This is a genomic window from Rhizobium sp. BK529, assembly GCF_014194105.1.
Classification (GTDB): domain Bacteria; phylum Pseudomonadota; class Alphaproteobacteria; order Rhizobiales; family Rhizobiaceae; genus Rhizobium.
The window spans coordinates 454042-569384 of record NZ_JACIAU010000003.1; the positions used below are offsets into that span (position 1 = coordinate 454042).

A 115343-nucleotide genomic window follows, 5' to 3' on the forward strand; every position below is an offset into this window, starting at 1 on the left:
AGCGCACGGCCGAGCAGTTCCTCGTTCTTATAGGGTCCATAAACCTCGGCTGTATCGAGGAAAGTGCAGCCGAGCTCGATGGCGCGGTGAAGGGTAGCGATGGATTCTGTCTCATCGGCCGGACCATAGGACTGGCTCATGCCCATGCATCCGAGACCGATGGCCGATACTTCAAGTCCCTGACTGCCGAGTTTACGCTTCTGCATCACCGTACTCCTGCTTCTCAAGTAAGGAGAGATCTATATAGACCCAGGTGCAGGATTATGAATGCGCGAAAATCCCGATAAGCTGCGTGAGCGTTCAATAGCGTCGGCGGCGGTTATCTTTGTCGTCCGATGTGAAGGTGATACGGCGAAGGGCGTCCATCATGATGGAGATGAGGGCATTGCGCTTCTGGACGAGGTGTTTGCCGAAGAGGAAATTCGTGGCGGCTGGCTGCGTCAGTTGTTGGACCTCACAGTTCCCAACGGCGCCTACTGGCTGGTCACCGTAATTTTGATCGCTTGTCGACTGCCGCGGCGGATTCTACCAAATGGATGATCGATAGTTTACGCAAGCATTGATACCTGTGCGGCCGGCGGACATGGATCCTCCGAGCGCCACCGGAAGCGGACGTCGGACAGAGAAATGGCTTCCTCGGATTTTTAATCGGGTACCGTCCACTTTCGAGCTGCTTCGCGCACTAACCGCCATCGGGCAAGCTCAAGTGTAGCGTCGGCCAATGCGCGATGCACGGGGACCGCCGCCTTGCTTTCCTCGATGATCTTGTCAACCAGCTTCGATGTCTCCGTTTCGGAAGCTGCTGCTCCAATGATTTCCCGCGCCGTCGCCAGAAATACGTCGCGCGACTTGCCGAGTCTCAAGGCATGCCGTGGAAAGCCGCTGGCGCGCAGGAGAATGCTCAGCCATTTTCCATCCCACGACGGCGCGCTGGCATAAAGATCATGCCCCGTCAGAACCTCGATCATCTCCGTGGCCACCTGATTTACTGGCAGGCCCTGGGATGCCAGCAACTCCCTCGAGATTCCGTGGATCGCTTCCGCGTCTTCTGCCCAATCACTCCAGTCGGCCGCGGGCCGGATCAGGATAGAACGCGAGCGGCCGTCTTCGAATGCCCAGGCAACCTCGATCGGCACACTTTTCTTGCTAAGGGACGAGGCCTCAAAATCCAGAAATACGATCAATGCAGCGCGACAGGTAGATGCTGTCCTCCAGCGAAAGCCTTTGTCCCGATCTGCCGGAGCCTTGGCGACGATCATGTGGACGAAAACCGAGCCTACAGCCGGCCGCAGTTACTTGTCGAGCCGCATGCCTTCGGTATTGAAGACGTGCAGATGAACGGGATCGCAGGTGAAGGCAAGCTCGCTGCCGGTGGCGATGTTAGAGGAGCCTCTATATTCGACGGTCAGCGGCTGACCGTCGCCAAGCTGGCAGTAGAGGAATTGAGTACCACCGAGATATTCGTCAAAATCGACCGTAGCTTGAAGGGCTTCGTCTTGCGGTCCTACGGCAATCCTTAGATGTTCGGGGCGCGCGCCGAGAGTGATCTTTTGTCCCTGGCTCAGGCCGGCCCCGCCGATCGGCGAGCGAATCCGGTTGCCGGCCACCTTGATAGTGCCGTCGCCTTCCCAGCTTGCCTCCAAGAGATTCATACGGGGAGAGCCAATGAAGCCCGCGACGAAGACATTGTTCGGCCGCTCGTAGATTTCGCGCGGCGTTCCTGCCTGCTCGATGTAGCCATCGCGCAGCACAACGATCTTGTCGGCAAGCGTCATGGCTTCAGTCTGGTCATGCGTGACGTAGATCATCGTGTTGCCGAGCTCGCGGTGGAGCCTGGCAATCTCGATGCGCATCGAGACACGCAGCTCCGCATCGAGATTCGACAGCGGTTCGTCGAACAGGAAGACATCCGGCTTGCGCACGATCGCGCGGCCGATCGCCACGCGCTGCCGCTGGCCGCCGGAGAGCTGGCCGGGCCGGCGGTCCAGTAGGTGGTCAATCTTCAGGATCGCCGAGGCGGCCTTGACGCGGGCCTCGATTTCCGAGGTCTGCGTTCCGGCCATTTTCAGGCCAAAGGCAAGATTGTCGCGCACACTCATATGCGGATAGAGCGCGTAGGACTGGAAGACCATGGCGATGCCGCGATCGGAAGGATCGAGATCGGTGACATTGCGTCCCTTGATCTCGATCTCGCCGTCGGTGACATCCTCCAGCCCGGCGATCATGCGCAGCAGCGTCGATTTTCCGCATCCCGAGGGGCCGACGAAGACGACGAAGGATCCCTCTGATATGGTCAGGTCGATGCCATGGATGACTTCCAGATTGCCGAAACTCTTGCGAATTTCGGTCAGTACAACGCCCGTATCCGTCATTTTATGCACCACGCGCCTCGCCGGATCTGACCCAGACGAGCATCTCGCCCGGCTCGCGATTGTCCCAGAAGGGATAGGGCACGAAACGTGCGCTCGCCTGCTTTGCTGCCGGTGGAGAGGTGCGGTAGAGGGCAGAACCCCAATCGGCCGTATCACGGCTGACGGGAAGTTCGAGGGCGACCGCGCCGCGAAGGCCGGAGATTTCCGAGGTCTTTGCCTGCGAGACATCGGCGGAGAGCGTAATGCCGTTCAGTCCAGCACCATTGTCGGTCTCCTCGACGCAATAGACCATCGGACCACGCATCAGCGCGGTGCGGCCGGCATCCTGGCGGACCAGCGGGTTGGCGAAAAGTTTGCGCGCAACGAGCGGGATCGACAGATCGACCTTGTCGCCGCTTTTCCAGTCGCGTTCGATGCGTGCATAGCCGTCGGTCAGCACGCATGCCAGATCGAGCTTTTCGCCATTGATGGAAAGCGCCGCACCGTCAGCCCATTCCGGGATACGCAGCGACAGCGCGAAATGAGCCTGGCGGTCGAGCGTCAGGTCAAAATGGATCGCGCCATCCCAGGGGTAACGCGTCTGCTGCGAAAGCTCGACTTTGGCGCCCGCGAGATCGAAGCGCGCCTTGCTTTCCCCATAGAGGTGCACGGCGATTTCGTCTTCGGCAATCGCATACATGTAGGAGCCGACAGAGGCGAGCAGGCGGGCGATGTTCGGCGGGCAGCAGGGGCAATGGTGCCAGATCCAGCGATGGTGCTTGCCAGCGCTCTCCAGCGGGTTTTCGTAGAAGAAGCGCGTGCCGTCGAGCGAAAGGCCGGCCATGGCGCCATTATAGAGCGCCTGCTCCATGATATCGGCATAGCGCCGGTTCGGGCCGCGACCGAGCATGCGATTTGCCCAGAAGACGAGACCGACCGAGGCGCAGGTCTCGGCATAGGCGCTTTCGTTCGGCAGGTCGTAATAGTCGGTGAAACCTTCGTTTGCGGCTGCCGGGCCGATGCCGCCGGTGACGTACATCTGCTTGGTCGTCAGGTCCTCCCAGAGGGTTTCGAGGGCTGCGGTCAAGGTATCGTCATTATATTCGGTGGCGATGTCGGCCATGCCGGCGTAGAGGTACATGGCGCGCACCGCATGGCCGACGACTTTCTTCTGTTCGCGCACCGGCAGGTGCGCCTGACCATATTCATAGGTTTTCTGATGGAAGTCGGCAGCGCTGCGGCCGTCCCGGATGGCCTCTTCGGTGAAGAAATGCGGCTCGGTGCCGCGCTCGTCGATGAAGAACTTTGAGAGGTCGAGATACTTTTTCTCGCCGGTCACGCGCGCCAGCTTGACGAGCGCCAATTCAATTTCCTCGTGGCCGCAATAGCCGGGGATCTGGCCGGGGCCGTGGCCGAAGACGGTGATCAGGTAATCGGCATAGCGGCACATGATGTCGAGCAGTTTTTTCTTCCCGGTTGCCTGATAATAGGCGACGGCGCCTTCAATCAGGTGCCCGGCGCAATAGAGTTCGTGATGGTCGCGCAGGTTCGTCCAGCGCCGGCCGGGCTGAACACGCTGGAACCAGGCGTTCAGATAGCCGTCCTTGTCCTGCAGCTTTTCATACATGTCGATGATTTCGTCGACGCGGGCTTCGAGCTTTGGATTGGGCCGACGGTAGAGCGAATAGGCAACGGTCTCGATCGACTTGCCGAGATCGCTGTCCCAGAACATTTGCGTCGAGCCGCCCCAGGGGCCGATCGGAATGACAACGCCCGGGCTCGGCTGAGTCACGTCGATCGCCTGTAGCATGCCGGCCTCAACGCAGCGGTCGAGTAGCGTTTCGGCGGTGGAATCGCAGATCGCATCCTGACGATCGCCAAACAGGCCGTGCAGCTCGACGCTTGGCACGGGCAGGGGACGGAACTGGCGGTCTCTCTTCGGCTTGTTCATAATTTCATCCATCTCGTTGAAAAGTCATCATTTCACCGCGCCGGCCATGAGCCCGCGCATGTAGTAGCGTTGCAGAAGCAGGAAGACGATCAGGCAGGGGATCGTCATGACGATGACACCCGCCTGTACCGCGCCCCAGTTGATGGCGCCGAGGCGCCCGGCGCGCACCGCCGTCATCAGGACGGGAAGCGTGTATTTCTCATTGCTGGAAAGCAGGACGAGAGCGGCAAGGAACTCGTTCCAGGCATTGAGGAAGGCAAAGATAGCGACCGTCGCGATGCCTGGCAGCACCAGCGGCAGGAGCACGCGGATCAACAACCTCAGATCCCGCGCACCATCGATGCGCGCCGCCTCCTCGATTTCCTTCGGCACGGTGTCAAAGGCATTGCGCATCATGAAGACGGAGAAGGGTAACTGCAACGTGACGTAGACGAGGGTGAGCCCCAGCAGCGAATTGTTGAGACCGAGCCTCGCCAGGATGATGAAGAGCGGGGTCAAGATCGATTGGAACGGGATCATCAGTGTGGCGATGATCAGCACGAAGAGCGCGTTCTTCATGGGAAAGCGATAGCGCGAGAAGCCGTAGCCGGCGAGCAGGCTGACGGCTACCGTCAGCAGTACCGTTGCCAGTGAAACGAAGAGCGAGTTGATCATGTGCTGCCAGATGCCGGCGCCGAACGTATCGAGCAGTGCATAGGCGTCGAAGCTGACTCCGGTCGTCGGCCATGGTGGTAGCGGCGGCAGGCTTGCCTCGGTCCCGTGCCGGAACGAGGCGAGCAGCGTGATGATGAACGGGGCCAGGAAGAAGATCGAGATGGCGATACCGGCAATATGATAGGCCGATTGCGATCTGAAGCGCTTGCGGGCGCGGCGTTGCTTGGAGGAGATCATCAACGCTCCTCCCCAACACGCAGCAGCCAGAGCTGAACGATGGAGATCGCAACCAGAATCGCCAGAAGCACGATCGAAAGGGCGGATCCGTAACCGAGGTTGAAGGATACGAAGGACTGGTTGAAGATGTAGTAGACGACCGAGATCATCTTGTTCTGCGGTCCGCCCGACGTCATGATGTAGAATTGATCGAAAGCGAGGATCGAGCCGGTAACCGAGACGATCAGCGCCAGCGCAATCGTCTTGCGCATCAGCGGCAAGGTCAGATGCCGGAAGCGCTGCCAGCGGCCGGCGCCATCGATGCGGGCCGCCTCCGTCAGTTCGGATGGAATGGCCTGCAGCCCCGTCAACAGGATGATCATCGTAAAGCCGGCGATCTTCCAGACGACCATGACGATGATGGTTGCAAAAGCGGTATCAAAAGTGGCCATGATATTGGGGCTTCGCTCGACGAGGCCGAGGGCGCGAAGCGCCGGCCCAAAGAAGCCGCTATCGACATTGGCAAGCCAGACCCAGAGCAGTGACGCAGTCGCCAGCCCCACCACGACAGGCAGGAAGATGATCGTTCGGTAGGTACTGACGAAGCGGCGTTCCCTCTCGGCGAAGATCGCCAGCGGAAAGGCGACCGCGAAGATCGCGATGGTAACGATGACCGTGTAATAGGCGGTGAAGTTCAGCGCCGCCATAAAACGGCTGTCGTTCCACATGCGGGTATAATTGGCAAAGCCGATCCAGCGAGCAGCACCCATCAGCGGCCAATTGTGCAGGCTCATCCAGCCCGTGAAGAGGACGGGCATGACGAAGAAGACGATGACGAGCGCCATGGCTGGCGCGATGTAAAGAAAGCCGCGCCATTGCGACCTCCGCCGCTTTCGGACAGCGCGCGTACGCTGTGGACCGGAACCGGTCATCGAAACCTCCGCATCTTAGCTATTGTCAGTCTTGTATCGGCCGGGGAACTGCCACCGTCCCCCGGCCCACGGCCGGGAGAGTTATTGGCCGCTGTCGATGATGGACTGCATCTCGGACTGTGCGTTCGAGAAAGCGCCATCGATGTCATCGCCGAAGATCGCGGCGTTGGTGAAGGTTGCCCAGGGGCCGTTCGCGCTGTTTATCAGGTCGTTGAACTGCAGCGTGTAGGGTGTCTTGGCGACCGAGATCGCCTTGAGGCCCACCTGCATGCGCGGATCGAGGCCGGCAAGAACCTGGTCGGCAATGTCGCCACGGGTCGGCAGGCTGCCATATTTCGCCATGACCTTCTGGCCATCCATCGAATAGATATACTCGAGGAATTCCTTGACGGCATCGAGCTTCTTCGTGCCCTTGGTAATGACGAAATTGTCGCCGCCGGCAAACGACGACGCCTTGCCATCGACACTCGGGATCAGTGTCACGCCGAAATTGATGTCAGGATATTGCGTGACGAGCGTACCGATGGCGAAAGCGCCGAGGCTCTGCTGGCCGATCTTGCCATTGGTAAAGGTCAGGAAGTTGGTGCCGTTGTCACTGGCAGCACTGGCAGGAACGAGATCCTTCTTGACCATATCGCGATAGTAGCCGACGGCCTTGCGCATCTGTGGCGTATCGAGCGTCGCGGTCTTGCCGTCCTCCGAAAGGATATCGGCGCCTGCACCCCAGACGAGCGGCGTGAAGGTGAAGATCATGCAGCCGCCGCAGCCGCCACCCGAGAAGTAGAATCCGTAGGTGTCGTCACCGAGCTTGCGGATCTTCTCGGCATTCGCCTCGATTTCCTCCCAGGTCGTGGGTGCCTTTTCGGGGTCAAGGCCGGCCTTTTTATAGAGGTCCTTGTTCCAGGCAAAGACAGAGGTCTCAACCGACAGCGGCAGACCGTAGATCTTATCCTGATAGGTGCCCAGTTTGACATGCGACGGCGACAGCGAATTGAAATAGGGCAGGCTCTTTGCCCAGTCGGTCAGGTCTTCGAGCTGACCCGCCGCTGCGAAGGCCGGGGTGTAGATCAGGTCCATCGACAGGGCGTCGGGCGCCTGGCCGCCGGCGATTGCCGTTGCGTATTTCTGCACGAGCTCGCCAAAAGGTACTTCGGTTGCGACAACCTGATTTTCGTGGCTCGCATTGTAGGACTCGACGACCTTCTTGAAGGCATCGCCGATACCCGAACGGACCCACATTTCGATCTTTTCAGCGGCCGATGCCGTCGAGACCAGGCAGAGGGTGGCAAGGCTGGTTGCCACCAATAGACGCTTCATCATGGCTCTCCTCCCAATAAGGCGCGTCTCCTTCGCGCCGTTGCTATATTCTGGGGGTGTCTCCCCCGCATGATTGCCGCACGACGAGACGGCACGGCAGTTTCCTGATGCCAGGCTCCACCGGGCGGCCCTCAGCAAGCGCCAGAACGGTCAACCCCGCCTGCCGCCCAAGTTCCTTCAACTCCATATCCACCGTTGTCAGCGGCGGACGCGTCTGGGCGGCGACAATCTCCCAATTGTCGAAGCCGACCACCGAAACATCCTGCGGCACGCGGATGCCGCGCTCGCGCAGCGCATCGATGACACCGCGCGCAATCTGATCATTGCCGCAGAAGATGCCGTCGGGCTTTTCGCCGCTGCCGCTCCACAATTTCGCGACGGCTTCGTGGCCCCAGCTTTCCGACCAGACCCCGAACAGGACCGGCCGCTCTTCTCCTGCAACCCTGCAATAGGCATCGGCGCGCTCGCGCACCGAGAAGAAACTCTCTGGCCCGGTGACATGCACGATGCGCTTGCGCCCAAGCTTTGCCAGCCACTCGACGGCAAGTTGCGCGCCCTGTGCATCATCGGAGCGAAACGTCACGGTCCCGGGCGCTCCCTCTGTAAAGGCGTAGACGACAGGTACGTTCAAATTGGACAGATCGATCGGCAACCGTCTATCCAGACGCTTTCCTGTCGCAATGATGCCGTCGACCTGTTTGTCGAGCATCGCCTCCACATGAATCTGCCCGAGTGCAGGATCCTCCTCGATCGCGCATAGAAATACCGAAACACCATGATCGACGAGAGCATCCGATATGCCCGCCATGACCGGCAGCGTGAAACGGCCGTAGGTGTCGTTGGTCAGAAGCCCGATTGTGAAACTGCGCTTGCTGAGCAGCCCCCTTGCCAGGGCATTTGGCCTGTAACCGATCTCGGCTGCAATGCGTTTGACCCGCTCACGCGTTTCAAGTCCCATCCGCCCTGTATCGTTGAGGGCCTTCGATGCCGTGGAGATGCTGATACCGGCAGCCGCCGCGACGTCATGAATGGTGATTCTGCCTCTTTTTCCTTCCGCTGTGTCCAGTCGCTCCTCCATCGAACTTGCGATGAGAAAAGCTTTTCCCAAAACACTTGTCAAGTGGGAAAAGGTTTTCTCACTAATAGTTGCGCGACGCCCGTGGGGATAAGATGACGCGGCGGCGTCAACAGTGCGCCGGCTTCTGATAGAGGGCGGTCAGGCGGCAATCGTCAGTATGGAAAAGCAATCACTTACAGGTAACCGATATGGTCGCCGAAAGGCACATCCTCGTCCAAATTGCCGGTGCCTATACGTTCGCTTTCGCCGGAGAGGCGTTCTTCGTCCGGGTTGACGTCATCCGCGTGCGGGTGCGCAGAATGATGATCGAGATGCCGATCTGCTGCCCGATCATCACCTTCGTCGACACGTTTGTGATCGCTAGCAGCGGCGTGATACTCGCCCTTTTTCTCTTTGCCGGCAGTGATCTCCGCCTGCCGTTCGGCAACCCAGGCATTATCGGGCTCGGAGCCGATGGAGGTGCTGTGATTTATATGGGTGGCCGAGGGAGCAGCGGTGGGCGCGGTGGGTGCAATCTTTTCGACCATTGAAGCTCCCTGATTTGTTGCCCCCCGGCCGATTGGTCAGGGCTCGGGCTTTCGGCGTGCCAGCGGATGTGCTGAGCATTGGTATTGTACTGATCACGACCTCTCGTCTCGGCGGATAGCGCGCCAGATCGGACCTGCGACATCACTGGCATAGTATCCAGCCATGACACAGGCAATACCTGCAGAGGAAATGCAGCGGAAGCTAAGCTGATCGGCCCGTGGATGCGATTGCTCGGTGGCAATTAGCCTGCGGTTGACGACTTCTTCTTCCTCTTCTGGAACCGTACCGGAACGCTATCAACAAAAGCTCCTGATATGGATGCTCTGCTAACCGTCGTAAAACTCCGACAGAGTGTTATAAGCCAAGACGACTGAATTCTGCTTCGAGGAATGCCATGCCCCAACCCGTGCTGTTTTCGCCTTTCGCTGTACGCAATATCGAGCTCGTCAACCGCATCGTGATCGCGCCGATGTGCCAGTACTCGGCCGTCGACGGCTGCATGACGGACTGGCATCTGATCCATCTTGGACAGTTGGCGCTTTCCGGTGCTGCGCTTTTGACGATCGAGGCGACTGCCGTCGTGCCGGAGGGGCGCATCACCTTCGCAGACGTCGGGCTTTATGATGATGCCTCTGAAGCGGCTATGGCTCGCACGCTTGAAAGTCTCAGGAAATGGTCCGACATGCCTATTGCCGTGCAATTGGCGCATGCCGGCCGCAAGGCCTCGAGCGAGGTCCCATGGCGAGGCGGCGGTCAGTTTCCACCAAACCATCCGAACGGATGGCAGACTGAGGCACCTTCCGCTGTTGCTTTTAATCCAAATTATGTGCCGCCGACTGCGCTGGACCGCGATGGCATGAAGCGCGTCCGCGATGCCTTTGCCGCTGCCGCACGGCGGGCCGCAAAGATCGGCATCGATGCCGTTCAGATCCACGGTGCTCACGGATATCTGCTGCATGAATTCCTGTCCCCCTTGTCGAACCAGCGAACCGACGAATATGGCGGCTCGCTGAAAAATCGGGCCCGGTTTCCGCTGGAAGTCCTCGATGCAGTCAAGAACGCCTTTCCCTCTGACCGGCCGGTGACGATGCGCGTTTCCGCCACCGACTGGGTCGAGGGCGGGCTGGACATTTCCGAGAGCGTCGAATTTGCTAGAATGTTGGAAGCACACGGTTGCGACGCCATCCATGTATCGAGCGGCGGCCTGCATCCCTCGCAGGCGATCCCGATCAGCCCGAGCTATCAGGTGCCGCTTGCCCGGGCGATCAAAGGCGCCGTCAAAATGCCGGTTGTCGCCGTTGGCTTGATCACTGAGCCAACGCAGGCTGAGGCAATCGTAGCAACCGGCGATGCAGACCTAATCGCGCTTGCCCGGGCCATCCTCTATGATCCGCGCTGGCCGTGGCACGCGGCCGCCGAGCTTGGCGGGCAGGTGAAGGCAGCCAATCAGTATCTTCGATGCCAGCCGTCGCAGTTCAAGACCCTGTTTGCGAAGTGATGCCTGGGTCGGATACTCGCACCATCGTGTGGAGGTCTCGGAGAAGCCCACCGGGACCATTCTCTGTTGCCGGATCAAGCCCGAGCTTCATCAGCCAGCACCACATGCTGAGCCGATGGAAAAGCGTATAGAGCCAAAGCGTCCGTCCTATATCGGGGTGATCGACAGAGCCGTAACCTTCGAGGATGGGCTTGTAGCTGCGTGGGTCTTCATGTGCCGAACAGAAAAGGGCCTTGGCAAGATCGAAGAACCTGTCTGCTGCCCGCGCATTGCCGAAATCGATGAGCCCGCTGAGCTGCAGCCTGCCTGAGTCGTTGCGTAGAGCCAGCACATTACCCTGATGAAAGTCATCATGGCAGAGGACGGCACCGCTGCTTTGCTGTAGAAGGCCGAAGTTCGCTTCTGACAGCAGCTGCAAACGGCGCCCAAGATCGGCATCGCCGCCCAAATCGCGGAAGCGCCGGAAAACGTCTTCGAACGCCGACGTCATATAATCCGCATTCGTCGGCATCGGCCTGTTGATCCCGTAGCCGAGAAGATAGCCATAGGCTGGCATCGACATTGCGTGAATGTTTCTCAGCAGCGCGCCCATCTGACGATAGGCTTGCTCGATATCCGTCTCGGCCATCCAGTCGCGCAACGAGCGGCCGGGCAGGAGGGGCAACAAGGCGTAGCGCAATGGCAAGAGGCTTCGCGACTCGTCGATCTCCAGCCACTTTGGCGCTAGCGGCGTCAGCTTCCTGATCCAACCTGCCACAAGTTTTTCGTTCGCCGGTCCCCATTCGGGGTCGTCAGGATAAATCTTGAGGACCAGCGGTTCGTAGTCAGCGTTGGCAAGGTCGATCCTGTAAATTTCCGTGCTGCCGCCATGAAGACGAGCAAAGCCGCCGGCGACTAAATCCGCATCAAGGTTTTGGACGATCTGCTGAACGGCCTTCGTATCGAGCTCTAGGGTTGTCCTTCTTTCTGGTGCCATGTCTAAAGCCCTTGCGCGATTTTGAGAGACGCCGGAAATTGTGAGGCGAAACGCCGACCGGACGGCGGACAGGGCGAAATTCGGCTCAGAGTGCTTTGACCTGTCTTGCCGGTCAATCTCATTCCGCAGAGATTATGCGGTAGCAGGCGAGTTGCCTGAAGTCGCAATGTGTCTCATCAAAGATCGATGCCGCTGCTGTGCGGGCTGGCGATCATTGAGCCGAGTACCCATATAGGCGTCAGCGAAGCGCACCTGACAACTCCCGTCCATCTCGCGCATTGGAAAGGACATCTCTATGACAACAGAACGTGCAGTACTTGCTGGCGGCTGCTTCTGGGGAATGCAGGACCTAATTCGACGTTTTCCCGGCGTTATTTCAACGCGCGTGGGTTATACCGGAGGCGAAGTCCGTAACGCAACGTATCGCAACCATGGCAATCATGCCGAAGCGATAGAGATCATCTTCGATCCGCAAAAGACGAGCTATCGCGACATCCTGGAGTTTTTCTTCCAGATCCACGACCCGACTACCGTCAACCGCCAGGGCAACGACATTGGCACGAGTTACCGGTCGGCGATCTTCTATATGGATGAAAACCAGCGGCTGACAGCCGAAGATACGATCGCCGATGTCAATGCTTCTGGCCTTTGGCCGGGCAAGGTAGTGACCGAAGTCGTTCCCGTCGGCGACTTCTGGGAAGCCGAGCCTGAGCATCAGGATTATCTCGAACGCATTCCGAATGGCTATACATGCCATTTCGTTCGTCCGGGCTGGAAACTGCCGAAGCGGCAGAACGTCGCCTGAGTCCACGCTCTACGCGTTAAATTGACCGGATTTTGCCAGCGGTGGCCTCCTCGGCCGCCGCTTTTCTTTTGAAACTGCTCGGTTTGATTGCGGACTTTCGACATTCCCAGTCCGTCATCTGCAGGACCGCCGGACTCGTGCATTTGTCCGCCGACAATACTGATATCGTGTGGTATCGTCGTGTAGAATAGATGGGATTATCGATACGCTTAAGGCAGGAGCCGCGTATGACTCGCGACACGCCAATCGATAAGCAAGGGCAGTCTATACATATCTCGGCGAGCGACAGCCGCTCCCCAGAAAAACACGGTGAGCGTCGGGTGGTCACCGCGCTTTGCTATGACCTGGTCGGCTCCACGAACCTTTTCAATCTGATGGATATCGAGGACTATCAGGATCTGATGGCCGCCTTCCTTCAGGCGGCGCGTCAATCCGTTATCGCGCATTCCGGCGTCATCCGGCTCGAAGCCGGGGATGGTGGAGTGGCTCTCTTTCCAATCGAGCTCGGACCGCGGGATGCAGCGTCGGCAGCGATCCGAGCCGGTCTTGGAATCGTAGAAGCATGTCAGCGCCTCGGCCGGGATCTCGCTCGCGAAGATCTGCAGGTGCGTGTGGGCGTCGCGACCTCGGTTGCCCTGATCCGAGACGCGCAGGTGCAGAACTGGATACATGAGCCCGTCACAGGTGCCGCACTCGCTCTTGCGACACGGCTGGAGGCCGCTGCCCAGCCAAACACCGTGCTGGTTTCGGACGAGACCCGAAATCTCGCTGGTCGCTCGCACGCCTTCATATCGGAAGGCACACGCCTGTTAAAAGGCTTCTCGGAGCCGGAAAATGTCTGGAGAGCGATCGGCCATAAACGGGAAGTCGACCGCTTCCACGCATTCGGGAGGCTGGACGGTACCTTCGTCGGTCGTGTCAATGAGCTGGAACGGGTCAGGAGGGCCTGCGACGCTGCCGCAGGCGGCAAGGGCGGTGTGCTCGTCATCAGTGGCGAGGCTGGCATTGGCAAATCGCGGATGCTTCGGCAGGTTCGGCGAATGATCCATGCGCAGCAAGCAAAATCGCTGCTCTTTCAATGTCTGCCAGGAGGATCTCGCTCGACGCTTCACCCATTGCTGAACAGTTTTCCGCAGCGCCGTCCGGATGACGCCGGCGGGCGGCTGACAATAGATGCGGTCGCCGCCCAGTTCGCGCGTCAGGGCATCCATGACGCTGAAGTCATCGGCATTTTTTGCCATCTGCTTGGTGCGGAGGGACGCAATGAAGCTCTTTCCGACAGTTCCCTCAGGACGATACAGCAACGTGCACGGCAAGCGCTGTCAAAGGCTTTGAGCACCATTTGCGCGCAAGCGCCGCTGGTCATTGCGGTTGAAGACATTCACTGGATCGATCCGACCTCGGAGCATCTTCTTCGCGAGGCGGCACGGCTTGTGCCGACGCTTCCCGCCCTTCTGATTGTTACATGCCGACCGGGCTCTTATGCCGGCATGTTCGATGAGGTTGAGGCGGAGCATATTTCGCTCGGCCCGCTCAATCACGATGAAACGCTGCAGGCGATTGCCGCGCGCTGGCCGAAGGACCGCCAGGACGTGCTGCCGCAACTGCTCGAAGTAACTGAGCGCATATCCGGCGGCGTGCCGCTTTTCATCGAAGAGATATGCCAGTGGGCGTCCGAAGCCGCCTCTGAGGATGCGATGCGCGCAGCTCCGAATACGTCGCGCAACCATGTTTCCGTTTTCGAGGGGATATTGGACTCGCGGCTCGAAAAACTGGGTTCGGCCAAAGATGTGGTGCGGGCTGCAGCTGTCGCCGGTGATCGCTTTACCGTTTCGCTGCTTCGCGAATTATTGCCGGATGCGAGCAGGAGATCCCTTCTGCATGCCGCCGAGACTCTCTGCGAGACCGGATTTTTGACCCGCATGCGTGCCCATGGCGGCGTCGCATACGGCTTTCGTCATGCTCTTATACAGGAAACGATCTATAACGGCCTTCTCAAGACGCAACGACAGCTTTTTCATCGCCGTCTGTTCACGGCAGCAAACAGCAACCGCTCGATCGCCAACTGGCTGGATGCGGGTGCGCTTGCCCAGCATGCTGAGTCTGCAGGCCTTCGCGAACATGCGATCTCGCTGTTCGTAACGGCAGGAAAGGAGCATGCCAGCCGTTCCGCCATGGTGGAGGCGCGCCACCATTTCGAACGCGCCCTGGCGCTGTGCGAGGCCATGCCCGAAGGTGTTGGCGATGGATTGTACCTCTCTGTTTTGACCGAGCTTGGACCACTCCTGACAGCAACCGTCGGGCCTAACTCGGCGCCGGCGAGAACCCTTTACGAGAAAGGCGTCGAGATCGCCCGCCGCCAGCCGAAAGAAGATCAGCCCAAATGGTTTCCGGTCTATTGGGGCTGGTGGCTGACGGGGCAAAACTTCATGGAGATGCACAGCCGCGCCCGCGAAGTTCAGGTAATGCTGTCAGGAGTTGACGATCGCGAGGTCGAGCTGCAGGTCAATCATTCGATCTGGGCGATAGAGTTCAATGTCGGACGGCAGCAGGAGGCACAAAATGCGGTACGGGTCGGGCTTGCGCTTTACGATGAAGAGGCGGCGAAAGCGAGCCGCAATGCCTTCGGCGGCCATGACGCGAAGGTATGTGGTCTCGGACAGCTGGCCTTGTCCCTTTGGCTGACGGGCCAAACAGAGGCCTCCAGCAAGGCTCTTGCCGACATGGTCGCCTTTGTGGACAGCATCGCGCATATGCCGAGCAAGGCGCACTCGCTGGATACGGAGGCGGTGTCGGCTTTCTATCGCAACGACCATGTTCGCCTGATCGAGATTTCCGGCAGGATGAGCGATTTTGCGAAAAAGCACGAACTGCAATCCCTGTCGGCATTGGCCCTGCTCTTTCAGGGATGGGCAACTGCGCATGTTGAAAACCTGTCTCGCGGCCACGAGATGTTCCGTCAAGGCCTGGCGCTTCTGAGGGAGCTCGGGACAGTCGCGGATCTGCCAATCTATCTCTACATGCATGCGACCATGCTCGGCCGTGCGCATAAGTACCAGGCGGCGATAGAGGTCGTCACCGACGCTATCCGTGAAGCGAGGGCGACAGGCCATGCTTATTGGCTTGCCGAGCTTCACCGCCGCCGCGCGCTGCTACTATCGAGCGGAAAGGCGGAGAAGCCGGCCGTTCTTGCGGATCTGAGGACAGCGATTACCATAGCCGAGGAACAGGGTGCGGTCGCCTTACTGCATCGGGCGCAGAGGTCAGTGAAGGAGCTCGGCCTTGCAGGCGAGTTCTGAAGTCTCCTGCACAGACACGACTGAAATGCTCGCGGCATTTTATGCCGGGATCAGAGACGGGAGCATGTCCGTGCCCTCTCAATCGGACATCGAGGATACCGAGGCTTATTTCCGTTCTCTGCTGCCGCTCTGCCGTAGGGCGAGCATCACACGTATCGGCGATCTGACCGGTCTCGACCGGATCGGGTTTCCGGTCATCCAGGCCATACGACCGGCGGCGTTATCGGAAGTCACCTCGCTCGGCCGCGGGATGTCCAGAATATCTGCCGCAATCGGAGCGATCATGGAATCGCTCGAGCGTTTCTATGCCGAGGCGATCCAACCCTCCCGTGTTTTCCTGTCCACCGCAGAAGAGTTGATAATCGGAGCCAACTGCTTCGATGGTTTCTGCCTCCCCGCAACTCGCCTGAACTGGCGTGACCGCGAGACCGCCTGGATCATGGGTGTCGATATGGCAACAGGCGCTACGGCGCCCGTTCCATTCGAGCTTGTGCACACGATCTACACCGATCCGCCGCCGGCCAGTGACGGCGTGTTCCTGCGCACCACGACGGGCCTTGCCTGCCACCGGTCAGACTTCGGCGCGTTACTGCATGGGCTCCTGGAGTGCATAGAACGCGATGCGATCGCCCGGGCATTCGAAACTCATGGATTCATGGACCGGATGAGGCTGCCGGTGTCAGGATTGGGTGCCGCAGTCCAGGATATTCTGTCACGCCTCACCGGGTTCGGAATATTGGTTGCCTTCTGGTTTGCGCCTTCGCCGGCAGGGATTCCGGTCGTCTGGTGCCAGACGATCGAGTCCGGCGAAGGCGAACCTATGTTGGCCCTTCCGACGGAGGGCTATTGTGCTGGTCTCGATCTGCAGAAGGCGGCGTTCGGCGCGCTGCTGGAAGCACTGGCGGCCCGGGCCGGCGCGATATCCGGCGCACGAGACGATCAAACGCGCAGACATTATGCAAGGCGAAGCGAGACCATGCTGGCCGACGCCCGCAATCTGATCCTTGGCGAAGCTACGACATCGGGCGATTTTGCAGGCGCATTGCCCACCATCACCGATCTCGCCGATCTCGTGGAAAAGATCGTTGACGCCGGACTGGGACCGGTTCTCGCCGTTCCGATCGCTTCGGAGGACGATCCGAATGTGCATTGCGTGCGAACGGTCCTTGCAGGCATGCGTGCTTTTGCGGTCGAGCGGTGAGGGCGAGGGATGGATCAGAGCGAAACCGGTCCAATCCTGGTTTTCCTTGGCCCCACTCTCCGCTTGCCGGATGCCCGGAGCATTCTCGACGCCATCTACCTGCAGCCTGTTTCTCAGGGGGATATCATTCTCGCCGCTCACGCATTTCGCCCGAGAGCGATGGTTTTGATAGACGGTCTTTTCGAGGACAGACCGGCCGTCCGTCACAAGGAAATTCTCTGGGCGCTGTCGCAGGGTATCGTAATGATCGGTTCAGCGAGCATGGGTGCGCTTCGCGCCGCCGAGCTGGATCTATTCGGAATGATCGGCGTGGGTCTCATCTATCGCTGGTACAGGCGGTGGCCGCTCACGGCGGAAGATGCCGTCGCTGTCCAATGTGGTCCTCCGGAGCTCGGCTTCACGGCTTTGACCGAGGCGCTGGTCGATCTGCAGCGCAGTTTTAAGGTACTGTTTCGTCGCGGCCTGATTTCGAAAGCCGAGATGGATGCGGGTATTGCCGCAGCCAGGAGGCTTAATTTTCGTGAACGGTCCATTCGGAATGTCCTCGCTGCTGCACAATGGCCAGCAGACAAAGCGGCTCTGTTGCGCAGCCATCTGATCGCACAGAAGAAGGCTGATGCCAGCTTGGCGCTACGGCTGGCGCCCACCCTGACGAAACTAAAACCGGCAAAATTACCTTATACGTCAACCAATACTTTCCTGCGCGATCTGGAAGCAGGATCTATTGACATCAATTTAATTAGAAACTACTAATAATAGTAATTGCCATATAACTCATCTCATAGAGTAGTTGAGCTAATGGAATTGTATCCTGACATATCACTTAAGAAACCTGCGCCGGCGCTCGGAACGCGATGCTGGATATTTCCTCAGCCGCCTTTTATCCTTGGTTATGAGCAGCCGGACCGGATCTTGCTATCGATATCGCCCAACGAGATCGGTGATGGCCCTAGTGACATATTGATGTATGTCGCCGATCCGCTGTTCGACAAAGAACCCTATGGCTTCAACGATTTGCCGCCTTTTCGCGGCCCTCTGCGGCGGCCTGTCCAGCCAGGCCCGGACCGGCATTTTGACAGCCTGGACCCAAGATCACGTGATTATCTGGGTGTCCATGCCTATGCATGCGTTCATTTTGTTCTGGATGTCTGGCGCAATTATCTCGCGCGACCGCTGCGTTGGTTCTTTTCGGAATTCTATCCGAGGCTGGAAATCGTTCCCTTCGTCCGCTGGAACAACGCGCATGCGGGCTTCGGCTTTCTCGAACTCGGCTGTTCGGAAGCCGGCGGTGAACAATCGCCCTATGCATTGAATTTCGATACGATTGCCCATGAGATCGGCCACCTCGTCACGCTCTCGCAGACGGGGTTTCCACGCAACCCCTCCCGGGATGCGGATTTCTTTCCATTCTCCGAAGCGATCTCGGACAGCATATCCTTGATTTCGTTTTTGCATTTCGATTCCGCCATCGATCGGCTGCTGCGGCGGACGAAAGGAAATCTCCTGCTGTACAACGAGCTCAATCGCTTTGCCGAGACAAGCCCGGAGACCCAAATCCGCCTTGCAACCAACTTCCGACGAATGTCGGAAGTCACAAGCGAGGCTCATGATCGTTCGCTGCCCTTTCTCGGTGCGATCTTTGATACGATCGTCGAACTTTATCATCGGGAACTGGTGGCGAGTGGTTGCGCCGATCATCGTCTTCTCTCCGTCAGTCTTCGCGATCTGACGCAGGACGAGTTTGCCTGGTTTCGGCAAACGACAGCCGAAGCCTTTCGGGACAGACCGCTCTTCTTCAAGCTAGCTCTGATCAAGGCGAGGGACTCAGTCGGAGCGGCAATCGGTGCTGCGCTTCACAGACTTGATCCGGACACGATGCGTCTTGGGGACGCCGCGTTAGCAATCATCTCGGCTGCCGATTTACAGACTGCCGCACAATTAGAGGAAAACTTTGCATGGCGTGAAATCATCCGCTCGAGATGAGCCGGAAGAGGAGGGGGAAATGAGCTGCTGCTCTGACAAACCGTTTATTGGGACAGGCAATCTGCCGTTCAATCCGAGTGAGGTTCGTCTCTATGGACGAAAGGAACATTGTCCACCTGGCGATGCTCCGGATGGCACTGGCGAAACCGATGTGGATGGAATCAGGCTTAAAGTGGGTGACTGCTACATTCTGATCGATGCCGGGAAGGTCGACATAGTGAGCATCGGTGTGATCTACGGCTATGCCTATGAGGGGCACTGCTACAAACTCCCGAAGCCGCGGATCATGTATCTGCCGGTCGAGGCCGAGGAAATACAAGGGGATGATTGCGGTTACTCGAGCGCGCTTGGCTATTCCGTCTGGTCGCTGGACAAGCTCGAACGGGTGATCGCGCTCGACGTCCGCTCCGACGACATCAAGACACTGATCCTTGATGAGAACCTGCCCGGAAACCGTTCACCGCTCGCCTATGCACAAACGCAATCGCTGGCGCCGCAACGGCTCCGCGACTGAGGCGTCACAGGAATCCTACGATAGATCGACCATCTCAGAATGGAGACGACGGAGTATCGACAGCTTCGGCTTCAATCGAAAGTGCCTCGCCGATGGAATAGAAGTGGCCACCGGCGACATGGTGCAGGCTACGCCATTCCGGTCCGACGGTTTCAAAGTGCCAGTGTCCGTTTCTGAATACCTGGCCGTCGGCCCATGCCGTCGTGGCGTCAGCGATGAAAAGATCGTAGACCTCCTGGTTATCGGGCTCGACAATCAGTTCGCAGGCCAGCCAAGCTGAGCAGCCTTTGACGAACGGCAGATCATGTTCAGGCATGTCAAAAATCGACACTCCCGATTTCTGCGGCTTGTCCGGCTCCTCATAGAGGCTACGGTTACCGACTCCCGCGTCAGCGCGAGCTGAGCAACGGTCGGCACCTGTATCACGAAACGCGCGCTCGCCTCGATCAGCAAGCGCGTCTGGGCAATCTTGTCGACGACAACGGTGATCACGACACCGGACATTTGCCCGATCATGAAAGCCATAGACAGAGACGTCATCCGCGTCGAGCACAGCGGCAGGGAAAGAACGGCCCGACATCCGTCGGCGCGTTGCTATCTTTATATCGCGGGGTCTTCCGGCCTGCCTCACTTACTAGCCGCGAGTGTGGCATCCCACTTGAAGTGGTCGCCGTCCGACTGGATATGGCCGACACCGGGGAACGGGAAATGAGGGGCAAAGATGAGCTCTTGTGATTGGGCAAGCTTTTTCAGCGTCCCCATCCGGTTCGTTTCACCCGTGGCCGCATCGTTATCAAAGCCGATCGGCCATTCCGGCTTGGCCAACGACACAATGGAGCTGTGAGCCGTGTCGCCAATATCAATCATCTTCTCGTTCCCGGAGACAATCTGATAGCCGACGTGACCGGGAGTATGTCCCGGCAGGTCCGCCGAAGTGATGCCGGGGACGACTTCGGCACCCGGCTCGAATGTCTTAACGTGGCTGCCGATCGTCTTGACGAGATCGGCAAGCTTGTCGTTCTTTTTGGCAAACTCCCACTCGGCCGATGACATCCGTATGGTTGCGTTCGGGAAGGCGAGCTTACCGTTGCTGACCAGACCGCCGACGTGGTCGGGATGCGAATGGGTGATCAGCACATCGGTGACGTCCTCAGCTTTGTAACCGGCCTGCGAGAGGCTCTGCTGTAGCGCGCCGCCAGTGCCCGTATCGATCAGAACCAGATGCTCCGGCATCTTGATGAGCAGGGCGTCGACGCTCAGCGTCACACTGTCCGTCGGCGCGCCGGCGTCTTTCAGGACCTTGGCGGTCTCTTCCGGACTGTGACCGACGCCGAAGACCTTGCCATCGTTCGGCAACACGAACTGGGCGTCGTGCAAGGCAACGAGATCGAAGGACCCGAATTTGAAGGCCTTCGAATCCGGTTGCTGCTGCGGCATTTGAGCGAAAGCTGTGCTGGACAGCATGATGGCGCTCGCGGCGATGGCAAGGGATGCTCTGCGGATAGACATGATGGCGATCCTTTCGACGGGCTCTGAGGTAAAAGCGGCGATGCCCATTCATATGGCGCTTGGCCCGCAAGATCACCTCAAACTATCGTCAGCATTGACAGCCTGAGGCCGTATCTAGCGCCGGACGCCTCTTTTGGATGTCGATGAACAAAGATCATAGGTCTGGTGTCATGTGGAAGAACCCGGAAACTAGGCCGCAACACTAGACGTTGCCGATGCGGATTACCGACACGCCAGACCCGACAACTCGGATGACCCAAGCTTCGATCGGCATCGAACTATTCTTCGAGTAACTTCGCTATGGTTCCGGAGTCGAAACCTTCAGGAGGACGTCGTGAGATCCATCGAACCGAAGATCCTGTATTTCGGAACGCCAGTCGCCATCGTCAGTACGTTGAACGAGGACGGCAGCACCAATCTATCGCCAATATCCTCTTTCTGGACGCTCGGTTGGACGATGACGCTCGGCGTCCTGAAAGATGCGAAGATGGCAGAGAATCTCGAGCGGCATGGGGAGTGCGTTGTGAACCTGCCGTCGCCCGTCATGTGGGAGGTCGTCGAAAAGCTTGCACCGCTGACAGGCAAGGATCCTGTGCCAGAAGAGAAAACGAAACAATTTCGCACCGAGAAGGACAAGTTCGCCGCGGCAGGACTCACTCGCGTTGGGAGTGAAGTTGTCCGGCCGGTCCGTGTTCGCGAGTGCCCGATACAGATGGAAGCGAAAGTGATATCGATGCACGAGCTCGGCGGCCAGAAGATTGCGGTCTTGGGCGGCGGTCTCGCAGCGGTCGTCGAAGTCCTGAAGGTGCACGCCGATGAAGAGTTCATCGTCGATGGGACCGATCATCTGGCTCCCGACAAATGGTCACCGCTCGTGTACAATTTCCGCCACTACTATAGTCTCGCCGACAAGGAGCTCGGCAAGACCTTCCGGGCGTGATCGTTCTACTGGCTGGATGGTCGTAAGCCGGCCACCCGCGTGCGGCTGCCCCCACTGCTTCGACGGTCGCCCGGTATTCAATAACGCATGTCTCTCCGAAATCAGTTGCTGACAGGAGTTCAGCCTCCTCGCGGTTTTGACGATCAATGTATCCCTCTCGCCCAGCACTTGCTTGAGCTGCACGAGGCCCGTTCACCGGTTCGAAAGGACAGGCCGAACCACATTCATCAAATGCCGGCTTGACGTCCACCACGCTTTGAGAAATGCTAAGATGTCAGACCAATTATGCGTCGACTGCCTTAGAAAAGAACTTGGGGAACCATGAAGGCAAATGGTAGCGACAGGCCGGTGATCCGGCCGCTTCCGGCGATCGATCGCGCGCGTCAGGTGACGGATGCGCTGGCGCATTATGTCGAGGATGCCCGGCTTCAGGCGGGGGACCGGCTGCCGGCGGAGCGTGAGCTGATGGCGGCTCTCGCCGTCGGGCGGTCTACCATTCGTGAGGCGATCCGGCATTTCCAGGCCCTCGGCGTGATCGAGACGCGTAAGGGCAGCGGAACCTACCTGCTGAAACCGGTTTCCCGCGAGACCGTTCATATGCCTTTGTCGCTCGATACGACGCATTTGCGCGACGTGCTGTTGCAGACACTGGAGGTTCGCCGTGGCATCGAATGCGAGGCCGGCATGGTGGCTGCGCGCCGGCGCACAGCTAAGGACCTCATCGTCATCGAGGAAAAACTCGACGAAATGGAGCGGGTGCACATCGCCAAGGGCGCGTCCGGACCGGAGGATCTGGCCTTTCATCTCGCGGTCTACGACGCCACGCACAATCCGCTGTTCCGCCAACTTCTCGAACAGATGCGTGAGACCTTCGAGCGCTTCTGGGATCATCCTTTCGACCGGCAGGATTTTGCCCGCCGCTCCTTTCCCTTTCATCGTACCCTTTTCAACGCCATTGCCGCCCAGGACACCGAGGCAGCGCGGCGCGAGACAATGAAGATCCTCGACGTGGTCGAGGAAGATATCAAGGAAATGTCCCGATGACTGACGGCCTCGAACCGTTCGACCTTGCTTCGCTGATCACCGCTCACGACGAAGGCAACTTCGCCGAAGCGGTCGTTCCGCCGATCTTCCAGACATCGCTTTTCACATTCTCCGATTATGATGACATGATCGCCTCTTATCGCGGCGAAAAAGTACGGCCGATCTATACGCGTGGGCTCAACCCGACCGTGCGCATGTTCGAGGAGATGCTGGCAAAGCTCGAAGGGGCCGAGGATGCGCTGGGTTTTGCGAGCGGCATGGCGGCGATCTCGTCCGCCGTCTTGAGCTTCGTGGAGCCGGGCGACCGCATCGTCGCTGTCAAGCATGTCTATCCGGATGCCTTCCGGCTGTTCGGCACGATCCTCAAGCGCATGAAGGTCGAGGTGACTTATGTCGACGGTCGTGATGAAGAGGCGGTCGCCAAGGCGCTGCCGGGTGCGAAAATCTTCTACATGGAAAGCCCGACGAGCTGGGTGATGGAAGCTCACGATGTCGGCGCGCTGGCAGCCCTTGCCAGGAGACACGGCGTCGTCACCATGATCGACAACAGCTGGGCGAGTCCGTTCTTTCAGCGTCCGGTGACGCTGGGCATCGATCTTGTCATCCATTCCGCCTCCAAATATCTCGGCGGCCATAGCGACGTCGTTGCCGGTGTTGTTGCCGGTTCCAAGGAGATGATTGCCCGCATCAAGGCCGAATCCTATCCCTATCTCGGCGGCAAGCTCTCTCCCTTCGATGCCTGGTTGCTGATCCGTGGCCTGCGTACCCTGCCAATCCGCATGAGGGCGCATGAGGCCGCCGCCATGACGATCGCGCAGCGCCTGCAGGCGCTGGATACGGTCGAGCAGGTCTGCCATCCGGGTCTTGCCAACCGCCTGCCTGCCGGCCTCAACGGCACGTCGGGGCTGTTTTCCTTCATATTCCGCGAAGGTGTAGATGTCAGAGCCTTCGCCGATCACCTCAAGCTTTTCAAACTGGGTGTAAGCTGGGGTGGACATGAAAGCCTGATCGTACCGGGTGAGGTGGTGCTGCAGCAAAAGGCACAACCGAATTCCGCACAAGCCTTCGGCATCAGCCCGCGATCTGTGCGCCTCCATATCGGCCTCGAAGGAACCGAGGCCCTGTGGAGGGATATCGAGGAGGCGATTTCAGCCGCCTCATAACTGAAACCTCACAAACAACACCGGAGGGGAACCGAAAATGAAAAAGCTTATTCTCTCAACGCTCTTCGCCACGATGATGGCGGGCACGGCTTTCGCGGACACGACGCTGAAGCTCGTGGAAGTCATCACCAGTCCCGAGCGCACCGAAACTCTGAAGTCGATCGTCGCCAAGTTCGAAGCCGCCAACCCTGGCACCAAGGTCGACATCATCTCGTTGCCCTGGAACGAAGCCTTCCAGAAGTTTGCGACCATGGTCTCGGCCGGCGACGTGCCTGACGTCATGGAAATGCCCGATACCTGGCTGTCGCTCTATGCCAATAACGGCATGCTCGAAAGCCTCGAGCCTTATCTTGCAAAGTGGGAGCACACCAAGGAACTGACGCCGCGTGCGCTTGATCTCGGCCGCGACGTCAACAACACGGCCTATATGCTGCCCTACGGCTTCTATTTGCGCGCGATGTTCTACAATAAGAAGCTGCTTGCAGAAGCAGGTGTAAAGGAACCGCCGAAAACGATGGAGGAGTTCACCAAGGCCTCCGAAGCGGTTTCCAAGCTGCCGGGCAAATACGGCTACTGCATGCGCGGCGGTCCGGGCGGTCTCAATGGCTGGATGATCTTCGCCGCCTCCATGGCCGGCGACAACAAGTACTTCAAGGATGACGGCACCTCGACCATGAACAGCGAAGGCTGGGCAAAGGGCATCGAGTGGATGGTCGATCTCTACAAGAAGGGCTATGCGCCGAAGGATAGCGTCAACTGGGGCTTCAACGAGGTCGTCGCCGGGTTCTATTCGGGTACTTGCGCCTTCCTCGACCAGGATCCCGATGCACTGATCGCCATTGCCGAGCGCATGAAGAAGGACGATTTCGGCGTTGCTCCGCTGCCGAAGGGGCCGGCCGGCAAGTCTTATCCGACCATCGGTTATGGCGGCTGGTCAATGTTCACGACGAGCCAGAACAAGGATCTCTCCTGGAAGCTGATCGCTACGCTCGAAGGTCCTGAAGGCAATATCGAGTGGAACAAGAAGATCGGCGCTCTGCCGGCCTATACGGCAGCCGAGAAGGATCCTTTCTACGCTGGTGACCAGTTCAAGGGCTGGTTCGAGGAACTGGCCGACAAGGACACCGTGCCGACGGTCATGCCGACCTACCTCGAGGAATTCGCCTTCTTCAAGGATTCCATGGCAATCAAGACCTCGCAGCAGGCACTGCTCGGTGACATCTCCGCCAAGGACCTTGCCGACCAGTGGGCTGACTACCTTACCAAGGCCCAGCAGAAGTTCCTCGCCAAGAAGTAAGGCACAAATCGTAAACGGCGGCGGAGATCTTCCGCCGCCGCTCATGCAGCGACAGACGGCGCGGAAGCGCCGCAAGGGGAAGTACCGGTAATGACCATCACTGCCGACACGCTTGAGATGCCCCACGACCGCCGGCCATGGCTGCGCCGGCTGGCCGATGCATCGGAGCCCTATCTCTACAGCGCGCCGTCGTTGATTCTGATCATCGCGGTCATGCTGGTGCCGTTGGTGGTCGGCGTTTCCTATGCCTTCCGTGATATCCAGCTCCTTAATCCCTTCTCAGGCGGTTTCGTTGGGATGGAGCATTTCCGCGAGCTTTCGCGCGATAAAGCCTTCTATGGCGCGCTGCAGAACACGCTCTGGTGGACCGGTGCTTCGGTCATCCTGCAATTCTTCTTCGGCCTCGTCCTCGCTCTTCTGCTCGACAAGCCTTTCTGGGGGAGGGGTGTCGTCCAGGCGCTGGTCTTCCTGCCCTGGGCCGTGCCGTCCTTTCTCGCTGGCCTCAATTGGGCCTGGCTCTTCAATCCGGTCATCGGACCGATGCCGCATTGGCTCTTTGCGCTCGGGCTGATGGGCGAGCCGGGCAATATCCTCTCCGATCCGCAATATGCGATGTGGGGACCGATCATTGCCAATGTCTGGTGGGGCATCCCTTTCTTCGCGATAACGCTGCTGGCCGCCCTGCAGGCGATCCCGCGCGATCTCTATGAGGCGGCCTCGATCGATGGTGCCGGGTGGTTCCAGCGTTTCTGGTCGATCACCCTTCCGTTCCTGGCGCCGACGATCGCCATCACCGTCATGCTGCGCACCGTCTGGATCTCGAATTTCGCCGATCTCATCGTCGTCATGACCGGCGGCGGGCCGGCCGACAGAACCCAGATCGTTGCCAGCTACATTTTCACCCAGGCCTTCAAGCGGCTCGATTTCGGCTATGCCTCGGCGATTGCGCTGGTGCTGCTGGTACTGCTTCTCGCCTATTCCATGCTGATCATCCTGCTGCGGCAGAGCCTGCTTGCCAGGGATTGAGCCGATGAGACGATCCATTCTCTCCACTGTCGCGCACCGCTTGGCGATCCTCGTCTATGTTATCTTCGCGCTCTTTCCGCTCTTCTGGCTCCTGAAGGTTTCGGTCACGCCGAACGACCTGCTCTACACAGAGGGCGTGCGCATGTGGCCGTCGCGGACCACATGGGAACACTATAGCTTCGTGCTGCAGCACAGCGCCTTTCCGACCTTCTTCAAGAACAGCGTCATCGTCTCGGCCTCTACCGCGGTAGCGGTGACGATCTGTGCGTCGCTGTCGGGTTATGCGCTGTCGCGCTTCAATTTTCGGGCAAAATACTGGATCGTGGCGCTGATGCTGCTGACCCAGATGTTCCCGCTCGTCATGCTGGTCGCGCCGATCTTCAAGATCCTGTCGCCGCTGCACCTGACGAATAGCCTGACCGGCGTCGTGATCGTCTACACTGCCTTCAACGTGCCCTTCGCGACCTTCCTCATGCAATCCTTCTTCGATGGCATTCCGAAGGATCTCGAGGAAGCGGCAATGATCGACGGCGCCACCCAGTTTACGGCCTTCCGGCAGATCATCCTGCCGCTGACGCTGCCGGGCATTGCGGCAACCCTTGGCTTCGTCTTTACGGCGGCCTGGAGCGAACTGCTCTTTGCGCTGATGCTGATTAACGGCAACGACGCGGCGACCTTCCCGGTCGGCCTTCTTACTTTCGTCTCCAAATTCTCCGTGGATTTCGGACAGATGATGGCGGCAGGCGTCATGGCGCTCATTCCGGCCGGCCTCTTCTTCCTGCTTATCCAGCGTTATCTCGTTCAGGGCCTGACGGCCGGCGCGGTCAAGGGTTAGTCACATGGCATCGATCGATATCAAGAATATCCAAAAATCCTACGGTCATTTCCCGGTGCTGCACGGGGTCGACTTGGAAATCAAGGATGGCGAATTCGTTGTGCTCGTCGGCCCGTCGGGTTGCGGCAAATCCACCCTATTGCGCATGATCGCGGGCCTTGAGAACGTGACCGGCGGCGAGATTTGTATCGCCGGGAACCGCGTCAACGAGCTGCATCCGAAGGATCGCGACATTGCCATGGTGTTTCAGTCCTACGCGCTTTATCCGCACATGAATGTTGCCGGCAATATGAGTTACAGCCTGAAGCTCCGGAAGACGGCGAAGGAAAAGATCGCCAGTGCTGTCGCAGGCGCTGCCTCCAAGCTCGGCCTCGATCCGCTGCTCGAACGCCGGCCGAAGGCGCTCTCTGGCGGCCAGCGGCAGCGCGTCGCCATGGGCCGCGCCATCGTGCGTCAGCCGAAAGCCTTCCTGTTTGACGAGCCGCTGTCGAACCTCGATGCGCGCCTGCGCGAGCAGATGCGTGCTGAAATCAAGAAACTGCATGGTGATCTCAAGGCAACCTCGATCTATGTAACCCACGACCAAATCGAGGCGATGACGCTGGCGGACCGGATCGTCGCCATGCATGGCGGTGTCGTGCAGCAGGTCGGAAGCCCCCTGGAGCTCTACGACCGTCCCGCCAATCTCTTCGTTGCAGGTTTTATCGGTTCACCGGGCATGAATTTCCTCGAAGCGAGCTATGAGGCAGGCGGCGTGAAGCTGAAAGACGGCACGGTCGTGCCGCTCGATAAGTCACTGCCGTTGTCGAACGCCGAAAGAGTCACGCTCGGCATCCGGCCGGAACATGTCGTCATGAGCGGCGACGGCGCAGGAGTTGCTGCCGATGTCGAACTCGTCGAGCCGACGGGCTTCGGCATCATCCTGCACCTTTCGCTGCATGGCCTGCCGTTCAAGATTTTTACGCTTGATCGTGAAGCGCTGAGCGCGGGACCGAAGGTCAACGTCGCCTTTCCGGCCAAGCACCTGCATGTGTTCAACGGCGAGGGTAATCGCGTCGATTGAATATGTACTCACAATGCGCTTCGAGCGGAAAAGGCTTTCGTTGCAGAGCCCGCGGAGGCTATATCATCAGACGATGATCCCCCTGGAATGGATATTATGACAGGCACCGTTCTCGACCGCTTTCTCCGCTATGTCGTCATCGACACCCAATCCGACCCTTCCTCTTCGACACAGCCGACCACCGAGAAGCAGAAAGATCTCGGCCGGGTTCTGGTTGAGGAGCTCCTGGCGATCGGTCTTTCGGATGCACATCTCGACGAGCATGGTTACGTCTATGCGACCATTCCGGCCAATACTGACAAGAACGTGCCGGTCATCTGTTTCTGCTCGCATATGGATACAGCGCCTGACTTCACCGGCACGAACGTCAAGCCGCAGATAGTGAAGAACTATGCCGGCGGAGATATACCGCTTCCCGGCGACCCGAGCCGCGTAATTCGCGTCTCTGAACATCCCCAGTTAAACCATCAGATCGGCAACGACATCATCACCACTGATGGAACGACCTTGCTTGGTGCTGACGACAAGGCCGGGCTGGCGGAAATCATGGCCGCGGCAAAGATCCTCGTCGACAATCCCGAGATCAAGCACGGCACGATCAAGATACTTTTTACGCCTGATGAAGAGGTCGGCCGCGGCGTCAACAAGGTCGATCTGGAGAAGCTTGGCGCGGATTTCGCTTATACGATGGATGGCGAAACCGCCGGCCATATCGAGGACGAGACATTTTCGGCCGATGGCGTCGATATCGTCATTACCGGCGTGGCGATTCATCCCGGTTTCGCCAAGGACCGGATGGAAAACGCCATCAAGATCGCCGGCACGATCATTGACCGGCTGCCGAAGGAGATCGCGCCTGAGACGACGGAGGGGAAGCAGGGCTTCATTCATCCAACCGGTGTGGCCGGCTCGATGGAAAAGGCAGCGATCAGCCTCATCATTCGCGATTTCACCGACGAAGGTCTGACGGAAAAGGAAACCATGCTTGAAGCGATCGTCAAGGATGTGATGAAGGCCTATCCGGGCTCGACCTATCGCTTTGACGTGAAGGAGCAGTATCGCAACATGAAAGTGGTGCTCGACCGTCGTCCTGAAATCGTCGAAAACGCCGTTGAGGCGGTACGCCGGGCGGGGATGACGCCGGTGCGGGGCAGCATTCGCGGTGGTACGGATGGCTCGCGCCTTTCCTTCATGGGCCTGCCATGCCCGAATATTTTCGCCGGCGGCCACGCGTTCCATTCGCCGCTGGAATGGATCAGCCGCCAGGACATGGAAAAGGCCGTCAGCACGATTGTGGAGCTCGCCAAGGTCTGGGAGGAGCGAGCCTAGAGCATGTTGCACAAAGTGCGCGGCTATTTTGTGCCAACGACAGGCGTAAAACAAAGACCTAAGGCGCGGCGGGAGGATCTGAAAGATCGCGACGCGCTTCAGCGCTCTTCCTTTGCGGATCAGCCGCCGATCGCTGGAATGCTTGGCCGCAACATCACGCTGTCATAGGCGGGGCGTGGCGTCGGGATGGCGATTGGCGTGCCGGGGGCAGGCTCGATCGCGGTTACCGCCGCAGGCATCGGCAACGGATTGATGCTTGCCGTCGGCGCGGGATCCGGAGAAGGGATCGGGACCGGAACTTCTGACGGGATCAGCACCGCAAACTGCGGCGGCAGCATGCTCTCACCCGGCACGTAATTCATCGCGACTTCGTAAGAAGGCAGCGGCGGCGGCGTCTCGAGCGTGCCGTCTTCATCGCGCTTCTCGTAGAAGGCGTTGCCGCCTGCGACCGTCACATAATGCATATTATTGTAGGGGAATTTCAATCCCGCAGTGTGGAAGAACATCGCATCCCCAACAGCCGGATGACGTTCGCCGCTCAGGATCGCGTCGGCCGCAGTTGCAAGTTCGGGCTCTGCCTGCGGCTTGACCTCGCGCGTCATCACGCCGGGTGCAAACTGCTTCTTTTGCGCCACCACGCCGCAGATGGAGTCGGCATAAGCGCCGGAGGTCAGTCTGTTCATGACGACACTGCCTACCGCCATATAGCCGGCCTCATCCGAATGCTGCGATTCGAAATACATCGCTCGCTTGAGGCAGTCGCGATCCTTGGTGGTATAATTGAAGGTGACTTTTGCCGACTGAGCCTGTTTCGGTTTGGCTTTGACCGGCGCTGCCGCCGGTTTCGGTGTGGTTGTGCAGCTTGCAGCTGCTAATCCTACGAACAAAATCCCAACCAGGGATTTTCCAAAGGAAATCTCCGCCCTCAACGCTAGGTGCCTCCTATTGGATTTAGTCCAGCCCTTTTCGATACAGCGAAAACGTTTTACCCGGCATGTGACAAAAATACAAACAACCGGAGATAACAAAAATAACAAAGGGTTCCCGCCCAAATACGATTCTGGCGGGAACCAGATTGCAGTGATATCAATTGCGGAAAAGCTTCCAGCGGATCGGCTTGAAGGCAACCCGTGAGCGATCCAACCTGTCGGCTTCGCTCGGCGGCAGTTCGATTTCGATATGCGGCCGGTCCTTGCCGATATCGAGTTCGATATGGCGGGTGCCTGCGACGCGCCGGCTTGCGACCGGTTGGCCGGCAATGCAGTTTTCGGCGGATTCGCAAAGCCGGACATCGTGCGGGCGGAAATAGAGCTGCGCAGCGCCATCAGCTTCGCCCTCCGCGTTAAGACCGAGCGAACGGCCTTCGAAGCGGATATCGCCGTCGGCGACTTCTACCTGCAGGCAGTTGGATTGGCCTACGAAGCCGAAGACGAAAGGTGAGTTGGGGCTGTCGTAGACCTGGTCGGGCGTGCCGACTTGCTCTATCGCACCCTGGCTCATGACCACGACACGATCGGCAAGTTCCATCGCCTCGTCCTGATCGTGGGTGACGAAAACGGTCGTATGGCCGGTGCGGTCATGGATTTCGCGCAGCCACTTGCGCAGGTCCTTGCGCACTTGTGCGTCGAGCGCGCCGAAAGGCTCGTCTAGCAGCAGAACGTTCGGTTCGACCGCCATCGCTCGGGCAAGGGCCACGCGCTGACGCTGGCCGCCGGAAAGCTGCGCCGGATAACGTTTTTCAAGACCAGAGAGTTGCACCAGATCGAGCAGCTCCAAAGCGCGCTTGCGGATGTCGGCCTTCGACGGACGACGGGCGGCATTGCGCACCTTCAGACCGAAAGAGACGTTGTCGAGCACCGTCATATGGCGGAAAAGTGCATAGTGCTGGAACACAAAGCCGATATTGCGCTGCTGGACAGTCTTTCGCGACGCATCTTCCACGCCGAAGAAGATTTGGCCCTCGGTCGGGCTTTCAAGGCCGGCAATGAGACGCAGCAGTGTAGTCTTGCCGGAGCCCGAGGGGCCGAGTAATGCGATCAGTTCGCCGGAGCGGATGTCGAGCGAGACATCGTGCAGCGCCGGAAAGCGGTCGAATTCCTTGCGTAGGTTTTGGACGCGTACTTCCATTCTATTTCCTTCAGTGCCGCCGGCTGGCGGCGATTTCGGCGCTATAGCGCATTTCCAGCAGCGTCTTCAAAACAAGCGTGACGAGGGCAAGCAGAGCCAGAAGCGAAGCAACCGCGAAGGCCCCGGTGAAATTATATTCGTTGTAGAGGATTTCCACCTGCAACGGCATCGTATTGGTCTGGCCACGAATATGGCCCGATACGACCGACACGGCGCCGAATTCGCCCATGGCACGGGCATTGCAGAGAAGCACTCCGTAGAGCAGGCCCCATTTGATGTTCGGCAGCGTGACGTGCCAGAAGGCTTGCCAGCCGCTCGCACCAAGCGAAAGGGCCGCTTCTTCATCCTGCGTTCCCTGTTCTTGCATGAGCGGGATAAGCTCGCGCGCAACGAAGGGGAAGGTGACGAACATGGTGGCGAGGATCAACCCAGGCGGCGCAAACAAGATCTTGATATCGTTGGCGGAGAGCCACTGACCGAGCCAGGTATTGGCGCCGAAGAGCAGCACGAAGACGAGGCCCGAGATAACAGGCGAAACCGAGAAGGGCAGATCGATCAGTGTGGTCAGGAACGCCTTACCCTTGAATTCGAATTTGGCGATCGCCCAGGCGGCGGCTACGCCGAACGTAAGATTCAAAGGCACGCTGATGCCAGCGACGATCAGCGTCAGGCGGATGGCTGAGAAAGTCTCTGCATCCTGGAGAGCCGTGAGAAATGAACCTGCACCCTTGCGGAAGGCCTCGACGAAGACCGCCGCCAACGGCAGCAGCAGGATCAACAACAGGAAGAGCAGGGAGATGACGACCAGTGTGATACGGGCGACTTTGCCTTCGGTGACCGCCGAATGGAGTTGACGCGGCTCAGCCGACGTGGAGTTTGGAATAGCGTTAGATGCCATAACCGTACCTCCGTCTGCTCGAACTCTGAATAAGATTGATGACGAGCAGCATAATGAAGGAAATGATCAGCATGATCGCCGCAATGCCTGTCGCTGCTGCATAATTATACTCTTCGAGCTTGATGACGATCAGGAGCGGCGCGATCTCCGATTTAAACGGCAGATTGCCGGCAATGAAGATGACGGAGCCGTATTCACCGACGGCGCGGGCGAAGGCGAGCGCGAAACCGGTCAGTACCGCGGGCCTAAGGCCCGGCAGCAGCACGTGCGCAATCGTCTGGAAGCGATTGGCGCCGAGTGTCGCGGCCGCCTCCTCAACTTCCTTGTCGATCTCCTCCATCACCGGCTGGACGGTGCGGACGATGAATGGCAGACCGACAAAGATAAGGGCGACGACAATGCCGGCCGGCGTGAAGGCGATCTTGATGCCGAGCGGCGTCAGGAATTGTCCGACCCAGCCATTTGGCGCGTAGAGTGTCGTCAACGCAATGCCGGCAACCGCCGTCGGCAGGGCGAAGGGCAGGTCCACCATGGCGTCGATAATGCGTTTGCCGGGGAACCGGTAGCGCACCAACACCCAGGCAAGCATGACGCCAAAGACGACATTCAGGCACGCGGCGATGAGGGCGCAGCCGAAGCTGATGCGCAGCGCGCTCAGCGTTCGTTGGTCGAAGGCAATGCCGAGGAATTTTTCCCAACCGAGAGCACTCGACCGCCAGGCAAGGCCGGACAGCGGGATAAGGACGATAAGGGTCAGCCAGATCAAGGTAAGGCCGAGCGCCAATCCGAAACCCGGAATGACGCTCGGCCGCTTGAACCGCCACCGCGTGGGGTTATTTGCGCTCATAAGACCTATTATTGGGCCGGCTTGTAGATCTGGTCAAATACGCCGCCGTCGCCGAAGAATTTCGGCTGTGCATCTTTCCAGCCGCCGAAGTCGTCGATGGTGGCGAGCGTCAGCTTCGGGAACCGGGCAATATCTGCCGGATCGGCCACTTCCGGCTTGATCGGGCGGTAATAATGCTTTGCCGCGATCTTCTGGCCTTCATCCGAATAGAGATAATTCAGATAGGCTTCGGCAACCTTGCGGGTGCCTTTCTTGTCGACGTTGCCGTCGACGATTGCGACCGGCGGATCGGCGCGGATCGAGAAAGCGGGCGTTACGATCTCGAACTGGTCGGGACCTAGTTCTTCGAGGGAGAGATAGGCTTCGTTTTCCCAGGCGAGCAAAACATCACCAAGCCCGCGCTGCACAAAGGTGGTCGTGGCACCACGCGCGCCGCTATCGAGAACCGGAACGTGCTGCAGGAGCTTGGTCACATAGTCCTGAGCCTTGGCTTCATCGCCACCATTCGCTTGTTTGGCCCATGCCCAGGCTGCAAGGAAGTTCCAGCGAGCGCCGCCCGAGGTCTTCGGGTTCGGCGTGATGACCTGAACGTCATCCTTAATCAGATCGCTCCAATCCTTGATGCTCTTGGGATTGCCCTTGCGCACGAGGAAGACGATCGTCGAGGTGTAAGGGGTGGAATTATTAGGGAACTTGCTCTTCCAGTCGGCCGGAATCTTGCCGGTCGCCTTGGCGATCGCGTCGATATCGCCTTCGAGGGCAAGGGTCACGACATCGGCATCAAGGCCGTCGATCACGGAGCGTGCCTGGGCGCCGGAGCCGCCGTGAGAAGCTTGGATCGTTACCGTTTCACCGCTGTCGGCCTTCCACTTCGCAGCGAAAGCGGCATTGAAGTCCTTATATAATTCGCGTGTCGGATCGTAGGAGACGTTGAGAAGCGTCTGATCTGCGAATGCCGGCGCAACGCTTCCGATCGCAAAGCTGCCCGCCATGAGCGCGGCCGCAATCAGCCGGGTGAGCCTGAAAGTCTGCATGGGAACCCTCCGTGGTTATGCCGCAAACTCTATCAACTAAGTCGTATAATGAAACGAAGATTGTTCCGGTTCTCCGGATCAATCTTAGAAAGCCATCCCATTTGAATGGCGGATCGCGGATCGGACATTCTGCCAGTTGGCCGCGGCCAATTGCGGCGCCGTGTCGCGCTACCGTGTTTTTTCTGCCACAGTTCGACCCACAAAGCGACATTGGTGTGTCGATTTTTAGTCTTCTTTTACAGCGCTGACGCCTTGAAATGCCTACATGGACTTCCGGTCGTTGGGATTCGGCGACCGATGGTGGGGGTGTCCTTGAAGCACTGCTTGCCTCTTTCAAACCGTAAAAGGTCTTTCTGATGTCTATTAAAACTATCCTTCTTGGCTCTGTTGCCGCCCTTGCAGCGGTTTCCGGAGCGCATGCAGCCGACGCTATCGTCGCAGCCGAGCCGGAGCCCGTAGAATATGTTCGCGTTTGCGACGCCTACGGGACCGGCTACTTCTATATCCCGGGCACCGAAACCTGCCTTCAGATCGGCGGTTATATCCGTACTGAAGTTCGTTTCGGCGAAAACGTCTCCGGCGATTCCGACGTGAACTTCTGGACTCGTGGTCAGGTTACCTTCCAGACCAAGAACGACACCGAGTACGGCACGCTCACGGGCGTTATCACGCTGCGTACCAATGCTGACAACGCCACCGATCAGGAAACTCTGCTCGATGAAGGCTACCTCGACATCGCCGGCTTCCGCGCCGGTAAGCAGTACAGCTGGTGGGATGACGATCTGAGCGGCGAGACGGATACGCTCTCCAGCAACGAGACGACCCACAATTCGATCCGCTATCAGTACGAGACTGGCAATTTCGCTGCCGGTATCTCGGTCGACGAACTTGAAGAAGCCTATGCAGAGAAGCCGGGCGAAGGCCCGAACAACTTCGGCGTAGCAGCTCAGGTTTCCTTCAAGAGCGGCGCGTTCAGCGGCTACCTCCTCGGTGGTTACGATACCGACAACGAAGAAGGCGCTATCCGCGCAATCGTCTATGCCGACATCGGCCCCGGCACGCTCGGCCTCGCTGGCATCTGGGCTAGCGGCGCCAACTACTACTACGAAGAGTCCGAATGGACGATCGCTGCCGAGTACAAGATGAAGATCACGGACAAGTGGGCCGTTACCCCCGCGTTCCAGTACTTCGACAAGATCGAGCTCGATGCTGATGGCGACTTCACTGGCGGCAGTGCCTACACCACCGGCGTCACCGTCGACTATCAGATCGCTGAAGATCTGCGCAGCAAGCTCAGCGTTCAGTATCACGACGAAGAAGACGGCGACGACGAAGTCTTCGGCTTCCTGCGTTTCCAGCGCGACTTCTAATAACAGGGGCCGCATCGGCCCCTTGGTTCTCGATTTGCCTTCCCCCCGCTTCCGCGGGGAGAAGGTCGGGTGCGTCAAAGCGTTTTTTCTTACACGCGCGAATCCGCGATGAAATCCGAATAGAATTCATCGACATTTCTGGCCTTGCGCATGGCGGCCAGGACGCCTTCCGATTGAAGCCTGCGGGCGATAGCGGCAAGCACGTTCAAATATTCCCCGCGATTGTTTTCGCCGAAAAGCAGTACGAAGGCGATATCAGTCGGGATATCATCGATCGCATCGAAATCCAGGGGCTGAGCGAAGCGGATCAGCAGACCGCGCGGGCTCGTCATGCCGTCGATCGCCGCATGCGGAACGGCAATGCCGTTACCGATGCCGGTAGAGCCTAGCTTTTCACGTGATTCGAGCGCCTTCAGGACGGTCTGGCCGTCAATGCCGAAAGCCTTGCCTGCCCTTTCGGAAATCGCCTGTAGCGCGCGCCACTTGGTCGCCACCGACAGGCCGATGAAGGTGTGTTCCGGCCGGATGATGTTGGAGAGGTTCATTTCATTCCCGATGCTGTTGTCGGCAGGTATCAGTCAGGCTCGCGGAGCCGGTAGCCGACACCGGTCTCGGTGGTGATATAGTGCGGTTGGTCCGGGATCTGCTCGACCTTTTGCCGCAGCTGGCGCACGTAGACGCGCAGATACTGCACGTCTGCCGCCGGACCCCACACCTGCTTCAAAAGAAATTGATGCGTCAGCACCTTGCCGGCATGCTGGGCGAGCACGCGTAGGATGTCGTATTCCTTCGGGGACAGCTTGATCTCCTTGCCGTCCACCTTGACGATGCGCTTGACGAGATCGATCGACAGGCCTCCCGTCTGGAAAATCGCCTTTTCTCCCTGCTGTTGCAGCCGGTGACGAAGTGCCACGCGGATACGGGCACCCAGTTCGTTGACGCCGAAGGGTTTCGTCACATAATCGTCGGCACCGCTTTCCAGCGCCTTGACGATGCCAGCCTCGTCGGTACGGCTTGAGAGGATGACGACAGGCATGATGAGTCCGCCCTCGCGCCATTCCTGCAAAAGGTCGTGGCCCGGCATGTCGGGAAGGCCGAGATCGAGCAGGATGAGATCGGGCTGGTCGTCCTTGACGGACTGGCGGGCCGCCCCGGCATTCGGCGCTTCATGAACTTCATAGCCTTGCGCAGTGAGGCCGACGCGTAAAAGCTTGCGGATCGGGGGCTCGTCGTCAACGACGAGAATCTTGACGGCTGAACCGGTCATTTGAGTTCATCCAGTTTTGGAATGCCATTCGGTTTGGGAAGGCGGATGGTGAAAACGGCTCCGGACCGGTCGGTCCGGTTGCCGGCCGTGATCGTCCCGCCCATCGCCTCGATGAAGCCCCGACATATGGAAAGGCCGAGGCCGGTGCCGGCGCGTACCTGATCGCCCTTGCGCACACGGTAGAAGGTGTCGAAGACACGGGTGAGGTCTACGGGAGGAATGCCAGGACCTTCGTCGGAGACCTGTACGACGACATTATCGGCATCCGCCCAACCTTCGATGCGGATGACGGAGCCCTCGGGCGCGTATTTTGCGGCGTTGTCAAGCAGGTTGAAGAGGACCTGCTCGAAGAGAACGGGATCGACGCGGATCATGGGCAGGTCGGCGGGGATCGTCATTTCCGTCCGGTGACGGTCGAGAATCTTGGCAGCGCGGCGCAGTGCGCTGCCAGCGATGTCGCCGGCATAATGCAGCGCATAATTCGGCTCCATGGCACCGGATTCGATCTTCGTCATGTCGAGCAGATTGGCGATGAAGCGGTTGAGGCGCTCGGATTCATCGACGACGGTCGAGAGAAGGTCAGTGCGGTCCTCCGCAGTCATGGAATCGAAATAGTCGCGGAGCGTGCCGGACGCGCCGAGGATCGCCGCGAGCGGCGTCTTCAGATCATGCGAGATGGACGTCAGCAGGGCCGAACGCAGGCGATCTGCTTCCGCCGCAAGCTTGGCGCGATCGACATCGGCGACGAGCTGTACGCGTTCGATGGCGAGCGCTGCCTGATCCGCCAGGGCATCCAGAAGACGTTGCTGCTCGGGCGTCAGTAGCGGGCCGTCGCGACGGTCGCTGTCGAGGCCGATGACGCCGACCGCCGTGCGGCCGGTGCGCAGCGGCACATAGAGGCGCTTGGCGCCCGGCAGCGTATCGGCGCCGCGCCCGGCGGCATGATTGTGCTCCCACGCCCAACGAGCCGCGGCAATATCGGCATCGTCAAGCGTATCGTCAGGCGGATAGCCGGCCTTGACCGCGATGGAGCCTTCTTCGGGAAGGAGCAGAACGACACGCACCCTGAGCATGGAGGCGAGCTGAAAGGCGGTCGCCCAGAGAACGTCATCCAGTGTGCCGGTTCCGGCGAGCTTCTTGGAAAAGAGATAGAGATTTTCGGTCGTCCGCGCCCTTTGACGGGCAGCCGCCGCCTGACGCTGCACCGTCGCCGTGAGATTTGAGGCGATAATGGCGACGCCGAGGAAGAAGAAGAGCGCCAGCACGCTTTCTGGATCGCTGATCGTCAGCGTGTAGCGCGGCGGCAGGAAAAAGAAGTTGAAGGAGAGGGCACTGAGGATACAGCTATAAAGTGCCGGCCGTAGGCCATGGATGACGGCTGAGGTCAGAACCGCCATCAGGAAAACGAGCGCAAGATTGCGCACGTCGAGCACCTGATCGAGCACCACACCGACAGCCAGCGCAATCGCGACATAGGCTGTCGAGACGAGATAGGCCCTGAAATTCAGCGTCGGGACGCTCGGGGCCGCCTTGACGCCGCGCTGCGAAGCCGTGTCTTTCTCGTTCCCGGAGATGACGTGGACGCTGATATCGCCGGCCTGCCGGATGAGCTCGTCGGTCGTCGAGCGGCTCCACCATTCGCGCCATGTTGGCTTCTTTGGTGCGCCGATGACGATGTGGGTAACATTGTTGGCGGTGGCGTGGCGCACCAGTTCCTCGGTCACCTCGCGGCCGGGAATGGTGATGGCCTCGCCGCCGAGCTGCTCAGCCAGCCTCAAAGTGGCGGCGATCGTATCGCGCTGCGTTTCTGAAAGATTGATGGAGCGGTTGGTCTCGATGTAGACGGCTGCCCAGGGAGCGCGCAGGCGCGCAGCCATGCGTGAGGCGTAGCGCACGAGCGAGGCGGAGCGGGGATGGTCGTCGATCGACACCAGCACGCGTTCGCCGGCAGCCCATGGGCCGGAAATGGCATGCGCCTGCATATGGGTCAGCAGCTGGTCGTCGACCCTCTGGGCGGTCTTTCGCAGTGCAAGTTCGCGCAATGCGGTCAGGTTGCCGGGCGTGAAGTAGTTCGTCAGCGCCCGCTCGGCGGTCTTTGCCACATAGACCTTTCCGTCATGAAGGCGCTTGATCAGGTCGTCGGGCGTCAGGTCGATGATTTCGATATCGTCGGCCATGTCGATCACGGAATCCGGTACGGTTTCGCGCACCCGGATGCGGGTGATCTGCGAAACGACGTCGTTCAGGCTTTCGACATGCTGGATGTTCAGCGTCGAATAGACGTCGATGCCTCGGTCAAGCAGTTCCTTGACGTCGAGATAGCGCTTCGGATGGCGGCTGCCTTCGGCATTGGTATGGGCAAGCTCATCGACAAGAACGAGGTCGGGCTTGCGGGCAAGGATGGCGTCGAGATCCATCTCTTCGAGCGACTGGCCGCGATAGGCGATCTTCACACGCGGAACGATCTCGAACCCGGCGAGCAGCGCCTCGGTTTCCTTGCGGCCGTGGGTCTCGACAACACCGATAACGACATCAAATCCATCGGACATCTTGGCGCGGCCGGAGACGAGCATTTCATAAGTCTTGCCGACGCCCGGTGCAGCGCCGAGGAAGATCTTGAGGCGCCCGCGCGACTCCGCCCGGGCCTTTTCGAGGAGCGCATCGGGCGAGGGCCTGCCGGCCTGGTCGCGGTTGTCGTCTGGCATGCAGTTCGGTCTTTCTTTACGAGCAAGCCCCGGCCCGCCTGCAGCGCTCCGGGGCTCTCAACCTTTACTGAGTCATAGAAGCATCAAGGCTCTGGTTCAACGCCAGAACATTGACGGTCGGCTCGCCGAGCACGCCGAGTTCGCGGCCGCTGACGGCTGCATCGACCAGCGCCTTGACCTTGGCTTCATCGACGCCGCGCGCCTTGGCGACGCGCGGAACCTGGAAGTAGGCGGCATCGGGCGAGATATGCGGATCGAGGCCGCTGCCCGAAGCAGTGACGAGGTCGGCGGGAACCTCGGCATTGGGGTTGGCTGCCTTGGCAGCTTCATAGTCGCCCTTCACACGGTCGATCAGCTTTTGGCTGGTTGGGCCGAGGTTGGAGCCGGAGGAGGCGGCGGCATTGTAGCCATCGCCGGCGGCGGACGGCCGGCCGTGGAAATATTTGTCGCTGGTGAAGGCCTGGCCAATCAGTCTGGAGCCGATGACCTGCCCGTCCTTTTCGATGAGGCTGCCGTTCGCCTGAGAAGGGAAGAGCGCCTGGGCGACTCCCGTCATGGCGAGCGGATAGAGGAGACCGGTGATGGCCGTGGTGGCAACGATCATGACGATTGCCGGGCGAAGTTCTTTAAGCATTGGATATCTCCTTAGGCGAGGCCGACAGTGGTGATGGCGATGTCAATCGCCTTGATGCCGACGAAGGGGACGATGATGCCGCCGAGACCGTAGATCAGCAGGTTGCGGGAGAGCAGCGCACCGGCCCCGATCGGGCGGTAACGGACACCCTTCAGTGAGAGCGGAATGAGCGCGATGATGATCAGCGCGTTGAAGATGATCGCCGACAGGATGGCGCTCTGCGGCGTGGCGAGACCCATGATGTTGAGCACGCCGAGCTGCGGATAGAAGGTCAGGAACATCGCGGGGATGATGGCGAAATATTTGGCAATGTCGTTGGCGATCGAGAAGGTCGTCAGCGCGCCGCGAGTCATCAGCAGCTGCTTGCCGATCTCGACGATCTCGATGAGTTTCGTCGGGTCGGAGTCAAGGTCGACCATGTTGCCGGCTTCTCGGGCTGCAACGGTGCCGGTGTTCATGGCAACGCCGACGTCAGCCTGAGCGAGAGCCGGCGCATCGTTCGTGCCGTCGCCGCACATGGCGACCAGCTTGCCCTTGGCCTGCTCCTCGCGGATCAGCTGCAGTTTGTTCTCAGGCGTTGCCTGGGCGAGGAAGTCGTCCACGCCGGCTTCGGCTGCAATTGCCGCTGCCGTCATCGAATTGTCGCCGGTAATCATGACGGTGCGGATGCCCATGCGGCGCAGCTCGTTGAAACGCTCGCGGATGCCGCCCTTGACGATATCCTTGAGCTGGATGATGCCAAGCAACCTGCCGTCGCGAGCAACGGCAAGTGGCGTGCCGCCGGCCTTAGCGATCTCGTCGGAGATCGACTGCAATTCGCGAACGACTTCGGCGCCGTTCTTCGAGGAAGCGTCACCATTGACATAGGAGAGCACCGCATCGACGGCACCCTTGCGGATCGAGGAGCCTTCGAGGTCGACGCCGCTCATGCGGGTTTGAGCGGTGAAGGGCACGAAAGTGGCCTTCAGGCCCGCCATATCGCGACCGCGGATAGCGTACCTTTCCTTGGCGAGTACGACGATGGAACGTCCTTCTGGCGTTTCGTCGGCGAGCGAGGCAAGCTGGGCCGCATCTGCGAGGTCCTGTTCGGAGACGCCACGGACCGGGCGGAAGCTGGTTGCCTGGCGGTTGCCCAGCGTGATCGTACCGGTCTTGTCGAGCAGCAGCGTATCGACGTCACCGGCGGCTTCGACGGCGCGGCCGGACATGGCGAGTACGTTGAAGCGGACGAGGCGGTCCATGCCGGCGATACCGATCGCCGAGAGCAGCGCACCGATGGTAGTCGGGATCAGCGTGACGAAAAGGGCAACGAGCACGATGATCGGGATCGAGCCGCCAGCATAGGCCGCAAAGCTCGGGATCGTCGCCGTGGCGAGCACGAAGATGAGCGTCATGCCTGCTAGCAGAATATTGAGCGCGATTTCGTTCGGCGTCTTCTGGCGCTCGGCACCTTCGACGAGCGAGATCATGCGGTCGAGGAAGGTCGAGCCGGCGGCCGCAGTGATGCGTACGCGGATCCAGTCGGAGAGAACCTGCGTGCCGCCGGTGACAGCTGAGCGGTCACCGCCGGATTCGCGGATGACTGGCGCGGACTCACCGGTGATGGCCGCTTCATTGACCGAGGCGACGCCTTCGACGACTTCACCGTCCGAGGGGATGATATCGCCGGCTTCGACGAGAACGACGTCGCCGACCTTCAGGCTCGTGCCCGGCACCATGCGGTAGCCGCTGCCGTTGTTGGCGGTCAAGAGCTTCGCCTGGGTTTCGGTGCGCGCCTTGCGTAGCGAGTCGGCCTGCGCCTTGCCGCGGCCTTCGGCTACCGCTTCGGCGAAGTTGGCAAAGAGTACGGTGAACCAGAGCCAGAGGTTGATCTGGAAGGAGAAGCCGAGATTGCCGCTACCTGAAACGAGATCGCGCAGGAACAGGACTGTGGTCAGTGCCGAGACCGTGGCCACGACGAACATGACCGGGTTCTTGGCGAGGGTGCGCGGGTTGAGCTTGGTGAAAGCGGCACCCACCGCCGGAATGAGAATGCGAGAATCAAGGATGCTCGCGGATTTTGCCTGGCTCATAAGAGACTCCAGCTTTGAAACGAGGATGGCGAACCGGCCGGCCGGTCAGCCCTGTAAAATTCTGACTGCGCAGACGACGACGAGCAGGCCTGCCATCATCACCAGGATGATGTCGGAAGCGCGCGGCATCCGCTGGGCTTCACGCCCCGGCAGACCGGGACGTGGATGGAAGGCTTTTCGCAGCCTGTGGCGCACGAGCATTGGCTGAGCCCTCAGAACGTTTGGCCCGCAAGGCCAACGAGATGCTCGACGACCGGCCCGAGAGCCAGCGCCGGCATGAAGGTGAGGCCGCCAACGATCAGGATCGTGCCGACGAGCAGTCCGACGAAGAGCGGGCCGTCCGTCGGGAAGGTGCCCGCCGAGGCCGGAACCGTCTTCTTCGCAACCAGTGAGCCCGCAATGGCAAGCGCCGGAATGATGACGAGGAAGCGACCCATCAGCATGTCGATGCCGAGCGAGATATTGTACCAGGGCGTATTACCCGTCAGACCGCCGAAAGCCGAACCGTTGTTGGCCGCACCCGACGTGTAGGCATAGAGGATTTCGGAGAAGCCGTGCGGGCCGTCGGTGCCGACGGAGGCGACAGCCGAAGGCATCACGGTGGCAATGGCAGTGAAGACCAGCATCGCGAGCGGCAGGCAGAGGATGGCGAGAACGGCCATCTTCATTTCCTTCGACTCGATCTTCTTTCCGAGATATTCCGGCGTGCGGCCGACCATCAGACCTGCCACGAAGACGGCAACGATGATGAAGAGCAGAATGCCGTAGAAGCCGGCACCGACACCGCCGACGATGATTTCGCCGAGCTGCATGTTGATGAGCGGAATCAGGCCGCCGAGTGCGGTGAACGAACCGTGCATGGCATTGACTGCGCCGCAAGATGCGGCCGTAGTGATGACCGCAAATAGCGAGGACATGGCAACGCCGAAGCGGACCTCCTTGCCTTCCATGTTGCCGCCCTGCAGGCCGAAGGCATGCATCAACGGGTTACCGGCAGCCTCTGCCCAATAGGTGATGCCGACGCCGACGATGAAGAGGACGCCCATCGCAGCCAGGATCGCCCAGCCCTGACGCTGGTTGCCGACCATGCGGCCGAAGACGTTGGTCAGTGCCGCGCCGATCGCGAAGATCGAGACCATCTGGATGAGGTTGGAGAACGCATCCGGGTTTTCGAAAGGATGAGCGGAGTTGACATTGAAGAAACCGCCGCCATTGGTGCCGAGCATCTTGATGGCGAGCTGCGAGGCAACGGGGCCGACAGCGATCGTCTGCTTGGCGCCTTCAAGCGTCGTCGCATCAACATAAGGGCCGAGCGTCTGCGGAACTCCGAGCCAGACATAGGCAAGCGTCAGCACAATGCAGACTGGCAGCAGGATATAGAGGGTGGCGCGGATCACATCGACCCAGAAGTTGCCGATCGCCTTGCCCGATGCGCGCGAGAAGGCGCGGATGAAGGCTACGGCGATTGCCATGCCAGTCGCAGCCGACACGAAATTTTGAACCGTAAGGCCCATCATCTGAGTCAGGTAAGACATGGTGCTTTCGCCGCCGTAATTCTGCCAATTCGTATTGGTGACGAAGCTGACGGCGGTATTGAATGAAAGCTGCTCAGGCACCGCGGCCATGCCGGCCGGGTTATAGGGCAGCGCGCCCTGCAGACGCATAAGCGCGTAAAGCACGATGACGCCGAGCAGGTTGAACATCAGCATGGCGAAGGCATAGGAGGTCCAGTGCTGATCTTCGTGCTCGCTGGTGCCGGCAACGGCGTAAAGTCCCCGTTCGATTGGAACGAGGACCGGTGAAAGGAATGTGCGCTCGCCATTGAAGACACGCGTCATGTAACCGCCGAGCGGTTTGACGAGCACGAGGATGATCCCGCAGTAGAGCAGGATCTGAAGCCATCCGTTGAGGGTCATGGGAGGAAACTTTCAGTATCCGGCTGCTTCAATCAAAAGCGCCGGCTCTTTCAGAAACGTTCTGGGCGGATGAGAGCGTAGGTGAGGTAGACGGTGAGAAACACGGTCACGGCACCACTCAAGACATAATCGAGGGTCATCAATGTTTCTCCTGTCACAGCCTGTCGCAGGCGCACGTGTAGGCAAAGCAAAGCCCGAAAAATATGATTGCAGTGCCGAGTAGAATTATATCCATCATCGATCTTGACTCCGGTTTGTTATTCTTGGAGTCAGACAAGACAAAGGGCGCCATCCCGGCGGGTTGGCACCTTTTATGCTTTCTGGCGTGGAGATGATCTTTCCGATCTCTCGGACATTAATATGCGGCTAAAGTGCATAAAGGTTCGAGATTGGGCGGGAAGCATCAATATAAGAATCTTATAAACGCCTTTGTGCGCAAAGCCGGAATTCCGGCGTCGACTGCGGGCCGATATAAAACGCCGTGCCCGGTGAGCACGGCGCAACATCAGGTAACCCAATAACATAAGGGCTCAGGGATCGACCCGGAATTGATAGTGGCCTTCAGCGCTGCGGCCATCCATGGAGAGGACGTGCCAATTGAGCGTGTAAACACCAGGGGCCATCGCGGGATCGAGCGGGACCTTGAAGACCGATCCTTCAGGACCAGAGAGGAAGGGCTTGCCCGTAGGAAGCACCAGGCCCTGGGCATCGAGCAGAATCGCCGTCGAGCGGGCAAGATCGATCGGGCCGGTGAAGGTAAGTTCAAGATTGGCCGGCACCAGCTTTTCTTCCTGCTGGGGCGGCGGAAGGGATGCTTCCTCGATCGCCGCAGACGCCACGTTTGCGGCAAAGAGGATGGATGCGAACAGGCAGAATGACACGATCGATTTCATGACGGTCTTCCTTATATTGCCGTCCGCATGGTGCCGGGAGCGTCATGCCCCGCCGCGCCATGCTGGCGCATGCCTAATAACGCCGTGAGGGGTGATTTCGATCCCTTACGCGTGCGACAACCTGCACCGGCTGGTGAAGGGGCTGCGGCTGGCGGTATTGCTGGAATACGGCGACAGTCTCATTCAAGAGGTTGCGCCAGAATTCACGGAGCTGTCTTGTCGTCCGCGAGTAGGAGATCGGGTTCCTGCCGACATTGTCGTTGTCGTGCCTCATGGCTTTCTCCTTCTATTTCGCCGTCATCCTTACGCAAAAGTGTAGTCCTCGGCGCACCGTGGCGAAATCATACAGACGTCTAGGGCGGACTTATCTTTCGGGTGATAAGTGTGTGAGCATTTCGTCATATATTGAGCAAAAGCTTGTTTGATATGATTGAACTGCTGCGCCTTACGGTCTTATAGTCGCCGCAACGGCGCCCCATGAATCGCGGGAGCCATAGGGAAGGAAACCGGTTATGACCAAAGTCCGTGCGCTGGTACTTGAGCGCCAGCATGAGCTTGCGCTTCGCGATATCGATCTGCCTCTGGAGACTGGACCGGGGCAGGTGAAGATCAAGATCCACACCGTCGGCGTCTGCGGCTCGGATGTCCACTATTACACGCACGGCAAGATCGGCCCGTTCATCGTCAACGAGCCGATGGTGCTCGGTCATGAGGCGGCGGGCACGGTCGTCGAGGTCGGTGCCGGTGTCACGCATCTGGAGGTCGGTGATCGCGTCTGCATGGAACCCGGTATTCCGGATCCCAATTCCAAGGCAAGCCGGCTTGGCATGTACAATGTCGATCCGGCCGTCACCTTCTGGGCGACGCCTCCGATCCACGGTGTGCTGACGCCTGAGGTCGTGCACCCGGCCAACTATACGTTCAAGCTGCCCGACAATGTCAGCTTCGCCGAAGGCGCAATGGTCGAGCCTTTCGCGGTCGGCATGCAGGCGGCGACCAAGGCGAAGATAGCACCTGGCGACACCGCCGTCATCCTCGGCGCCGGTCCGATCGGCACCATGGTAGCGATCGCGGCACTTGCCGGCGGCTGCGCCCGGGCAATTGTCGCCGATCTTGCCCAGCCGAAGCTCGATATTGCTGCGCAGTACCAGGGCGTTATTCCGGTCAATATCCGCGAGAAGAACCTCGCCGAGGAAGTCCGCCGGCTGACCGATGGCTGGGGCGCGGATGTGGTCTTTGAATGCTCCGGCTCGCCGAAGGCTTGGGAGACGATCATGGCCTTGCCGCGGCCGGGCGGTGTCATCGTCGCCGTCGGTCTGCCGGTCAATCCTGTTGGTTTCGACGTCTCGACGGCTTCGACCAAGGAAATCCGCATCGAGACCGTATTCCGTTATGCGCACCAATATGAACGCTCGATCGCACTTCTCGGATCGGGCCGCGTCGACCTGAAGCCGCTGATCTCAGAGACTTTTACATTTGAGGAGTCCATCAAGGCCTTCGATCGCGCGGTCGAGGCACGACCTGATGACGTCAAGCTGCAGATCGTGATGGAATAGGCCCTTACGGCTTCCTCAGGCCAGGTTTCATCTTGCGAAGCACCAGCGCCGCGCCCGTGATGACGGCTGCGGCGCCGAGTGCGATCAGCAGATGGTGGTGCAGCGGAAGGCGACCGAAGATCTGGGAAATTCCCTGGCCGAAGACATAGCCGAGTGCGGTAAAAAGCTGCCCCCAGACGAGTGCTGCAAGCAGGTTCAGCACCAGGAACCTTTGCGCCGATATGCGCGTCGTGCCGATGACGATCGGGCTGATCGTCCGCAATCCCACCAGAAAGCGGAACGCGAAGATGAATCCGGTCGGATACTTTTCGAGAAGCTGCGTGACACGCGCCAGCGCCGGCGTTTCCATCACATGGCGCACAATTTTCCATTGGGCCGCATACCGACCGGCAAAGAACCACATCTGATCGGCAGCGAAGGACCCCGCCGAGGCGACCATCGAGGCCGCCCAATAGGTTGCCAAACCACGATGCGCGATGACGCCGCCCAGGAAGGCGGCGGTTTCACCTTCAAAGGCGGTGCCGAGAAAGAGCGCGGGAAGGCCATAATTCCCGATCAGCAGTTCGATATTCAATGGCCGGTCTCCGCCTGATTGTTATGCATCTGTCGGCAATACCGATCAGACCGCCTTCAGGTCGCCGAGCAGCGTCGGGATCAGTTCCGAAACCGTCGGGTGGATCGGCACGGACCATTGCAGCTCCGGATAAGTCGTGCCGGCATTCATCGCATCGATAAGGCCGTGGATCACCTCGTCGCCTTCAATGCCAAGGATCGCCGCTCCCAGAATTTCCTTGGTTGCGGCATCGGCGATCACCTTCATAAAGCCCTTGGTTTCGCCGCGCTCGTTGGCGCGGCCGACCCGGCTCATCGGTCGGGTCGAGACCATGATCTTGCGGCCTGTGGCACGGGCCTGTTTTTCCGTCATGCCGACGCGGCCGAGCGGTGGGTCGATATAGAGAGCATAGGCGAGAATACGGCTTGAAAGCTTGCGGTCTCCGCCATCGAGCAGATTGGCGGCGGCGATCTCGAAGTCATTGTAGGACGTATGCGTGAAGGCTCCGCGGCCGTTGCAATCGCCAAGCGCCCAGATGCCGTCCACATTCGTGGCAAGCCGGTCGTCGACGGTGATGTAGCCGCGTTTGTCGGTCACAATGCCGGCTGCATCGAGTCCGAGATCGTCGGTGTTCGGTACGCGACCGGTTGCAACAAGCACATGGCTTGCCCGGATCGTCTTGGAGTCGATGGTAACGGTCGTACCATCACCATTCCTGGCGAAGCTGATATCCTTGACGTCGGTATGGATGTTTATGCCTTCGGAGCTCAGGATATCGGCAATCGCGTCGGAGATATCCTCGTCTTCGCGGGAGGCGAGCTTCGGGCCGCGCTCGATGACGGTCACTTCCGAGCCGAAGCGCCGGTACATCTGCGCAAATTCAAGGCCGATATAGCTGCCGCCGATGACGGCGAGATGTTTAGGCAGGCTGTCGAGATGGATGATACCGGTAGAGGTGAGATAGTCGATATCGGCAAGGCCCGGCATATCAGGGATGACAGGGCGCGCGCCGACATTGAGGAAAATCTTCGGTGCCGTCAGCGTCTCGCCATTGACGACAATCTCTTTCGGTCCGGTGAAGCGGGCGTGGCCGTAGATAACGGTCATGGTTTTCATGTCGGCGAACCAGCCGCTCAGACCATTTCGGGCATTCAGAATGACCGCCTCTGCGCGACCGCGCACGGTCTTCATGTCGATGCCGATTTCGCCTGATATCTGCACCCCGTAGTCGGCCCCGCGTCGCGCCACATGGGCGGCGCGCGCGCTTGCGACGAGCGTCTTTGTCGGCATGCAGCCGGCATTCACGCAGGTGCCGCCAAGGAACTTGCGTTCGATCAGCACCACTTTCATCCCCTTTTCCGCCATGCGGGCGGCGAGGAACGGACCGGCCTGGCCGGCGCCGATGAAGATTGCGTCAAAGGTTTCCATCAGCTTACCGCCACGATGATGATGGCGCCGATGATGGCGACTGCGTCTTCGATCAGGGCTGCCGGGCGATCTTGACCAAAAGAGGCGGCAAGTCTGGCGCGGGCGGCCGCGCCGCCGAAGGTGCCGATAACGGCTCCGATCACGCCGGCGATCAGGCCGCCGAAGAGCAAGCTGCTGGCCGCGCCGATCACGGCGCCACTGAGCGCACCCATGACAATGCGAGCGCCGAACTGGACCGGCACCTTGCGCGACGGCGTGGTGGGCAACTGATCGGTGATGAGCTCAACGACAGCGAGTATTGTGAAAATCCACGGCGTCCACCGATAGCCCATGAAAGCAAGCGGCGTCTGAGAGAGATCGTACCAACCGAGCGCCGCGCCCCAGGCGACGGCAGCCGGCGCAGTCATGGCGCGAAAACCGGCAACGATGCCGATGAGGAGTGCGAATAGCAAAAACATAGGCAAATCCCCCTTGAACCGCTGGCTTGCTGCCGCGGTAGAGGAAAAGTTGCACATTGTTAACTTCGTTGCAATTCGCCTCGTGAGCGACCGAACTAGTTGGAAAAGGCCGCAATACCCGTAATGGCGCGGCCGAGGATCAGCGCATGAATATCATGCGTTCCCTCATAGGTGTTGACCACTTCGAGATTGACGAGGTGGCGGGCAACGCCGAACTCATCCGAAATGCCATTGCCGCCCAGCATGTCGCGGGCGGCGCGAGCAATCTCCAGCGCCTTGCCGCAGGAATTGCGCTTGAGGATCGAGGTCAGCTCGACCGGCGGATGGCCTTCCTCTTTCATGCGGCCAAGGCGCAGACATCCCTGCAGGCCGAGTGAAATCTCGGTCGCCATGTCAGCGAGCTTCTTCTGAATGAGCTGGTTGGCAGCCAGCGGCCGCCCGAATTGCTGGCGGTCGAGCGTGTATTGCCGGGCCGTCGCGTAGCAGGCTTCGGCTGCACCGAGCGCGCCCCAGGCAATGCCGAAACGGGCCGAGTTGAGGCAAGTGAAAGGCCCCTTGAGGCCGCTGACGCCGGGCAGCAGATTTTCTTCCGGCACGAAGACATCGTCCATGACGACTTCGCCGGTGATAGAGGCACGTAGCCCGACCTTACCCTCTATCTTCGGCGCCGAGAGGCCCTTCTCGCCTTTCTCCAGAATAAAGCCTCGGATGAGCCCATCCTCGGTCTTCGCCCATACGACGAAGACATCGGCGATCGGTGCGTTCGAAATCCAGGTCTTGGAGCCAGTCAGGCTATACCCACCATCGACTTTCTTCGCCCGAGTCGCCATGGAACCGGGATCGGAACCGTGATTGGGTTCAGTAAGGCCGAAGCAACCGATCCATTCGCCGGTTGCTAGTTTCGGCAAATATTTCTTCTTCTGCTCCTCGGAGCCGAAAGCATCAATCGGCACCATAACGAGAGAGGACTGCACGCTCATCATCGAGCGATAGCCGCTGTCGACCCGTTCGACCTCACGGGCGATGAGACCATAGGCGACATAGCCGAGACCGGCGCCACCGTATTCCGGATCGATCGTCGGGCCGAGAAGGCCGAGCTCGCCCATCTCGCGGAAGATTTCCGGGTCCGTCTTCTCATGGCGGAAGGCTTCGAGGACGCGCGGGCCGAGCTTTTCCTGCGCATAGGCATGGGCGGTTTCTTGCACCATGCGCTCCTCGTCGGTCAGCTGCTCCACGAGCCGGAAGGGATCAACCCAGTCGAAAACCTCGCGCGTATGCTGCATGTCCAGTCTCCTCACCGCTTTCCAGGCGCCATTGTTGAGGCATACCTGATTTAAGGCCGCCATAGACCTGCCAGCCGACGACGTCAACTGAAGCGATTATTGCACCAATGATGCGGAAGTCATCTTTTCAAATGACGGCCGCTGCGCCAGTTTGCGCGCGATGGATTCTGGCCAGATAGATTCTGGGGTAAGGAGGCAGACATGTCATCGAGCGATCTTTTCGTCTCGGCCGAGGGCGCCGAATGGGTGAATCCAGAGCCGGGCGTGACTCGTCGCGTCATGACCTATCTGCCCGAGATGATGATGGTGGAAGTCGCCTTCGAGCCAGGTGCCGTCGGGGCCGCACATTCCCACCCGCATATCCAGGCGAGCTATGTTGCCGAAGGCAGTTTCGAGGTGACGATCGACGGGCGCACTGAAGTGCTGAAGCAGGGCGGCAGCTTCATCGTGCCGCCCAATCTCGTCCATGGCGTCAAGGCACTGGAAAAGGGCCGGCTGATCGACACGTTCACCCCACACCGCGCTGAATTCCTGAAATAATCAGGTTTCGGTCTTCGCCTTTCTCACTACGCCGGTCGCAGTAATATAGGGCGGGATGAAACACGCCTCGTCGCTGCGCACGGCTTCCCGCAGAAAGTCGATGACGGCGCGCACGCGCGGCGCCTGCTTGAGATCTCGATGGCAGGTGATCCAGTAATGGCGCTTGAGATCGACGTCATCCGGCAGCACGCGCACCAGTTCGGGATAACGGCAGGCAAAAAAATAGGGCAGAATGCCGAGGCCGAGGCCGTTTCTGGTCGCTGTCAGTTGGGCAAAGATACTGGAACTCTGGAATTGCGGCTTGATGCGCGGATGCACATCGCCGAGATAATCGAGCCCCGGCGCGAAGATCATTTCTTCGATGTAGCTGATGAAAGGGTGGTTCAGCAGGTCGTCCCGCGTCCTGATCGGCGCGGCGCGCGCCAGGTAGTCGCGGGAAGCGTAGACCTGCAGATGGTAATCCGTAAGCTTCTCCGCAAAATAGGGCCCGCCCTTCGGCTCGTCGAGGACGACGGAAATATCCGCCTCCTTGCGCGAGAGCGACATGATCTGCTGAATGGTGACGAGTTCGAGCGCGAGATGCGGATGGCGAGCGGCAAATTTCGGCAAGACTGTCGCAAAGAAGAAGTTGGCGAAACCTTCCGGTGCACTGAGCCGCACGAGACCGCGTTGGCTGAGCGAACCGTCGGCAAGATCGGCCCGCAGCCGTTCCGTTTCCTGCTCCATCTTCTCGGCCGTTTCGACGAAGCGCGTGCCCATGGCAGTGAGCACGTAGCCACGCGGATTTCGCTCGAAAAGCTTTACCTTCAGCGCAAATTCCAGCCGGTCGATGCGCCGTGAGACCGTTGCGTGACTGGAGCGCAGTTGACGCGCCGCCGTCGAAAGCTGGCCAGTGCGGGCAACGGCTAGAAAAAACTGCAGATCGTCCCAAGTAAATTGCGAAGCGTGGCTCATCGGTATCGCCCATCCGTCTACGTCTTTGGTCTAATGCGGCCTGCAAAGGAGAGCGCTTTGACTGTCGCTGTAGCGGCCTTATGACAGGTTCTGTTCAAAAACGAACAGATACTGTTTGGAATTAGATGTAAACCGCCAGTTGCCTCATGGACGAAATTCCGTGATCGTAGGGACGGAGCGGCCGCTTTGAGGAGGGCGGGTCGCCAAATTTGAACAGATTCGCAATCTGGCCAATCTCTGGGAGGAGAGAACTATGCGAAAGAATTTCATTGCTTCCGTTGCATTTTTGCTTGCAAGCAGCACCGCCGTGTTTGCCCAGAGCGCAGCAATTTCCGATGGTAAGGTCAAGATCGGCATTCTGAACGACCAGTCGGGCGTCTACGCCGATTTCGGTGGCAAGTCCTCCGTCGCAGCTGCTCAGATGGCAGTCGAGGATTTCGGCGGCAAAGTGCTCGACATGCCGATCGAGATCGTCGATGCCGACCATCAGAACAAGCCTGATGTCGCCTCCAACATTGCTCGCCAGTGGTATGACACCGAACAGGTCGATGCCATCATGGAACTGACGACGTCTTCCGTGGCGCTTGCGGTGCAGGCTATCGCCAAGGAAAAGAAGAAGGTTGATATCGTCACTGGTGCAGCGACGACGGATCTCACCGGCAAGGCCTGTTCGCCCTACGGCTTCCATTGGGCCTATGACACCCATGCTCTTGCCGTCGGCACCGGCGGTGCGCTGGTCAAACAGGGCGGCGACAGCTGGTTCTTCCTGACGGCGGACTATGCCTTCGGCTATTCGTTGGAACAGCAGACCACCGATTATGTGAAGGCGAACGGTGGCACGGTCGTCGGCTCGGTGCGCCATCCCCTGTCGACCCAGGACTTTTCCTCCTTCCTGCTGCAGGCGCAATCGTCAGGCGCCAAGGTCATCGGCCTTGCCAATGCCGGTCTCGATACGTCGAACGCGATCAAACAGGCCGCTGAATTCGGCATTACCCAGGGCGGCCAGCATCTGGCGGCGCTGCTCTTCACACTTGCCGAGGTTCATGGCCTCGGCATGGAGGCCGCTCAAGGCCTGACGTTGACGGAAGGTTATTATTGGAACCGCGATGATCAGAGCCGCGAATTCGGTAAGAAGTTCTTCGCCCGTACCGGAAAGATGCCGAACATGATCCACGCCGGCACCTATTCGGCTGTCCTGCAATATCTGAAGGCGATCCAGAAGGCGGGCACCGACGAAACGGAAGCCGTCTCGAAGCAGCTTCACGCGATGCCCGTCGACGACGTCTTCGGCCGTGGCGGCACGGTTGGCCCGAACGGCCGCATGATCCACGACATGTACTTGCTGCAGGTCAAGAAGCCGGCGGAAAGCAAGGAGCCGTGGGACTATTTCAACGTCCTCGCCACCATTCCAGGCAAAGAAGCCTATATCGACCCCGCCAAGAGCGGCTGCGATCTGGTGAAATAGGATATGGCGGTCTCCGCACTTGAAACTCAGGCCAAGCCGCGGGTGGTGCTTTGCGCCCGCGGCCTGCGCCGCGATTTCGGCGGCTTCACAGCCGTCAAGAACGTCGATCTCGATGTGCATGATGCGAGCGTCCATGCGCTGATCGGGCCGAATGGCGCCGGCAAGACGACGGTATTCAACCTGCTCACCAAGTTCCTGCAGCCGACGTCGGGCACGATCACGCTGATGGGCACCGATATCACCAGGACGCCGCCGGACAGAGTAGCCCGCATGGGCCTCGTCCGCTCCTTCCAGATCTCGGCGGTTTTTCCGCATTTGACCGTGCTCGACAATGTGCGGGTCGCCCTGCAGCGGCCGAACAATCTTTCTACGCAATTCTGGCGACCGCTTTCGGCGCTCGACAGCCTGAACGAGCGGGCCGAGCAGCTGCTTGCGAGCGTCGGGCTTGCCAAAGAGCGCGATCACATCGCCGCCGATCTCTCCTATGGCCGCAAACGGGTGCTCGAAATCGCCACCACGCTGGCGCTCGATCCGAAAGTTCTGCTTCTCGATGAGCCGATGGCCGGCATGGGGCAGGAGGACGTCAGCGTCGTCTCTGCCATCATCCGCGACGTCGCCCGTGACCGGGCCGTGCTGATGGTCGAGCACAATCTGTCCGTCGTCGCCAATATCTGCCAGCATGTGACCGTATTGCAGCGTGGCGAGATCCTCGCAGAGGGCGACTATGCGACCGTCAGCCAGGACGAGCGCGTTCGCCAGGCCTATATGGGCACGGAGGAGCATCACTGATGGCGGCACTTCTGGAAGTCCAGGGGCTGAACGCCTGGTATGGCGAAAGCCACATCCTGCATGGGATCGATATGACGGTCGGCGAGGGCGAGACGGTGACGATCCTCGGCCGCAACGGCGTCGGCAAGACGACGACCCTGCGCACCATCACCGGCATCGTGCGCGCCCGAAAGGGAAAGATCAGCTTTGCCGGGACCGATATGATGCCGGTGCCGCTTCACAAGACGGCGCATAAAGGCATCGGTTTCGTTCCCGAAGAGCGGGGCATATTCTCGACACTGACCGTTTCAGAGAATCTGATGTTGCCGCCTGTCGTGGCCCCCGGCGGCATGAGCCTCGACGAAATCTACGAACTTTTTCCGAACCTTTACGAGAGGCGCACGAGCTCCGGCACGAAGCTCTCCGGCGGCGAACAGCAGATGCTGGCGATCGCCCGCATTTTGCGGACCGGCGTGCGTCTGCTGTTGCTCGACGAGCCGACGGAGGGGCTGGCGCCCGTCATCGTGCAACGTATCGGTGAGGTTCTGAAGACGCTGAAGGAGCGCGGCATGACCATCGTGCTCGTCGAACAGAACTTCCGTTTCGCAAGCCGTATTGCCGATCGCTTCTATCTGATGGATCATGGCCAGATGGTCTCGGAATTCCCGGTCGGCGAACTGCCGCAGCGCATGGATATGCTGCACAAGGTTCTGGGAGTGTGACGCGATGACGATGATCTTCGGCATTCCCTTGCAGGCGCTGTTCGGCCAGCTGCTGATCGGTCTGATTAACGGATCTTTCTACGCTCTCCTGAGTCTCGGCCTTGCGATCATTTTCGGGCTACTGCGCGTCATCAATTTCGCGCATGGCGCCCAGTATATGCTGGGCGCCTTCGTAGCTTATCTACTCCTGAATTATCTCGGCATCGGTTATTGGCCATCACTGATCCTGGCGCCCGTCATTGTCGGTTTCGCCGGAGCGATCATCGAGCGGCTCTTCCTGCGCCGGCTCTACGATCTTGACCCCCTTTATGGCCTGCTTTTCACCTTCGGGCTGGCGCTCGCCGTTGAGGGCACCTTCCGTTACCTCTACGGCTCGTCAGGCCAGCCTTACGCGACGCCGCCGGCCCTTGCCGGCGGAATCAATCTCGGCTTCATGTTCCTGCCGATCTATCGCGGTTGGGTGGTGATCGTTTCGCTTGTCGTCTGCATCGGCACCTGGCTGCTGATCGAAAAGACCAAGCTTGGTGCCTATCTGCGATCGGCGACGGAAAATGCCACTATCGTGCAGGCCTTCGGCGTCAATGTGCCGGTTCTCTTGACCTTCACTTATGCGCTCGGGGCCGGCCTTGCCGCCTTTGCCGGCGTGCTGGCAGCGCCCATCTACCAGGTTTCGCCGCTGATGGGATCCAATATGATCATCATCGTCTTCGCGGTGGTCGTCGTCGGCGGCATGGGTTCGATCATGGGCGCCATCATCACCGGCTATGTGCTCGGCATCGCGGAGGGCCTGACCAAGGTTTTCTATCCGGAAGCTTCGAATATTGTCATCTTTGTGATCATGGCGATCGTGCTTCTCATCAGGCCCGCGGGCCTCTTCGGCCGGGATGCGTGACATGGCTGACATCACCGAAACGATCCGAACGGAAAAGAGCCGCACTGCCCTTTCGGTGCAGACCGGATTCCTGATCATCGGGCTCCTGCTTCTGTTGCTCGCGCCCTTCTTCTTCTATCCGATCTTCCTGATGAAGCTGCTTTGCTTCGCCCTCTTTGCCTGCGCCTTCAACCTTCTGCTCGGCTATACCGGCCTGCTTTCCTTCGGCCATGCGACCTTCTTCGGCGGCGCCGCCTATTTTACCGCCTATACGGTGAAGAGCTGGGGCTTTCCGCCGGAGCTCGGCATCTTCGTCGGCGTGCTCGGGGCCACGGTGCTCGGCCTCGTCATGGGTTTCTTTGCGATCCGCCGGCAGGGCATCTATTTCGCCATGATCACGCTGGCGCTGTCGCAGATGTTCTTCTTCTTCTGTCTGCAGGCAAAATTCACCGAAGGCGAGGACGGCATCCAGTCGGTGCCGCGCGGACATCTCTTCGGCTTCATCGATCTGAACAGCTCGACCAACATGTATTATTTCGTGCTGGCGGTGTTCGTGATCGGGCTGCTGATCATCTGGCGCTTCATCAACTCGCCTTTCGGCATGATCCTGAAATCCATCCGCGAGAATGAGCAGCGGGCAATCTCGCTCGGCTATTCCGTGGCACGTTACAAGCTCGGCGCTTTCGTGATGTCGGCAGCGCTTGCCGGGCTTGCGGGATCGGTCAAGGCGCTGGTCTTCCAGTTCGCGACGCTGACGGATGTCGCCTGGCAGATGTCGGGCGAGGTGATCCTGATGACGCTGCTTGGTGGTATTGGCACCTTGATCGGTCCGACCTTCGGCGCGGGCCTTGTCGTGACGCTGGAAAACTATCTGGCGACCTCGGAATTTCCGGTCACCATCATCACCGGCATCGTCTTCATGATCTGCGTGCTGATCTTCCGCCGCGGCATCATCGGTGAATTCTACGCCTCTCGGCTCGGGCGTAAGCTGGGCTTTGTCTATCGTCGCTGAACGGGCGGACCTCTTCTCCTGCAACGGGTGAAGATGTGCAGCGGCGCCGCGAAATCCCATCTCGCCGGTCCCCCGGGGAGATGGGACGCAGCCATTTCGGAGTGCACGATCCATGGATCGCTATGACTACATTATCGTCGGGGCAGGCAGTGCCGGCTGCGTGCTCGCGAACCGGCTCTCTGCCGACCGCAATGTGAGGGTCTTGCTGCTGGAGGCGGGCGGGAATGACAATTACCACTGGATCCATATTCCAGTCGGTTATCTCTACTGCATCAACAATCCGCGCACGGACTGGTGTTTTACAACCGCACCCGAGGACGGGCTGAACGGGCGGGCACTCAACTATCCGCGCGGAAAGGTGCTCGGCGGCTGCTCCTCGATCAACGGCATGATCTATATGCGCGGCCAGGGTCGCGACTACGACCTCTGGCGTCAAATGGGGTGCACCGGCTGGGGCTGGGATGACGTCCTGCCCTTCTTTCGCAAGTCGGAGGATCACTACAAAGGCGAGGACGAGATGCATGGCGCCGGCGGCGAATGGCGCGTGGAAAAGGCGCGGGTGCGCTGGGATGTGCTGGACGCTTTCCAGCAGGCCGCCAAGGAGGCCGGAATTCCTGAAACGGCCGATTTCAACCGCGGCACAAACGAAGGTTCCGGCTATTTCGACGTCAACCAGCGTTCCGGCATCCGCTGGAATGCGACGAAGGCCTTTTTGCGTCCGGCGATGAAACGCGGCAACCTAACCGTGATGACCAAGGCGCAGGTGCGGCGGCTGCTGGTCGAGGAAGGCGCCGTAGTCGGTGTCGAATATCAATATGGCGGCACCGCAAAGCGGGCTTACGCAGCGAGGGAAACCGTGCTGTCTGCCGGCTCCATCGGCTCGCCGCATATTCTGGAGCTTTCCGGCATTGGCCGTGGCGAGGTTCTTCAGCAGGCAGGCATCGATACGCTGACCGACGTGAAGGGCATTGGCGAAAACCTGCAGGATCATCTGCAGCTTCGCCTCGCCTACAAGGTTACCGGTGTGCCGACGCTCAACGAAAAGGCTTCGAAGCTGATCGGAAAGGCGGCGATCGGGCTCGAATATCTCGTGCGCCGTTCCGGGCCGATGGCGATGGCGCCAAGCCAGCTTGGCATTTTCACCCGTTCCGGCCCCGATAAGGAAACCCCCGATCTGCAATATCATGTCCAGCCGGTGTCGCTGGAAAAATTCGGCGATCCCGTCCATCCCTTTCCGGCGATCACGGCGAGCGTCTGCAATCTGCGGCCGGAAAGCCGCGGTTCCGTGCACGTTTCCAGCCCCGATTTTGCTGCCCAGCCCGTCATTGCGCCAAAATACCTCTCGACGCAGCGCGATCGCGACATAGCTGTTCGTTCGATAAGGCTGACGCGCCGGATCGTGGCACAACCCTCCTTCGCTCGCTTTCACCCGGAGGAGTTCAAGCCGGGGCCGAGCTACCGAAGCGAAGCGGAACTGGAAAAGGCGGCAGGCGATATCGGCACGACGATCTTCCATCCGGTCGGCACCTGCCGCATGGGGGTGGACAGGGACAGCGTGGTCGATCCGCGGCTGCGGCTGCGGGCGCTCGCCAAACTCAGGATAGCAGACGCCTCGGTGATGCCGGCCATCACGTCGGGCAATACCAACTCGCCGACGATCATGATCGCCGAAAAGGCGGCGGCCATGATCCTCGAGGACAACAGATAGGAGATGACCATGGCAAGGATCGCATTTATCGGCCTCGGCAATATGGGCGGACCGATGGCCGCCAATCTCGTCAAGGTCGGCCATGAGGTGCTCGGTTTCGACCTCGCTGCTCCTGTCCTGAAGGCAGCCGAGGAAAGCGGCATAAAGCCGGCAAGCCATGCCAGCCAGGCGGTCAAGGACGCGGATATCGTCATTACCATGCTGCCGCAGGGCAGGCACGTGCTGACGGCCTGGACCGATATCTTGCAGTCGACCGCGCAGGGCACGCTCGTCATCGACTGCTCGACGATCGATGTCGAAAGCAGCCGCAGGGCACACGAGATGGCGAAGGCTGCAAGCTGCCTGTCGCTTGATGCGCCGGTCTCTGGCGGCACGGGCGGGGCAAGCGCCGGCACGCTGACCTTCATGGCCGGCGGTTCCGAAGAGGCTTTCGCCAAGGCGAAGCCGATCCTCGAGGCTATGGGCAAGAAGATCGTCCATTGCGGTGAGGCAGGTGCCGGACAGGCGGCGAAAATCTGCAACAATATGATCCTCGGCATTTCGATGGTTGGCGTTTGTGAGGCCTTCGTGCTTGCCGAAAAACTTGGCCTTTCACATCAGGCGCTCTTCGATGTCGCCTCCACCTCGTCGGGCCAGTGCTGGTCGATCAACACCTATTGCCCGGTGCCGGGACCTGTGCCGACCTCGCCTGCCAATAATGACTATAAGCCGGGCTTTGCCGCAGCGCTGATGCTGAAGGATCTCAGGCTCTCGCAGGAGGCTGCGCTCGCAAGCGGCGCGTCCACGCCGCTTGGCGCGGAAGCGGCCCAGCTCTACGCGCTCTTCGAGAAGCTCGGCAATGGCGGCAAGGATTTCTCAGCAATAATCGAGATGTTTCGTGAAAAGATGTGAGGTTCAGATCGAGCGCTCCCAATAGGCGCCGATGCTCATCTTGTGACGGTCGTGGCCGCGCTCGGTCTTGAGGAAATCGCGAATGCGCTTGGCCTCGGACCTCTCGCAACCGGCCCAGACGAAGGTGTCCGCGTCAGCATTCGAAAGCGCCGTCTTGATGGCGCTTTCGATGAGACCCATGGTACCCGCGGGTGCGCCGTTACGATGCATCCAGGTGAGATCGACCGTAGCGGCCGATGGCACGGGAAGTTCTTCCGCGGGGCCATCGACTTCCAGGAAGATGCGCAGATGCGTCTCCGCTGGAACTTCGGCGGCGATGCGGGAGATGGCGGGCAGAGCCGCCTCGTCTCCGGCAAGGATCATCGCTGCCGCATCGGGGACGCCGCCGCCACCGGGACCGAGTGCGCCGGCGATATCGCCGGGCGTGGCGTTCACCGCCCATTCGGTGCCGGGCATGTTTTCGCCCTCATGCAATACGAAATCGATATCGATTTCACCGCGCTCCAGATCGACGCTGCGGAACGTATAGATGCGTACAGTCAGCGCATCCTCGTCTTTGGCCCATTCGATGCGCCCATCCGAACGCAGTTTCGGCCAGATGGGCGTTCGGCCCTTCGGAGGGATGAGCAGCCGAAAATGCAGGCCGCCGTGAGCGAAATGTCGCGTGTCCTCGCAAGCAATGGTCACGCGGCGCATATGCGGACTGATATTGCGGGCGCCGACCACGCGGATTTCGCGCAGGTCCGGCAAGCGGTCTGCCTTCGGTGCGTCCGACCAGGCGAGTTCAAGCGCATCCTCACCGGCGAACTGGAAGAGATGCTCGGCGAGCACTGAGCGAACATTTTGGAGTGCTCGCGCACTTTTGCAGGAGAGCTCGATCGCGAGCTTGCGGCCTTCTTGGCGGATCTCTGCCTTGCCGATCGTCATCTCCAGTGACACCTGGTCGCCGTCGCGTTTGACGGTGCTGTGTTCGACGAAATGGGTGCAAAGCTCATCAAGTATTCTGATGGGATCGACGGCGATCGCGACGCCGGATGCGGTGAAACCTTCAGCCATCATTGTTTGATGTCCTTTCGCGAGAGCAGCCAGACGAGATAGGGGCCGCCGATCAGGGCAGCGAAGAGGCTGACCGGCACCTGATAAGGGTAGATGACGACGCGCGAGAGCCAGTCAGCTGTCATCAGCACGCCGGCGCCGAGGAGCACGCTTGCAGCAAGCTGCTGGCCCGGCCGATAGAAACCGACCAGCCGCGCGAGATGTGGGGCAATGAGCCCGGTAAGGCTGAGCGGCCCGATAAGGAATGAGGCGATTGCCGTCATCAGCGCGGCGATGATCGCCAATGTCAGGCGGCTTGCGCCGACATGAAGGCCGAGGGAACGGCTGGAATTACCGCCGAGCGGCAGGATCACCAACCAGCGGCCAAGGAAGGGCAATGGCGCAACGAGCACCAGCAGCGAGACAATTGCGGTCCAGGCCTCGAACGCGCCGGCACGATTGGTCGAGCCGGATAACCAGGTGAGCAGGATATATCCGCGCATATCGCCCTGCGCGAGCACCATGGTGACGATCGCCATAGCGAAGGCGCCGATGCCGACACCGGCAAGCAGCATACGCTCCGGCGAGAATTGTGCCCGGGCGGAAATGGCGATCATCGCCAGGAATGCGGTAAGCGCGCCAAGCGCCATGGCGAGAAGCATGATGAGAGGCGAGGGGAAGCCGAAGAGGAAGAGCGCCGCCGTCAGCCCCGCTCCGGCGCCGCCGCTGATGCCGAGCACCTCGGGACTTGCGATCGGATTGCCGGTCATCCGCTGCATGATGAAGCCGGCTGCTGCGAGCATGCCGCCGGCACCGGCCGCGACGATGATGCGGGGAAGGCGGAACGGCAGGAGATCAGTGAAGAGCGCGCCGGTTGCGATAGTCCAGCCGCTATTCGCCGGCCCGAGGGTGAGGAAGACAGCGAAGAGCAGGACGATTGCGCCGGAGAGCGCAGCTAGAGCCGAAAGCGGTTTCGCCAGTCTCGTGAGCGCCTGTGTAGATTGCGCTGCGACGGCTGTGACCGAGTGCACGCGCGGCAGCAGAAAAAGCAGCAACGGCCCGCCGAGCAGGGCGGTCGCAGCACCGGTTGGCGCAAGATCGGTAAATCCGGGGCCGAGGATTTGGGTCAGGCAATCGGTGAGGAAGAGCAGACCGGCGCCGGTGAGCGGTGCTGCGACGAGCAGGCCTTTGGTGCTGCGCGAGCCCAAGGCCCTTGCGATTGCGGGGGCGGCGAGGCCGAGGAATCCGATCACGCCGACTTCGGCCGTGACCGACGCTGCAAGCCACACGGCAAGCGCAAGGATGGCGAAGCGCGCAGAGTGCAGTGCGAGGCCGAGGCTTTTGGCGCTGCTGTCATCCAGCGCGAGAATGCGCAACGGCCGCACTAGGAACAGGGCCGCAGCGAAGCCGAGGATAAGGCGGGGACCAAGCGCAAATACGCCGTTCCAGTCCTGCTGGCTCAGCGAACCGGCACCCCAGATATAGATCGACATGGCGTATTCGCCGCGCGCCAGGATAAGAGTAACGCTGAGCGCAGCGGCGATCATGCTGATGATCATGCCCGAGAGCGTGACGGTGACCGGATCGAGCCCGCGTCGCCAACTCAAGGCGAGGACGATCGCGACGGCGGCAAGCCCGCCGCCAAAGGCAACCATCTCTCGCGAGAAGCCGATCAGCAGCGGCGAAAAGCTGAGAGCCGCCGTCATTGCCAGCTCCGCGCCCGAGGCAATGCCGAGCGTCGAGGCATCGGCAATCGGATTGCGCAGCACCCGCTGCAGCAGTGCACCGGAAAGGCCTAGGGCGGCGCCGGCGACCAGAGCCAATACGGCGCGGGGCATGATGCTGTTCCAGAGCAGAACGTGATTGAGGATGGCAGCTTGAGCGGTGTCGCCTGGTACCAGCGGCCGTGTCGCGATCAAGAGCGCAAAGGCTGCGATACACATCACCGGCAACGCGAGAGCGGCAACGAGGATGCTGGCGCCCCGGGCGGGTCTGGCGAGGCTAACCGTTCCATGCATGACCAAGGCCCTCCCGAAGAAGATCGGCAAAGCGCATGGCGGCCGGCAGCGCCCCATAGGGGTTGATCGGGCCAAGCATCAGCACGCGCCTGTCGCGCACGGCTGGCAGTGCATTCCAGAAGGCGCTGTTTGAAAGCGTCACGATCGCCTCGGCAGGATGGGGTGGCACCATGACGATCCAGGCATCCGGCATCGAAGCCAATATCTCGATACCGATAGGGGCGGCGGCGGAATAGCTGGTCGCGCCTTGCCATGCATTGGCAAGGCCGACACGCCGCAGTACCTCGCCGAACATGCTGTCGGAGCCGAAGACGCGGAAATGTCTGGCATCGCCAAGATTGACAGGGATGACCGGCCGTCCGTCGCCGGCGGCAAAGAAGGTTCGGCAATGATCGAGTTTGCTGGCAAGCTCCTCGGCGAGTCGCCTCGCGGCAACGAGCTGCAGCCGGTCGCCGATCGCAAGCGTCGCCTGTTCGGCAAGTGCGTAGGGGCTTTCGCCGGGCTTGTAGATCGCATGGCTTTCGACGGGTGCGATCGGCTGCATGCGCGCGTCCGCCCAGCCATAGAAATTCGAGTTGAAAATCAAATCGGGCCGGGCGAAACGCAAGACCTCGAAATTCGGCGTGCCCCGCAGGCCGAGATCGGCAACACTGCCGGGAATGACGGGCGTGACCGCTACTTCGCGGAACTGTCTCAATTCCGTTCCGGCGACGACGTTGGCGCCGATTGCCAGCAGAGTTTCGAGCAATGCCCAATCGAGGGTCGCGACGCGCAGGCTATCGGCCGCCCGCAAGAGCGCAGGGGTCGACAGCGTGGCTGCCGCACCGGCCAAAAATTGCCTGCGGGAGAAAAATGCCATGGCCTACAAGAGATAGCTGACCGGCTCGTTGCGAACCGGATGCGGGAAGACGCCCATGCCGACGCCGAAGATCGACTGCAGTTTGTCGGCCTGCATGATATCGGCAGGCGCGCCTTCGGCTGTGATCTGACCATGATTAAGGGCGATGATGGAGTCGCAATAGCGGGCGGCCAGGTTTATGTCATGCAACACGATCACGACGGTCAGGCCACGTTCGTGGCTGAGCTCCTGCACCAGCGACAGCACACTTGCCTGATGGGCAAGGTCGAGCGCGGAGGTCGGCTCATCGAGCAGCAGGCAGCGAGCGTTCTGGGCAAGCATCATGGCGATCCAGGCCCGCTGACGTTCGCCGCCGGACATGCTGGCGACGAGACGGTCAGCGAAGTCCTCAAGCTCGGTACGGACGATCGCTTCCTCGACCATCTCACGGTCAATAGTGCTGAAACGGCCGAGCGTGCCGTGCCAGGGGAAGCGGCCGAGCGCCACGAGTTCGCGCACGGTCATGCCATCGGTCGCCGGCGTGAACTGCGGCATGTAGGCGACATGGCGGGCGAAAGCGCGGCTGCCCCAGTCGGCAGCCGGTTTACCGTCGAAGGAGACCGAACCGCTCTTCGGGGCGATCTGTCGGGCAACGATCTTCAGAAGGGTGCTTTTGCCGGAGCCGTTAGGGCCGACGAGACCATAGATACGGCCGGCCTCAAGCGTCAGATCGATACCATCAAGGATCGACCTGTTGCCGACCGCGTAATCGATCCCGGCAAGGTTCAAGAAGGGCGTGGACACGAGGAAACTCCGGTTTGGCTGCAAAGGGTTCGGGAGGGCAGAGCCCTTCCTTTGATGCAGCTTCCTGAAAAACTAAACTGTTTTGTCAACTTACCATTTTTTGCTGAGCTTGAACGTGACCGTACGGGCATCGCCATAGCCGCAGACCGTCAGGCCCTGGCAGCTCGATACATATTCCTTGTCGAAGAGATTGGCGACGTTGAGCGATGCTGCCCAATTTTCCTTTTCGTAGCGGATGGCCGCATCGAAAACGGTCGCTGCCGGCACCTTCGCAGTATTGGCTTCGTCCGCCCATGACCAGCCCTGATGCCGAACGCCGGCGCCAAGGCTCAGACCTTCCAGCGTGCCCGTCGTGACCAAATAGTCAACCCAGAGCGAAGCCTTGACTTTCGGCGTGATGTAAGGGGATTTGCCGACGAGAAGCGGGTTGGCGGCATTTTCCAACACTTCCATGTCGGTATAGTCGAGGCCGGCAGTGACCTTCCAGTTGTCGTTGACGTTGACTTTGCTTTCGAGCTCGAAGCCGCGTGAACGTACCTTGCCGAGCTGGCTCTGTTCGAAGGTGATCGGATTGGTCACGGCGTTGTTGCGCTTGTCGATCTGGAACACCGAGGCCGTGATCACGCCATCGAAGAAAGTCGGCTCATACTTGACACCGCCTTCGATCTGATAGCCTTCCTCAGGCTTAAGCGGGCCGGAAATGCCAGTGCCGATCAACGGGTTGAAGAAGCTTGCGACACTGACATAGGGGGTCAGGCCATTGTCGAATTCGTAAGCAAGACCGGCGCGGCCGCTGGCTGCGCCGTCATCGAAACTGTAGCTCGTGCCGATCACGGCATCGGAGTCGATGTCGACATGGTCATAGCGGCCATTCAATGTCAGCAGCCAGCCGTCGCCGAAATGAATCTGGTCCTGAGCATAGACGCCAATCTGCTTCATGGTCACGATGCCATCGGCGTAAATGAAGTTGGCGCCCTGCGGCGTGCCGTAGACCGGGTCTGTCGCGCTGATCGGATTGGAACCGCAGCAGGCCTGCCAATTGTCCAGACGGTAGTACTTATAATCGATGCCGGCGAGCAGATTATGCGTCGTGCCACCCAATTCGGCCTCGCCCTCTATGCGGTTGTCGATACCGACGGAATCGACGCCGGAGCGGCCTTCGAAGCCGATGCGCGCAAGGTCGTAATCCGGCGCTGTCGGAACACCGCCGACATAGCCGTTGAGGTACGGACCCTGTTCATGCTTGTCGAGGCGGCCATAACGGAAGTTAGAGGTGAATTTGACTCCGTTGTCGAATTCGTGCTCGAATTCGTAGCCCACCATTTTCTGGACATAGCTTCCGTCGTCGATATCAGGTTCGCCGTAGAAGGCGTCGCGCGCGATCTTGCCGAAGGGCGCGTCCACGACCGTGCCCACATAGGGGAAAAAGCCGTTGCCGGTATGGACCTGATCGAGGCCTGCGAGATAACCCCAGACAGTGAAACTCGTCGCATCATCTGGGGCGATTTTCAGCTGCGGCATGATGAAGCCGCGGAAATCATGAGAGAAATCCGAGTAGTTGTCGCCGCCGGAGACCTTGCCGGTGATGCGGTAGGTCATTGTATCGCTGGAGCCAACCTTGTCGGATATGTCGAAACCGGTAAAGGCGTTGCCGTTACTGTTGATACCGATATCGGTGTAATAAAGCGGTTCGTCGAGCGGGCGCTTGCGCACGAGATTGATGATGCCGCCCGGATTGGCGCCGCCATAGAGCACGGAGGCGGGGCCCTTCAGAACCTCGACGCGCTCCAGCATGAACGGATCGATCTGGAAGCCACCGAAGCCGTAGCTGAAGAGGTTCAGGTTATCGAAGAAGACACCTGTCTGTGTGGCGTTGAAGCCGCGGATGTAGAACCAGTCGGTATCGGGATCGTTGCCGAAGGGTTGGGTCGTGACGCCGGGCGTATAAAGCAGCGCCTCGTCAGTCTTGTTGGTGATGCCGCGATCGTCCATTTCCTTCCTGCCGATAACGGAAACCGACTGCGGGATCTCATTCAGCGGTGTATCGCTTTTGGAGCCGGCGGAGGAGTTCCTCGCGACATAACCGTTGACCGGGCCGGTGGCGCTATCATCGCCGCCCTTGATGACGATCGGCGCCAACTGCGTCGGATCGGCATCCTGTGCGAGGGTGGAGGACGCGGCCATGATGCCGGCGACAGCCGTTCCTGTCAGTAGATATGCCCTTAAGATTAGCCCTTTGCTCTGCGCTCGCATAGATTACCCCACTCGTGCCGCGGCTTCTTCTGCCACGGTATGGCCTGAATAAGTCGAGTATTTAACTCAGATTTAATCGGGCGGATTGTCGCGATCGGGTAGAAATTGAACGTTCTTGGGCAATTTTCCGCGCGGCACGCAGATGCCCAGGACGTCGCAGTTATGCAATCTGTGCCCTTTTCCAGTTCGCCGGCGTCGTTCCCAGATTCTTGCGGAAGACGCGGGTGAAGTGGGCCTGATCGGCAAAGCCGGTTTCCACGGCGATGGTCGTCAGGGGATATTCGCTCTCGACCAGCATCTGTTTTGCGCGCTCAAGGCGGACATTGGTCTGATATTGATGCGGCGCTACCCCGGTCGAGGCCTTGAACGCGTGGCTGAAATGCGATTGCGACAGGCCGGTGACCGCCGCTAATTCCTCAAGGCGGATATTGCGCAGGCAATTCTCCTCGATGAATTCCGTGGAACGGCGCAATTGCCAGGCGGCGAGCTTGCTGCGCTTGCGCGGCTGCACCTTGGTGAGCTTCAGCACATCGATGATGAGGGCGAGCGACAGACCGTCGCCATAGAGATCATGGAGCGGCTGCGGATTGGAGCATTCGGCCGCGATCAATTGCGCCAACGATAGCAACCGCTCGTCGGAGAACAAAAGCTGCGCATTGGCGACGCGCCGCGGATCGAGATCGTCTCCGAGCCGGCGGCTGATGGTTTCGACATCAAAGTGGATGTCGAGATGGCGCACGGAATGCACGTCCACCAGCTCCGCCCACATTTCCATATCTGCTGGAATGTAAGAGATCGGCCGCTTTTCGGTATCCTGTACTGTGCTATCGGCGCGCGGCGAGAGCTTCACCCGCGAATCGCCCGGCCCGCGCTTTTCGAGGAGGATGAAAAGCCGCGGGTCGCGCGATACGTAGTAGCCACCGCAATGGGTAGCGCAATCCACATCCCAGACATCGGCCACGATGCCGTCCCACACCCGGCGATTGACGCCCTTGGTGACGGAAAAGCCGTGAATCTTGTTCTGCATGCGCGGTTGAAACGTCATTCCCACTTCCGCCTCCGGCCGGATAACCGGAACAAACCTTCGTAATAAACTCAAGTTTAGTATAGGAGGCGGAGCGGTATGACAACCACCAGATTCGGTATAGGAAAATGCCGATATCAGATGACGGAGAAGGTAAGCCCTGCGCTGTCACCGAAACGGATATCGATCTCGCCGGGTCCGGTGAGTTCGACGGCGCCGCTAAGGGTACCCGTGGTGATCAGGGCACCCGATTTCAGCGAGCTCTCCGGCCGCAGCGGGTCGTTGGCATAGTCGACCAGCCAGAGCAGCACGTCGCCCTTCGGATGCTTGGCAAGCCCATCATAGATCGTTTTGCCGGCATGGGTGACCTTCAGCGGCGTGCTCGCGGCGGTATCGATGAAGCTCTTGGCAATGGACGGCCCGAGTACATAACCGCTATTGCCGAGGCGGTCTGCTAGGAAGAGGAGGAAGGAGACGGCGCCACTTTCCTTGATGGCGCTGACGAGCAGCTCGGCGCCGAGATAGACAGTGGAGATCGCATCGAAAACGTCACCGCGGCTGTAAGGCGCGCCCTTACGATAGGGCAGATCCTTGCCCAAGCGAACCGCAATCTCGGTTTCGAACTTCAGACCGGGATACCAGGAGATGGTCGCGCCGGAGACGGCTTCGGCATAGGGATGGAGGGGTCCCGTGACCGGCTGGCCTTCGGGTGAAGCCGTCACCTTCCAGGCATTGCTCGCCACACCTTCCTCGGCCTTGAGGAAGTTCTGCGCTTCCATAGCCTGATGAAAATCGTTCGGCAGCGGAAAGGCGCTCGTCGGCTCCTGCTTGCCGGCCAGGCGCAGGTTGTGAAGCTTGGCGGCCAGCGCCCGCGGGTCGAATGATTCGGTCATGCAGTCTCCTCCATCAAAATCGAGATGGCGTCACAGTAACGGCGCAACCGGCACGAACAAGGGCAGACTTGGAAAGACTGTTATTCCATAGCGGTGTACCAGCGCTCCCGGTAATCGGAAAGGCCCGGGATTGCCGAGGGAGCAAAGTGCTTTTCCGCGCCGGAAACGGGTTTGACGCCGGTGAGAAGAGCTGCACCCTGACTTGTGCCGGTGGAGCCTGGCAGCGCCATCGTGTCGCGGCCGGTCAGCGCAGCGAGCAGGGAGAGATAGGTCTCGTTCAATGCGAACGGACCCTCGACGATTACAGGGCCTTTCGCCCCGATGAGCCCGAGACAAGCCTCAGTCATCAACGCCAGATAGAGACAGGCGACAGCATATCGTTCCTCGCGGCTGCCACCTTCCGCGCCGACCCAGCGGCTGGCCTTGCCTGGAAAGGGTCCAGAACCCGACGCCACGTTCGGCAGAAGCATGATGTTTTTGCCCACGACATCGCCGATGGCGGCACCTGCTGCGGCATCGCTGACCTGACCGATTTCAGCCGAAAGAATTTCGAACTCGCGGCCGCCCATGAAACGGGAGGACGGCACGGCGCGGCCATAGGCATCGATATTGGCAAGCGCATCGCGTTTCGCGTCGAGATGGTCGAGATCGCCACCGACACCGAAATTGATGACCCATGTGCCGGTCGAGACAACGGCAAAGGGGGCGTCGCGGCCAACGAGATGCGGCAAGAGCGAGGCATTGGAATCATGAATGCCGCAATAGACCGGCACCGAAAGGCCGATTTCTGCGGCAATGTCAGGCAGGAGCGGACCAAGCGCATCGAATGCCGACCGGAGCGGCGCCATCCGGTCACGAATGGCGAGCGCGTCGACCAGTGAGGAATAGGCACCGGTTTTCGGGTTCCAGAGATCGGTGTGACAGCCGAGCGAGGTCGCCTCGTTTGCAGCAACGCCTGTCAGCCGAGCCGACCAATATTGCGCATAGGTGAGGATAGTCGTGGCCTTGGCGAATTCCTCGGGGAACGCAGTCTTCTGATAATGAAGTTGTGCTCCGACATTCAGCCCCATCGTCAGGCGCGGCGAGAAAGTCTCGGCAAAGGGCGGCCGGAGCGCATCATAGGCGTCACGGATATCCTGCGGATATTCGTGCTCATAGTCGATGACAGGCATTGCCAGCCCGCCGTCAGCATCGAGCAGGGCGGCAGCTGCGCCATGCGTCGTGATCGAGATCGCGTCGAAGCCTGGCGCGCCGGCAAAGGCTTTCAACGAGGCAAGCGCGAAGCTCCAGAGCGCTTCGATATCATAGTGCGGATAGAGGCCGTCCCGAACGACGGTGTTCGGCTGCTTGCGAACGACGATTTCGGCACCCGTTGCGCTGTCAAGCACGACGACCTTGGCGTTTGTCTTGCCGATATCGAGAACGGCGATGCGATGGTATTCGCTCATGGCATGTGAAAGACGGTTACGAGGTCGCTCTGGATAGGCGAGTTATCCGGATTGGTTTCCATGATATCGGCCATATGCGCCCACCACTTCTTCATGACGGGATGCTCGGGCAGGCTGGCCATCGTGTGGTCCGTCGGCCGGGTCAACACGCCAAAAAGCGTGTTGGTCTCACGGTCGAGATGAATGGAATAATCGCTGGCACCTGATTTGTGCAGGAGATCCACCAGTTCCGGCCAAATCTCGTCATGGCGCTTGCGATATTCGGCCTCCATGCCGAGATTGAGCTTCATCTTGAAGGCGTGTTTTTCCAGGGTCATTTGGCGCTCATGGCTTTGACGCGGCGGGCGATGATCGGGATGGCGATGGTGATGATCAGCAATAGACCGATGAAAATCGACATGACGATGCCAGGCACGTTCAAAAGGCCGAGACCGAAGGTGACCAGACCCATGACGAAGGCCGCGATGACGACGCCGCCGATGGTGCCGGAGCCGCCGAGGATCGAGATGCCGCCGAGCACGACCATGGTGACGACTTCGAGTTCCCAGCCTTGCGCGATCGACGGGCGGGTGGAGCCGAGGCGCGAAGTCAGGCAGACAGCGGCAATACCGCTCATCACACCGGTCAGCAGGAAGAGGATGAATTTCACGCGCTCGACCGGAATACCGGAGAAGCGGGCGGCGAAATCATTGTTGCCGATCGTGTAGACCTGCCGGCCGAAATTCGTCGCATGCAGCAGGATCGCAAAGAGGATCGCCAGCACAATGAACAGCACGAATTCGAAAGAGAAGACCCAGACAACATATCCCTGGCCAAAATAGGCAAAGTCGGCCGGATATTTGCCATAGGCCTGGTCACCGAGCACGATATAGGAAATGCCGCGGAAGAGGCTCATCGTACCGATGGTGACAACGATCGAGGGGAGTTTGAGCGCCGAGACGAGGAAGCCGTTGAAGATGCCGCAGAGCAGGCCGGTGCCGATGCCGATCAGTACGAGACCCGGCGTGCCGATCCCCACTTGTGCGGCAGCCCCCATCGCCGTCGAGGCAAGAGCGATGATGGCAGCGACCGACAGATCTATCTCACCGGCGATGACGAGCAGCGCCATGGCGAAGGCGATCATCGCCTTTTCGGTGAAGTTGAAGGTCGCGTCCGAGAGGTTCCAGGCGTCGAGGAAGTAGGGCGAGGCCACGGAATTGAAGATGAAGATCAGGACGGCTACGCCGAAGAGCAGCACTTCCCAGCTCGACATGATGCGCTTGAAGGGCGTACCGAGGCGATCGGGAATGACGCGCTTATCGGGGCTGGAGGAAACGATGCTCATGCTGCGACCTCCGCTGCTGCGCGATCACGCAGGATGATGCGGCCGCGATTGCGCTCGCGCCTCGCATTGAAGACGACGGCGAGGATGATGACGGTTCCCGAAATCGCCATCTGGGTGAAGGGCGAAATGCCGATGACGGGCAGGGCGTTCTTGATGACGCCGAGGAAGAGTGCGCCGAGCACTGTGCCAGCGACTGAGCCCACGCCGCCGGCAATCGAGATGCCGCCGATCACGCAGGCCGCAACGCTATCCAGCTCGAAGCCGTTGGCAATATCGACATAGGCGACTGCATAGCGGGAGACCCAGAGATAGCTCGAAAGGCCAGCAAGCGCGCCGGAGAGCACGAAGGCCAGGAATTTCGTCCGGCCCGTATCGATGCCGGCATAGACGGCGGCCGTCGGGTTGCCGCCCGTCGCATAGGCGGAGCGGCCGAACTGGCTGTAGCGCAGCAGCATATACATCAGCGCGACGATGATGATCGCAACCCAGCTCAGCACCGGCAGGCCGAGGATCGGCGTGCGCGGAACGGAGAGGAAGATCGGTGTCATCTGATGCGCGTTCACCCAGGCGCCGCCCGAAAGCACGAAGGCCATGCCGCGATAGATGGTGAGCGTGCCGAGGGTAACGACGATTGGCGGGATTTCGAGGCGCCAGACGAGAAAGCCGTTGATCGTGCCAAGTTTCGCGCCGATCACGATCGCCGCAAGAATGAGCACGATCAGCGGCAGGCCGGGATAAGCAGCGTTCATCATCGCGATTGCCATGCCGGTGAAGGCAAGATTGGCGGCAACGGAGAGGTCGATCGATTTCGTCAGGATGACCGTCATCTGGGCAAGCGCCAGGATGATAAGAATCGCGGTATCATTGAAGATGCCGGCAAGATTGTCCGGCGTGGCGAAATCGGCAGCACGCGTCGAGAAGACGGCGACCATCACCACGATGATGGCAAAGAGCAGGGTTTCGCGTTTTCTGATCAGTCTCATCATGCCCGTCACCTCATGCATTTCCGGTCGCCGCGCGCACCAGCGCTTCCGGCGAAAGCTGATCGCGTTCGAAGAGCCCGGCCGCCAGTCCTTCCTTCATGACCAGTACCCGGTCCGACATGCCGATGATTTCAGGCAGTTCGGAGGAGATCATGATGATGGAAAGGCCTTCAGCCGCGAGCTCGCTGATGAAGCCGTGAACGGCAGCCTTCGAGCCGATGTCGATGCCCTTGGTCGGTTCATCGAGGATGATCACCTTCGGCTTGGTGGCAAGCCACTTGCCGATGACGACCTTCTGCTGATTGCCGCCGGATAGTGTGCCGACCGGCACGGACAGGGCAGCGGCACGCAGATCGAGCCGCTCGGCGTATTTGCGGGCGAGCGCGAATTCCTCTGCCGCCTGCAGGAAACCCTTGCGCGACGTGCGCGCCAGCGATGGCAGCGTCATGTTCTGGTAGATCGGCATCGGCAGCGCCAGACCGTGGCGGCCTCGCTCTTCCGGCACGTAGACGATGCCGGCGCGGATAGCATCATGCGGAGAGTTGATCGAGATTTCCCGGCCTTCGAGGACAAGCTTGCCGGAAAGCGGCTTCGTGATGCCGAAGAGCGATTGCGCGAGCTCCGAACGTCCGGCGCCGATCAGGCCGTAGATGCCGAGGATCTCGCCCTTGCGCAGTGTCAGCGAGATATCACGGAATTCGGTGCGGTGGCTATATCTGTCGACCTCGAGGACCGGTCCGCCGATCGCCACGTCGATTTTCGGGAAGGCGTTTTCGACGTCGCGGCCGACCATCATGCGGACGATTTCGTCCTGCGGCGTTTCCTTGAGCTTCCCGTGACCGACGTCGCGACCGTCGCGGAAGACGACGTAATTGTCGGCGATCTCGTAGAGCTCGTCGAATTTATGGCTGATGAAGAGGATAGCCTTGCCGCTCGCCTTGAGACCCTCGACGATGCGGAAGAGATCCTCGATCTCCTTGCGCGACAAGGCCGCCGTCGGTTCGTCCATGATGACGATGCGGGCCTCGATCGACAGCGCTCGGGCAATCGCCACGAGATGGCGCTGCGCAATCGAGAGATCCTTCAGGCGGATGGTTGGATCGATATTGCTTTCAAGCGAGGTCAGCAGCGCTCTGGAGCGATTGTTCATCTCGCTCCAGTCGATCGTGCGCCAGCGGGTGCGCGGCGCGTGACCGAGGAAGATGTTTTCGGCGACCGAGAGCTCGTCGAAGAGCACGGTTTCCTGATGGATGGCGGTCACGCCTGCGTCGATCGCTGCCTGCGCCGTCGCAAAATGCACCGGTTTGCCGTCGACGATGATCTCGCCCTCGTTCGGGCGATAAATGCCGGTGAGGATCTTGACGAGCGTGGACTTGCCGGCGCCGTTTTCGCCGATCAGGGCCGTCACCTTGCCGGGATAGAGCGCGATGCTGACATTATCGAGCGCTTTCACGCCCGGAAAGATCTGCGAGATGCCGCGCATTTCCAGAATGGCGGTTGCGTCATCGGCTTTTGTGTCCGCGACGGGATGTTGAAGGGCAGGGGTCATCAGCAAGCTTACCACCATCGAAAGAGAAGCCCGGCGGCAAGGCCGCCGGGTGTCCATTCATGATCTCTGAAATCAGAAGACCTTGGAGAACTGGTCGATGTTCGAGGCATTGTAGACGAAGGGATCGGCCATAGCGGCTTCGCCGTTGTCGCCAACCTTGATCTTGCCCATGCGACCGGCTTCGATTTCGCTGCCTGGCTTGCCGTCAGTGTCACCCTTTACGAGGTGATAGGCAATCTGGGTTGCGGAATAGCCGAGGTCGATCGGGTTCCAGATGGCGAATTCCTTCGTGGCACCGGACTTGATTGCGCCAGCCATTTCGGACGGCAGGCCGAGACCGGTGACGTAGACCTTGCCAACCAGGCCCTTGTCTTCCACGACCTTGGAAGCAGCCAGAACGCCGACCGTCGTCGGAGCGACGATGACCTTGACGTTCGGGTTGGACTTCAGAAGGCCTTCAGCTTCACGGTAAGACTTGTCCGAAAGGTCGTCGCCATAGACTGTCGTGACGAGGTTGAGGCCAGGGAAATCCTTGAGCTGTTTCTTCATCTGGTCGATCCAGATGTTCTGGTTCGTCGAGGTCGTCGTGGCCGACAGGATGGCAAAGTCACCCTTGCCGCCATCAAGGTGATTCTTGACGAGCGTCAGGCACATCTTGCCGATCAGCTCGTTGGAAGACGGGTTGAGCTGCAGAATGCGGCCTTCCGGAGCAACGCCGGAATCCCAGGAGATAACCTTGATGCCGCGCTGGGTTGCCTTCTTCAGAGCCGGAACGACGGCATCCGGGTCGTTTGCCGAAATCGCGATGGCATCGACACCCTGAGCGATCAGCGAGTTGACGACTTCGATCTGGCCTTCGGCCGTCGTGGTCGTCGGGCCTGTGTAAATGACTTCTACGCCGCCAAGTTCCTTGGCCGCTTCCTGAGCGCCCTTGTTGGCGGCGTCGAAGAAGCCGTTGCCGAGTGACTTCACGACGAGGCCGATCTTGATGTCTTTGGCGCTGGCGTTGCCGGCCATCATGGCGACGGCAAGCGCTACGCCGAGCGCAAGTGTCTTTGCAAGTTTCATGTCATGTCCTCCCACTAAGATTAGACTTCCACACCTCGGCGGTGCCTCATGCGACCGACGAGGAATCCTCCTTCATTGCCTGGGCCACCGGGCTTGCGACGACGAGCCGGACGCCGGCATTCTCGATCATGCGAGCTGCCTCTTCCGGGATGCCGTCATCGGTGATGACCACAGAAACACGGTCGAGCGCGCATAGAATGAGGCTCGACCGACGATTGAATTTGCTTGAATCGACCATGACGACCAATTCGTCGGCCTGATGCATGAGCTTCTGCTCGCTCTGGATGATCAGAGCGTCTGCCTCCATGATGCCGAGGGGGCCAACGCCCTGCGCGCCGATGAACATGCGCCGCGCATAGAAATTGCGGATCGCATCATTGTCGAAGGGCGACAGGATCAGGCTCTGTTCGCGGTAGATCGCACCGCCCGGCACCGTCACCGTGTTCTTGGAATGCTTCACGAGATGTTCGGCGATCGCGAAGGAATTGGTCATGACCTGCATGCGATGGCCGGCCATGTAATGGACCATCTGAAAGGTCGTGGTGCCGCCATTGATGATGATGGCGTCGCCGGCTTCACAGAGATCGACCGCTGCCCGCGCAATTGAGCGTTTTTTATCGATATTGACTGATTCTGAAACCCTGAAGGGGCGTCCTGCAAGATTGCCAAGCTGCGGCGGGTGAACCGCTTCCGCACCACCACGAACGCGGCGGATCTTGCCCTGCACGTGAAGAGCCGCAATGTCGCGCCTGATCGTCGCTTCAGAAGCGTCCGTCAGCTCTGAAATGTCCTGAATCGTAACGACGGACTTTTCCTGAACCGCGCTTAAGATAATGCGATGGCGTTCGCGTTCGTGCATTGGGCTCCTCCTCTTGTCATATTTATTTCGTATCCATTAAAGGCTGTCAATCAGAAACGATCATAAATTTTCATATTGCGATGCAGCATAATCGATTTTGATCGTTTTCGATTGACAAGCGCCATTTCGATGCGCGATATCGTGAGCGAAAGGGCGTGATTATCGCGACGCCCCGCATGCCTATACACAGGCCTATATGGGAGGATGACATGGCGGCAAAGGTTCGACTTCTCGAGAACCGGTGGGATGATGCCTATGCGGCGGGCCTCGATGAGCCCGGCAAGCTTCTTTACCGCTCGAATCTGCTCGGCGCCGACAAGCGCATCACCAATTATGGTGGCGGCAACACGTCGGCCAAGGTCATGGAAACCGATCCGCTCGATGGCAGCACCGTCAAGGTGCTTTGGGTCAAGGGTTCAGGCGGCGACGTTGGAACGATCAAGCTCGATGGTTTCGCGACGCTTTATCAGGACAAGCTGGAATCGCTGAAAGGCATCTACAAAGGCGTCGAGGACGAGGACCGGATGGTCGGCTTCCTGCCGCATTGCACCTTCAACCTGAACGCCCGCGCCGCGTCGATCGATACGCCGCTGCACGGCTTCGTTCCTTTTACGCATGTCGACCACATGCATCCGGATGCGATCATCGCAATCGCGGCTTCCAAGAATTCCAGGGAATTGACGAAGCAGGTCTTCGGTGACGCGATCGGCTGGCTGCCCTGGCGCCGTCCGGGCTTCCAGCTCGGCCTCGATCTCGAAGCCTTCGTCAAGGCGAACCCTGACGCAAAGGGCGTCGTGCTCGAAAGCCACGGCCTCTTCACCTGGGCAAACGATGCCAAGGCCTGCTACGAGCTGACGCTCGATATCATCAACAAGGCGATCGAATGGTTCGCCGGCCAAACCGAGGGTAAGACAATCTTCGGCGGCGCCGCCGTGGAAAGCCTACCGGTTGCCGAACGCCGTGCCATTGCGGCGCGCCTGATGCCGGAAATCCGCGGCCGCATCGGCAAGCAGGAGCGCAAGCTTGGTCATTTCGATGATCAGGATGCCGTTCTGGAATTCGTCAATTCGAAGAGCCTGCGCCCGCTCGGCGCACTCGGGACCAGCTGCCCCGACCATTTCCTGCGCACCAAGATCCGCCCGCTGATCGTCGATTTCGATCCGGCCAAGCCCGATGTCGATGCGATCATCGCCGGCCTCGACAAGGCGCTCGAAGATTACCGTGTCGACTACGCCCGCTATTACAACGCCTGCAAACACGACAACTCACCGGCCATGCGTGACGCCAATCCGGTCATTTTCCTGGTGCCGGGTGTGGGTATGCTGTCTTTTGCCCGCGACAAGGCAACGGCCCGCATTGCCAGCGAATTCTACGTCAACGCCATCAACGTAATGCGTGGCTCGTCCACCGTATCGGAATATCAGGGCCTGCCGGAGCAGGAAGCTTTCGATATCGAATACTGGCTGCTCGAAGAAGCCAAGCTGCAGCGTATGCCGAAGCCGAAGAGCCTTGCCGGCAAGGTCGCCTTCGTCACCGGCGGCGCCGGCGGCATCGGCCGCGCGACGGCAGCACGCCTCGTCGCCGAAGGCGCTTGCGTCGTGCTTGCCGATATCGATCAGGCAGCACTTGAAACGACCGAAGCTGAATTCGTGAAAAAGTACGGTGCCGATGCGGTGCGTACTTTGAAGCTCGACGTTACCAAGGAAGATGGCGTTATCGCCTCCTTCGCCGAATCCTGCGTCGAATTCGGTGGTATCGATATCCTCATCTCGAATGCCGGCATCGCGTCCTCGGCACCGATAGAAACGACGGAGCTGTCGACCTGGAACCGCAACATCGACATCCTCGCGACCGGCTACTTCCTTGTGTCGCGCGAAGCCTTCCGGCTGTTCCGCCGTCAGGCGCTCGGCGGCAACGTCGTCTTTATTGCGTCGAAGAACGGTCTTGCGGCGTCGCCAAATGCGGCCGCCTATTGCACGGCGAAGGCTGCGGAAATCCATCTTGCCCGTTGCCTGGCGCTGGAAGGCGCAGAAGCCGGCATCCGCGTCAATACTGTCAACCCGGACGCCGTGCTGCGCGGCTCGAAGATATGGAGCGGCGAATGGCGCGAACAGCGTGCGGCTTCTTCCAAGATCGAGGTCGACGAACTCGAGGAACATTACCGCAAGCGTTCCATGCTGAAGCTCAACGTCTTTCCGGAAGACATTGCCGAGGCCGTCTACTTCCTGGCCTCTGATCTGTCGGCCAAGTCGACCGGCAACATCATCAACGTCGACGCCGGCAACGTTCAGAGCTTCACACGCTGATGGCGAGCGGCGGGCCGCGCCCGCCGCAATAGAATTTCTGGGAGGAACAGATGACAGAATCTAGGATTGCGCCGGATCTGGTCGCAGCGGAAAACGACAAGCGTGCTACAGCGCTGAAGGCCGACTATGAGGCACTGGGTGCAACGCTTGCCCGCCGCGACGTCGATATCGAGGCGATCACCCGCAAAGTGGCGGAGTTCACCGTTGCAGTGCCCTCCTGGGGCGTCGGCACCGGCGGTACGCGCTTTGCCCGCTTCCCCGGTACCGGCGAGCCGCGCGGCATTTTCGACAAGCTCGACGATTGCGCCGTCATAAACCAGCTGACACAAGCCACACCAACCGTGTCATTGCATATTCCTTGGGACAAGACGGATGTGAAGGAGCTGAAGGCAAAGGGCGATGCGCTGGGTCTCGGTTTTGATGCGATGAATTCCAACACGTTCTCGGATGCTCCGGGCCAGAAGCTGACCTATAAATATGGTTCGCTCAGCCACACGGACGCGGCGACCCGCCAGCAGGCGGTCGAGCACAATCTGGAATGTATCGAGATTGGCAAGGCGCTCGGCTCCAAGGCACTCACCGTCTGGATCGGCGACGGCTCGAACTTCCCCGGCCAGAGCAATTTTACCAAAGCCTTCGAACGTTATCTTGCCTCGATGGCTGATATCTACAAGGCGTTGCCGGATGACTGGCGACTCTTCTCCGAGCACAAGATGTATGAGCCAGCCTTCTATTCAACGGTCGTGCAGGATTGGGGCACCAACTATCTGATCGCCCAGACGCTCGGTCCCAAGGCCTATTGCCTCGTCGACCTCGGCCATCATGCACCGAATACAAATATCGAGATGATCGTTGCTCGCCTCATTCAGTTCGGCAAGCTCGGCGGCTTCCACTTCAATGACTCGAAATATGGCGATGATGACCTCGACGCCGGCGCGATCGACCCCTATCGCCTGTTCCTGGTCTTCAACGAACTCGTCGATGCCGAAGCGCGCGGCGTCAACGATTTCCATCCTGCCCATATGATCGATCAGTCGCATAATGTGACGGATCCGATCGAAAGCCTTATTAACAGCGCCAATGAAATCCGCCGCGCCTATGCGCAGGCCCTGATCGTCGACCGCAAGGCGCTCGAAGGCTACCAACAGGATAATGATGCACTGATGGCAACCGAAACGCTGAAGCGCGCTTACCGCGCCGATGTCGAGCCGATCCTGGCCGAAGCCCGTCGGCGTGCCGGCGGCGCAATCGATCCGGTCGCGACCTACCGCGCCAGCGGCTACCGCAAAAAGGTAGCCGCTGAGCGTCCCGCTTCCATCTCTGGCGGCGGTGGCATCATCTAAGGATAGGGAAGCCGTTGATCACGGCTTCCACTGACCAGCAATCTGCCGGGTGGCGACGTTCAGCCGGTTCCAGACGTTGATATTGGCGATTGCGATGACGAGGGCGGCGAGGCTTTTGCCATCGTAGTGGCGCGTGCATTCCTCCCAGATCTCATCCGGTACCGGATCGGCGCGATCGCTGAGGCGGGTGACGGCCTCGGTGAGGGCTAGTGCGGCGCGTTCGGCATCGCTGTAATAAGGGGCTTCGCGCCAGCCTGCCACAGCAAATAGCCGCTCATCCGTCTCGCCGTACTTGCGGGCGATGCGCCAGTGGCCATCGATGCAGACGCTGCAGCCGTTGATCTGGCTGGCGCGCAGATAGATGATTTCCAGAAAACCCGGTGCAAGCCCGACCGTGGCCGGCAATTTGCCGAGGGCGGTCAGCAGCTGCATGGCTTCCGGGATGACGAGGGCTGGATTTCCCATTCTTTCTTGCATGTTCGATCTCCTGATAACCTGTTCCGTTTGACGCAGGGCCGGCGGGGTCACCGGCTCTCGCTCGTCATAGGTTTGACGGGTCAAGACGAGGCAATGTGACGGAGATGGGAGAAAAAGATGAGAAGCAGAACGACCTTAACTGCTCCGTTAGGAATGGCAGACATGACAGCCGCCGTCAATGGAAGGAGCTGCGGCCCAGTTCGAGGCCGCAAGCGGCTTTGGATATTGTCGTGTCTTAGAGCCGGAAGAGGCCGGGAAGCGGTTGACCCGCAAACCTGCGCTGTCCGTCAGGCGTGGACCTTATAGCGCAGTGCGACGGCGCCATTGCCTATCGCCTCCGCTGATATCAATGAGAGTTGTGTCTTGCCTGCCAGCCCCCCGTCAAATGTGACGACCGGCTGACCACCACTTCCATCCAGGGTCGGAGCGACGAGAAGATAGAACTCGTCGATCAGCCCAGCGGCAAAGAAGGCACCGTTGATCGCGGCTCCGCCTTCCAGAAGCAGCTTGCGGATGCCGAGTTCACTTTCCAGCACATCCAGTGCTGCGGGCAGATCAATCTCGGCGGAAGGCGAGACGATGTAGGAGATTCCGTCGGCTGCGAGTTCCGCCAGGTGCGAGTCCGGCACTGCGCTGCCGAGGATGACGACTATATGGTCGCCATCGATATCCGGCCGCGTGAAATGCAGCTTGCCCGAGGTATCAAGCGCGATCGCGTAGTTGTTTGCCCTTCGATCGGCAAAATGGTTTGGCCGATCCACCGGGCCTACCGATTTCGGCGGATGCGCTTCTCCCTTTGCCATTTCGGCCATGGTCACGCGACCGACGATCCAGGCATCGCCCCGGAGGTCTTCGTGCGCCTTCTGGTAAAGAGCCGTCCATTCCTTGCGGCCGCCATCGGGGCTGTCCGTCCATTTGCTTGGGTGCAGGCCGCCGTCGAGGGATGACATCATCAGACAGACGATTTCCGGTTTCATGGCAATTCCTTTCCGGCTGGTGAGGCAGGCAAGTCAGAACTTGATCGAGAGATGGCCATTGTCAGCAATGACAACGGTTGCATCGGCATAATGTTCGAGCTCGGGATGGCCCTGCAATGAATGTTTGTGGCCGGCGGCCGTGATGACCAGGACATCGGATCCGGCCGCGATTCCGGCCTTCACGCCGGCTTCGACGTCTTCGAAGACCAGGCATTCATGCGTAGAGAAGCCAAGCTTTTCGGCGCCGAGGATATAGCATTGCGGGTCGGGCTTGCCGATCGTCACATCTTCCGCCGTGACGATAGCCGGCGGCATCGGCAGTCCGGCCGCCTCGAGCCGGCGCTCGGCGAGGCGACGCGGTGAGGAGGTGACGATCGTCCACCGGTTCGGCGGCAGCGACGCCAGAAAATCGGCAGCACCCGGAAGTGCCACGACGCCTTCGACATCGCGGATTTCCTCTTCGGTGATTTCGGCTGCTTCCGCTTCCGCATCGACACCCGGGAGGTTCAGCCGCCTGATCGTGTCGATACCGCGTGATCCATGCATCGTGGGCAGGAATTGTTCGACATCCAGCCCATGACGCTCGGCCCAGCGTCCCCAGACGCGCTCTGCTGATGCAGTTGAGCTCAAGATCGTGCCATCCATATCGAACAGGAAGGCGGCATATTGTTTGGAACTATCAAATCGGGAGGACATCCGGAAACACCGTAGGAGGGATCTGCACGCCATCAGCCAATGAAAAATGCGGCAGGTCAAGTCGCCTGCAAAATTTCAGGAAGGCTTGATGCAACACCGTTCCTGTCACATCGTCCGGCTCCTGTTCGTCATGGTCTTGGGCATAACGCGACAAGGAATAGGGCAATGAACGAGAAGAACTGGCTGGCCGATGAATTCGAAGCGAACCGGGCGCATCTGCGCGCCGCCGCCTACCGCATGCTCGGCTCACGCGCGGAAGCGGATGATGCGGTGCAGGAGGCCTGGCTGCGTCTCACGCGGTCGGACAGAACGGGCGTCGATAACCTGTCCGGCTGGCTGACGACAGTGGTGGCGCGCATATGCCTGGACATGCTGCGCTCGCGCAAGACGCGGCGCGAAGAGCCGCTGGAGCTGCCGGTGCATGGCGCGATCGCCGATATCGGCAGCAATCCGGAGCGTGAAGCAGCTTTTGCCGATTCGGTGGGAATCGCCCTGCTCGTCGTGCTGCAAACTCTTTCGCCCGCTGAGCGCGTCGCCTTCGTGCTGCACGACATGTTCGATCTGCCATTCGAAGACATTGCCGCCGTTATCGGCCGCAGTGCGGCCGCCGCGCGGCAGCTTGCAAGCCGCGCAAGACGCCGGGTGAGCGGGCAGGCGGAAACGCCCGAAGTCGATCTCGCACGCAGGCGAAGCATAGCCGAGGCCTTCCTGAGTGCCTCTCGCAACAGTGATTTGGAGGGCCTGATCGCTGTGCTCGCACCAGAGGCCGTCTTCCGGCCGGATGCCGCCGCCGCCCGGCTTGGCAATGTTGTCCCGCTTCATGGCGCAGAGGCTGTCGCCAAAAGCTTCAAAGGGAAGGCGAGGTCAGCAAAGGTCGCGCTTGTCGACGGTGAAATCGGCGTGGTGGTCTTCATCGAGGGCCAGCTGCGTATTGTGCTGGCACTGGGTTTCGATGGCGACAGGATCTCGACGGTCGACGCGATTGCCGATCCGGATCAACTGCGTGATATCGGCTATTCGATTTTTGAAGGCTGAACGATTGCAAAAGCAAATTTCCGCTGAAAGGCGACCCTGATCAGGCGCCTTTCAGGCATTTCACAAGACGTACAGATATGAGTTCGCGGGGCTGATGGGGTGATGTTCCAGCGCCTCCCGCAGGCACGTCTCTGCATGTTTGCTACAGTAAATTACCTTCCGGGCTAAAGCACTTCGCGAGATAGCAGCACAAGCTATTCATTGAGTGGAGGCGTATGATTCGCGCAGAAGTTGGTGGTCGCTCATGGGCGGTCGTTGCGGCGATGCTGTTGTCGGTGACCACCTTTACATCCGCAGGCGCCCAGAGCCTGAGTTTCGGTCCGACGGGCGGCGGTGGTTCTGGTACCTGGGATAGTGCCACCGTCAATTGGTTCAACGGCTCTGTGGCCGTGCCGTGGGCTAGCGGAGGGACCGCCATATTTGGCGGGACCCCCGGCACTGTGGCCGTAAACGGTACGGTTTCAGTGGGAGGCGTAACTTTCGATTCCAGTGGCTACACGATCACCGGCGGCACGCTAGCCCTGACCGGAGCCACGCCGACGATCACGACGAATGCCGGCGTTTCGGCGACGATCAGTTCCGCGATCTCCGGCTCCGCCACATTGGTGAAATCAGGAGCGGGAGCGCTCACTTTTTCGGGGGCCAAGACTTACACGGGGGCGACTATCGTTGATGCCGGACAGCTGGTTCTGAGGAATCCATCCGGCTTTGTTTCCCCAACCACGGTCAATTCCGGCGCCACGCTGACGTTCACCGGCACCACGAGCGTGACGACCGCCGCCCCCATCACGCTCAACGACGGCGCGACACTGGAACACGTCAATCCATCGGGCTACGTACAGTTGACTGGGGCCGTGACCAGCACCGGCAACACGTCGATAAATGTCAACACCATCGGCACCGGGCGGGGATTCTACCTGGACGGTGGTTTGAAGGGCAGCGGGACGGTCACCATCAACGCCGCCAGTGCGGGCAACGCTGTAATCCTGCGCAACAACAACAGCACTTTCAGCGGCACGCTGGTTGTCAACGGCATCGCCAGTGCCACCGCCGGCGCGGGTAGCGGTCTGGCCCTCGCGGGACTAGCCACGAGCAATGCGCTGATCAATACCAATGTCGTGCTCAACGGCACCATCGAATTGGCCGACCAAGGCATGGGTTCCGGGTTTGGCACAGCCATCTTCAATATGGGATCGCTGTCAGGCAGCGGTATCATGGTCGCCAATCGCAATCCGATCGGCAACTTCGGTGCGACCATTGTGCTGGGAAACACCAACGACAGCGGCCTGTTCAGTGGCAGCATTGTCCGCGGCAGCGGCAGGACCAATGTGGTCGGTGTCACCAAGGTGGGCACCGGCACCCAGATCTTCAGCGGCGCGAACAGCTATACCGGTGTGACGAACGTCAATGCCGGGGTTCTCAACATCAGGAACAGCTCCGCACTGGGCTCGACCGTCGCCGGGACCAATGTGGCGTCAGGAGCCGCATTGCAGATTGAGGGCGGCATAACCGTCGGTGCTGAAGCACTGACCCTCAATGGCACCGGGATTGCAAATGACGGTGCGCTGCGCAACATATCCGGCGTCAATTCCTATGGCGGCCCGATCACCCTGGGCAGCGCCGTGCGCATCAATTCCGATGCGGGCGTGCTGACCCTGGGCACTATCATGGGCCCGGGTCAGAACCTCACGCTCGGTGGTGCTGGAAACGTCAGTGTTACAGGCGTCCTGGGCATTACCAGCGGCACGCTGACCAAGGATGGGAGCGGCACCGCGATCCTGTCGGCGACGAACACCTACACCGGCGCAACGATCATCAACGGCGGCACCTTGCAGGCGGGGGCGGCTGCGGGCGGAAGGGCCTTTGGCACACTTTCGGCGGTGACGCTTGCCGACGTGGCGGGCACCACTCTGAACCTCGATGGCTTCGATCAGACTATCGGCTCGCTCAGCGGCGGCGGCACGACCGGCGGCAACGTGACGCTCGGATCGGGCACCCTGACCACGGGCGGCAATGGCACGAGCACCGCTTTCGGCGGTGTCATCAGCGGCGCCGGCGCGTTTGTCAAGGTCGGATCGGGTACGCAGATACTCACCGGTACCAGCACTTATAGTGGCGGCACGACGATTTCCGACGGCGCGCTGCAACTCGGAAACGGCGGCACCTCCGGCTCCATCATTGGTGATGTCATCAACAGCGGTGCACTGATCTTCGACCGCGCCGACAGCTACACATTCAGCGGCCTGATCTCGGGCAACGGTTCGGTCGACCAGATCGGCGCAGGCACAATGATCCTCACAGGGAGCAACACCTATACGGGACCGACGTCGGTCGCCGCCGGAAGCCTGATCGTCAATGGCGACCAATCCGGCGCGATCGGGCTTACGACGGTGGCAAACGGCGCCACGCTCGGCGGGACGGGCACGATCGGTGGCGACGTCAGCGTGGCGAACGGCGGCATCATCGATCCTGGCAATCCCGGTTCCGTTCCCGGAACGCTCACGATCAACGGCAATCTCGCCCTCAGCAACAGCTCCAACCTGAACTACAATTTCGGGCAGGCGAACGTGGTCGGCGGTGCCTTCAACGATCTCACCAAGGTCGGTGGCGATCTGACGCTCGACGGCACGCTCAACGTGACCCAATCCGCCGGCGGCAGTTTCATGCCAGGCATTTACCGCGTCATCAGCTACGACGGCACGCTCGCCAACAACGGCCTTGCCCTCGGCACCATGCCGACCGGCAACTTCCTTGTTCAGACCTCGGTCGACAAACAGGTCAACCTGGTCAACGCCACAGGCATCACGCTCAATTTCTGGGATGGACCGGGCGGCACTTCCAACGATGGCAGCATTCATGGCGGCGACGGCGTCTGGCGGTTGACCGACAACGATCACTGGACCAACGACACCGGCCTGATCAATGCGCCTTATTCGAACGGTGCCTTCGCCGTGTTCGAGGGCCAGTCCGGAACCGTGTCCGTCGACAACGGCAACGGTCAGATCCAAGCCTCCGGCATGCAGTTTGCGACCGATGGCTATGTCATCGACGGTCAGCCCCTGACGCTGGTCGGTGGTTCATCCATCGTCCGTGTCGGCGACGGCACGCTCGATGGGGCGAACATGACGGCGACCATCGTGTCGGCGCTTGCCGGCTCCTCCACGCTGGTCAAAGCCGATCTCGGCACGCTGGTGCTGTCGGGCCTCAACACCTATACCGGCGGGACGAGTGTCCAGGGCGGCACGCTGCAAGTCTCGGCCGATGCGAACTTCGGTGATGCCGCTGGTGGCATAACCCTCGACGGCGGCACGTTGCACAGCACCAGCTCCTTCGAGAGCAACCGCGGCGTAACCTTGGCGAGCACGGGCACCTTCCTCACCGACGCCGGCACGGTCCTCACCCTCAATGGCAACCTCAATGGCGCAGGCGGCTTCGCCAAGACCGGCACCGGTACGCTGCTGCTCAACGGAACCTCATCTTATGGCGGCGCCACCACCGTCACGGAGGGCACGCTGCAAGCCGGATCGGCAGGAGCATTCAGTCCGTCTTCAGCCTTCTCCGTCGGGGCCGATGGCACGCTCAACCTTGCCGGTTTCGATCAGACGGTTGCGTCGCTGACCAACGCCGGGACGGCGATGATGTCCGGCAGGCCGGGCACGACCCTGACGGTCACCGGCAATTACGAGGGCGCCGGCGGCACGCTTATCCTGAACACGGTCCTGGGCGCAGATGGCTCTGCGACCGACCGACTGGTTGTCGGCGGCAACACCGCGGGCAACACCACCCTGCGTGTCGCCAATGTCGGCGGCGGTGGCGCGCAGACCGTGAACGGCATCAAGGTCGTCGACGTCGGCGGCGCATCCAACGGCACGTTCTCCCTTCAGGGCGATTACGTTTATAAGGGCGATCAGGCCGTCGTCGGCGGCGCCTACGCCTACCGGCTCTACAAGGGCGGCGTCAGCACACCGGCCGATGGTGACTGGTATCTGCGTTCCGCCCTCACTCAGGATCCGAGCACTCCGCTCTATCAACCGGGCGTGCCGCTCTATGAGGCCTATGCCGGTTCGCTGCAGACCTTCAACAGACTCGGTACGCTGCAGCAGCGTGTCGGCAACAGAACTTGGATTGCTGGCGGCGAGGAACGCGCCCGAGAGGATGGCAACGACGACTCCAGCGGCATCTGGGCGCGTTTCGAAGCAGGTCATGCCGACTTCGAACCTGGAACCTCGACCAGTGGCAGCGATTATGATGCCACCACGTGGAGGCTGCAGACCGGCGCCGATGGCCTACTGCACGAGAACGACTTTGGACGTTTGATCGCGGGTGCGTCCTTCCATTACGGCAGGATTTCCTCTGACGTCACATCGGTCTATGGCAATGGCAATATCGATACTACCGGCATCGGACTTGACGGAACGCTGACCTGGTACGGCAATGCCGGCTTCTATGTCGACGCTCAGGCGCAGGTGACATGGTATGGCAGCGATCTTTATTCCACCACCGCGACACGCAGCCTCGTCAACGACAATGACGGCATGGGTTATGCCCTTGGCATCGAAGCCGGTCAGCGCATCGCGCTCGACAGCACCTGGGCGCTGACGCCACAGGCCCAGCTCACCTATTCCTCGGTACGGTTCGACGACTTCACCGATCCTTTCGCCGCCGATGTCGCGCTCGACAGGAGCCGGAGCCTTGTGGGCCGCCTCGGGTTGGCTGTTGAGCGTGAGGTCGAATGGCAGGAAGCGGACGGCAAGACGGCCCGCTCGCATCTATATGGTATTGCCAATCTCTATCACGACTTTGCCGACGGCTCCCGAGCCGAGGTGGCCGGAACGCCGTTCACAAGCGAAAACGATCCATGGCGCGGCGGCGTCGGCCTCGGTGGATCAATCAACTGGTCTGATGACAAATACTCGCTTTATGGCGAGGCGCTGGCGAGCACGAGCCTGCAGAACTTCGGCAACAGCAACAATGTGAGCGGTACCGTCGGTTTTAGGGTGCGGTGGTGAAGACCAACGGCATCCGCGCGAGGCTGTGTTTTCGACTCTTGTCAGGTCCATTGCTTCCTCAAGGCTTGTGAACGATTTGTCTGTACGTTTCTTCCATCTGCAACTGAAAGCTCTCAAATGGGTTCCGTTCGCCAACTCCTCACTTTCGCCCTATCGACCTTTGTCTGCTCATACGCTGTTGCCCAAGAGGTCAGCCTCCCTGGCAATGCGTCATCGTTAAGCGAAACCCACGCCAGTTGGACGGTCCAATGCGTGATTGCGTCAGCAACGGACGGTTCCAAAGCGAAGCAATGTGCCCTCTCGCAGCAACAGATTGAGCAGAAGACCGGGCAGAGGGCGCTTGCGATTGAACTAACCGCCGATAACGGAATCGCTAAAGGAAATCTTGTCCTTCCGTTTGGTCTCGACCTCCAGAAAGGCGTTTCCCTGCAGATTGATGACGGAGCAACGGGGGCAACTCTGCAATTTCGAACCTGTCTTCCGGCAGGATGCCTAGTCGATGTCATGTTTGACGCGAAAATGATAACGTCACTCAAGTCTGGCACCACGCTCAAGGTAAGAGCAACTCCGCTCGGTGCGCGCGAAATTACCTTTTCGATAGCTCTTTCTGGCTTCGCCAGTTCCTATGAGCGTGTCGTGGAGCTTCTTAAGACATAGGGGTAGCATTGCTGCTCGCAGGAAATGCGCCACGGATTGCCGGCTCGTTACGCGTCGCGCTATCCGGCACAGTCAATGCCGTGCCGAATTCTTCGATCATCCCGCCGCCATCGACGGTTGCTCGGTTCTCTTCATCGATGTCTTTGGCGAATAGGCAGACAAGCATTCCCTTCGCCGCCGGCTTCTGATCGCTGCCATGCATATCAGCGTCGGAATCGAGGTGGTCGTCGCAATCGGAGATCGAGGCAGGTGCTTAGTGGTTGCGCCAGCCCATCAGCTTTTCGATGCGCTCCGCCGAGCTGCGCACCTGGGCAGTGTAGTGGCTCTCGTCCGAGAAGGCCTTCTGCTCCGGCAGAACGATGGAAATGGTGGCGACGCACTGGCCCTCACGATCGCAGATCGGCGAGGCGATGCAGGCGACGGCATAATCGGATTCGCCGGCCTGGATCGACAGGCGCGATTCGAAGGCCTTGCCGGCGGATTCAGATAGTGTGACGGGATCGATTTCGGCGCGACCCGTCGGTGAGGAGCGGGCGCAACGCTTGAAAAGTTCGACGCGTTCGTCTTCCTGCAGGTGGCCGACCAGCAGGCGGCCGGACGCCGTCCAGTTGAGGGGGACGCGGGTGCCGACACGCGACGCGACCTGGAAATGGCTGGGCCCATCGGCCATCGCGAGCACCAGCATATAATCACCGTCGCGACCGCAGACCTGAACGGTTTCACCAGCCTGCCGGCAAAGGTCGTGCATTTCATGCGTGGCGACGCTCATGAAGTCGAGCGAGCGGGCATAGGCAAGGCCGTAGTGATAGAGTCGTGATCCGAGCCAGATCGAGCCGTCGGACTGGCGCGTGAGCATGTTCTTTTCGACGAGGTCGTCGACAATGACGTAGACGGTCGAAAGCGGTGCCTTCACAGCCTTGGCGATGGCATAGACGCCAGCCGGCGAACCCGTCTCGTAAAGATGGTCGATCACCTGCAGCGCGCGGTCGATCCCGCTGACGCGGGCACGACGCGTGCTTTTGGTGCTGGTTTCTTCAGCCGCGCCTTCATCTTCGGAGTAGATTGCGGGTGATGTCTTTCCGTCCAAATCAACGTACCTCTGCTATCATGCGAACCTGTTACATTACTATGGCATAGATGCTTGAGAAGCAAATCGCAAAATCTTCGGATGCCAAAATCGCTGGCCGGTCACCGCAGGGCCACTTATCGACGCGAAAAATTCATAGCATAACCAGGGCTGGACTGAGGAAAATTCGAGAAGTTGATGCCGATTGTCGAAGGTGGCACAGGCACCAGATCAGCTCCGGACCAACAAGCCGCAGCACGCGTTTTGTTCCATCGGGGCAGATACCGGCTGATTGGTGCAGGCTATGTCTTCGGCCAGCGTTACGATCTGCTGTGGCAAGCCGGCGGCCCTCGCTGGCGGCGAGCCTCGATGATCACGGGGCTGACAGGGACGTCTTAAGAACTTGCCTTTTCGGGAAGGTATATCGCAAGGGCTGCCGCCTGTTGATAGCGGCAGCCCGTCTGGGGCAGGGCTTAACCCCAGTGCCGATCGGACCTTGTGAGGCCAGCGGTCAAGTCAGCCGAAGCAGGGCATCGCCGGCAGATTGGCGCGGCTGGCAAAGGACCCGATCATCTCGCTCGCCGTGGAGGGACGCGGCTCGCGTTTATGGGCGGCCGTCTCAAGGAGTTGCTTGAAATCGTCAAGTTTCACGCCATCGGCGCGCAGCACCATGGCAATCAGCGGATCGCGAAGGGCTTCGGAAATGGTCAAATCTTCTCTGGTTTTTCTCATGGTACTGTCCTCCTTTCGTGGGCGGTCGCCCGTGTTCCACTCCTCGTGCCAAGTGCTCCTAGCATTGACTTCGGCGAAGAGTGGTGTTACCGGTAAGTAACAATACATTTGTTACCGATCGGTCACATCGATGTCAAGGACTTGGTCCGCGAAAAAATCAGAAACATTGACTGAAATCTCCGCAGCCGCTTCAGATGATCGAATCCCCCCGCGGGAGCGTATTGTCTCGACGGCTTCGGAGCTCTTCCGCGAGCGCGGCATTCGCGGCATCGGCGTCGATGCCATCGCGGATGCAGCTGCTACCAACAAGATGACGCTCTACCGTCATTTTGGCTCCAAGGATGAGCTCGTGTGCGAAACTTTGCGCCGAGCCTCCGAAAAGGCTGAGAAAATCTGGCGAGACCTCGAACTCGCCCATCCTGGCGATGCGCGCGGCCAGCTTCTTGCCTGGGTGGAAAACCGGGCGCACTGTCTGGCCGGCGAGCCCGCAGGTTGCGATCTCGCCAATGCCGCCATCGAACTGAAAGGCGAAGGCCATCCGGCGCACGAACTGATCGAGCGCCATAAGACCATGCAGCGCAACCGGCTCGCGGCTCTTTGCGTGGCCGCCGGTGCGCGTGAGCCCGAACTTCTTGCCGACACGCTGACGCTGCTGCTCGAAGGCGCACGTGTCACCCGCCAGGCCATGGCGGATGGGGGCTGTTCCTGCCATTTCGAGAAAGCCTGCAGCGTGGCGATTTCGGCCTTTGGCTAACTTCGCCTAGTAGGGAACCTTCGCGTTGCGTGGCCGTTTCTGCTGATCTGGAGCGATCTGGAGGCAGAGATGAATTACGCTTATCTCCGGCGCGTATATGCCAGACGTGCAGAGCTTGAAGCGAAGCTCGAACTTCATGACGCACGTTACTGCTTTGGCGAAGAGGAAGTGGACGACGGCACGAAAACAGACTTGAATCAGCGCATCGAGGAAATCTCCAAAGAGATTGCGGCGCTGGAGCGTTCACCCGGCTAGTTGTTGCCGGCGCTTAAAATCGAAATTGTCCGTTCGTCGAATTTTCCATGGTAGAAATGATCGATCACCTTGTGAAAAGGCGAGCCGTGGTCGCTGACCGCGGCAAACAGCGTCATCGATGAACGCAGCTTCAGATCATCAGGGGAGCCCATGATATCGTGAGCGCTGCGGTCAATGACCGAGAGGATTGCCTCGACGCAGCGCAAGAGGCGGCTGCCGAGGATCGGGTCGGAGAGATAGGCCGAAGCTTCCTCTGCGGAGCGGATCGCGTACTTCTCTGCCATAGAGGACGTCCCGAGGCCGGCAATTTGGGGGAAGACGAACCACATCCAGTGTGACCGCTTGCGGCCGGCTTTCAGCTCTGAAAGAGCCTGTTCGTATATGCCGTTCTGCGCTTCGATGAAGCGATGGAGGTCGTAATCTACGTCACCGGCCATGGCTCTTTCCCTTTTTTATGCTTCGAATGCACGTCAGACGAAAGATTCCATGCCCGGCGAAAATCGCTGGCTCTTAGCAGACCTTGTCTGCGTAGGGGCTCGTTTCACGGCAATGGCCGTACCGCTGATGATGCGGCACCAGGCTATCACCCGGAGATGCTGGCTCTTCTATGGCCGAGGTTGTCATCGGATCGGTCGCTGATGTCTGGGCCGACGGTGCTGTGAAGCCTACAAAGCTCAGCAATACGAGGGCACCCACGACCACGATCCGCTCCAGGACCGACAGCTTCTGTGCGCTGACGTGGTCGGCGTAGTCGCGTTCAGCTTCGCCGTAGCTCACGTCCTCCTTCACATGCTGGTGCACCATATCCTGGTGGCCAGAGGTCCAAGTTTCAGATTGTGTCATTTCGAGTCTCCTGCAGTGCACGGGATGCGACTTGGGAAGGCAAGCTAATGGATCGCCTGTTCGCTTCCTGCGTGCAGCACCGCATGTGTGTCTTAATTGCGGTAAATTGAAGAGGGCTAAATCAAACTCAGTGTTCACAAAATCGTACTAATCGTCGTGAAAAGCCGCGCAAGGGCTGGTCCGGCGAAATGATAGGCGGTAAATCCTCTGTGATTTCCACAGGACTCTCCCCATGGCCCCTTCTTTCGGTGCGATGTCGATCGCTCAGCTTTCCCTCCTCATCCAGGGCGGCAAGGCCGATCCGGTTGATGTTGCAGAAGCGATCTTCGATGGGATCGGGCAATATGCGGACAAGGCGGTTTTCACGGTATTGTTGCGCGAGCGGGCGATGCAGGAGGCTCGTGCGTCCTCGAAACGTATCCGTGATGGCCGCTCGCTCGGTGCCCTCGACGGTATTCCGATCGCATGGAAAGATCTTTTCGATATCGAGGGCTTGGCAACCACCGCCGGCTCGATAGTTCTGGCCGACAACACACCGGCAAGTCAGGATGCAGCGATCGTCGCCACGCTGAAGAATGCCGGCTTGGTGGGCGTCGGCCGCACCAATATGAGCGAGTTCGCTTTCTCCGGCCTCGGCATCAACCCGCATTATGGCACGCCGGAAAATCCCCACAGCAAGGATGAGCCGCGTATTCCCGGCGGATCTTCGTCCGGCGCCGGTGTGGCCGTCGCCGCCGGCCTGGTGCCGGTCGCCATGGGTACGGATACGGGAGGCTCGGTACGCATTCCAGCAGCCCTCAATGGCATTGTCGGCTACAAGGCGACGCGCGGGCGTTATGCCATGGAGGGCGTCTACCCGCTGGCGACCAGCCTCGACTCGCTCGGCCCTCTCTGCCGTTCCGTGCAGGACGCTGTCTGGATCGATGCCGCCATGCGCGGGCTGACGGCGCCGACAGTCACCCGGCAGTCGCTGAAGGGCGTTGAGATCGTCATTCCCGGGAATATCGTGTTTGATGGCCTAGGTTCGGGCGTAGCCGAAGCCTTTGAAGGCGGCGTGGAACGGCTGCGCGCTGCCGGCGCGCATATCAGTCCGATCCATATTCCAGCCTTTGAAGAAATCCTGGCGCTGCTGGCAAAACACGGCGCTCTCGTCACTGCCGAGGCCTTTGCTCTCCATCGCGAACGGCTGGCAGGGCCAGAGGCGATGCGGATGGATCATCGGGTGGTCTTGCGCACGCGACTCGGCGAGAAAACCAGTATGTCGGACTATATAGCCCTCCTTGCCGGGCGCACGCGACTGATTGCCGAAGTCGAGCAGCTTGTCGGCAACCGCTTCATCGCCTTTCCTTCTGTTGCCCATGTGGCGCCGCCGATTGCAGCACTCGAGCGCGACGACGAGCTTTTCTTCGCCACGAACGTCAAGACGTTGCGCAATACCATGTTCGGTAATTTCCTGGACTGGTGCGGCGTTTCCATTCCCTGCGGCAGGGGCGAAGCGGATATGCCGGTCGGATTCCTTCTGTCGGCATCGGCAAATCACGACGACGAACTGCTTGCCGTTTGCCTCGCAGCGGAAGCCGTCATTCGTGGAGACCGGATCTAGGCGATTGCGGCTTGATGCAGGGCGCTATTCTTGCCAAACTCCTCCCGAGGAAACGGGAGGAGATGAAAGGTGCAGGCTTTGCAGAACGGGCCGTTTGCGGTTTCCACATGGTCGCTTCACCGGATGCTGGGTGCGACCTATCCCCACAGTCCCGATCCGCAAAAAAGCGCTGCACGACAGGAGCCTTATGGGCGGGGCACAGTAAGCCTGCTCGAAGTGCCGCGCATGCTTGCCGAGCGCGGGCTTGGCCGGCTTGAGGTCTGCTCGTTCCATCTGCCGAGCCTCGACGCTTCCTATCTCGCCGAATTTCGCGATGCGCTGAAGGCCTCCAATATCCTCTTCCAGACCCTGCTCGTCGAAGATGGCGATCCCAGCAATCCGGAGACGGCGGAGCGTGACATCGGCTGGATTGCCGGCTGGATCGATATCGCAAAGGCACTCGGCGCCGAGCGCATTCGCGTTATTGCTGGCAAGCAGCAGCCGAATGAGGAGAACCTTGCGCGTTCCGCACGGCATCTGAAATGGCTTGCCGGGCAGGCAGAGGGAAGCGGCGTGCGCGTTATGACCGAAAACTGGTTCGCTCTTCTGCCTTCGCCAAAGGAAATGAACTGGTTGCTCGACGAACTCGACGGCAAGATCGGCCTCAATGGCGACCTCGGAAATTGGGCGGCACCTGCGAAATATGAGGGGCTGGCGAATATCATGCGCCGCGCCGAAATCTGCCATGCCAAGGCCGAATACAACGCCTCCGGGCTTGATGCCGCAGACTACCGCCATTGCCTGGAAATGTGCGAAAAGGCAGGCTACGCCGGACCCTACACACTGATCTACGACTCACCGTTCTTTACGGATGAGTGGGATGGGATCCTGTTGCAGAAACGCTTCATCGAGGAATTCCTTGAGGGTGCACCGGCGCGCCGGACTGCCTAAGCCCGCTCCAGCCTGCTCTTCTCCCGCTTGCGCCAGTCCTTCGGCGTCTCGCCCGCATGCTTGAGAAAAAAACGGGAGAAATAGGCCGGGTCGGCAAAGCCCAGCCGATAGCTGATCTCCTGGACGCTTGCTAGCGTGAAGACGAGTTCGCGCCTGGCTTCGTCAACCAGTTTGCCAGCAATCAGGTCGTGCGCGGTCTTTCCGGTCATCGAGCGGACTATACGGTTGAGATGGGTCGGTGAAATGCCGATTTCCTTGGCGTAGAATGAAGCCGGCCTGTGCGAGCGGAAATGCTGCTGGATAAGACCGGTCAATCGCTCCATTCGTCGTTCGTTTTCATCGGCAGGGAACTGGCTGACATCTTCCTGGTAGGAGATTCTCGCTGTCAGCCGCAGTGCTAGAGCGACATAGGAGGCGAGAAGCTCGCTGCGACCACTCCTGCTGTTGCAGTATTCCTCTCCAAGCCGCTTCAGGCTCTGCACGAGATAGGCCGCGTCGGGATCTTCGGGATCGAGCGCTGTGAGATGCGGCATGGCAAGCCATTCGCCGAGTCTGCTGCGGTCTCCGGGAAGATGGCTGAGATTTGCACTCAGCATCGTGATGACCAAGCCATCGATATCTTTCGAAAAGCGGAAGCCGTGGTCGAGCCCGGGAGGGACAGTCACAACCGCCGGCGGCTGGATGGCGTAGGTTCGATCTCCGAAAATTGCATCGCCCGTGCCGGCATCGATGTATAATATCTGAAAGAAACTCGTGTGCCGATGCAGCTTTATTTCCCAATGGTGCAGGCTGCTCCGTGAGGGGATGGTTTCGCAGTGCAGCCAGAAATCGGGTCCTTTGCCCGATGTCTCGCCGTAGAGCTCATAAGTCGGCACATGTCTCGTCATGGGTTTCCTCCCGTTCCCATGTTCGCTTTGTGCAATTTTTCGGTGGGAAAGTCCATTGCCGCATAGGAGGTGGCAGGTCAGAGTTTAGCAAAAGACAAATTGCGGGGAGGAAGCAATTGCGCACCCAAATCGCCATCATCGGCTCGGGGCCATCAGGTCTGCTGCTCGGTCAGCTGCTGACGGGTGCGGGCATCGACAATGTCATCCTCGATCGTGTCGGCAAGGATTATATCCTCGGACGCGTTCGCGCCGGCGTTCTGGAAGAAGGTACGGTCCGCCTGCTGGAAGAGGCGAAGTCGGCTGGGCGCCTGCACGCCGAAGGCTTGCCGCATGATGGCTTTTCGCTGGCTTTCGACGGGCGCGATCATCGCATCGATCTCCACGGCCTGACCGGCGGCAAACGCGTGACCGTCTATGGCCAGACTGAGGTGACGCGTGATCTTATGGTCGCGCGGGAGGCAAGCGGCCGGCTCACGATCTATGACGCCGCCAATGTGACGCCACACGACTTCAATGGTGCGCCCTATGTGACCTATGAGAGGGACGGCGTCGCCCACCGCATCGACTGCGATTTCATCGCCGGTTGCGACGGCTTCCACGGCGCAAGCCGCAGGGCGGTTCCGGAAAAGGCAATCAGAACCTTTGAAAAGGTCTATCCTTTCGGCTGGCTTGGCCTGCTTGCCGATGTCGCGCCTGTCAATCACGAGCTCATCTATGCCAACCATCCGCGTGGGTTTGCACTCTGTTCCATGCGCTCCGCGACCCGCAGCCGCTACTACATCCAGTGTTCGCTCGATGAAAAGGTTGAGGACTGGAGCGACGATCGTTTCTGGGACGAATTGCGCCGCCGCTTGCCGGCCCATCACGCTGAAGCGCTGAAGACTGCGCCCTCTTTCGAAAAGTCGATCGCGCCGCTCCGCTCCTTCGTGGCCGAGCCAATGCGTTTCGGCCGGCTTTTCCTTGTCGGCGATGCCGCCCATATCGTGCCGCCAACCGGCGCCAAGGGTCTGAACCTTGCCGCAAGCGACGTTCATTATCTTTTCGAAGGCTTGAGCGAGTTCTACTGCGATCGTTCGAGCGCCAGCATCGATGCCTATTCGCAGAAGGCGCTTGCCCGCGTCTGGAAGGCCGTGCGCTTCTCCTGGTGGATGACGACGATGATGCATCGTTTTCCGGATACCGGTGATTTCGATCAGAAGATCCAGGAGGCGGAACTCGACTATCTCACCCATTCCCGCGCCGCCTCGACGGCGCTTGCGGAAAACTACGTCGGATTGCCGTTCTGACGGAATGATTTAAGACCGGTGCAACGCCATGGAGGGCGGCACCTTTGATACAGGGAGGAACTTAAATCGTGAAAAAACTCGTTATGGCCGCAGTCGCGGCGCTATTCCTCGGCGGAACTGCCTATGCCGATACGATCAAGGTCGGCGTAATCGGGCCGTTTGCTTTGCAGGGCAAGAACTTCAAGGCCGGTATCGATGCCTATATGGCGCTGAACGGCAACAAGGTCGGCAATGACACGGTCGAAATCGTTTATCGCGACGTGCCGCAAGCCGATCCAGCCCAATCCAAGGCGCTGGCGCAGGAACTGATCGTCAAGGAAAAGGTTCAGTATCTCGCCGGCTTCTATTTCACGCCCGACGCCATGGCAGTGACGCCGATCCTCAAGCAGGGCAATGTGCCGATGGTGATCATGAACGCCGCGACCTCGGCGATCGTCACCAAGAGCCCGCTCGTCGTGCGCACCTCCTTCACCACCTGGCAGACCTCGACGCCGATCGCCAAGGTCGCATTCGATTCCGGCGTCAGGAAGGTAATCTCCGTCGTCAGCGATTACGGCCCGGGTATCGATGCCGAAAACGCCTTCAAGGCCGGCTTCGAAAAGGCCGGGGGCCAGGTGGTCGAGGCGATCCGTATGCCGCTTGCGACCAACGACTTCAGCCCGATCATGCAGCGCATCAAGGATTCTGGCGCACAGGGCGTATTCGCCTTCCTGCCCTCGGGTCCGACGACACTCGGCTTCGTCAAGGCGTACAATGAAAACGGCCTGAAGGCTGCCGGCATCAAGTTCTTTGCGCCTGGCGACCTGACGCAGGAATCCGACCTGCCGGCGCTCGGCGATGCAGCGCTGGGTATTCAGACGACCTTCCACTATGCCGTTTCGCATGACTCTCCGGAAAACAAGGCATTCGTCGATGCGGCCACCAAGGCGATCGGCAACAAGGCAGAACTGTCGTTCCCGGCCGTGAGCGCCTACGACGGCATGTACGTCATCTACAAGATGATTGAGGCGACCGGTGGCAAACAGGATGCGCAGAAGGCCGTCGATGCGGTGAAGGGTCTCTCCTGGACGAGCCCGCGCGGCCCGGTTTCCATCGATCCGGAGAGCCGTCATATCACGCAGAACATCTACCTGCGCGAAGTCGCCAAAGCCGATGACGGGACCTACATCAACAAGGAGGTCCAGACCTTTGAAAAGCAGGGCGACCCGGGCCTTGCCGCTGCAAAGTAAGGACCATCGACTTCGAAAGGGACATACGACGGACCCGGCGGCATCTGCCGCCGGCTTCCGACGGGGTCCACCGCATCAAAGCAGGGTAATTCCATGCAGACAGTTTTCAGCATAGCCGTGGATGCGCTTGCCTATGGCATGGTGCTCTTCGTCATTTCGATTGGTCTGTCGGTGACGATGGGGTTGATGCGCGTCGTCAACCTGGCACATGGCGCCTTCGCGATGATCGGCGGTTATGTGGCCTCCTACGTCGCCCGCGACCTGGGGCTCGGTTACGCGGTCGCGATCGTTGCGGCGGTTGCAGCGACCATCATCATCGCCATTCCGATCGAGCGTTTCCTCTATCGGCGGATCTATGGCGCCCCGGAACTGACGCAGGTCCTGATGACGATCGGTATCACCTTCTGCGTCATCGGTATTGCCAACTATCTCATGGGGCCGACGCTGAAGACCATTCCGCTTGCTGCCGCGTTGCAGGGATCGGCCGATCTGGGTTTCCGCACCATTCCTATCCACCGGCTCTTTGCTATCGTCTGCGGCCTTGCCGTCGCGCTCGGGCTCTGGTTCGTGATCGACAGGACGGGTTTTGGCGTGAAGCTGCGCGCCTCGGTCGATAATGCGGCCATGGCCGCCGCACTCGGGGTGCGCACCGAGATCATCTACGCCGTGAGCTTTAGCGTTGCAGTCGGCCTTGCCGCGTTCGGCGGCGTCGTCGGCGCAGAACTGCTGCCGGTCGAGCCCTATTATGCGCTGCGCTACATGGTGACTTTCCTCGTCGTCGTCTCGGTCGGCGGTGCAGGCTCGATCCCCGGCGCTCTGATCGCCTGCCTGCTGCTCGGCGCGATCGATACAACAGGACGTTATCTCATGCCGGAATTCGGCGAATTCTTCTTCTATCTCGCGGTTATTGCCATCATCTGCATCTTTCCGCGTGGCCTTGCCGGGAGGGCGAAATGACACTCGCCATGCATGACAAGGAAATTCTTGTCCAGCGCCGCCGCAGTGCGTTGAGCCGCGATCTCTCGGGCATTGCCGTCATCATCGTTGCCGCCCTCATCGGCTATTTTGTCTTTCCCGACAATCTGGCCCTGCTGACCCGCATTATCGCCATTGCGCTTCTGGTTCTGTCGCTTGATCTCGTCACCGGTTATGCCGGCATCGCCACGCTCGGCCATGCGGCACTGTTCGGCTCTGGCGCCTATGTTGCCGGTATTCTGTCGGCCCATTACGGGATCAATGATCCGTTGCTGATGACGGTGGCAGGATTGATCGGCGGGGCGCTCGCCGGCCTTCTCTGTGGCGCCGTTATTCTTCGCGCCCATGGTCTGCCGCAACTCGTGCTGTCCATCGCACTCATCAACCTGTTCCATGAATTCGCCAACAAGGCCTCTTCCTGGACCGGCGGCAGCGACGGTCTCTCGGGGATTTCGCCCGATCCGATCTTCGGTATATTCGAGTTCGATCTATACGGCCACACGGCCTATGTGTTCGGCGTCGCGTTGCTCTTGATCGTCTTCGTGCTGTTGCGCTTGCTCGTGCGCTCGCCCTTCGGCATGCTCTGCCGAGGCATCAAGGAAGATCCTTTGCGTATTCGCGCCATGGGTGCTTCGCCGAAGGCGGCGCTTGCGAAGATGTATGTGATTTCGGGCGCAGTGGCGGGTGTCGGCGGCGCTCTGAACGCGATCTCCACACAGGTCGTCGGCCTCGATAGCCTGTCGTTCACCCAGTCGGCCGAGGCGCTGGTCATGTTGGTGCTCGGCGGAACGGGTTCGCTCTTCGGTGCGCTGTCGGGCACTGTCATCTTCATGCTCTTCGAGGATTATGTCTCGGCCGCCAATCCGTTCCACTGGCTGACGATGATCGGTGCCTTGCTGATCGCGGTCGTACTCTTTGCACCCAGGGGGCTCTACGGTACCGCCGTAGACTTCATCGGCCGCCGCAAGGAGGCCCTTCCGTGAGCGCCGTTTTCGAAGTCGCCCATCTGAAGAAGGCGTTCGGCGGCCTGACCGTCACCAATGATGTCTCGCTTTCCATGTCGCCAGGCGATCGCATCGCGTTGATCGGCCCGAACGGTGCCGGCAAGACGACTTTCGTCAATCTCGTTACCGGCAATCTGGCGCCTGATTCCGGCGAGGTGCGCCTCGCGGGCGAAACGGTGACGAAAGTGGATGCGATCGGTCGGGTGAGGCGAGGGCTCGTACGTTCGTTCCAGGTTACACGCCTGTTCCAGGACATGACGCCTGCCGAGCATGTCGCGCTTGCTGTCTTGCGCCGGAAAGGGCGCATTGGCCGCCTTATCGGTAATTTTCTGGCCATGCCTGACGTCATGGCCGAGGTTGACGAATTGCTCGACACGCTTGGTCTTGGACCGCTCATGCATCGCAAAGTCGCGGAAATCGCCTATGGTCAACAGCGGCTTCTGGAAATTGCGCTGGCGCTTGCGCTCAAGCCCAAGGTGCTGCTGCTCGACGAACCGGCGGCCGGCGTACCGCAAAGCGATACGGGTCGGATCGAACAGGCGCTGGACGGTCTTCCGGCCGATCTCGCCGTATTGATGATCGAGCATGACATGGATCTCGTCTTCCGTTTCGCCAAGCGCGTCATCGTGCTGGCCGCCGGCGCGATCATTTTTGACGGTGCGCCTGCCGAAGTGACGAAGGACGCGCGTGTCCGGGAGGCCTATCTGGGGAGCTATGCCGATGCCAGCCATGTCGCTTGAGGTCGAAAATCTCACGTCGGGCTATGGCCCGACAAAGGTGCTGGAAGATGTGTCCTTCTCGGCGCCTTCGGGCTGTCGTCTCGCCGTGCTCGGACGAAACGGCATGGGCAAGACGACGCTGCTCGCAACACTGGCTGGCCAGACGAAACGCTATGGGGGGCGCATACGGCTTGGCGAGGCGGATCTTACCGATGCACCGAGCGCTACGCGTGCGCATCACGGCCTCGGTTATGTGCCGCAGGCGCGCTGCATCTTTCCAACGCTGACGGTTGAGGAAAATCTGTTCGTCGGCCTCAAGAGGCGCCCGAAGTCGGCGCTGGAGGAGGCCTATGCGATGTTTCCGCGGCTGAAGGAGCGGCGCAAGAACCTGGGCAACCAGCTCTCCGGTGGCGAACAACAGATGCTTTCGACAGCGCGCACCATTCTCGGTCAACCATCCGTGCTGTTGCTTGACGAACCGCTCGAAGGGCTGGCGCCTGTCATCTGCGAGGAACTGATGGCCGCCTTTGCGGAGCTCGCCAAGGCCGGCGACATGTCGATTCTGCTCGTCGAGCAGCGCATCCAGAGTGCTCTCGATTTTGCCGATCGCGTCATCATCCTCGAGCGCGGGCGGCTTGCCTGGAGCGGCACGCCGGCGGAACTGTCAGCCGATCACGACACCGTAGAACGCCTGCTCGGGGTTGGCGGATTGCACTGATCACCAGGGGCTTTGGCGGAACGGGCGCGCCCAGCGTGCCGGCCAGCCGCAGATAGGCTTCCTTCGACGGCTAGGTATGGCGACCGACAATCTCGACGAGTTTTTCACGATCGCCCTTTTCCATATATTCGATCATCAGCCCGTGCTCCTCGCGGGCGCGGTTGACGAGCCTTTCATCGGCGATCGCGTGGAAGCGGATCGCATGGGCGCGTGGGGCAAGCGCGTCGATCTGCTCGGCCAGATGAGCAGGACGACGGCGACGATGATGATTGGCGTCGATATCGGGATCATCAGCCACTGGAGGATCCGCAGAAGCCCGCGCCATCGATGCGCGTCGCCGTGAAGAATTCGACCGGAGGCTGGAATAGTAGTTGCGGGAAAACAGCTCTGGTACCAGGATGAAAGCAAGATCGCCGACAGGCAGAAGTCGCAATGTATCACGAGGAAATCAAGATCGGAGATGCGGCTAGTGCGTGTTAGTTCGTCGCCCCCGACGAGCCGGATGATTACCAGGTAGATGATGCTGATCGATGGCGGCCTCATCTGACGATTACTTGAGGTCTCCATGAACGCCAATGCCAATCCGCTTCGCCGCTACCGCATCGCCTCCGTTCCGGGCGATGGCATTGGCCCCGAAGTCATCGCCTCCGGCCTCGAAGTGCTTGAGGTGTTGGCTGCCCGCAGTGGCGCCTTCGCGCTCTATATCGATCGCTATGACTGGGGCAGCGAGCGCTATCGCAAGACCGGAGCCTTCATGCCGGACAACGCCTTGTCTCTGCTGAAGGAGGCCGATGCCATTTATTTCGGCGCGGTCGGCGCGCCTGACGTGCCCGATCATGTAACGCTCTGGGGCCTGCGCCTGCCGATCTGCCAGCGCCTCGATCAATACGCCAATATTCGCCCGACCCGCATCTTCCCCGGCGTCAAAAGCCCGCTGAGGGATGTCGAGGAAGGCGATCTCGACTGGCTGATCGTGCGCGAAAATTCCGAAGGCGAATATTCCGGTCACGGCGGCCGCGCCCATATCGGCTTGCCGGAGGAAGTGGCGACCGAGACCTCAATCTTCACGCGCCGTGGCATCGAGCGCATCATGCGCTTTGCCTTCCGCGAGGCGCAGAAGCGACCGCGCAAACTGCTGACCGTCGTGACCAAGTCCAACGCCCAACGCCACGGCCTTGTCCTATGGGACGAGATCGCAGCCGAGGTCGCAAAGGATTTCCCTGACGTCACCTGGGACAAGGAACTGGTCGATGCCATGACCTTCCGCATGGTAGCAAAGCCGAAAAGCATCGATACGATCGTCGCGACCAATCTCCATGCCGACATTCTCTCCGATCTCGCTGCCGCACTTGCCGGCTCGCTCGGTATCGCACCGACGGGCAATATTGATCCCGAGCGGCGCTTCCCTTCGATGTTCGAGCCGATCCATGGTTCGGCCTTCGATATTACCGGCAAGGGTATCGCCAACCCTGTCGCAAGCTTCTGGACGGCATCGTTGATGCTGGAACATCTCGGCGAGGCGGCCGCGGCAAAGATATTGATATCGGCGGTGGAACAGGTCTGTGCCGCCGGCATTCTCACTCCAGATCTTGGTGGCAAGGCAACCACAGCGGATGTCACCCGCGCCGTATGCGAAGCGCTGCGAGGATCGAACTTCGCCCCCAATGACGAGAATATTCCGGCCGTCTGATTCCGGCGGCTCGTTTCATGGAAGGTATCCAGTCATGATCAACAGACTTTCGGGCTACAAGCTCCGCCGCCCGGCGCTTTTCCGCGAAGCAAATTATATCGGCGGCCAGTGGGTGCAGGCCGATAGCGGTCGCACCTACAACGTCACCAATCCCGCCACCGGCGAGGTGATCGGCACCGTGCCGGCCATGAGCGCGGTCGAGACGAACCGTGCGATCGATGCCGCCTACAAGGCGCAGAAGGCGTGGGCAGCGCTGACGGCCGAACAGCGCGCCAACCACCTCTGGAAGCTCGCCGAGTTAATGCACGAGAACCTTGAGGACCTTGCGGCAATCATGACGATCGAGCAGGGCAAGCCGCTCTCGGAAAGCCGCGGCGAAATCGTCTATTCCGCAAGCTTCATCGAGTGGTTTGCCGAAGAGGCAAGGCGCGTCTACGGCGATACGATTCCCTCGCCCGTTCCGGGCCGCCGTCTCATTGTTCAGAAACAGCCGATCGGCGTTTTCGCGGCGATCACGCCTTGGAATTTCCCCTCGGCGATGATCACACGCAAGGCCGGTCCCGGCTGGGCGGCAGGCTGCACTGGCATCCTCCGTCCGGCGAGCCAGACGCCCTATTCGGCGCTGGCGCTCGCTGTGATGGCGGAAGAAGCAGGCTTTCCGGCCGGTGTATGCAATGTTATCACCGGCCCTTCGTCAGAAACGGGGCCTGCAATCACCGGCAGCCCCAAGGTGCGCAAACTGACCTTCACCGGCAGCACGGCCGTCGGCGCAAAGCTGCTCGCCGAATGCGCACCCACCATCAAGAAGACCAGCATGGAGCTCGGTGGCAACGCACCCTTCATCGTCTTCGACGACGCTGATCTCGACGAGGCGGTCAAGGGCGCCATAGGCTCCAAGTTCCGCAATACCGGGCAGACCTGCGTCTGCGCCAACCGCATTCTTGTACAGGACAAAGTGTATGACGCCTTCGCCCACAAGCTCGCAGCAGCTGTTGCCGAACTGAAGCTCGGCGATGGCATGGAGGAGGGTGTCACCCTCGGTCCGCTGATCGATGAAGCTGCGGTCAAGAAGGTCGAAACGCATGTCGAGGATGCCGTCAAACACGGCGCGAAAATCGTGTCCGGTGGTAAGCGCGATCGGCGCGGCGGCAATTTCTATCTGCCCACCATCCTCTCCGATGTCTCCCGCGACGCGGAAATCTTCTACGACGAAACTTTCGGTCCGGTCGCCCCGCTTTTTCGCTTCAAGACGGAAGAAGAGGCGATCGATATGGCGAATGATACGCCCTTCGGTCTCGCCGCCTATTTCTACGCTCGCGACGTCGGCCGCATCTTCCGGGTTGCCGAGGCCCTGGAATTCGGCATTGTCGGTATCAACGAGGGACTCATCTCGACGGCGGTCGCTCCTTTCGGCGGCATGAAGCAGTCCGGCATCGGCCGGGAAGGTTCGAAATACGGCATTAAAGAGTTCCTCGAGGTCAAATACATGGCCATTGGTGGCCTTTCGAACTGAGGAGAATCCATGAGTGCAGCTGACATCGACGGCTTCGCAGCCCGGATCAGAACCGCTGAAAGCCAGATGATTTCCGCCTGGGTGGGTATTCCCGATCCACTGCTGGTCAATCATCTGGCCCAAGAAGCCTTCGATGCCGTCGTGCTCGACATGCAGCATGGGATGTGGGACCTCCCGTCGGCTGCAGCCGCTGTGAGCCATGTGCGCGTGGCAGGGAAGCCCGCGGTTGCCCGCATTCCGGTTGGCGATTTCGCCTCCGCCTCTCGCCTGCTGGACGCTGGCGCCTCGGGCATCATCGCCCCGATGATCAATTCGGCCGAGGATGCGAAAGCCTTCATCAAAACCACCAAGTATCCGCCTGTTGGAGAGCGCAGCTGGGGTCCTTCGCTGGCGCTCAACCATACCGGCCTCTCGGCCGACGACTATCTGAAGAAGGCCAATGATGTGACGGTTGCCATGGCCATGGTTGAGACGCGCGCGGCACTCGAAGCGATTGACGACATCCTTGGCGTGCCCGGCATCGATGGCATCTTCATCGGCCCTTCTGACCTCTCCATTGCGCTGTCAAACGGCGATCAGGTGGCCCCGAACGCCGCCGAGATCGACAGCGCCATGCAGCATGCCGTTGCCCGTTGCCGCGCACATAGAAAATTCGCCTGCGCTTTTGCTGGTGACGGCGAGCGCGCCGGCGAGCTTTTGAAATTCGGTTTCGCCTTTGTCATCGCCGGTGCCGAGACCGCGCAGTTGCGCTCCGGTGCCCGCAGGGCGATCAACGCAGCCCGGAAGATTGCTTCCGGCGGCTGATCTGTCCCAGCCCTTTACAGAGCAGCGCCAAACGTCACGCGATCATATAGCCGCCATCAACCGGCATGGAGATGCCGTTGACCATCGCCGCTTCGTCCGAGAGCAGGAAGAGGATCACCTCCGCCACGTCCTCAGACTCTGCGAACCGTCCGACCGGGATGCGGTTCAGCATGCCGGCGGCCTTTTCGGGGTCGCTCCAGGCTTTGATCGCCATCGGCGTCAGCGTCACGGTCGGATGCACGCCATTCACGCGGATGCCCTGCGGCGCCAGCTCCTTGGCCATGACGCGCGTCAGGCCATCGAGGCCGCCTTTCGAAGCGCAATAGGCTGCATGATCCGGAATGCCGACGAAGGCGGCGACGGAGGAGACATTGACGATGGCGCCGTGGCGACCTTCCTTTATCAAGGAGCGAGCATACTCCTGTGCCACGATCATCGGAGCGCGTGTATTGACTGCGATCAGATGATCGAAGGCTTCGATCGTGGTTTCGAGGAAGGACTGCAACTCAGTCGTTCCCGCGCAGTTGATGAGGAAGTCCGCTGGAAGTGCGGCACACGCGGCCTCCCGCGTCGCCTTCGCATCGGCAAGATCGACCTGAATGGCCTGACAGCCTAGGTCCTCGCGGAGCGAGACGACGTCGTCAGAACTTCTAGTCAGTGCCGCGACCTTAGCGCCGCGCTTGACCAATATCTCTGCAACAACGCGACCGATGCCTTTGCCGGCGCCGGTGACGATTACTTTTTTGCCTTCGAAATTCATATGCTCCTCGCCTTACAATCGCTGTCCCGTTGTCTGATCAAAGATGTGAACGCGGCGTGGATCAATATGAAAACGCAGCACCTTGCCGGGTGTGACTTCGATGCGCTCGCGAATGAGGGCGTCGATCGGCGCGCCGCCTACACGGCCAAAGATCAGCGTTTCGGAACCTGTTGGCTCATAGACCGACACGTCGACAGGAATGCCGTCGTCACCGATGGTGATGTGCTCCGGACGAATGCCATAAGTGACGGCCTTGCCGTCTTCGGCATTCACGCGATCTACGGGCAGGACAATGCCTTGATCCGTGACAACGACCTGTTTTCCGTCCCGTGTTGCGATCCGGCCCTGGAGGAAGTTCATCGACGGGCTGCCGATGAAGCCGGCGACGAAGAGATTGGCGGGGAAGTCGTAGAGCTCGAGCGGTTTTCCCACCTGCTCCACCCGTCCGTCACGCATGACGACGATTTTGTTTGCCATCGTCATGGCCTCGATCTGGTCATGCGTGACATAGACGGTGGTGGTCTTCAGTCGCTGGTGCAGTTCCTTGATCTCGACGCGCATAGTGACGCGAAGCTTGGCATCGAGATTCGATAGCGGCTCGTCGAACAGGAAGACCTGCGGGTCGCGCACGATCGCTCGGCCCATGGCGACGCGTTGCCGTTGGCCGCCCGACAGCTGTTTCGGATAGCGGTCGAGATAGCGCGTCAGGTCGAGGATTTCGGCCGCCCTGCCGACCTTCTCGTCAATTTCCGACTTTGGCCGTTTTGCCATCTTCAGCGGAAAGCCCATGTTTTCGGCGACCGTCTTGTGGGGGTAAAGCGCGTAGCTTTGGAAGACCATGGCGATGTCACGTTCCTTGGGCGGAGCGTTGGTGACCACGCGCCCGCCGATCCTGATATCGCCGCTGCTGACGGTCTCGAGACCGGCGATCATGCGCAGCAGCGTAGACTTTCCGCAGCCGGAGGGGCCGACCAGCACGACGAATTCGCCATCCTCGATATCGACGCTGACGCCGTGCATGACCTGAAGAGCGCCATATCTCTTGGTGACGTCGCTGACCTGTACGTTTGCCAATGTCGTTTCTCCCTAATGCAGCACGGCTTGCGTCTTGATAATGTCGATGAATCTCACCGGCTCACCCCTTCCAGATGATATAGGCGCCGAGCACGGCGGAGATCGCCGCTGCAAACCAGACCGAAAGCCCGAACGGTTCGACGAACCGCATCCAGAACAGGGAGAGGGCAACCCAGATCACCACCGAGATGAACAGTCGGTCGAACCAGTTCATTTCGATCGGCAGGAAGCCTGGTTGTTCTTCATTATTTCCAGAATCCGCAGCCATCTCGCTATCCTTTCACTGCGCCGAAGGTCAGGCCGGCAACGATGTGACGCTGCACCACCGAGAAGACGATGAGCGCCGGGATCAATGTCAGCATGGAGATCGCCGCCATGATGCCCCAGGCGGTACCTGTTGTCGTGACGTATTCCGAAAGGCCGGTCGTGAGCGTGCGGGCGTTGAAATTGGTGAGGGTGGCGGCAAGCAGATATTCGTTCCACGCAAAGACCCACGTGAGGATCAGCGTCACCGCAAGCCCCGGCCGTGCCAGTGGGAAAACGATGTCATAGAGGACCATCCAGGGGCTTGCGCCATCCACATAGGCGGCCTCGTCAAGTTCCTTCGGAATCCCTTCGACAGTCGGCCGGAGTGTCCAGATGGCGAAGGGAAGATTGAAGGAGCAATAGACCAGGATCATGCCGAGCCTCGAATCCGCCAGCGAAAAGTCGCCGATCCTGTAGACCTGCGTCAAAAGCAGGAAGAGGGGCAGCAGGAAGACGGCCGGCGGCGCCATACGGTTGGTAATCGTCCAGAAGAAGATGCTTTCCTTGCCCGCGAGATCGAAGCGCGTGAGCGCGTAACAAGCGAGAAAACCAAGGGTCGTCACCAGGACCGCGTTTCCAGACGAGATGACCAGCGAATTGATCATATATCGCCGCAAGGTCTCGTTCGTCAGCACGTCCTGATAATTCTTCCAGAAGAAGCTCCGCAGTACGACGTCAGGCGTCGAGAACAGATCGAAGGGCTGCTTCACAGAGATGACGAAGAGCCAGTAGATCGGGAACAGGGTTGCAAAGCTGATCAACGTCCACAGAAGAACGGGAAGCCAGGGATTTTGTCTCTTCATCGCATCAGCCCCTCTTTGTGCGTGGCGCAATCAGGCCGACATAGAGCAGCCAGCAGACGACGATGGTGAGGTAGAGCACGATGACGGAGATTGCCGAACCGTAACCATAGTTCGTTTTTGGGAAGACTTCCCTGAAGATGTGGACGCCGATGTAACGTGTCGCTGATCCGGGCCCCCCTCCCGTCAGCATCAGGACTTCGTCGACCGTGCGCAGCGCATCCATGAGCCGGATGAACACTGTGGCAAGCAGGGCAGGGCGGATCAGCGGAAGCGTGATGTGCCAGAAGATCTGGCTCTTGCCGGCGCCATCGATCTGCGCCTGCTCGAAAGGATCCGGCGGAAGCGAAACCAACGCGGCGATCAGCGATAGGGTGACCAGCGGTGTCCAGTGCCAGACGTCCATAATGATGGTGATGACAAACGCCGCGACAGCGCTTTGGCCGATGTTCAGGTCGTAGCCGAACCAAGTTCGCAGCAGATATGGGATGATGCCGATCGACGGCGTCGTCATCAGCTTCCACACTGATCCGACGATGATGGGCGCCATGATCAGAGGAAGGGTGTGGATAGTGCGGAAGAAGGCCTTTCCGGGAAAATCCTTCATCAGCGCCTGCGCGAGCATATACCCGAGAACAAGTTCGGAAACGACGGCGAAGAAGACGAAGGCGATGGTGACGCCGAGCGAGGCCAGGAATTGCTGGTCAAAGACGAGGCTGCGGTAGTTCGACGCCCAATTGAAGACCATCAGCGGATTTGCGGCGAATGGATTCCATTGATGGAACGAAACCCAGACGACGTAGATGAAAGGAAAGATGCCGAAGAGCCCGAGGATCAGGATCGTCGGTGACAGCAGTAGCCATCCGAACTTTTGTGAATGCATTGCCTCATCCTCTTTGGCACCTGTTAGGGCCGCCTATCGGGCAGGGAAAGGAGCGGGCCGCCAGCTAAGACGACCCGCCAAGGTGGGGAGGATGACTTATTTGCGATAGCCGAGCGACGTGAGTTCCTCTTCCGTCTTGGCAGCCATCTGGTCGAGACCCGCGTCTGGCGCGATCTTGCCGGTGAGAATGTCGAAGAAGATCGGCAGGGTTGCCTCACGCAACTGGGCGTGGAACGGATACGGAGGAGCGCCGGCGAAGAGTTTGCCTTCATCCTTCAACATTGTGTAGAAACCGCCGAGTTTGACGTCCATAGCCTTGACTTTCGGATCGTCGAAGGTCGCCTTGTTGGTGATGCGCGGAGCGGCAATCGCCCAGTCCGGCTGGACGTCGTTCTGGCCCATGAACTGAAGAAAGAGCAGGGCTGCTTCCTGGTTCTTGGACGTCACCGGCAGGCCGAAGGCGCCGCCGTCATAATAGCCGATATAGCCCTTTCCGGATTTTGCATCTTCCAGCACGCCCGGTTCAAGCGGCGGCAATGCAAAACCGACCTTGTCGACCACTTTCGACTGAGCGGGGTCGCTGGCGATCCATGCCGCGTTCTCGCCGTAGATCAAGCCTTGGGCGACGCGGCCGGCAGCGAAGGTCGTTGCGGTTTCCGTCCAGGTCGATTGGGTCGATTCCGGTGGAGCGATGTCGCGCAGGTGCAGCCAGTATTTCAATGCGGCTTTTGCCTTGTCGCTGTTCATCGAGCCACCGTGCTCGACGGTTGCTGCGTAGTTGTTGCTGGCGTCGATGCCCCAGTTGTAGACGCCGAAGGTCGGCGCGATGGATTCGAAATATTCGTACCAGGATGCGGCATGGCCTGTATGGGCCTGGGCGGTGGTGCCCCAAAGCTGAAGACCATTATCCTTGCCGTATTTGGTGAAGAATTCGGCGATCTGCGTGTAATCCTCATGCGTGGTCGCCGGCTTCAGGTCTTTGCCGGTTTCCTTCTTGAAGGCTTCCTTGATCTTCGGATCGTCAAAAAGGTCCTTGCGATAGAGATAGGTCTTCAGGAACGCTTCCATTGGTACGCCAAAGAGATCGCCCTTCTTGTCCTTGAAATAGTCGGCAAAGCTGGTGAAGTTTGCATCGTCATAGGTCGGCGCCTTCAGATCCGGCTTGTCCTTAAGCGTCTGGGTAATGTTGACGAGGAAGTTGCGAGACAGATACGAATAGATGATGTCCTGCTCGATGTAGACCATGTCATAGATGCCGGTCTTGGCCTCCATGTCTTTGATGGCCTTGTCGTACATCTGATCCCAGGATGTCGTCTCGATTTCGACCTTGATGCCGGTCTTTTTCTCGAATTCCGGAGCGAGCACATCCTTGATGTAGTTGGACGGCGGCGTGCTTTCAGTCACGCCATGCAGGGTCACGCCCTTGAATTTGGCACCGGCATCGGACCAGAAATCCGCCCAGGCCGGCGAAGCGGCGGTGGCGAGGCTGAGCGTCAGCGCAAGGGCGCTGGCCTTCAAAGCATAATTCATTGTCAATCCTCCCAGATAGCAGCGAGATCATGTCGCCAGGCCATGGTTTAGACGAAAAACGCCGCGTGCGCAATATTTGTTGTCCAAACCTGCAAATGTGCATCCTATCTCGTTGATTTAGACCGAAACATTTTTATCCTTCTCGCTCACAGTGAGATGCGTGGAATAAAAATGTTGCGCTGCAATACGTTGTCGTGAAGAGACGAAAATTTCGAATCGCATATTTATTTGTTGCTTCACCATACTAAATGGCATAGCAGTTTTGCGATCAAATGCGTTTTTTGGAGGAAAATGGTCATGCGTCGGTTGGGTATCCATTCATTTGTATGGACAGGCGGCCAAACCCAGGAGGGGCTGGAAATGGCCCTCAACAAGACTGCCGAACATGGATACCGCACCATTGAATTCGCCTACCTGCGCCCCGAGAGGTTCAATCTCGATCGCCTGGCGAAGCTCGCGCAGTCGCTCGATGTCGAGATCGGAGTGACGATGGGCCTGCCGATCGACAAGGATATTTCAAGCGAGGACGTTGCAGCGGTATCCGCCGGCAAGCAGATGCTGGCCGATGCCGTACGCGCCGTACGCGACATCGGTGGAAACAAGCTCGGCGGAATCCTTTATTCCGCGCACACCAAGTACAACCGCCAGCCGACGAAGAAGGGCTGGGACAATAGTGTGGCGGCTATCGCCGCGACAGCCGACATTGCCAGGGATGCGGACGTCGATCTCGTCCTGGAGATCGTGAACCGCTTCGAAACGAACCTTCTGAACACGACGGCCCAGGGCCTGAAATTCATTTCCGAGACCGGATCGGGCCATGTCCAGCTGCATCTCGATACGTTCCACATGAATATAGAGGAAGCAAATCCGGCCGCTGCAATCCGACTTGCCGGTGACAAGATCGGTTATTTCCATATCGGCGAGAGCAACCGCGGCTATCTTGGCGATGGCGTCATCAATTTCGACCTCATCTTCGATGCGCTGCTCGATATCGACTACAAGCGCGACATCGTGTTCGAAAGCTTTTCTACTACCGTTGTCGATGAGGGTCTTTCACTTGCCTGCGCTATATGGCGCGATACCTGGACGGACAATGATCCGCTGGCCGCCCACGCCAAACGCTACATCGAACTGAAATACGAAGAAGCAAAACGACGCCGCGTCACGAACGCACGCCCCTGATAAACCTTCTGACGATCTGCTTCGTAAGTGTAGGCTGGAGCAGTCGATTTGAAGGAAAGTAAACATGAACGACACGGTCTCCATCGGAAGCTCACCGCGCAGGATCAGGCAAAACAATATCGTCGCAGCTCTGCGGACGATCTACAGCCATCGTCGCCTGAGCCGGGCCGATCTGGCCCGCAAGCTCGGGATGAACCGTTCGTCATCAGGGGAGATCGTTGCCGAACTGACGGAAGGCGGCTTTGTCCAAGAGTCGGAGGAAACCAGCAATCAGCGCGCGGGACAGTCCCGCGCCGGCCGGCCGGGAATCATGCTCGAACTCATTCCAGGCGCCGCGTTCTTCGTCGGTATCGAGATCGGCGTCGAGCACATATCGGCTGTCGTCGTCGATCTGTCTGCGGATGTCAGGGTCTGTCGCAAGCTGGCCTTCCAAACGCCGTCATCGACCGTGGAGGAGGCGGTGGCGCGCGGCGTCGCGCTGATCACGGATGCTATGACGGAAGACATGCTGCAGCGTTGCAAGGGGTTCGGCATATCGACACCGGCGCATATCCGGCCGGATGGGCTTGTCACGCTCGCGCCGATCATCGGCTGGCGGAATGTGCCGCTGAAGGAGATCGGCCGGAGCGCCTTTCCGGCGGAGGTGCCGATCACGGTGGAAAATGACGCCAACGCCTTTGCGATCGGCGACAGTTATCGTCACGGCGTTGCGGGCGTGACGCTATTTCTGCTGATGGAGACTGGCGTCGGCGGCGGGATCATGATCGATGGCAAGCTTTTTCGCGGCGGTCATGGCCTTGCGGGCGAAATCGGCCATACGCTGGTACCGGGAAGCGGCGGGCAGAAATTCGAGCAATTGATCGGTCGCGAGGTGCTGATCAGGCAATATAGGCAAGCGACCGGACGGGCTGACGCCGATCTGCAGGAGTTCCTGGCCGACGTCCGCGATCGCGTTCCGGATGCGGTGAACATCGCGGAGACATGGTCGCGGCATCTTGCCTATGCGCTGCTGCAGGCCTGTCGCCTGCTCGACCCGGACCGGATCGTGCTCGGTGGCTCCGTCGCATCGCTTTATCCGATGGTGGCCGCCCGCGTGGCGGTCCACATGTCGGAGGGCCAGAACATTCCTTTTCCGACTCCCAAGATCGTCGTTGATGACGATGCGGAGTTCGGTTCCGCCTTCGGGGCGGCATGCATGCTACACCAACGCTTCCTCTCCCTCGAAAACGAGGAATTCGGTGGTGAAGACGGCGCGTTACAACGATCAACGGCAATTTATTGAGTTCTATCGAAAGCGGAATTGCAATGGCTTCAATCTTGGCCCCGGATCATCTTGGTCCCACGGTTTGCGTCGGCGAGATCCTGGTGGAGATCATTGCCACGACCGACGGAGACGGTTTTCTCGAAGCGCAACCGCTCGTCGGACCGTTTCCTAGCGGAGCGCCGGCGATCTTCATCTCGCAATGCGGCCGGCTCGGCGGCTCGGCGGCAATGGTGGGGGCGGTCGGCGACGACGATTTCGGCCGTGTCAATATCGATCGGCTCAAGCGCGACGGCGTCGATGTGTCGACAATTGCCGTCGATCCAGACTATCCGACCGGCAGCGCCTTCGTCCGTTACCGCAAGGATGGCTCCCGCGACTTCGTCTACAATATCGCCAGGTCTGCGGCCGCTCGCTTCGGATGGTCCCAAGGCGTCAACGATCTCTTCCATCGCAGCGGACATCTGCATGTGATGGGCTCGGCTCTCTCCGTTCCGAGCGCCCGGGACGTGATCGACAGGGCGGTCGAGATCGTGAAGGCACGCGGCGGTACGCTCTCGATTGATCCGAATATTCGCAAGGAACTGCAGCTCGATCAGGACACTGAGCGCCGATTTGCGCAGCTTGTCGCTGCCGCCGATCTCCTACTGCCATCTGGGGAAGAGCTTGAGCGGGCGGCAGGCGTGCCCGGCGAAGCCGAGGCGATCGGTCGTCTGTTCGGCATCGGCGTGAAGGAAATCGTGCTGAAGCGCGGAGCTGATGGCGCGACCTATTTCGGCAGAGACGGAGAGCGGATCGACGCTCCCGCTTTTCTGGTCGAGGAGGTCGATCCGACGGGCGCCGGTGATTGCTTCGGTGGGGCGTATCTCACCTGCCGCCGGCTCGGAATGTCTCCGCAGGAGGCCCTGATCTATGGTTCGGCTGCGGGCGCGCGCAATGTAACGATCCGCGGTCCGATGGAAGGGGCCGGCACGCGCCAGGAACTTGATGCGTTTATCGCTTCAACGGAAAGGCGCGTCTGATGCGGATAGCACTCAGCGAACTGGCTTCCCTCAGGGCACAGGGCCGTCCCGTCGGTATCGCTTCGATCTGCTCAGCCCATCCGATCGTGTTGCGGGCAGCACTGCGTTACGGGCGAGATCACTCAGGCACCGTGCTGATCGAGGCGACCTGCAACCAGGTCAATCATCTGGGCGGCTACACCGGCATGACCCCTTCAGATTTTGCGGCGCTCGTACAGCGTATCGCCAAAGAAGAGGGATGTCCGGACGATCTCATCATGCTTGGTGGCGATCATTTGGGGCCGAATCCCTGGCGGGATAAGCCAGCGGAAGTGGCCATGGCGGAAGCTGAGAGGATGGTAGCTGCCTATGTCGATGCCGGCTTCCAAAAGATCCATCTCGATGCATCGATGGGCTGCATGGGCGAGGCTGCAGCGCTGGACGACGAGACGACAGCCCATCGCGCTGCGCGGCTTGCCGCTGCTGCCGAGGCTTCGGCAAAACGAGCAGGTGGCACGATGCCGCTCTATGTGATCGGCACCGAGGTTCCTCCGCCCGGCGGCGCGGATCACGCGCTGACCATGATCGAGCCGACATCGGCCTCCGCCGCGAGGCGGACAATCGACATTCATCGTCGAGTCTTCACCGAGGCCGGTCTGGCGGAGGCCTTTGCGCGTGCCATCGGGCTCGTGGTGCAGCCGGGTGTCGAGTTCGGCAACCACAACGTCATCCGCTACGACCGGAGCAGGATCGACGCATTGAAGCAGGTGCTCGAGGACGAGCCGCAATTCGTATTCGAAGCCCATTCCACTGATTACCAGGGGATCGCTCCGCTGACGGCGCTCGTCGAAGATGGGTTCCCTATTCTCAAAGTCGGGCCGGAACTGACCTTCGTGCTACGCGAAGCCCTCTATGGACTGGATCTGATTGCCTCTGATCTCGTGCCTGATTATGGCGAGCGTCCTCTTTACGCTGCGATGGAGGCCTTGATGCTGGCGCATCCGGAGAACTGGAGCCGTCACTATCACGGCACCGAAGACAGGCAGCGCTGGCTTCGGCACTATTCGCTGTCGGATCGCATCCGATACTATTGGGCGTCCGAAGAGGCGCAATCGGCAGTCGCGCGCCTTTCTGACGCGCTTGCCGGAAAATCCGTGCCTCTCCCGCTATTCTGGCAACACATGCCGGAGGCTGAGCGGTTTTCCGAAGCACCGCTGGATCCTGAGGAGGTTCTGATCTGGCGAGTAACGAAGAGCCTTGCCGAATATCACGCAGCATGCGGCGCAGGTAGATAGAGCCGCACAACCGAGGAGGAAAGAATGAACGAGTTGAAGGGAAAGGTCGCTGCGATCACAGGCGCGGCATCGGGTATCGGAATGGCGTCGACGGAGGCGATGATTGCCGCCGGTGCCACGGTCGTTCTCGTCGATCGCGACGAGAAGGCGCTGAAGTCGGCCTGCG

General features: G+C 59.9%; 109 protein-coding genes and 1 pseudogene (2 of these 110 only partly in view). 49 read left to right on the forward strand and 61 right to left on the reverse strand.

Annotated elements, in window-relative coordinates; translation table 11 throughout:
• A protein-coding gene (locus FHX08_RS22120) for an aldo/keto reductase (RefSeq protein ID WP_132656719.1) crosses the window boundary here: on the reverse strand, window positions 1-206 show its start. The gene continues 784 nt to the left of window position 1, outside the view; the window shows 206 of its 990 coding nt (coding positions 1-206); it begins with the start codon at window positions 204-206; its stop codon lies off the left edge, out of view.
• A 61-nt stretch (window positions 207-267) separates the two neighbouring features.
• Between FHX08_RS22120 and FHX08_RS22125 the strand changes: the two genes are divergently transcribed.
• On the forward strand, window positions 268-540 hold the full coding sequence (locus FHX08_RS22125; protein WP_184327643.1) for a hypothetical protein: 273 nt from the start codon (window positions 268-270) through the stop codon (window positions 538-540).
• A gap of 104 nt (window positions 541-644) precedes the next feature.
• Here the strand turns inward: FHX08_RS22125 and FHX08_RS22130 are convergent, their stop codons facing one another.
• The 8 genes from FHX08_RS22130 to FHX08_RS22165 all read right to left on the reverse strand — a co-directional run bounded on the left by FHX08_RS22130 (window position 645) and on the right by FHX08_RS22165 (window position 9026).
• Window positions 645-1184: a transcriptional regulator gene (locus FHX08_RS22130; protein WP_132656852.1), complete on the reverse strand. Its 540-nt coding sequence runs from the start codon at window positions 1182-1184 to the stop codon at window positions 645-647.
• A 108-nt stretch (window positions 1185-1292) separates the two neighbouring features.
• Window positions 1293-2372 (reverse strand): ABC transporter ATP-binding protein, encoded by a 1080-nt coding sequence (locus FHX08_RS22135; protein WP_132656720.1) that lies wholly within the window; start codon window positions 2370-2372, stop codon window positions 1293-1295.
• A 1-nt stretch (window position 2373) separates the two neighbouring features.
• Window positions 2374-4302 carry a glycoside hydrolase family 127 protein gene (locus FHX08_RS22140; RefSeq protein WP_132656721.1) on the reverse strand — a complete coding sequence of 643 codons (1929 nt, stop codon included), beginning with the start codon at window positions 4300-4302 and terminating at the stop codon, window positions 2374-2376.
• Between the two features lie 27 nt (window positions 4303-4329).
• Window positions 4330-5193, reverse strand: coding sequence for a carbohydrate ABC transporter permease (locus FHX08_RS22145; protein ID WP_132656722.1), 864 nt, complete (start codon window positions 5191-5193; stop codon window positions 4330-4332).
• The gene (locus FHX08_RS22150; protein ID WP_132656723.1) at window positions 5193-6104 is read right to left on the reverse strand and encodes a carbohydrate ABC transporter permease; all 912 of its coding nucleotides are present in this window, start codon (window positions 6102-6104) and stop codon (window positions 5193-5195) included. The genes FHX08_RS22145 and FHX08_RS22150 overlap by 1 nt, the downstream gene beginning before the upstream one ends.
• An 81-nt stretch (window positions 6105-6185) precedes the next feature.
• The gene (locus FHX08_RS22155) at window positions 6186-7424 is read right to left on the reverse strand and encodes a sugar ABC transporter substrate-binding protein (RefSeq protein WP_132656724.1); all 1239 of its coding nucleotides are present in this window, start codon (window positions 7422-7424) and stop codon (window positions 6186-6188) included.
• Window positions 7425-7464: 40 nt separating this feature from the next.
• Window positions 7465-8499 (reverse strand): LacI family DNA-binding transcriptional regulator, encoded by a 1035-nt coding sequence (locus FHX08_RS22160; protein ID WP_132656725.1) that lies wholly within the window; start codon window positions 8497-8499, stop codon window positions 7465-7467.
• 173 nt (window positions 8500-8672) lie between these two features.
• A complete protein-coding gene (locus FHX08_RS22165; RefSeq protein ID WP_132656726.1) occupies window positions 8673-9026 on the reverse strand; it encodes a hypothetical protein in 354 nt (117 codons plus the stop codon).
• 395 nt (window positions 9027-9421) lie between these two features.
• Between FHX08_RS22165 and FHX08_RS22170 the strand changes: the two genes are divergently transcribed.
• A complete protein-coding gene (locus FHX08_RS22170; protein ID WP_132656727.1) occupies window positions 9422-10525 on the forward strand; it encodes an NADH:flavin oxidoreductase/NADH oxidase in 1104 nt (367 codons plus the stop codon).
• Here the strand turns inward: FHX08_RS22170 and FHX08_RS22175 are convergent.
• The gene (locus tag FHX08_RS22175; RefSeq protein WP_132656728.1) at window positions 10503-11501 is read right to left on the reverse strand and encodes an aminoglycoside phosphotransferase family protein; all 999 of its coding nucleotides are present in this window, start codon (window positions 11499-11501) and stop codon (window positions 10503-10505) included. The two genes, FHX08_RS22170 and FHX08_RS22175, sit on opposite strands and share 23 nt — an antisense overlap.
• Window positions 11502-11796: 295 nt before the next feature.
• Here FHX08_RS22175 and msrA point away from each other — a divergent pair, with 295 nt between their 5' ends.
• From msrA to FHX08_RS31965, 6 genes and pseudogenes are all read left to right on the forward strand, one after another.
• Complete coding sequence (gene msrA, locus FHX08_RS22180; RefSeq protein WP_132656729.1) at window positions 11797-12306, forward strand: peptide-methionine (S)-S-oxide reductase MsrA; 510 nt, start codon at window positions 11797-11799, stop codon at window positions 12304-12306.
• 227 nt (window positions 12307-12533) lie between these two features.
• Complete coding sequence (locus FHX08_RS22185; RefSeq protein ID WP_132656730.1) at window positions 12534-15605, forward strand: ATP-binding protein; 3072 nt, start codon at window positions 12534-12536, stop codon at window positions 15603-15605.
• Window positions 15606-15669: 64 nt separating this feature from the next.
• On the forward strand, window positions 15670-16806 hold the full coding sequence (locus FHX08_RS22190) for a YcaO-like family protein (RefSeq protein ID WP_245508347.1): 1137 nt from the start codon (window positions 15670-15672) through the stop codon (window positions 16804-16806).
• A gap of 9 nt (window positions 16807-16815) precedes the next feature.
• The gene (locus FHX08_RS22195) at window positions 16816-17559 is read left to right on the forward strand and encodes a TfuA-like protein (RefSeq protein ID WP_132656731.1); all 744 of its coding nucleotides are present in this window, start codon (window positions 16816-16818) and stop codon (window positions 17557-17559) included.
• A gap of 45 nt (window positions 17560-17604) precedes the next feature.
• Window positions 17605-18789, forward strand: coding sequence for a hypothetical protein (locus tag FHX08_RS22200; protein WP_132656854.1), 1185 nt, complete (start codon window positions 17605-17607; stop codon window positions 18787-18789).
• Window positions 18790-18991: 202 nt separating this feature from the next.
• Window positions 18992-19303, forward strand: a pseudogene (locus FHX08_RS31965) (hypothetical protein); the annotation flags it as partial.
• Window positions 19304-19337: 34 nt separating this feature from the next.
• On the opposite strand, the gene FHX08_RS22210 reads toward FHX08_RS31965, so the two are convergent.
• Together FHX08_RS22210 and FHX08_RS22215 are read right to left on the reverse strand one after the other, a co-directional pair.
• Window positions 19338-19883: a hypothetical protein gene (locus tag FHX08_RS22210; RefSeq protein WP_245508349.1), complete on the reverse strand. Its 546-nt coding sequence runs from the start codon at window positions 19881-19883 to the stop codon at window positions 19338-19340.
• A 47-nt stretch (window positions 19884-19930) separates the two neighbouring features.
• Window positions 19931-20812, reverse strand: a complete 882-nt coding sequence (locus tag FHX08_RS22215; RefSeq protein ID WP_132656732.1) for an MBL fold metallo-hydrolase — start codon at window positions 20810-20812, stop codon at window positions 19931-19933.
• 334 nt (window positions 20813-21146) lie between these two features.
• Between FHX08_RS22215 and FHX08_RS22220 the strand changes: the two genes are divergently transcribed.
• The 8 genes from FHX08_RS22220 (at window position 21147) to pepT (ending at window position 29509) form a co-directional block, all read left to right on the forward strand.
• A complete protein-coding gene (locus tag FHX08_RS22220) occupies window positions 21147-21752 on the forward strand; it encodes a flavin reductase family protein (protein ID WP_207896888.1) in 606 nt (201 codons plus the stop codon).
• A gap of 321 nt (window positions 21753-22073) precedes the next feature.
• A complete protein-coding gene (locus FHX08_RS22225) occupies window positions 22074-22796 on the forward strand; it encodes a FadR/GntR family transcriptional regulator (RefSeq protein WP_132656734.1) in 723 nt (240 codons plus the stop codon).
• Window positions 22793-23959 carry a PLP-dependent transferase gene (locus tag FHX08_RS22230; protein WP_132656735.1) on the forward strand — a complete coding sequence of 389 codons (1167 nt, stop codon included), beginning with the start codon at window positions 22793-22795 and terminating at the stop codon, window positions 23957-23959. Before FHX08_RS22225 ends, FHX08_RS22230 begins: the two co-directional genes overlap by 4 nt.
• Window positions 23960-23996: 37 nt before the next feature.
• Window positions 23997-25256, forward strand: a complete 1260-nt coding sequence (locus FHX08_RS22235) for an ABC transporter substrate-binding protein (RefSeq protein WP_132656736.1) — start codon at window positions 23997-23999, stop codon at window positions 25254-25256.
• Window positions 25257-25346: 90 nt separating this feature from the next.
• Window positions 25347-26282 carry a carbohydrate ABC transporter permease gene (locus FHX08_RS22240; protein WP_132656737.1) on the forward strand — a complete coding sequence of 312 codons (936 nt, stop codon included), beginning with the start codon at window positions 25347-25349 and terminating at the stop codon, window positions 26280-26282.
• A 4-nt stretch (window positions 26283-26286) separates the two neighbouring features.
• Complete coding sequence (locus tag FHX08_RS22245) at window positions 26287-27117, forward strand: carbohydrate ABC transporter permease (protein ID WP_132656738.1); 831 nt, start codon at window positions 26287-26289, stop codon at window positions 27115-27117.
• Window positions 27118-27121: 4 nt separating this feature from the next.
• Window positions 27122-28180: an ABC transporter ATP-binding protein gene (locus tag FHX08_RS22250; protein ID WP_132656739.1), complete on the forward strand. Its 1059-nt coding sequence runs from the start codon at window positions 27122-27124 to the stop codon at window positions 28178-28180.
• Window positions 28181-28276: 96 nt separating this feature from the next.
• Window positions 28277-29509, forward strand: coding sequence for a peptidase T (gene pepT, locus FHX08_RS22255; RefSeq protein WP_132656740.1), 1233 nt, complete (start codon window positions 28277-28279; stop codon window positions 29507-29509).
• Between the two features lie 119 nt (window positions 29510-29628).
• On the opposite strand, the gene FHX08_RS22260 is transcribed toward pepT, so the two are convergent.
• The 5 genes from FHX08_RS22260 to FHX08_RS22280 all read right to left on the reverse strand — a co-directional run bounded on the left by FHX08_RS22260 (window position 29629) and on the right by FHX08_RS22280 (window position 34415).
• Window positions 29629-30438, reverse strand: a complete 810-nt coding sequence (locus FHX08_RS22260) for a cell wall hydrolase (protein ID WP_132656741.1) — start codon at window positions 30436-30438, stop codon at window positions 29629-29631.
• Between the two features lie 157 nt (window positions 30439-30595).
• Window positions 30596-31636 (reverse strand): sulfate/molybdate ABC transporter ATP-binding protein, encoded by a 1041-nt coding sequence (locus tag FHX08_RS22265; protein WP_132656742.1) that lies wholly within the window; start codon window positions 31634-31636, stop codon window positions 30596-30598.
• A 10-nt stretch (window positions 31637-31646) separates the two neighbouring features.
• Window positions 31647-32534: a sulfate ABC transporter permease subunit CysW gene (gene cysW / locus FHX08_RS22270; protein WP_132656743.1), complete on the reverse strand. Its 888-nt coding sequence runs from the start codon at window positions 32532-32534 to the stop codon at window positions 31647-31649.
• Window positions 32524-33381, reverse strand: a complete 858-nt coding sequence (cysT, locus tag FHX08_RS22275; protein ID WP_132656744.1) for a sulfate ABC transporter permease subunit CysT — start codon at window positions 33379-33381, stop codon at window positions 32524-32526. Before cysT ends, cysW begins: the two co-directional genes overlap by 11 nt.
• An 8-nt stretch (window positions 33382-33389) precedes the next feature.
• Window positions 33390-34415, reverse strand: a complete 1026-nt coding sequence (locus FHX08_RS22280) for a sulfate ABC transporter substrate-binding protein (protein ID WP_132656745.1) — start codon at window positions 34413-34415, stop codon at window positions 33390-33392.
• Between the two features lie 356 nt (window positions 34416-34771).
• On the opposite strand from FHX08_RS22280, the gene FHX08_RS22285 reads away from it, so the two are divergent.
• Entirely contained in the window at window positions 34772-35785 is a 1014-nt protein-coding gene (locus tag FHX08_RS22285) for a porin (protein WP_132656746.1), read from the forward strand.
• 89 nt (window positions 35786-35874) lie between these two features.
• Here FHX08_RS22285 and FHX08_RS22290 read toward each other — a convergent pair whose 3' ends face one another.
• The 9 genes from FHX08_RS22290 to FHX08_RS22330 form a co-directional block, all read right to left on the reverse strand.
• The gene (locus tag FHX08_RS22290; RefSeq protein ID WP_132656747.1) at window positions 35875-36330 is read right to left on the reverse strand and encodes a PTS sugar transporter subunit IIA; all 456 of its coding nucleotides are present in this window, start codon (window positions 36328-36330) and stop codon (window positions 35875-35877) included.
• 29 nt (window positions 36331-36359) lie between these two features.
• Window positions 36360-37052 carry a response regulator transcription factor gene (locus FHX08_RS22295; RefSeq protein WP_132656748.1) on the reverse strand — a complete coding sequence of 231 codons (693 nt, stop codon included), beginning with the start codon at window positions 37050-37052 and terminating at the stop codon, window positions 36360-36362.
• Window positions 37049-39757, reverse strand: coding sequence for a sensor histidine kinase (locus FHX08_RS22300; RefSeq protein WP_132656749.1), 2709 nt, complete (start codon window positions 39755-39757; stop codon window positions 37049-37051). Before FHX08_RS22300 ends, FHX08_RS22295 begins: the two co-directional genes overlap by 4 nt.
• A 64-nt stretch (window positions 39758-39821) precedes the next feature.
• Window positions 39822-40391, reverse strand: coding sequence for a potassium-transporting ATPase subunit KdpC (gene kdpC / locus FHX08_RS22305; protein ID WP_132656750.1), 570 nt, complete (start codon window positions 40389-40391; stop codon window positions 39822-39824).
• A gap of 11 nt (window positions 40392-40402) precedes the next feature.
• A complete protein-coding gene (gene kdpB, locus FHX08_RS22310; protein WP_132656751.1) occupies window positions 40403-42463 on the reverse strand; it encodes a potassium-transporting ATPase subunit KdpB in 2061 nt (686 codons plus the stop codon).
• Between the two features lie 212 nt (window positions 42464-42675).
• The gene (gene kdpA / locus FHX08_RS22315; protein WP_132656752.1) at window positions 42676-44379 is read right to left on the reverse strand and encodes a potassium-transporting ATPase subunit KdpA; all 1704 of its coding nucleotides are present in this window, start codon (window positions 44377-44379) and stop codon (window positions 42676-42678) included.
• Between the two features lie 50 nt (window positions 44380-44429).
• Entirely contained in the window at window positions 44430-44519 is a 90-nt protein-coding gene (locus FHX08_RS22320; RefSeq protein ID WP_007825856.1) for a K(+)-transporting ATPase subunit F, read from the reverse strand.
• A 390-nt stretch (window positions 44520-44909) separates the two neighbouring features.
• Window positions 44910-45272 (reverse strand): copper resistance protein CopC, encoded by a 363-nt coding sequence (locus FHX08_RS22325; protein ID WP_132656753.1) that lies wholly within the window; start codon window positions 45270-45272, stop codon window positions 44910-44912.
• Between the two features lie 73 nt (window positions 45273-45345).
• Window positions 45346-45546: a hypothetical protein gene (locus tag FHX08_RS22330; protein ID WP_132656754.1), complete on the reverse strand. Its 201-nt coding sequence runs from the start codon at window positions 45544-45546 to the stop codon at window positions 45346-45348.
• A gap of 238 nt (window positions 45547-45784) precedes the next feature.
• Between FHX08_RS22330 and FHX08_RS22335 the strand changes: the two genes are divergently transcribed.
• On the forward strand, window positions 45785-46828 hold the full coding sequence (locus tag FHX08_RS22335; RefSeq protein ID WP_132656755.1) for an NAD(P)-dependent alcohol dehydrogenase: 1044 nt from the start codon (window positions 45785-45787) through the stop codon (window positions 46826-46828).
• Between the two features lie 4 nt (window positions 46829-46832).
• Here the strand turns inward: FHX08_RS22335 and FHX08_RS22340 are convergent, their stop codons facing one another.
• The 4 genes from FHX08_RS22340 to FHX08_RS22355 form a co-directional block, all read right to left on the reverse strand.
• Window positions 46833-47402 carry a DedA family protein gene (locus FHX08_RS22340; protein WP_132656756.1) on the reverse strand — a complete coding sequence of 190 codons (570 nt, stop codon included), beginning with the start codon at window positions 47400-47402 and terminating at the stop codon, window positions 46833-46835.
• A 45-nt stretch (window positions 47403-47447) separates the two neighbouring features.
• Window positions 47448-48809 (reverse strand): FAD-containing oxidoreductase, encoded by a 1362-nt coding sequence (locus FHX08_RS22345; RefSeq protein WP_132656757.1) that lies wholly within the window; start codon window positions 48807-48809, stop codon window positions 47448-47450.
• Window positions 48809-49267: a DUF4126 family protein gene (locus FHX08_RS22350; protein ID WP_132656758.1), complete on the reverse strand. Its 459-nt coding sequence runs from the start codon at window positions 49265-49267 to the stop codon at window positions 48809-48811. Before FHX08_RS22350 ends, FHX08_RS22345 begins: the two co-directional genes overlap by 1 nt.
• 95 nt (window positions 49268-49362) lie before the next feature.
• Window positions 49363-50550 (reverse strand): acyl-CoA dehydrogenase, encoded by a 1188-nt coding sequence (locus FHX08_RS22355; protein ID WP_132656759.1) that lies wholly within the window; start codon window positions 50548-50550, stop codon window positions 49363-49365.
• A 201-nt stretch (window positions 50551-50751) separates the two neighbouring features.
• On the opposite strand from FHX08_RS22355, the gene FHX08_RS22360 reads away from it, so the two are divergent.
• On the forward strand, window positions 50752-51090 hold the full coding sequence (locus tag FHX08_RS22360; RefSeq protein WP_132656760.1) for a cupin domain-containing protein: 339 nt from the start codon (window positions 50752-50754) through the stop codon (window positions 51088-51090).
• Here the strand turns inward: FHX08_RS22360 and FHX08_RS22365 are convergent, their stop codons facing one another.
• Window positions 51091-52044 carry a LysR family transcriptional regulator gene (locus FHX08_RS22365; RefSeq protein ID WP_132656761.1) on the reverse strand — a complete coding sequence of 318 codons (954 nt, stop codon included), beginning with the start codon at window positions 52042-52044 and terminating at the stop codon, window positions 51091-51093.
• A gap of 253 nt (window positions 52045-52297) precedes the next feature.
• Here FHX08_RS22365 and FHX08_RS22370 point away from each other — a divergent pair, with 253 nt between their 5' ends.
• The 7 genes from FHX08_RS22370 to mmsB all read left to right on the forward strand — a co-directional run bounded on the left by FHX08_RS22370 (window position 52298) and on the right by mmsB (window position 59481).
• Entirely contained in the window at window positions 52298-53509 is a 1212-nt protein-coding gene (locus FHX08_RS22370) for an ABC transporter substrate-binding protein (protein WP_132656762.1), read from the forward strand.
• A gap of 3 nt (window positions 53510-53512) precedes the next feature.
• Entirely contained in the window at window positions 53513-54298 is a 786-nt protein-coding gene (locus FHX08_RS22375) for an ABC transporter ATP-binding protein (RefSeq protein ID WP_132656763.1), read from the forward strand.
• The gene (locus FHX08_RS22380) at window positions 54298-54999 is read left to right on the forward strand and encodes an ABC transporter ATP-binding protein (protein ID WP_132656764.1); all 702 of its coding nucleotides are present in this window, start codon (window positions 54298-54300) and stop codon (window positions 54997-54999) included. The genes FHX08_RS22375 and FHX08_RS22380 overlap by 1 nt, the downstream gene beginning before the upstream one ends.
• A 4-nt stretch (window positions 55000-55003) precedes the next feature.
• Window positions 55004-55891, forward strand: a complete 888-nt coding sequence (locus FHX08_RS22385; RefSeq protein ID WP_132656765.1) for a branched-chain amino acid ABC transporter permease — start codon at window positions 55004-55006, stop codon at window positions 55889-55891.
• A gap of 1 nt (window position 55892) precedes the next feature.
• Window positions 55893-56882, forward strand: coding sequence for a branched-chain amino acid ABC transporter permease (locus FHX08_RS22390; protein ID WP_132656766.1), 990 nt, complete (start codon window positions 55893-55895; stop codon window positions 56880-56882).
• Window positions 56883-56994: 112 nt separating this feature from the next.
• Complete coding sequence (locus tag FHX08_RS22395) at window positions 56995-58590, forward strand: GMC family oxidoreductase (RefSeq protein WP_132656767.1); 1596 nt, start codon at window positions 56995-56997, stop codon at window positions 58588-58590.
• A gap of 9 nt (window positions 58591-58599) precedes the next feature.
• Complete coding sequence (gene mmsB, locus FHX08_RS22400) at window positions 58600-59481, forward strand: 3-hydroxyisobutyrate dehydrogenase (RefSeq protein WP_132656768.1); 882 nt, start codon at window positions 58600-58602, stop codon at window positions 59479-59481.
• A gap of 3 nt (window positions 59482-59484) precedes the next feature.
• Here mmsB and FHX08_RS22405 read toward each other — a convergent pair whose 3' ends face one another.
• From FHX08_RS22405 to FHX08_RS22470, 14 genes are all read right to left on the reverse strand, one after another.
• Complete coding sequence (locus FHX08_RS22405; RefSeq protein ID WP_132656769.1) at window positions 59485-60540, reverse strand: DUF2218 domain-containing protein; 1056 nt, start codon at window positions 60538-60540, stop codon at window positions 59485-59487.
• On the reverse strand, window positions 60537-62534 hold the full coding sequence (fhuB, locus tag FHX08_RS22410; protein ID WP_184327644.1) for a Fe(3+)-hydroxamate ABC transporter permease FhuB: 1998 nt from the start codon (window positions 62532-62534) through the stop codon (window positions 60537-60539). Before fhuB ends, FHX08_RS22405 begins: the two co-directional genes overlap by 4 nt.
• Complete coding sequence (locus tag FHX08_RS22415; RefSeq protein WP_132656771.1) at window positions 62518-63393, reverse strand: ABC transporter substrate-binding protein; 876 nt, start codon at window positions 63391-63393, stop codon at window positions 62518-62520. The genes fhuB and FHX08_RS22415 overlap by 17 nt, the downstream gene beginning before the upstream one ends.
• A gap of 3 nt (window positions 63394-63396) precedes the next feature.
• A complete protein-coding gene (locus FHX08_RS22420) occupies window positions 63397-64176 on the reverse strand; it encodes an ABC transporter ATP-binding protein (protein ID WP_132656772.1) in 780 nt (259 codons plus the stop codon).
• Between the two features lie 90 nt (window positions 64177-64266).
• Window positions 64267-66429: a TonB-dependent siderophore receptor gene (locus FHX08_RS22425; protein WP_132656773.1), complete on the reverse strand. Its 2163-nt coding sequence runs from the start codon at window positions 66427-66429 to the stop codon at window positions 64267-64269.
• 160 nt (window positions 66430-66589) lie between these two features.
• Window positions 66590-67474, reverse strand: coding sequence for an AraC family transcriptional regulator (locus FHX08_RS22430; RefSeq protein WP_132656774.1), 885 nt, complete (start codon window positions 67472-67474; stop codon window positions 66590-66592).
• A gap of 116 nt (window positions 67475-67590) precedes the next feature.
• Window positions 67591-68346 (reverse strand): fumarylacetoacetate hydrolase family protein, encoded by a 756-nt coding sequence (locus tag FHX08_RS22435; RefSeq protein WP_132656775.1) that lies wholly within the window; start codon window positions 68344-68346, stop codon window positions 67591-67593.
• 80 nt (window positions 68347-68426) lie between these two features.
• Window positions 68427-69794 (reverse strand): FGGY-family carbohydrate kinase, encoded by a 1368-nt coding sequence (locus FHX08_RS22440; protein ID WP_132656776.1) that lies wholly within the window; start codon window positions 69792-69794, stop codon window positions 68427-68429.
• Window positions 69791-70111 carry an L-rhamnose mutarotase gene (rhaM, locus tag FHX08_RS22445; RefSeq protein WP_132656777.1) on the reverse strand — a complete coding sequence of 107 codons (321 nt, stop codon included), beginning with the start codon at window positions 70109-70111 and terminating at the stop codon, window positions 69791-69793. The genes FHX08_RS22440 and rhaM overlap by 4 nt, the downstream gene beginning before the upstream one ends.
• Complete coding sequence (locus FHX08_RS22450; protein ID WP_132656778.1) at window positions 70108-71118, reverse strand: ABC transporter permease; 1011 nt, start codon at window positions 71116-71118, stop codon at window positions 70108-70110. The genes rhaM and FHX08_RS22450 overlap by 4 nt, the downstream gene beginning before the upstream one ends.
• Complete coding sequence (locus FHX08_RS22455; RefSeq protein ID WP_132656779.1) at window positions 71115-72104, reverse strand: ABC transporter permease; 990 nt, start codon at window positions 72102-72104, stop codon at window positions 71115-71117. Before FHX08_RS22455 ends, FHX08_RS22450 begins: the two co-directional genes overlap by 4 nt.
• 10 nt (window positions 72105-72114) lie before the next feature.
• Window positions 72115-73650: a sugar ABC transporter ATP-binding protein gene (locus FHX08_RS22460; RefSeq protein WP_184327645.1), complete on the reverse strand. Its 1536-nt coding sequence runs from the start codon at window positions 73648-73650 to the stop codon at window positions 72115-72117.
• A gap of 72 nt (window positions 73651-73722) precedes the next feature.
• Complete coding sequence (gene rhaS, locus FHX08_RS22465; RefSeq protein WP_132656781.1) at window positions 73723-74718, reverse strand: rhamnose ABC transporter substrate-binding protein; 996 nt, start codon at window positions 74716-74718, stop codon at window positions 73723-73725.
• A gap of 46 nt (window positions 74719-74764) precedes the next feature.
• Window positions 74765-75577 (reverse strand): DeoR/GlpR family DNA-binding transcription regulator, encoded by an 813-nt coding sequence (locus tag FHX08_RS22470; protein ID WP_132656782.1) that lies wholly within the window; start codon window positions 75575-75577, stop codon window positions 74765-74767.
• A 209-nt stretch (window positions 75578-75786) separates the two neighbouring features.
• On the opposite strand from FHX08_RS22470, the gene FHX08_RS22475 reads away from it, so the two are divergent.
• Together FHX08_RS22475 and rhaI are read left to right on the forward strand one after the other, a co-directional pair.
• Entirely contained in the window at window positions 75787-77883 is a 2097-nt protein-coding gene (locus FHX08_RS22475) for a bifunctional rhamnulose-1-phosphate aldolase/short-chain dehydrogenase (protein ID WP_132656783.1), read from the forward strand.
• 50 nt (window positions 77884-77933) lie between these two features.
• Window positions 77934-79226: an L-rhamnose catabolism isomerase gene (rhaI, locus tag FHX08_RS22480; RefSeq protein ID WP_132656784.1), complete on the forward strand. Its 1293-nt coding sequence runs from the start codon at window positions 77934-77936 to the stop codon at window positions 79224-79226.
• Between the two features lie 18 nt (window positions 79227-79244).
• Here rhaI and FHX08_RS22485 read toward each other — a convergent pair whose 3' ends face one another.
• From FHX08_RS22485 to FHX08_RS22495, 3 genes are all read right to left on the reverse strand, one after another.
• On the reverse strand, window positions 79245-79703 hold the full coding sequence (locus FHX08_RS22485; RefSeq protein ID WP_132656785.1) for a carboxymuconolactone decarboxylase family protein: 459 nt from the start codon (window positions 79701-79703) through the stop codon (window positions 79245-79247).
• A 287-nt stretch (window positions 79704-79990) separates the two neighbouring features.
• Window positions 79991-80680 (reverse strand): RibD family protein, encoded by a 690-nt coding sequence (locus FHX08_RS22490; protein ID WP_132656786.1) that lies wholly within the window; start codon window positions 80678-80680, stop codon window positions 79991-79993.
• Between the two features lie 33 nt (window positions 80681-80713).
• Window positions 80714-81376, reverse strand: coding sequence for an HAD-IA family hydrolase (locus FHX08_RS22495; protein ID WP_132656787.1), 663 nt, complete (start codon window positions 81374-81376; stop codon window positions 80714-80716).
• A gap of 165 nt (window positions 81377-81541) precedes the next feature.
• Here FHX08_RS22495 and FHX08_RS22500 point away from each other — a divergent pair, with 165 nt between their 5' ends.
• The 3 genes from FHX08_RS22500 to FHX08_RS22510 all read left to right on the forward strand — a co-directional run bounded on the left by FHX08_RS22500 (window position 81542) and on the right by FHX08_RS22510 (window position 88077).
• Window positions 81542-82411 carry a sigma-70 family RNA polymerase sigma factor gene (locus FHX08_RS22500; RefSeq protein WP_132656788.1) on the forward strand — a complete coding sequence of 290 codons (870 nt, stop codon included), beginning with the start codon at window positions 81542-81544 and terminating at the stop codon, window positions 82409-82411.
• 215 nt (window positions 82412-82626) lie between these two features.
• On the forward strand, window positions 82627-87420 hold the full coding sequence (locus tag FHX08_RS22505; protein WP_132656789.1) for an autotransporter outer membrane beta-barrel domain-containing protein: 4794 nt from the start codon (window positions 82627-82629) through the stop codon (window positions 87418-87420).
• Between the two features lie 117 nt (window positions 87421-87537).
• Window positions 87538-88077: an invasion associated locus B family protein gene (locus FHX08_RS22510; RefSeq protein WP_132656790.1), complete on the forward strand. Its 540-nt coding sequence runs from the start codon at window positions 87538-87540 to the stop codon at window positions 88075-88077.
• On the opposite strand, the gene FHX08_RS22515 is transcribed toward FHX08_RS22510, so the two are convergent.
• The 3 genes from FHX08_RS22515 to FHX08_RS22525 form a co-directional block, all read right to left on the reverse strand.
• Window positions 88067-88243: a hypothetical protein gene (locus FHX08_RS22515; protein WP_184327646.1), complete on the reverse strand. Its 177-nt coding sequence runs from the start codon at window positions 88241-88243 to the stop codon at window positions 88067-88069. The genes FHX08_RS22510 and FHX08_RS22515 overlap by 11 nt on opposite strands.
• Window positions 88244-88330: 87 nt before the next feature.
• The gene (locus FHX08_RS22520) at window positions 88331-89164 is read right to left on the reverse strand and encodes an IclR family transcriptional regulator (RefSeq protein ID WP_132656792.1); all 834 of its coding nucleotides are present in this window, start codon (window positions 89162-89164) and stop codon (window positions 88331-88333) included.
• Window positions 89165-89659: 495 nt separating this feature from the next.
• Window positions 89660-89875: a hypothetical protein gene (locus FHX08_RS22525; RefSeq protein WP_132656793.1), complete on the reverse strand. Its 216-nt coding sequence runs from the start codon at window positions 89873-89875 to the stop codon at window positions 89660-89662.
• 130 nt (window positions 89876-90005) lie between these two features.
• Between FHX08_RS22525 and FHX08_RS22530 the strand changes: the two genes are divergently transcribed.
• Window positions 90006-90629 carry a TetR/AcrR family transcriptional regulator gene (locus FHX08_RS22530; RefSeq protein ID WP_132656794.1) on the forward strand — a complete coding sequence of 208 codons (624 nt, stop codon included), beginning with the start codon at window positions 90006-90008 and terminating at the stop codon, window positions 90627-90629.
• Between the two features lie 69 nt (window positions 90630-90698).
• Complete coding sequence (locus FHX08_RS22535) at window positions 90699-90884, forward strand: hypothetical protein (RefSeq protein WP_184327647.1); 186 nt, start codon at window positions 90699-90701, stop codon at window positions 90882-90884.
• Here the strand turns inward: FHX08_RS22535 and FHX08_RS22540 are convergent.
• Window positions 90881-91321 (reverse strand): DUF1810 domain-containing protein, encoded by a 441-nt coding sequence (locus FHX08_RS22540; protein WP_132656796.1) that lies wholly within the window; start codon window positions 91319-91321, stop codon window positions 90881-90883. The two genes, FHX08_RS22535 and FHX08_RS22540, sit on opposite strands and share 4 nt — an antisense overlap.
• Before the next feature lie 73 nt (window positions 91322-91394).
• Complete coding sequence (locus tag FHX08_RS22545; protein ID WP_132656856.1) at window positions 91395-91688, reverse strand: hypothetical protein; 294 nt, start codon at window positions 91686-91688, stop codon at window positions 91395-91397.
• 271 nt (window positions 91689-91959) lie between these two features.
• Between FHX08_RS22545 and FHX08_RS22550 the strand changes: the two genes are divergently transcribed.
• Together FHX08_RS22550 and FHX08_RS22555 are read left to right on the forward strand one after the other, a co-directional pair.
• Window positions 91960-93330 (forward strand): amidase, encoded by a 1371-nt coding sequence (locus tag FHX08_RS22550; RefSeq protein ID WP_132656797.1) that lies wholly within the window; start codon window positions 91960-91962, stop codon window positions 93328-93330.
• Window positions 93331-93399: 69 nt separating this feature from the next.
• On the forward strand, window positions 93400-94260 hold the full coding sequence (locus FHX08_RS22555; protein ID WP_184327648.1) for a TIM barrel protein: 861 nt from the start codon (window positions 93400-93402) through the stop codon (window positions 94258-94260).
• On the opposite strand, the gene FHX08_RS22560 is transcribed toward FHX08_RS22555, so the two are convergent.
• Window positions 94257-95147, reverse strand: coding sequence for a helix-turn-helix domain-containing protein (locus FHX08_RS22560; protein WP_132656799.1), 891 nt, complete (start codon window positions 95145-95147; stop codon window positions 94257-94259). The genes FHX08_RS22555 and FHX08_RS22560 overlap by 4 nt on opposite strands.
• Before the next feature lie 116 nt (window positions 95148-95263).
• Between FHX08_RS22560 and pobA the strand changes: the two genes are divergently transcribed.
• From pobA to FHX08_RS22590, 6 genes are all read left to right on the forward strand, one after another.
• Window positions 95264-96433: a 4-hydroxybenzoate 3-monooxygenase gene (gene pobA, locus FHX08_RS22565; protein WP_132656800.1), complete on the forward strand. Its 1170-nt coding sequence runs from the start codon at window positions 95264-95266 to the stop codon at window positions 96431-96433.
• Window positions 96434-96501: 68 nt separating this feature from the next.
• Entirely contained in the window at window positions 96502-97662 is a 1161-nt protein-coding gene (locus tag FHX08_RS22570) for an ABC transporter substrate-binding protein (RefSeq protein WP_184327649.1), read from the forward strand.
• 93 nt (window positions 97663-97755) lie between these two features.
• Window positions 97756-98619, forward strand: coding sequence for a branched-chain amino acid ABC transporter permease (locus FHX08_RS22575; RefSeq protein WP_132656801.1), 864 nt, complete (start codon window positions 97756-97758; stop codon window positions 98617-98619).
• The gene (locus tag FHX08_RS22580; RefSeq protein ID WP_132656802.1) at window positions 98616-99620 is read left to right on the forward strand and encodes a branched-chain amino acid ABC transporter permease; all 1005 of its coding nucleotides are present in this window, start codon (window positions 98616-98618) and stop codon (window positions 99618-99620) included. The genes FHX08_RS22575 and FHX08_RS22580 overlap by 4 nt, the downstream gene beginning before the upstream one ends.
• Window positions 99617-100381 carry an ABC transporter ATP-binding protein gene (locus FHX08_RS22585; RefSeq protein WP_132656803.1) on the forward strand — a complete coding sequence of 255 codons (765 nt, stop codon included), beginning with the start codon at window positions 99617-99619 and terminating at the stop codon, window positions 100379-100381. The genes FHX08_RS22580 and FHX08_RS22585 overlap by 4 nt, the downstream gene beginning before the upstream one ends.
• A complete protein-coding gene (locus FHX08_RS22590; RefSeq protein WP_132656804.1) occupies window positions 100362-101078 on the forward strand; it encodes an ABC transporter ATP-binding protein in 717 nt (238 codons plus the stop codon). The genes FHX08_RS22585 and FHX08_RS22590 overlap by 20 nt, the downstream gene beginning before the upstream one ends.
• Window positions 101079-101148: 70 nt before the next feature.
• On the opposite strand, the gene FHX08_RS22595 is transcribed toward FHX08_RS22590, so the two are convergent.
• A complete protein-coding gene (locus tag FHX08_RS22595; RefSeq protein WP_132656805.1) occupies window positions 101149-101376 on the reverse strand; it encodes a hypothetical protein in 228 nt (75 codons plus the stop codon).
• Window positions 101377-101643: 267 nt separating this feature from the next.
• Between FHX08_RS22595 and FHX08_RS22600 the strand changes: the two genes are divergently transcribed.
• Genes FHX08_RS22600 through FHX08_RS22610 form a run of 3 tightly spaced genes read left to right on the forward strand, consistent with a single transcriptional unit; the run spans window position 101644 to window position 105085 of the window.
• On the forward strand, window positions 101644-102768 hold the full coding sequence (locus tag FHX08_RS22600; protein ID WP_132656806.1) for a tartrate dehydrogenase: 1125 nt from the start codon (window positions 101644-101646) through the stop codon (window positions 102766-102768).
• Between the two features lie 34 nt (window positions 102769-102802).
• The gene (locus FHX08_RS22605) at window positions 102803-104281 is read left to right on the forward strand and encodes an NAD-dependent succinate-semialdehyde dehydrogenase (RefSeq protein ID WP_132656807.1); all 1479 of its coding nucleotides are present in this window, start codon (window positions 102803-102805) and stop codon (window positions 104279-104281) included.
• Window positions 104282-104290: 9 nt separating this feature from the next.
• Window positions 104291-105085: an HpcH/HpaI aldolase family protein gene (locus FHX08_RS22610; protein WP_132656808.1), complete on the forward strand. Its 795-nt coding sequence runs from the start codon at window positions 104291-104293 to the stop codon at window positions 105083-105085.
• Window positions 105086-105119: 34 nt separating this feature from the next.
• On the opposite strand, the gene FHX08_RS22615 is transcribed toward FHX08_RS22610, so the two are convergent.
• The 6 genes from FHX08_RS22615 to FHX08_RS22640 form a co-directional block, all read right to left on the reverse strand.
• Complete coding sequence (locus tag FHX08_RS22615) at window positions 105120-105845, reverse strand: SDR family oxidoreductase (protein WP_132656809.1); 726 nt, start codon at window positions 105843-105845, stop codon at window positions 105120-105122.
• A gap of 12 nt (window positions 105846-105857) precedes the next feature.
• Entirely contained in the window at window positions 105858-106919 is a 1062-nt protein-coding gene (locus FHX08_RS22620) for an ABC transporter ATP-binding protein (RefSeq protein ID WP_132656810.1), read from the reverse strand.
• Window positions 106920-106980: 61 nt separating this feature from the next.
• Entirely contained in the window at window positions 106981-107187 is a 207-nt protein-coding gene (locus FHX08_RS22625; protein ID WP_132656811.1) for a DUF2160 family membrane protein, read from the reverse strand.
• 4 nt (window positions 107188-107191) lie between these two features.
• The gene (locus FHX08_RS22630; RefSeq protein WP_132656812.1) at window positions 107192-108028 is read right to left on the reverse strand and encodes a carbohydrate ABC transporter permease; all 837 of its coding nucleotides are present in this window, start codon (window positions 108026-108028) and stop codon (window positions 107192-107194) included.
• Window positions 108029-108032: 4 nt separating this feature from the next.
• Entirely contained in the window at window positions 108033-108908 is an 876-nt protein-coding gene (locus tag FHX08_RS22635) for a carbohydrate ABC transporter permease (RefSeq protein ID WP_132656813.1), read from the reverse strand.
• 96 nt (window positions 108909-109004) lie between these two features.
• Window positions 109005-110438 carry an ABC transporter substrate-binding protein gene (locus FHX08_RS22640; protein ID WP_132656814.1) on the reverse strand — a complete coding sequence of 478 codons (1434 nt, stop codon included), beginning with the start codon at window positions 110436-110438 and terminating at the stop codon, window positions 109005-109007.
• Between the two features lie 297 nt (window positions 110439-110735).
• On the opposite strand from FHX08_RS22640, the gene FHX08_RS22645 reads away from it, so the two are divergent.
• From FHX08_RS22645 to FHX08_RS22665, 5 genes are all read left to right on the forward strand, one after another.
• The gene (locus FHX08_RS22645) at window positions 110736-111620 is read left to right on the forward strand and encodes a sugar phosphate isomerase/epimerase (protein ID WP_132656815.1); all 885 of its coding nucleotides are present in this window, start codon (window positions 110736-110738) and stop codon (window positions 111618-111620) included.
• A 64-nt stretch (window positions 111621-111684) separates the two neighbouring features.
• Window positions 111685-112902, forward strand: a complete 1218-nt coding sequence (locus FHX08_RS22650) for an ROK family transcriptional regulator (RefSeq protein ID WP_132656816.1) — start codon at window positions 111685-111687, stop codon at window positions 112900-112902.
• Window positions 112903-112925: 23 nt separating this feature from the next.
• A complete protein-coding gene (locus FHX08_RS22655) occupies window positions 112926-113903 on the forward strand; it encodes a sugar kinase (protein ID WP_132656817.1) in 978 nt (325 codons plus the stop codon).
• On the forward strand, window positions 113903-115177 hold the full coding sequence (locus FHX08_RS22660) for a D-tagatose-bisphosphate aldolase, class II, non-catalytic subunit (RefSeq protein WP_132656818.1): 1275 nt from the start codon (window positions 113903-113905) through the stop codon (window positions 115175-115177). Before FHX08_RS22655 ends, FHX08_RS22660 begins: the two co-directional genes overlap by 1 nt.
• Window positions 115178-115201: 24 nt before the next feature.
• Window positions 115202-115343: the 5' end (the start) of an SDR family oxidoreductase gene (locus tag FHX08_RS22665; protein ID WP_132656819.1), read on the forward strand. It continues 584 nt past the right edge of the window; the window shows 142 of its 726 coding nt (coding positions 1-142); the start codon lies at window positions 115202-115204; its stop codon lies off the right edge, out of view.

Coding starts and splice junctions, on each gene's coding strand:
- FHX08_RS22125 (WP_184327643.1), top strand. CDS start 268: ATGCGCGAAAATCCCGATAAGCTGCGTGAGCGTTCAATAGCGTCGGCG.
- FHX08_RS22135 (WP_132656720.1), bottom strand. CDS start 2,372: ATGACGGATACGGGCGTTGTACTGACCGAAATTCGCAAGAGTTTCGGC.
- FHX08_RS22140 (WP_132656721.1), bottom strand. CDS start 4,302: ATGAACAAGCCGAAGAGAGACCGCCAGTTCCGTCCCCTGCCCGTGCCA.
- FHX08_RS22145 (WP_132656722.1), bottom strand. CDS start 5,193: ATGATCTCCTCCAAGCAACGCCGCGCCCGCAAGCGCTTCAGATCGCAA.
- FHX08_RS22150 (WP_132656723.1), bottom strand. CDS start 6,104: ATGACCGGTTCCGGTCCACAGCGTACGCGCGCTGTCCGAAAGCGGCGG.
- FHX08_RS22155 (WP_132656724.1), bottom strand. CDS start 7,424: ATGATGAAGCGTCTATTGGTGGCAACCAGCCTTGCCACCCTCTGCCTG.
- FHX08_RS22160 (WP_132656725.1), bottom strand. CDS start 8,499: ATGGAGGAGCGACTGGACACAGCGGAAGGAAAAAGAGGCAGAATCACC.
- FHX08_RS22165 (WP_132656726.1), bottom strand. CDS start 9,026: ATGGTCGAAAAGATTGCACCCACCGCGCCCACCGCTGCTCCCTCGGCC.
- FHX08_RS22170 (WP_132656727.1), top strand. CDS start 9,422: ATGCCCCAACCCGTGCTGTTTTCGCCTTTCGCTGTACGCAATATCGAG.
- FHX08_RS22175 (WP_132656728.1), bottom strand. CDS start 11,501: ATGGCACCAGAAAGAAGGACAACCCTAGAGCTCGATACGAAGGCCGTT.
- msrA (WP_132656729.1), top strand. CDS start 11,797: ATGACAACAGAACGTGCAGTACTTGCTGGCGGCTGCTTCTGGGGAATG.
- FHX08_RS22185 (WP_132656730.1), top strand. CDS start 12,534: ATGACTCGCGACACGCCAATCGATAAGCAAGGGCAGTCTATACATATC.
- FHX08_RS22190 (WP_245508347.1), top strand. CDS start 15,670: ATGTCCGTGCCCTCTCAATCGGACATCGAGGATACCGAGGCTTATTTC.
- FHX08_RS22195 (WP_132656731.1), top strand. CDS start 16,816: ATGGATCAGAGCGAAACCGGTCCAATCCTGGTTTTCCTTGGCCCCACT.
- FHX08_RS22200 (WP_132656854.1), top strand. CDS start 17,605: ATGGAATTGTATCCTGACATATCACTTAAGAAACCTGCGCCGGCGCTC.
- FHX08_RS22210 (WP_245508349.1), bottom strand. CDS start 19,883: ATGTCGGGCCGTTCTTTCCCTGCCGCTGTGCTCGACGCGGATGACGTC.
- FHX08_RS22215 (WP_132656732.1), bottom strand. CDS start 20,812: ATGTCTATCCGCAGAGCATCCCTTGCCATCGCCGCGAGCGCCATCATG.
- FHX08_RS22225 (WP_132656734.1), top strand. CDS start 22,074: ATGAAGGCAAATGGTAGCGACAGGCCGGTGATCCGGCCGCTTCCGGCG.
- FHX08_RS22230 (WP_132656735.1), top strand. CDS start 22,793: ATGACTGACGGCCTCGAACCGTTCGACCTTGCTTCGCTGATCACCGCT.
- FHX08_RS22235 (WP_132656736.1), top strand. CDS start 23,997: ATGAAAAAGCTTATTCTCTCAACGCTCTTCGCCACGATGATGGCGGGC.
- FHX08_RS22240 (WP_132656737.1), top strand. CDS start 25,347: ATGACCATCACTGCCGACACGCTTGAGATGCCCCACGACCGCCGGCCA.
- FHX08_RS22245 (WP_132656738.1), top strand. CDS start 26,287: ATGAGACGATCCATTCTCTCCACTGTCGCGCACCGCTTGGCGATCCTC.
- FHX08_RS22250 (WP_132656739.1), top strand. CDS start 27,122: ATGGCATCGATCGATATCAAGAATATCCAAAAATCCTACGGTCATTTC.
- pepT (WP_132656740.1), top strand. CDS start 28,277: ATGACAGGCACCGTTCTCGACCGCTTTCTCCGCTATGTCGTCATCGAC.
- FHX08_RS22265 (WP_132656742.1), bottom strand. CDS start 31,636: ATGGAAGTACGCGTCCAAAACCTACGCAAGGAATTCGACCGCTTTCCG.
- cysW (WP_132656743.1), bottom strand. CDS start 32,534: ATGGCATCTAACGCTATTCCAAACTCCACGTCGGCTGAGCCGCGTCAA.
- cysT (WP_132656744.1), bottom strand. CDS start 33,381: ATGAGCGCAAATAACCCCACGCGGTGGCGGTTCAAGCGGCCGAGCGTC.
- FHX08_RS22280 (WP_132656745.1), bottom strand. CDS start 34,415: ATGCAGACTTTCAGGCTCACCCGGCTGATTGCGGCCGCGCTCATGGCG.
- FHX08_RS22285 (WP_132656746.1), top strand. CDS start 34,772: ATGTCTATTAAAACTATCCTTCTTGGCTCTGTTGCCGCCCTTGCAGCG.
- FHX08_RS22290 (WP_132656747.1), bottom strand. CDS start 36,330: ATGAACCTCTCCAACATCATCCGGCCGGAACACACCTTCATCGGCCTG.
- FHX08_RS22295 (WP_132656748.1), bottom strand. CDS start 37,052: ATGACCGGTTCAGCCGTCAAGATTCTCGTCGTTGACGACGAGCCCCCG.
- FHX08_RS22300 (WP_132656749.1), bottom strand. CDS start 39,757: ATGCCAGACGACAACCGCGACCAGGCCGGCAGGCCCTCGCCCGATGCG.
- kdpC (WP_132656750.1), bottom strand. CDS start 40,391: ATGCTTAAAGAACTTCGCCCGGCAATCGTCATGATCGTTGCCACCACG.
- kdpB (WP_132656751.1), bottom strand. CDS start 42,463: ATGAGCCAGGCAAAATCCGCGAGCATCCTTGATTCTCGCATTCTCATT.
- kdpA (WP_132656752.1), bottom strand. CDS start 44,379: ATGACCCTCAACGGATGGCTTCAGATCCTGCTCTACTGCGGGATCATC.
- FHX08_RS22320 (WP_007825856.1), bottom strand. CDS start 44,519: ATGACCCTCGATTATGTCTTGAGTGGTGCCGTGACCGTGTTTCTCACC.
- FHX08_RS22325 (WP_132656753.1), bottom strand. CDS start 45,272: ATGAAATCGATCGTGTCATTCTGCCTGTTCGCATCCATCCTCTTTGCC.
- FHX08_RS22330 (WP_132656754.1), bottom strand. CDS start 45,546: ATGAGGCACGACAACGACAATGTCGGCAGGAACCCGATCTCCTACTCG.
- FHX08_RS22335 (WP_132656755.1), top strand. CDS start 45,785: ATGACCAAAGTCCGTGCGCTGGTACTTGAGCGCCAGCATGAGCTTGCG.
- FHX08_RS22345 (WP_132656757.1), bottom strand. CDS start 48,809: ATGGAAACCTTTGACGCAATCTTCATCGGCGCCGGCCAGGCCGGTCCG.
- FHX08_RS22350 (WP_132656758.1), bottom strand. CDS start 49,267: ATGTTTTTGCTATTCGCACTCCTCATCGGCATCGTTGCCGGTTTTCGC.
- FHX08_RS22355 (WP_132656759.1), bottom strand. CDS start 50,550: ATGCAGCATACGCGCGAGGTTTTCGACTGGGTTGATCCCTTCCGGCTC.
- FHX08_RS22360 (WP_132656760.1), top strand. CDS start 50,752: ATGTCATCGAGCGATCTTTTCGTCTCGGCCGAGGGCGCCGAATGGGTG.
- FHX08_RS22365 (WP_132656761.1), bottom strand. CDS start 52,044: ATGAGCCACGCTTCGCAATTTACTTGGGACGATCTGCAGTTTTTTCTA.
- FHX08_RS22370 (WP_132656762.1), top strand. CDS start 52,298: ATGCGAAAGAATTTCATTGCTTCCGTTGCATTTTTGCTTGCAAGCAGC.
- FHX08_RS22375 (WP_132656763.1), top strand. CDS start 53,513: ATGGCGGTCTCCGCACTTGAAACTCAGGCCAAGCCGCGGGTGGTGCTT.
- FHX08_RS22380 (WP_132656764.1), top strand. CDS start 54,298: ATGGCGGCACTTCTGGAAGTCCAGGGGCTGAACGCCTGGTATGGCGAA.
- FHX08_RS22385 (WP_132656765.1), top strand. CDS start 55,004: ATGACGATGATCTTCGGCATTCCCTTGCAGGCGCTGTTCGGCCAGCTG.
- FHX08_RS22390 (WP_132656766.1), top strand. CDS start 55,893: ATGGCTGACATCACCGAAACGATCCGAACGGAAAAGAGCCGCACTGCC.
- FHX08_RS22395 (WP_132656767.1), top strand. CDS start 56,995: ATGGATCGCTATGACTACATTATCGTCGGGGCAGGCAGTGCCGGCTGC.
- mmsB (WP_132656768.1), top strand. CDS start 58,600: ATGGCAAGGATCGCATTTATCGGCCTCGGCAATATGGGCGGACCGATG.
- FHX08_RS22405 (WP_132656769.1), bottom strand. CDS start 60,540: ATGATGGCTGAAGGTTTCACCGCATCCGGCGTCGCGATCGCCGTCGAT.
- fhuB (WP_184327644.1), bottom strand. CDS start 62,534: ATGCATGGAACGGTTAGCCTCGCCAGACCCGCCCGGGGCGCCAGCATC.
- FHX08_RS22415 (WP_132656771.1), bottom strand. CDS start 63,393: ATGGCATTTTTCTCCCGCAGGCAATTTTTGGCCGGTGCGGCAGCCACG.
- FHX08_RS22425 (WP_132656773.1), bottom strand. CDS start 66,429: ATGCGAGCGCAGAGCAAAGGGCTAATCTTAAGGGCATATCTACTGACA.
- FHX08_RS22430 (WP_132656774.1), bottom strand. CDS start 67,474: ATGACGTTTCAACCGCGCATGCAGAACAAGATTCACGGCTTTTCCGTC.
- FHX08_RS22435 (WP_132656775.1), bottom strand. CDS start 68,346: ATGACCGAATCATTCGACCCGCGGGCGCTGGCCGCCAAGCTTCACAAC.
- FHX08_RS22440 (WP_132656776.1), bottom strand. CDS start 69,794: ATGAGCGAATACCATCGCATCGCCGTTCTCGATATCGGCAAGACAAAC.
- rhaM (WP_132656777.1), bottom strand. CDS start 70,111: ATGACCCTGGAAAAACACGCCTTCAAGATGAAGCTCAATCTCGGCATG.
- FHX08_RS22450 (WP_132656778.1), bottom strand. CDS start 71,118: ATGAGCATCGTTTCCTCCAGCCCCGATAAGCGCGTCATTCCCGATCGC.
- FHX08_RS22455 (WP_132656779.1), bottom strand. CDS start 72,104: ATGATGAGACTGATCAGAAAACGCGAAACCCTGCTCTTTGCCATCATC.
- FHX08_RS22460 (WP_184327645.1), bottom strand. CDS start 73,650: ATGACCCCTGCCCTTCAACATCCCGTCGCGGACACAAAAGCCGATGAC.
- rhaS (WP_132656781.1), bottom strand. CDS start 74,718: ATGAAACTTGCAAAGACACTTGCGCTCGGCGTAGCGCTTGCCGTCGCC.
- FHX08_RS22470 (WP_132656782.1), bottom strand. CDS start 75,577: ATGCACGAACGCGAACGCCATCGCATTATCTTAAGCGCGGTTCAGGAA.
- FHX08_RS22475 (WP_132656783.1), top strand. CDS start 75,787: ATGGCGGCAAAGGTTCGACTTCTCGAGAACCGGTGGGATGATGCCTAT.
- rhaI (WP_132656784.1), top strand. CDS start 77,934: ATGACAGAATCTAGGATTGCGCCGGATCTGGTCGCAGCGGAAAACGAC.
- FHX08_RS22485 (WP_132656785.1), bottom strand. CDS start 79,703: ATGCAAGAAAGAATGGGAAATCCAGCCCTCGTCATCCCGGAAGCCATG.
- FHX08_RS22490 (WP_132656786.1), bottom strand. CDS start 80,680: ATGAAACCGGAAATCGTCTGTCTGATGATGTCATCCCTCGACGGCGGC.
- FHX08_RS22495 (WP_132656787.1), bottom strand. CDS start 81,376: ATGTCCTCCCGATTTGATAGTTCCAAACAATATGCCGCCTTCCTGTTC.
- FHX08_RS22500 (WP_132656788.1), top strand. CDS start 81,542: ATGAACGAGAAGAACTGGCTGGCCGATGAATTCGAAGCGAACCGGGCG.
- FHX08_RS22505 (WP_132656789.1), top strand. CDS start 82,627: ATGATTCGCGCAGAAGTTGGTGGTCGCTCATGGGCGGTCGTTGCGGCG.
- FHX08_RS22510 (WP_132656790.1), top strand. CDS start 87,538: ATGGGTTCCGTTCGCCAACTCCTCACTTTCGCCCTATCGACCTTTGTC.
- FHX08_RS22515 (WP_184327646.1), bottom strand. CDS start 88,243: ATGCTTGTCTGCCTATTCGCCAAAGACATCGATGAAGAGAACCGAGCA.
- FHX08_RS22525 (WP_132656793.1), bottom strand. CDS start 89,875: ATGAGAAAAACCAGAGAAGATTTGACCATTTCCGAAGCCCTTCGCGAT.
- FHX08_RS22530 (WP_132656794.1), top strand. CDS start 90,006: ATGTCAAGGACTTGGTCCGCGAAAAAATCAGAAACATTGACTGAAATC.
- FHX08_RS22535 (WP_184327647.1), top strand. CDS start 90,699: ATGAATTACGCTTATCTCCGGCGCGTATATGCCAGACGTGCAGAGCTT.
- FHX08_RS22540 (WP_132656796.1), bottom strand. CDS start 91,321: ATGGCCGGTGACGTAGATTACGACCTCCATCGCTTCATCGAAGCGCAG.
- FHX08_RS22545 (WP_132656856.1), bottom strand. CDS start 91,688: ATGGTGCACCAGCATGTGAAGGAGGACGTGAGCTACGGCGAAGCTGAA.
- FHX08_RS22550 (WP_132656797.1), top strand. CDS start 91,960: ATGGCCCCTTCTTTCGGTGCGATGTCGATCGCTCAGCTTTCCCTCCTC.
- FHX08_RS22560 (WP_132656799.1), bottom strand. CDS start 95,147: ATGACGAGACATGTGCCGACTTATGAGCTCTACGGCGAGACATCGGGC.
- FHX08_RS22575 (WP_132656801.1), top strand. CDS start 97,756: ATGCAGACAGTTTTCAGCATAGCCGTGGATGCGCTTGCCTATGGCATG.
- FHX08_RS22580 (WP_132656802.1), top strand. CDS start 98,616: ATGACACTCGCCATGCATGACAAGGAAATTCTTGTCCAGCGCCGCCGC.
- FHX08_RS22590 (WP_132656804.1), top strand. CDS start 100,362: ATGCCAGCCATGTCGCTTGAGGTCGAAAATCTCACGTCGGGCTATGGC.
- FHX08_RS22600 (WP_132656806.1), top strand. CDS start 101,644: ATGAACGCCAATGCCAATCCGCTTCGCCGCTACCGCATCGCCTCCGTT.
- FHX08_RS22605 (WP_132656807.1), top strand. CDS start 102,803: ATGATCAACAGACTTTCGGGCTACAAGCTCCGCCGCCCGGCGCTTTTC.
- FHX08_RS22610 (WP_132656808.1), top strand. CDS start 104,291: ATGAGTGCAGCTGACATCGACGGCTTCGCAGCCCGGATCAGAACCGCT.
- FHX08_RS22615 (WP_132656809.1), bottom strand. CDS start 105,845: ATGAATTTCGAAGGCAAAAAAGTAATCGTCACCGGCGCCGGCAAAGGC.
- FHX08_RS22625 (WP_132656811.1), bottom strand. CDS start 107,187: ATGGCTGCGGATTCTGGAAATAATGAAGAACAACCAGGCTTCCTGCCG.
- FHX08_RS22630 (WP_132656812.1), bottom strand. CDS start 108,028: ATGAAGAGACAAAATCCCTGGCTTCCCGTTCTTCTGTGGACGTTGATC.
- FHX08_RS22635 (WP_132656813.1), bottom strand. CDS start 108,908: ATGCATTCACAAAAGTTCGGATGGCTACTGCTGTCACCGACGATCCTG.
- FHX08_RS22640 (WP_132656814.1), bottom strand. CDS start 110,438: ATGAATTATGCTTTGAAGGCCAGCGCCCTTGCGCTGACGCTCAGCCTC.
- FHX08_RS22645 (WP_132656815.1), top strand. CDS start 110,736: ATGCGTCGGTTGGGTATCCATTCATTTGTATGGACAGGCGGCCAAACC.
- FHX08_RS22650 (WP_132656816.1), top strand. CDS start 111,685: ATGAACGACACGGTCTCCATCGGAAGCTCACCGCGCAGGATCAGGCAA.
- FHX08_RS22655 (WP_132656817.1), top strand. CDS start 112,926: ATGGCTTCAATCTTGGCCCCGGATCATCTTGGTCCCACGGTTTGCGTC.
- FHX08_RS22660 (WP_132656818.1), top strand. CDS start 113,903: ATGCGGATAGCACTCAGCGAACTGGCTTCCCTCAGGGCACAGGGCCGT.